The following is a 108,763-nucleotide window of genomic DNA, read 5'->3' as shown; positions in this document are numbered from 1 at the left end:
TCGACGCCGACCAGCGCCCGGAGCGGGTTCGGGCCCTGGCCGCCCGGGTCGCCGCCGCGGCGGAGCCGGACTGGTTGACGGTCCCCACCAACAACCCGGCACGGACGGTCCGGCTGCTGGGAGAGGCCGGGCTGGTGGTGGACCCCGAGCACGAGGCGTTCATGAGCGCGGACCTGACCGCGCACCCCGTCCCCGGCGCTTCGGCGCCCTACACCGCCCGGCTGAGTGAGGAACACGTGGTTCCTGGGCGTGCGGCGGTGTTCAGAGCCCACCTGGCCGCACCCGGTGTCACGAGAGCGGCTGGCGGGATCGGGGCGTTGGTGGACACCGACCTGGTGGTCCACGCCATCAGGACCGAACCGGACCACCGCCGCCACGGACTGGGTTCGGCGGTGATGGGGGCTCTGACCGAACGGGCCCGGGAGCACGGGGCCGAGGAGGGCCTGCTGGTCTCCACAGTTCAGGGGCGCGGAATGTACTCGCGGCTGGGGTGGCGGGTACAGGCGAGTGTAGTGGTCGCACGCCGCGCGCCCTGAGTGAAAGCGGGCGGAAAATGCGCGACTCGCCTTGGCGCCGGACCCGAAAAATATGTTTACATCCTAGCAATACACTGGCGACACAAGGGGTGTCAGCCGCCGGTATGAGCCCTGAGCGGCGGCTCCTCCCCTGCTTTTTTCGACGATCGCGGCTCCCGGCACAACGAGGTGTGGGGCCCGTTCCAGCAGTGAAGAAGGGAACGCACTCGTATGCCGTTTTCCCATGGCGCCCGAGAGGACCATCACCCGGGTGTGCGCAGCGCCTACGAGCACGTGGCGCGTCGCAACCCTGACGAGCCGGAGTTCCAGCAGGCCGTACTCGAAGTGCTCGACAGCCTCTCACCGGCTCTGTCCCGGCACCCGGAGTACGCCGACGAGCGCGTCCTGGAGCGTTTGTGCGAGCCCGAGCGGCAGATCGTCTTTCGTGTGCCGTGGCGCGACGATCAGGGAAAGGTCCACGTCAACCGGGGTTTCCGGGTGGAGTTCAACAGCGCCCTGGGCCCCTACAAGGGCGGCCTGCGCTTCCACCCCAGTGTGAACCTGGGCGTGATCAAGTTCCTGGGGTTCGAGCAGACCTTCAAGAACGCCCTCACCGGCATGGGTATCGGCGGCGGCAAGGGCGGCAGCGACTTCGACCCCAAGGGGCGCTCGGCCACCGAGATCGAGCGTTTCTGCCAGTCCTTCATGACCGAACTCCACCGCCACCTGGGCGAGTACACCGACATCCCCGCGGGCGACATCGGTGTGGGCACCCGCGAGATCGGCTACCTGTTCGGGCAGTACCGGCGGCTGAGCAACCGCTGGGAGGCCGGGGTCATCACCGGCAAGGGCCTGGACTGGGGAGGTTCGGCGGTCCGCACCGAGGCCACGGGGTACGGAACGGTGATGTTCACCGAGCGGATGCTGGAGCGCAACGGCCGCGACCTGAGCGACATGCGCGTGGTGGTGTCGGGTTCGGGCAACGTGGCGATCTACGCGATCGACAAGGCCCAGCAGCTGGGCGCCACCGTGGTCGCCTGCTCTGACTCCAGCGGCTACGTGGTCGACGAGAAGGGCATCGACCTGGACCTGCTCAGGCAGGTCAAGGAGGTCGAGCGCGAGCGGATCAGCGCCTACGCCGAGCGCCGCTCCGGAGCCGAGTTCGTCGAGGGCGGCAGCGTGTGGGACGTGCCGTGCGAGGTGGCGCTGCCCTCGGCCACCCAGAACGAACTCGACACCGACGCGGCCAAGACCCTGGTGGACAACGGTGTGGTGGCGGTGGCCGAGGGCGCGAACATGCCCACCACCCCCGAGGCGGTCAAGGTGTTGCGCGAGGCCGGGGTGCTGTTCGCCCCGGGCAAGGCGGCCAACGCCGGCGGTGTGGCCACCAGTGTGCTGGAGATGCGCCAGAACGCGCGGCGTACCTCGTGGTCCTTCGACCACGCCGAGTCCGAACTGGCCCAGACCATGGCCGGGATCCACGACCGCTGCGAGGAGGCGGCCGAGCGGCACGGCGCCAAGGGCGACTACGTGCTGGGCGCCAACGTCGCCGGCTTCGAGATGGTCGCCGACGCCATGCTGGCCCAGGGGCTCATCTAGCGCGTAGGGCAGGTCGTCAGGGGCGGCCCCTGGGAACCCGGAGGGGTTCCCAGGGGCCGCCCCGCTGTTTTGCCCGATTTTCTCAGAATGTAGACCCGTTTGCCTTTTGCGGTGAAGGGGTCTTTCTTGTGGGCGCGAGAAAAGACGAGGGAAGCGGATTTAACGAAAAGTCCAGCGCCCGTCGTGAGGGTGTGGCAGTGTTCCTCATGCCCGGGCCGGGCGAACGGGTGTTCGCCTGGTCGACTGCGGCATGCCCGAAAAAGAGTTCGGGGTCGCCTTGGTGTTGACAGCACCAGTACGGCGACCCCTGACCGATCCCTGTGATCAGCAGGGATGCGGCTCACCGACTCTCCTACCCAAAACCCAGGAAGGCGGCTCGTGTTGGAGTGTAACTTCTTCCAGCCCGAAAAGCTTGCGACTTCGCAGATCCCTCTGGCGGTCTTGACCCAGCCCCTGGCGGGAAGTGTGCGATGAAGGTCGTTCGCAGCCATCATGAGGCGAATTACACCATCATCCCCAATTCCATCATCCGTGATGGTCGTCTGAGCAGGCTCGCCCGCAGCATCCTCATCGAGCTGCTCTCCAACCCCTCACACTGGCCGCACGCCACGGCGGAGAAGACGTGGGCTTGGGACCGCCAGCAGCGCGGCGACCGGGCCGATGGGCGCCTGGCCTACATGCGGGCTTTCAACGAGCTCGTCGACGCGGGATACATGTTCCGCGAGATCCAACGGCGCGGCACCGCTCTGGTCACCCTGGTGACCGTCTACGACACCCCTCGGACTCCCCGGTGCGGGCCTGACGGTTCTGGAAGGTCCGGCCGCGAAAAGTCCGGCCCTGACAGGACAAATACACGAAGTACTGATGGACGAAGGAAGGGGAACGAAGGGGGTCCGTCCGGGTCTGAAACCTCTACCCCCAAGGGCGCTGCCGCTGAGCGCCGGGACGGGTTCTGGGACTTGTTGGCACGCATCCCCGACTGGCTGCTGCTGAGCCCGGAAGCGGACCGTGCGACCTTGGGCCGCAAAGCAGTCTCGCTGTTGCGGCAGGGGTTGAGCGCCGACCAGCTGCGCGCTCTGCTCTCCTGCGTCGAAGGGCTGGGACGCCCCTTCGGAGCCCTGCTGCGGCGCATGGCCAACCTCAAGAACGCCCTGGCCTTCCTGGACGGAAAGCTGGGACGGGGTGTACACCGCCCCTGGGGCAGCTCCGCGGTCTGGCCCGAGCCGGGCCGGGGTTTCGCTGAGGGAGCGGCCGAACCCGCGCCGATGGGGCCTGACCCGAGGGGTGCGGTTGACGCGCCTCCCCGGTTCGTCGTGGACGTCAACGGGGCGGCCGTCAGGACCTGCCCTGAGCACCCCACCGTGCGCAACGTCCCCGGCGGTTGCTGTGCGCTGTGCGCAGGACCCTGCCTGAGTGAGCCGGGTCCCTGGCCCGCCAAGGCCGACCAGGCCACGCCTGGGCCGGTTTCCGGCAGGTCCTTGCAGCTGGAGGCCGGGCTGGTCCCCGTGCCCAGGACGAACGGGGTGACGTTCCTGGCGGATGCGGGGGAGAGCCCTGACGATGAGGAACTGTACCCGGATCAGCTGGAGCGTATGCACCACTCCCTGGGTCAGGGGCGGCAATCACCGCCGGTCCAGGACGATGCCGATACGGGTGCCCCAGGTGCCCCACCCGACTGGGCGAAGGTGGGGCGGGAGCCGGGTGTGGCCCGGGCCGGGGCCGCGCTGGCGCGCCAGGCCCTGGCCCGGACGGGGGTCACCACAGGTGGTGGACCTGGGGGCGGATGAGGGCGTCATAGACCTCGCGGACCTGCTGGTGGGTCTTGGCGTCCAGCGGCGGCAGCTGTGCGGCGGCGGCGTTGCCGCGGGCCTGGTCGCCGTTGCGGGCTCCGGGGATGACCACGCTGAGCCCGTCCTGGTCCAGGATCCAGCGCAGCGCGAACTGGGCCAGGGTGGCGCCCTCGGGGACCAGCGGGCGCAGCCGTTCTACGGCTTCCAGCCCGGTTTCGTAGTCCACACCGGAGAAGGTCTCGCCCTTGTCGAAGGCCTCGCCCTGGCGGTTGAAGTTGCGGTGGTCGTCCTGGCCGAAGCTGCTCTCGGCGGTGAACTTGCCCGAGAGCAGGCCGCTGGCCAGGGGCACCCGGGCGATGACGCCGACCCCGGCCGCCTTGGCCGCGGGCAGGACGCGCTCCAGGGGCTTGTGCCGGAAGGCGTTGAGGATGATCTGCACGCTGGCCACGTTGGGGCGGGCGATGGCGGCCAGGGCCTGGTCGCAGGTCTCCACCGAGACCCCGTAGGCGCGCATGCGCCCCTCGTCGACCATGGCGTCCAGGTCGTCGAAGACGGCGTCGCTGTCGATGACGGCCGAGGGCGGGCAGTGCAGCTGGACGAGGTCGATGGTGTCCACGCCCAGGTTGCGGCGCGAGTCGTCGTTCCAGGCGCGGAAGTTGCCCGAGTTGTAGTGGAAGGGCTCCTGGGCCATGCGGCGGCCCATCTTGGTGGCCACGGTCAGGTGGGGGTGGTCCTTGAGGAGTTGGCCGACCAGGCGCTCGCTGCGCCCGTCGCCGTAGACGTCGGCGGTGTCGACGAAGGTGACGCCTTCGGCCACGGCCGTGTTCAGGGCGTTCATGGCGTCGGCCTCGCTGACCTCGCCCCAGGCGGAGCCGATCTGCCAGGCGCCGAAACCGATGACGCCGACATCGGCGACGGTACCGAGTTCACGTTTGTCCATGGAGGTGATCCTAAGCCCTGTGGGACCGCTCCCAGCCAGGGCTTTCGGCCCTGGTCCGGCCTGGGCCCGCATCAGGCCGGCATCGGGGCGAGCGGGTGGTGTCAGCGGGTGGCCAGAGCGCCGCGCACCATCGCCTCGACCAGAGCGCGCACGGAGGACCTGTCGAGGAGTTCGGCCGGGCTCATGGTGAGGGTGAACAGGGCGCCGCCGTACAGGGTGATGAGGGTGCCGATCTCCTCAGGGGAGGCCCCGGTGCCCAGGTCCTCGTGCAGCTGCGCGGTGCTGGCGAAGGCGGTTTCGGTGAGCCCCGCCAGGGCGGCGGCCAGCGCGGGGCGGCGGCGCGCCTCCAGTTGGAGTTCGAAGATCGCCAGGTAGCGCTCGCGCAGGGTGGTCACCGCGGCCCACAGGGATGCGGTGAGCAGTTCCACCATGGCACGGACCATGTCCTCGCGGCCCTGGGGCGAAGCGTTGGCGGGGGCCGCCTGGGTAGCGGCCTCCGCTTCCGCGGTGACCTGGGCCGCTTCGGTCAGATGGAGGCTGACGATCCGTTCGGCGGCCGCGATGAGGAGCTTCTCGCGGTTGCGGAAGTAGTTGGTGGCGGTCCCGGCGGGCACGCCCGCGCGTGTTTCGACGGCGCGGTGGGTCAGCCCGTGTGCCCCCTGCTCGGCCAGGAGTGCGACGGCCGCGTCCGCCAGGGCACGGCGGCGTTGCGGGTTGGCGGGTGGCATGGGGCGATTATAGGACCCGAACCCTTGCCACTACTATCGTATTGAATGAGGGTGGTCGGAGTTGAACCGCCGCCTCGGGAGAAAGCGGGAAAGCCATGCGTGAACGCACAGCGGTGGTCGTCGGCGGGGGCATCGCGGGCCTGGCCAGCGCGGTGGCCCTGAGACGGGCGGGCTGGCGCACCCAGGTACTGGAGCGGCGCTCCGCCACACCCGAGGTGGGTGCGGGTTTGGCCCTGCCCCGTAACGGCGCCGTGGCGCTGAACGCCCTGGGCATCGGCGACGCCCTGATCGAGGAGACCGGCCACCGCACCCTGGGCACGGGGTTCGTGGACACACGCGGGTGCCGCATCCTGACCGTCCCCGACGACGACCCCCGAGTGCGGTGGGCCATCACCGTGTGGGGGTTCCACCGCCGACGGCTACACGAAATGCTGTACCGGGCCGCCCTGGACCAGGGCGTGGAAATGGTGGACGGGGCCCGGGTGAGGGGTGTTTCGGCAGGGCGAGCGGGAGGCGAGCCCGCTGTGGTGAGCTGGGGACGGACCGAGTCCGATCAGGCCTGGGCCGGGCAGGGCGAGAACGAGCAGGGCCAGAACGCGCGCGAGACCGAGGCGGACCTGGTGGTGGGGGCCGACGGCATGTGGAGCGCGGTACGTCAGGCCCTCCACCCCCGGGTGAGCCCCCGCTACAGCGGCAGCACCAGCTGGCGCGCCGTCGTGCCCGCCGCCGCACTGGAGGGCACCGGACTGGACGGGCGACTCGTCGAGTACTGGGGGCCGGGCTCGGAGTTCGGGCTGATGAAGGTCAACACCCACCAGGTGTACTGGTACGGGTACATCCAACAGCCCGAGCGGACGGTCTTCACCGACGAACTCGCCGCGGCGCGCGCCCACTTCGCCGACTGGGCCCCCGAGATCGTCGCCCTGCTCGGTGCCACCACCTCCGACCAGCTCATGCGCCACGACGTCCACCACCTCCCGAAGGGCCCGGAGCGCTACGCCCAGGGGCGGGTGGTGCTGGTGGGGGACGCTGCCCACGGCGCACTGCCCACGATGGGCCAGGGCGCGGCCACCGCCCTGGAGGACGGCGCCACGCTGGGCCGTCTGGCCGGACCGGCCGGTGCGGCCGACCTGGAGCGGGCCCTGGCCGAGTTCGACGCTCTGCGGCGCCCCCGCTGCCAGTCGATCGCCCGTATGGCCCGCGTCATGGCGCGGGTGGGCTGCGACCTGGGCGGTGGCTGGCGCCAGAGGTTGCGCAACTCGGCCTTTCGGCTGGTTCCGGGTCGGGCATTGGTCCGGTCGGCCTTGGGGGCGGTCCGGTGGACCCCGCCCGAGCCCTTGACCCCGGCCTGAGCGGTGGTTTCGAGCTCACAAAATCCGTTGCCCCGGATGAGCGGAGGGCCTAGGGTCGCGGCTCATGAGTGAGCCACACAACGACAGCGACCCCCGGGTCAACCCGCCCTTCATCGCCGACGAACGCGCCATGCTCGACAACTGGCTGGACTGGCACCGCCAGACCCTCGCGGTCAAGTGCCAGGGGCTGAGTGACGAACAGCTGCGTGAGCGGTCCGCGCCGCCCTCGACACTGTCCCTGCTGGGGCTGGTCCGGCACATGGCCTACGTGGAACACATGTGGTTCCGCGTCATCCTCCAGGGCCAGGAGTACAGCTCCCCGATCAAGGCCGACCACGAACCCGACGGTGACTTCCTGCACGCGGACACCGCCTCGGTCGAGGAGGCCTTCGCGCTGTGGCGGTCCGAGATCGAGCACGCCCGGCAGGTCTCGGCGGGGCTGGAACTGGACGCGGTCGGCAAGAGGCAGCGACACGGCCAGGACTGCTCGCACCGCTGGGTCCTGGTGCACATGATCGAGGAGTACGCCCGCCACAACGGCCATGCGGACCTGCTCCGTGAACGCATCGACGGGGTCACCGGGGAATAGGTCCGTGTCGCGTCGGGACCACGCAGCGGCACCTCAGTCCTTGAGGACTTCCCGGGCGATCGAGGCCAGGTCAGCGGGTGTTCCGCCCATGATGAGGGCGGCGTGCTCGGTGACGGCCTCGACCGGCCAGTCCCACCACCGGGCCCTCAGGAGCAGCGCCACGTCCCGCTGCGGGAAGCGGGTCCGGATCTGGCGGGCGGGGTTACCGCCGACCAGCGCGTAGGGCTCCACGTCCTTGGTCACGACGCTGTGCGCGGCCACGATCGCGCCGTCGCCGATGCTCACCCCCGGCATGATCGTGGCGCCGCGGCCGATCCACACGTCGTTGCCGATCCGGGTGTCCGGTGGGGCCGGGACGGACAGGTAGGTGTCCAGGGTGCGTTCGGCCCACTCCCCGCCGAACATGGTGAACGGGTAGGTCGAGGGGCCGATGGTGGGGTGGTTGCCCGCCGGCATGAGGATCGTGACCCCGGGGGCGATGGCGCTGAACCGGCCGATCACCAGGCGTTGGGGACCGTAGTTGTACAGCACGCACGCCTGCTCGAACGGGATCCCGCTGCCCTCGTCGTCGTAGTAGGTGTACTCGCCGACCTCGATCAGCTCGGAGGTGACCTGCGCCTTGAGGAAGACCACGTTGGTCAGGTCCGGGCGCGTGGTGGGGTGCAGACGGTTCGGGTCGGGGGCGGGCACGGGTCTCCTTGTGCGCTGGACTTCTTCTACACGGGGTCTCCCCGCAAGGGTTCGGGAAGCGGTTCGAGGTTAGCGACCCGGTGACCGGGCAGGTCAATCGGTTTTCGCCGCGAGTTCGTCCGCGGTTCCAGGGCCAGGGTCTTGAGGGCACAGCCAGGGCGCGGTCAGGGCACAGAGAGAGGGCCCCAGCTCCTGCTGGGGCCCGAGAAATCATTGCCATCTACCGGCTGATGCCGGTCTTCCGCTTTCCTGGATCAAGCTGGGACGGGAAAGCGGGGATCGCGGTTTGGGTGACCGTGAATCACCTTCCTCCGAACCGAGACCTGCGGCACCGGGGCGGGGTAGCGCGCACCCGGGGTTTCTGATGGCAGCGCTCCTCTCAGGCTCGCCTCAAAGCTTCGTACCACTACCGTGCTCCCGGCTCCGTCCGGTGACAACCATGCGTTGGTCAAACCTTTCTTGGTCTTCTGGGCTTTGGCCCCGCAGAGCCCAGTGCCAGGATGGCGAGGTCGCAGCCGTTCAAGTCGTGGTGGGGAGGAGTCGTCGATGGGGCCCGGTCAGAGCAGAGCCGAGGACGCGGTCGCCGGGGTACGGGCCGTGAGCGCGCAGATCATCGACCAGGACACCCGTTTGGGCGCCCGTGACGTGGTGGGCACTGCAGTGCGGGCCGCTGCCCGAGCACACCGCACCGCCACAACCAGGTTCGGCGGCGACCGGGATGTCCTGGCAGCCGCCGCCGAGGCACACCAGATCTGCGGTTGGCTCGCCTTCGACTCCGAACTCCAGGGCCTGTCCCGACGCATGAGCGTGCGAGCCCTGCACCTGGCCGGAGCGGCCGGGGACCGGCCCATGGAGCACTTCGTACTCAGCCAGCTGGCCATGCAGGACGTCCATCTGCGCCAGCCGGTCGAGGCCGCGCGGATCTGTGAGAGCGCCCTGCCCGGGGCACGGGGGAGCACGGCCACCCTGTTCACCCTGCGCGCCGCCCGCGCCGCGGCGCAGACGGGCGAACACCGCCGAGCTCGGCGCCTGATCCGCGAGACCCGCGAGCGCCACCTGGACGGTCCCCGACCAGGTGATCCGGCCTGGACCTGGTGGCTGACCGGGGCGGAGATCAGCTGGCACCACGGCATGACGCACGTCGACACCGGTTCCTGGGGTCGGGCCGCCGAACACTTCGCCGAAGCCTGTCGGCGCACACCGCAGCAGGGCCGCTCGGCCGCCGTCTACCGGGCGAGCCTGCTGTGCGCCCTTGCCAGGGCGCGCTCCTGGACGGAGGCCGAGAAGGTGCTGGTGCACGACGTTCTGCCTCACCAAGACGCGGTGGCTTCGGTACGCACCCAGCGCATGCTGAACCACGCCGCCCGCCTCCTGGCCGCAGCCCGGAAAAGACCCTCCCTGCACGAGATCGCCCGCCTACTCCACCGGCCCCCTGATCAGGGAGCCGGTCGTTGCTCAGGACGGGTCAGGGCAGGGACTTGGACAGGTCCTTGGCCACGGTGCGTTCGGGGGTGAAGCGCACCAGGCAGGCGTCGTCGGCGTAGAACTGGAAGTCCGGGTGCCAGGCGCTCTCGTCATCGCCCAGGTAGCGCCGGAGCTTGCGTCTGCTCAACACCGGGTCGAAGGGCACCACTTCGGCTCTGCCGCGCATGATCACCTGCAGGAACTCCATCCGCTCCAGGTCGCAGGTGTCCACCACCACGGCCGCGCGCGCATCGCGTTCCAGGTGCTTGGACATGACCGAGTACTCCCCGGTGATCCACCACAGAACACTCTCCTCCCACAGGAACCAGACCGGTCTGACCGTGGGCGACCCGGAGGTGTTGGTAGTAGCCACCCGGGCGACCAGGGGTTGGGCGAGGAAGGCGTCGACGTCGAAGGGGTGTGCTTGCTGGGGAGTGCTCGCGGAATCGGTCACTTTTCCACACTAGGGAGTGTGTGCCGGGGGGAGAAGGGGGTCCTCGAGTCTGTGGACAACCTCAGCCCGCGGGAATAACGCCGCTGCCCGCCTGGTTCGCCGCTCGCGGTCCAAAGCGCTCGCGGTACAGGGCCGGGCTGATGCCCGTGTGCGCCCGCACGCTCGCCCGCAGGTTGGCTCCGGTGCCCAGTCCGCTGATCCGGGCGATGGCGTCGAAGCCCATCTGGCCCGCCTCGATCAGACGGCAGGCCAGCAGCACACGCTCCGAACGCAGCCAGGCCAGCGGGGTCGTGCCGAGTTCGGCGCGGAACCGGCGGTGCAGGGTCGCCTGGCTGACCGCCACCCGAGCGGCGAGGTCGGCGACGGTGAGCGGGGTGTCCAGTCGTTCCCGGGCCCATTCCAGGAGCGGTCCGAGGGAGCTGTCCGCCGTCTTCGGGACGGCCTGTGGGACGAACTGCCGCTGGCCGCCCCTGCGGTGGCCGCTGAACACCAGCCGTCGGCTGACGGTGTTGGCCACCTCCGCGCCGTGGTCGCGGCGGATCAGGTGCAGGCCCAAGTCCAGTGCGGAGGCGCTGCCCGCGGCGGTGAGCACGTCGCCCTCGTCCACGAACAGCACGTCCTGTTCCAGGCGCACGAGCGGGTACATCCGGGAGAACAGCTCCTCGAACCGCCAATGCGTGGCCGCGCGGCGCCCGTCCAGGACCCCGGCCGCCGCCAGGGTGAACGATCCGCTGCAGAAGCTGACCAGGCGTGCGCCCCGCAGGGAGGCGCGCCGCACGGCCTCGACCACCTCGGGGGCGGGCGGCACCCAGGGGTCGGGGCGGTTGGGCACGATGACCGTCTCGGCCTCCGCCACCGCCTCCAGCCCGGCCAGACCGGACATGGTGAACATACCTAGGTGGACACGGACCTCGGGGCGCGGTGAGCACACGGTGAGTTCGTACCAAGGGCGGTCGAGTTCGGGCCGACGCAGACCGAAGAGCTCGGTGGCCACGCTCATCTCGAAGGGGTTGGACCCCTCGTCGACGATCAGCGCCACCCGGTGCGAGGATTCTTGCGGCATATGCGATTCCTAGCACTTCTCGGCGGCGGAAGCCAGCGCGAGGATGGACGCATGAGCGAACGAGCGATCAGCCTGCAAGCCGCGCTGGACACCTTCGACCAGCTGTGGAGCCCGCGCGTGGTCACCCGCGTCAACGACTACGACGTGCGGGTGGTCAAGGTCCGGGGCGAGTACATCTGGCACGCCCACGAGAACACCGACGAGTTCTTCCTGCTCCTCTCCGGTGACCTGCGGATCCGGCTCCGCGAGCACGCCGGTGCCGAGGAGCGGGCGGTCACCCTGGAACAGGGTTCGGCGTTCGTGGTCCCGCGCGGCACCGAACACCGCCCCGAGTCCGACGGCGGAGCGTCGATCCTGCTGTTCGAACCCACCGGGACCCTGACCGTCGGCGACCGGCACGGGGAGGTGCCCGACCACGTGGACGCCACCACCGGGCACGCCCTGACCTGACCCGCCCCTCAGGGGTGCCCCGGTCGACACTTGACGGTTGGCGGACGCCCTCCTCCAACGCTTCACCGGCTGGCGCTGCGATGTCGTAGGCCGTCGATACTGTTCCCCCATGAGTTTCGCTTTGACGCCGTACGTGGTCGACCTCGATGTCCTGCACGCCTCCGTCGGTTCCAACGACGACAAACTCCGCCGCATGATCGGCGGCCGGTTCAAGCAGCACCTGGACTTCGACGACTCCCAGTTCGACCACGTCACCGACGAGGGCGGACCCAGCATCCGCGACGCGATCCGCGCTGTCATCGAGGGCGGCCCCTTCGACGAGCGGTACGGGTTCATGTACGGGTACGCCTACAAGTGGATTTGCGAGTTCCACGGGCGGTTCCTGGACAACAGCGACTTCTCCCCGATGAGGGCCGGCTGGCTGGAAACCGTCGACGAGGGGCTGAAGGAGCTGGGGGTGAGCGCGGTCAGCGTCACTGGACTCAGCTACGGAGGCCCTCCCTCGCCGATCCCTTCGTCTGGCATCGAGTCCGGGTGCGGCGAGTGGAGTCTCGAGGAGTGCCAGAAGGCCCTCGAACAATGGGAGGCCGTCACGGACGAAGCCAAGTCCGACCTCGACCCCTACGTGTTGGAGGCCGCGCAGTCCGCCATGGAGTGGTGCCGTACCGCTGCCACTGTCGGGCGGGGCGTCGCCGGTTTCTTCAGCTGATGCGTCCGCGGGGCCGAGGGGAGCAGGGTGGAGCACCTCGGTCAGCTGCGCCCGTCCGCCCCCGCTCAGCAGTGCGTGCTCAGTAGTGACCGATCAGGCCGCTGGTGTGGCTGACCTGGACGGTGTGGGTCACCCAGCCTCGGCCGGTTCGCTGGTGCAGGAGGAAACCGGTGGGTTCGTGCACGTAACCCATCGGGGTCTTTGCGCTCCTGACCAGTCCGCTCTGCCGGTAGGTGCTGGGCGCGGTCGTCAGCAGGCTTGCGCCGAAGGCGCTGACGGTCGGCCGGTGCACGTGGCCCGACAGGACCCGCACGACGTTCGGGTGGCGGGCGACCACCTCCTCCAGGGCTGGGCCGTCGTCGAGGCCCATGCCGTCCAGGAAGGGGATGCCGACAGGGGCGGGCGGGTGGTGCACGCAAACGAAGACCGGGACGTGGGGGCGCTGGGCAAGGGCCGAGTCCAACCAGGCCAGCTGTTCGGCGCCCAGTTTCCCCTTGGCGGAGCCGGGGATGAGGGAGTCCAGGACGATGACGGTGAGTTCGGGGTACTCCGCGAGATAGCGGGTGTCGCCGTTCTCGCTCAGGTGCGGGCTGCTCGAGAAAGCCGAACTCAGGGCCTCGCGGTCGTCGTGGTTGCCGACGGCCAGGTGCAGGGGGAGCGGGAAGTCACCGATGACCGCGCGCAGGGCGGCGTACTCGTCAGCGCGGCCGTGATCGGTGAGGTCTCCGGTGATGACCACGCAGGTGGGTCGGGGGTCCAGGGCCAGGACCCGGCTGAGCGCCCGGTGCAGTCCCCTGGCGGGTTCGGCGCCGAGTGCGCCGGTGGTCAGGTGCGGATCGCTCAGGTGGGCGACGGCTGGTGCGACAGAGGGGGTCATGTCGGCCACGCTGCCCCAGGGCCGGGTGAACAGGCAACAGGCTTTCGGGGAACAGACCGTGCCCGAACCAGAGGCGGGTTCGGGCACGGGAGGTCTCGGACGAAGGGGAGTGGTGTTGCCGCCGCACGCTCCTGGCCGGGTCTCGCGGTCCGGGCATGGACGTTCCCTGACACGCAATTGCACCGCTGTTTCCCAGCTCGGTTGGAGGATGCAGACATCAGCAACCGCAAAGGGTGAGAACCATGTTCGCGCAGTTCATCGCAGCCAAGGTGTCGGACCGGGCGGCCTACACCGAGCACATGCGGCACTGGCACCAGGAGCAGTCCGAGCGCGCCGACGGATGGCTCATGGGCATCGGCGGCGTGACGGCAGAGGGCAAGAGCGTCATGATGGTGCTGTTCGAGTCCGAGGAGCAGGCGCGCCGCAACAGCGACCGTCCCGAGCAGAGCGACTGGTGGAGGGCGCTGCTGACCTGTCTGGAGGGGACCCCCGAGGTCATCGACAGCGCCGTGGTGGACCGCTTCGGCTCCGGGGACCTGATGCAGGCGGGGTTCGTGCAGTTCATGCGGGGCCAGGTCCAGGACCAGGGGCGGGCACGGCAGCTGTCCCAGCAGATGAACGACGACTTCATGCCGATGCGCCCCGACATCATCGGTTCCGTCTGCGTGTGGTACCCGGGCGGGTTCGTCGAGGCCGTCTGCTTCACCTCCGAGGCCGAGGCCCGGCGGGGCGAGAGCCAGCCCGTCCCCGAGGGGTTCACCGAGCTCTGGGGACAGATGGAGGCGCAGACGACCAATCTGAACTACTACGACCTGACCGCGCCGGTACTGATGAGCCGGGAGCACTCCCCGGCCTGAGCGGTCGGCCGCGCCGGGCCCTCCACGGCCGGTGCCCCGTTCAGCGCCGGGAGGGGCCGGCGCGCCACTGGTCGACGGCCGGGTTCAGGTAGTCGGCCAGGGCCGGCAGCTTCGGGACGAGTTCGAGGGTGGCGATCACCCGCAGCATCCCCACGGCGTTCACGAATGCCAGCACGTCCTCGTCGAGCTCCCGTTGACCGTTGCGGCGCGCGCCGCGGTTGTAGGCGGCCTCCAGCTCCGGGCCCAGCGCGGCCAGGTCCCACTCCACCGGGCCGTAGGAGACCAGCTCGAAGTCGGCGTAGCGGTCCCCGTCCGTGGCGGCGAAGATGTTCGCGGGCGGGGAGTCACCGTGGACGGGCTGCAGGTCGATGCCGGGGAACGCCTTCTGGAACTGCTCCTGTGAGCTGGCGATCGGCTCCAGTGCCTCCCATTCGCGGCGGGCGCGTGCCAGGTCCTGCGGGGAAATGAGGTCGGGGCTCTTCTCCAACTGGGTGAGGCCGGCTGAGAGGGAGTGCGGTTCGGCCGCGCCCAGGAACGTCAGCTGGCCGGGGTAGTCGCGCAGGGCGGCGTGCAGGGTGGCGGTGCTCTCGGCGTTGGCCGCGTAGTCGGGTTCCTTGTCGTGGTTCTCCGCCACGTACTCCCAGAAGGTGATGGAGAACCCGTCGCGCTGGACGGGTTCGCGGGGAACGAGCGGGCTGGGCGGCAGGACCGGAACGCCCTGCTCGGCCAACCACCGGGTCACGTCCAGCTCCGAACGCTGGCGTCGGGAGACGGCGTCCGGGGTCACCGAGTCGGGCAGGACGGTGGGGACGCGGGCCACCACGGGTGCGGGTTCGAGGTGCACGACCACGGAGAACAGGTCGTGCAGCAGGCGGGGCTCGGTCACCGTGAGCCCGAGCTCGCGCCCGGCCGCGACGGCGGCGGCCACCGCGGCGGAGGTGCGCTCGGCGAGCTGTTCCGGGGTGAGGAATGCGGTCATCGGATGATCATTCCACGCCCAGGAGGGCGGTGGATGCCATCTGCCGTGCCGTGTCGGCCCGGTCGAGCCAGTCACGGAGGAGCGCCCCGACCACCTCGGGCTGTTCGAGGTGCGCGTTGTGCCCGGCGGAGTCCAGGGTGACGAAGCTCCCGCGGGTGTAGTGGTTCCGCAGCGCAAGGCCGTCCTCGGACCCGACCACCTGGTCCTGGCGGCCGAAGAGGTGCAACGACGGGGCGTCGAAGGGTCCCGAAGCGTCGGCCTCCGGCGCGGGCGCTTGCGTGTAGCGCGCGCCGATCCGTTCCAGGACCTGCTGGTTCGCGCCGCGCAGGCCCGGAAGGACGAATCGCTGGAAACGCTCCAGGGCGTCGGAGGTGTGCACCACCGCCACCCCGGAGAACTCATCCCGAGCCTCACCAGCGCGCTCAAGGACATCGGCGTCGTGGAGGATGACCCGGTGCTCCGGAAGCTGGCGCAGCGTGTGGTCAGCCTGGAAGACCCCGGCGAGTGTTGCCAGGCCAAGGCACTGAGCACGAAGCGCGTGCGCGACGTGGCGGGCGATGATCGCACCGAACGAATTGCCCACGACGGCGAAGTCGCCTTCGCCGACGATCTCCCGGACTTCGGCGAGGACCGCGTCGGCGAGTTCGCCAGGAGTCCGCTCCCCGGTGTCGTCAGCGCCTTCGGCCCACGGAAGGTCCAGGTACATCCGCTTCCAGGACCGCCCCTGGAGCATGTCCTCGAGCGGGAGCAGAATCCGGTGGTCGACCCCGAACCCGTGGATGACGATGAGTGGTGTGCCTTCTCCATGAACCTGAGCGATCATCGCTCGAACCTACCGGCTGCGGCCGGTGGTGGGCTGGGGGATCGACCCACCACCGAGCAGCGCTCAGAGTCAGGAGCGGGGTGCCTCAGCAGCGACCAACCGCGCGAAGGTGGTCCACTCACTGGCCCCGACAGGGAGGAATCCCAGGTGGGGGTACTTGGAGTCACGGATAGCAGCTCCGGTGGGCAGGTCCGCGACCTCTACACAGTTCTCTCCGCCAGAGGAATAGGAGGACTTCCGGAAGGAAGGGGCCACCTGGGCGACCTCTACACAGTTGTCTCCACCGGTGGAGTAGGAGGATTTCCGGAAGTTGAGGATGGGCGCGATCTCCACGCAGTTCTCTCCGCTGGTGGAGTAGGAGGACTTGCGGAACTCCAGCAACATGTTCAGGCTCGCTTGTCGTGCTCGGCGGCGATGGAACCGATGAGGTCGAGTGACCTCTGCGGGTCCAGTGCCAGGTTCTGGACGGCGTCAAAGATCAGTGCGTGCTTGTCGAAGTAATCTTCGTCCTCAACGTACAGCGCCTCCACCACAGTAGGGATTGAGACTATGCCCGGCTCTGGACGAGGGAAATCGAACAGGGTGAAAGCACCGTCGACTGCAGGGTGAGCCCCGGATTCATCAGCGATCACTAGCAGTGTCACCTTGTAGTGCGCTGCCATCCCGATCAAGAAGCGCAGCTGTTCTGCCATGATGCTGTGCGAGCCCACAACCTTGCGTAGCGCAGGCTCATCAATGACTGCCGTCAGCTGTGGCCCTTGCGGTAGGTCCAGTACCGCTCTACGAGCCATCCGTGATTCCACTTTGCGGTCGATCTGTTCGGGCGGAACAACTTGGCTGGCCAAGGAGACAGCAGCGGCATAATCCGGCGTTTGCAGCAAGCCGGGAATGAGAACGACCTCGTATGTCCGAATTCGGACTGCTTCCGCTTCCAGGTCAGGCAGTGCCCCTGGAAAAAGGTCAGCGTATTTGTGCCAATCGCTGCGCCCGCGAGCCTCCTCGGCCAGACTGAGAAGATGCGCGCGGTCGTCACCCTCCACCCCGTAGAGGTCAAGCAGAGCCTCGATCTCGTCGCGCTTGGGGAACTTCCACTCATTGCGTTCGATGCGGGTGAGCCGAGCTCCCGAGGTCCATCCCATGCTCTTCGCCACCTCTGTGGCCGTGAGCTCTCGCGTCTCGCGCAATCTCCGGAGTGCTGCCGACAATCGACGCCGACGCACGCCTGGCGACTGGCTCGCAGTCACGTGGACCCCCGCTCTCTTTGCTGTCTGGGTGTTTCGATCGTAGACCCAGCTTGGTCTAGAAAAAATCTTTGCGCACAAGCAAAAATAGCTTGAGATCTTTGCGCGCAAGAACGATACTGAAGTCAGTCGCGCACCTCTACCTGGTGCCAACTCCTCTCTGCAAGGAGCTGACTTCATGGCGTCATCTACCGCTGCCTGCATCTCGAGCGAGGCCTACACCGAGGTCGTCCAGGTCATCCAGGGTGGTGAGCCCGACGAGGACGGCATGCCGCTGGCCGGTCTGATCTCCCCGTTCGCCTCGACCCTGCGGAACCAGCGCTGCGCCTGCACCTGCGCCCCGCTGCCCTACGGGTTCTGGGAGATGCTGGACCGCCTCAACCCCTACGGCTACAAGAGCGACATCTGGCTGCGTGTCCTCATCGCCGACGCGAAGGCGCCCCCGCTGCCCGAGGGAGCCACGCTCATCGACACCAGGCGGGTGACGTACCAGATCGCATGAGACCCAACGACCATGTGAGTCGGCGGCACCACCACGTTACGGTGGTGCCGCCCGTTCGCATGGCCGCGCCAAAGCACGGGGTTCAGGGCGGAAAACCCGTTGGCCTCAGGGGGCCGGGGAACCACAATGCCCTCATGGTTGATCGACACTTCTCCGTTCCGAACCTGGCCGAGCTGTACGACTATTTCAGCCATTGGCAGGTCTCTCCACAGGACGACTTCTACCTCGACCTCGTCATGAACTCCCGCTCCGTCCTGGACGTGGGGTGCGGTACCGGCAAGATCCTGCGGGTGGCGCGCGAGCGCGGGCACACCGGACGACTGGTGGGTCTGGACCCGGCCAACGCGATGCTGGACGTGGCCAACAAGGACCGGGACGACGTCGAGTGGACCCTGGGCGACCTGGTCTCGGGCCCCTACGACGGGGAAGCCGAACCGCTGGAGGAAGGCGGGTTCGATCTCATCTTCATGTCCGGGCACGCCTTCCAGGTGTTCCTCACCGACGACGATGTGCGCGCCAACCTGACCGCCGCTCGGCGCCTGCTGGCCGAGGACGGACGGTTCGTGTTCGAGACGCGCAACCCCGCCGCACGTGGCTGGGAGGCCTGGAGCCCCGAGCGAGTGCGCACCGTGGACGGCCCCGGCGGGCTCAAGGCGACCTGCGTGCACCGCCTGCGCGAGGTGGCGGGCGAGCTGGTCACCTTCACCTCCGACTACAGCGTCGAGGGTTGGGGCGAACCCGAGGTCATTCACAGCACCCTGCGCTTCCTGGACGCAGATCGCCTGAACGCCTTCCTCGCCGAGGCCGGGCTGGAGGTGAGCGCCCAGTACGGCTACTGGGACCGCAGCCCGCTCACCGACACCAGCACGGAGATCATCACCTTCTCCCGCGCCGCCTGATCTGTTTCCTGGGCTGTCCTCCGCCGCCGTGCTCTGGCGTGAGGTGCACGGGCCGATACAGTCCCTGTGCACAGTGCCAAAGAGAAGTGAGAAGCGAGAGGGTGGCCTCGTGGAGCCCGATAAGGGAACCGGTGACCTGATTACTCTCAAGGCCTGGGCCGAGCAGTGCGGGTACAGCCACAGTTACGTCGTTCAGGTCATGCCTCGCTACTACCCCGGTTTCCCTGCCCCCGAGCAGACCCGTCGGGGAGCCACGGCCAACGGCGGTGGGGGTGGTAGCAACCTCTATGACCCGGTCAAGCTCGAACCCTTTCGGCCCCGGGGGCCCGACCCCGTCGAGGTGGCGGAAGAACACCTGAACAAGCAGGTCACCCTCGGCGGGTTCGCCAGGTTGATCGGCGTCAACGACCGAAGCGTCACCCAGATCAAGGACCAAAGGCCCGACACCCTGCCACCCACCGCTGGCGGCTCACGGCACTGGTATCCGCGAGCCCGCTACTTCGTGCGCGACCTGCTCTTGATGTGGAACAGCCGCCCCGGACACGGATCTGGCTCGGACAAACGCCGCCCCGTCATGCCCTGGCACACCCCGACCCCTTGATCGGGTACGCCTCTTGAGGGGCCGCCCGTCGCGTGGGCTGATCTAGCCCGCCCAGGAACGGAGGGCAGGGGTCGCGACCGGTGTGCCACACCCCCCGTAGGGGCTGTCTGAACGCTCTCGCTAGGGTCATCCCGACCGGACGGCACTCGGGGTGGAAAGCGTGACATGGCAGAGCGATCGGAACCCGAGCGACCCCCGAAGCCTCCGCTGGCGCAGCGTGATCTGACCCCCGACCCAGGGTTGCCCTCGCTGCCACACCCGAGTGTGTACGTGCTGGTTCTCGCGATCTTCGCGGTTCCCCTACTGCCCTGGGCGCTGATCGCCGCGCTGGTGGCGCCGGGATTCGTCGCCGACAACGGTGTGTTCATCGACGGTGAGCCGTGGCTGTTCACGCCGCTCGGCGAGCTGGTTCCCGCATGGGTGTTCTGGGCGGTGGGCCTGGGCCTTGCGATGACCGTGGCTCTTTCCTGGGGAACGGCCGCTCGGCTTCTTACGGACGCGACCATGGGGCGTGTGCCGCGGATCGGCCCGGCGTTGACGAGGTCGCTGCAAGGGCTGCCCCTGACGCTGGGCGCTGCCGCGCTGACCGGCACGGTGCTGTATGGAGCCGACCGCGCGTTGCTGACGGTGTTCGAGGACGTCCCCGGGTTCTGGCGCTACTTCCTGGGCACGGTGTTCCTGGCCTACCTGGCACCGCTCTGGTACCCGAGCGTGTTCGCGCATGTGGGCGAGGGGACGGTGTGGGGAAGCCAGAGCTGGTCCCGCTTGCGTCAGGCAGGGCTGCTCACCGGATGGGAGTCTGTGGGCTGGGTCCTGCTCGCACCGCTGGGCGCGTTGCCTCCGGTACTCATGCTGAACCACGCGCTCTCCCTTCCGTGGGTGCTGTTCGGCTCCCTGACCGCCCTGCTGGCACTGGCCTCGGCGTTGGTCGGGTTCACCTTCGCCGCCTTGCGTACCCGGACCAGTTTTCCCGTCCCCGAACCCCTGGTGACACCGAAGGTGTGGGGCAGCACGGCCGGGGTGCTCGTGGCCTGTGTGATCCTGCCCGCCGGTGTGTACGCCCAGGCGCAACCGGACGATCGCGGGCAGGGTCCGACCATGGAACGGGAGTCGACCAACTTCAGGCTCGGTGCCTTGCCGCAGACCTTCCACCTACCGAAGGACGGGGCCTACGCCGTCGTCGGGGAGAGCCTGTTCCTCTGCGAGGACAACAGGTGCGCGGACATCGCTGACGGTGCCAGGTGGACCAGCTCGGAGGGAGGACCGACGACACCGGACCCGATCGCCGTCGGGGTGTCGGGCAACGCGGTCGTCACCGCTTCCCTGCCGGACACGCGTGGGGACGAAGGTTACGCCGACGGTTCGGTGGTGCTGGAGAACGTGTGTGTCGAGACGATGCCCTGTGCTCTCGGCGGCCCCTGGGAGTTGGAGGCGGCTGCCGAGCCGGAGGGAAGGTGGAACCTGCGGGAGCAGCCGGAGTTCGAGTCCACCGAGCGCACCTGGCAGGGGGAGACCGAGCTCTGGGGAACGGTCAGCGGCGAGCACACACTGGTGGTCGCCACCCTGCCCGTCTCCACCAGCTCCGACGATGCGCACCTGACCCTGTACGGATGCCTGACGCAGGGGTGCTCCGAACCCTTCTCCGCGGTGCTGGACGTGTTGGGGTCCCACCAGCTGAATGACCGCGAGCTCGCCCGGCGCCAGGATCCCGGTGCTCTGAGCCGGAACTACCCGGGACTGGTGGACGCGGCGATCTCCTCCGAGGGAGATCGGGTCAGCGTCACCGTCAGCGAGCCTGCGAACGGGGCTGTGACCCTGTACAGCTGCGAACTACCCGGATGCGATCAGGTTACCGAGACTGAGCTGGTCGCCGCCTCCGCCGCCAGCACGATTGAGAGCCTCGGGCAGTCCAGCGCGAACACGCACATAGGCGCTTCGGTGGAGGTGCGCCCGGACAGGACCCCGGTGGTGGTGTACCTGGACCGTACGGACGGATCGGTGCAGTTGGTGGACTGCGGCGATGGCGCGTGCTCGGACTTCACGACGATCGAGTTGTTCGGCCCCTCCTGGGAACGAACCCCGCCCGCCTTGGCCCTGGATTCGGCCGGGCTGCCGCAGATCGCGACCCATGACGTGGCCTCACGGGAGCTGGTCTACCTGGCGTGCGCGGACGCGGAATGCGCGGAGTACGAGCGGTCCGTGGTGGACAACATCCCGGTACGCCCCGGGTGGGTGGCGCTGGAACTGGATGAGCGGGACCGTCCTCACCTGGCCTGGTACCGGAATCCCGGCGGGCGCGAGGACGGCACGGTGGAGGTCGCACGCTGCGAGCAGGCCCACTGCGCGGGCTGAACCCGGCCGGACCGCGTCGTTCCAGGAACCCGCCCGGCAGCCTTCCGAGAGCCGGCGTGCCGGGGGGGCGGGCCTGGCCTCGATTGCGAACGCTGATACATGGCGCCCATGGCCGCCCCGGAGAGGTTTTCGCGCTCCTCGGGGGTGCCGTATGTGAGTGTGCGCTAGTGGTTGACCGCGTACAGGCGGGCACCCTCGCAGGGCACGCCGGGGGAGGGCTGTTCCGGGCTGGCCTCACCCATCCCGTCGGGCACACAGGCGACCGCGATGGCGATGCCGTTGTCCTGCTCGTCCGCTTCCTCGACCGGGACGGAGACCAACGGGATGGTGCCCAGGCCGGGCGGGCCACGGTGGTAGTCGGTCGCCAGGGCGGTGAAGGGGCCCTCGTCCACGGCCTCCACGTCGAGGAGGCCGCGGTGGAGGCTGCTGGTGAGCGGCGCTTCGGTGAGGTCCTCGTCGAAGGCCCGCCGGTTGCCGGTGGTCCGCTCACCGGTGTCGAAGCGGAAGATGCTGGAGGAGTTGTTTCCGCAGTTTCCGAGGACGACCTCCTGATCTGAGGCGTACTCCAGGTCCCCCTGGCAGTCGAGCAGCAGAACGCTGTCCAGGAAGTCGCCGTCCTGGGTCAGCCGGATGAGACCGCCCTCGAAGTGCAGGATCAGGTGGTCTTCGGTGGCGCTGGCCGAGCGCAGGCCGGTTCCGAGGAAACCGATCCGCTCGCGTTCCTCGGGTTCCCCTGAGGCGGCCTCCTCGTGGAGGTCCTTGGTCCACAGCAACTCACCGGTGGCGGGATCCACCATGCGCAGCAGGGTGTTCTCGGCGTACAGGAGTCCGGCGGGGGTGGCCACCGCGTGGAAGTCTCCGGTTCTGCTCCGGCTGTCGTCGGTGGGCACGGTGCCGGTCGCCGGGTGGGACAGCATGGAGTAGCCCATGAAGAAGTAGTCGCCTTCCAGCGGAAGCGACCAGCGCAGTTCACCGCCGGACTCGCATTCGGTCCGGTCGTTGGCGGCGGGGTCGTCACCGCTCGGATCTTCCATCCCGTCCGCTCCTTCGATTCCTTCGCCCGGCAAGCACAGCTGTGCTTCGTCGGGGCTGATCTCGGAGCTGGTGGGGGAGTATCCGTGCTCCTCCAGGTAAATGACCCCCGAATCGGGGCGGGGGCCAGCGGCGGGAGCGTCCTCGGGAAGCACCGAGCAGGCGGTGGCGGTCAGGACGGAAAGGGCCAGCAGTACGCAGGGGAGTGGAGAGGGACGGGGCATGCGAGGCAGAATATCCATGCCGGTTCGCCGTCCGGCCTTCGGGAGGAGGTGCCCGTGTTCTTCTTCTACAACAGCCGCTGGGGCTGTGTGACGTCCCTGCTGGTCTCGGCAGCTGTGACCTTGCTGCTGCTGTACCTGCTGGGCTGGATCTGACTCGGCCCGGCCCCAGGAGCCCCTCCCTAGGGATCTTCCTGGCGAAGGCGCTCATCCCGGGACCCCGGGGAGTCCGTCGATGCTGGCGGCGTTGCGTTCGCGCCAGTAGTCGTCGAAGTACTGCGGGTCGCGGCGCTCCTGGGCGCGGTCCAGGATGTCGCGGTCACCACGCAGGTCCATCAGAGGCACGGACCACCCGCAGGAGTCCGAGATCCGTTGGACGTCCACGACGATCACCGAGCGCTGGCCGAGGGTGCGCTCCTTGGTGAAGTGTGCGCGCAGTTCGGCGAACTCGGGGTCGGCGGGCAGGACGGCGCGGCCGCGACTGTGCAGGCGGACGATGTTGGGCGGCCCCTCGAAGGCGCAGAACATCAGCACGACGCGGCCGTTCTCGCGTAGGTGGGCGATGGTCTCGGTGCCCGATCCGGTGTAGTCGAGGTAGGCCACGCGGTGCGGGTCCAGGACGGCGAAAGTGCCGCCCATGCCCTTGGGGGAGACGTTGACGTGGCCGTCGGCATCCAGGGGCGCGGTGCCGACGAAGAACACCGGTTGGTCCAGGAGGAACCGTTCCAGTCGGGGTTCGATGGAGTCGTGGATCTTTCCCATGGCGGTCAGTCTGGCACGCGGGTCTTCCCCGGGCCCAGGGCTTATTCGTCCGCGCGCTCCGTTCACCCGCCCGCTGCTGCGGTGTCGATGCGGTGCTGCACGCCGTCCAGCAGGGCGTCGAGGCCGAACTGGAAGGACTCCCAGGCCTCCCGTTCGAGGTAGGGCTGCTCGGGGTCGGTGTTGTCGAAGGCTCCGCTCGCGGACATCAGGGTCAGGGTGGGAAAGCGCTCGGCGAAGTCGTCGGCGGCCTCCTCCAGCTGGGCGGAGCGGGCGTACCACCACTCGTCCTCGGGCACTCCGGTGACGGTTTCGGACTGGCGGGCCTCGGCGGCGGTGCGGACCATGCCGCGGAGCAGGTTGAGGATGCTGCCGTAGGCGCCGCTGATGGCCTTGGGCGGTAGTCCGGCGCGGTGCAGCACCGTGGCCAGGGACTCGTAGAGCCGGTACTCGTTGGGGCCCAGCACCGGGCGGGCCTGGGAGATCTCCAGGTGCCAGGGGTGGCGCAGGTAGAAGCGCCACAGGTCGCCGGCCTGGGCCAGGACCTGTTCGCGCCATCCGGTCTTGTCGGTGGCGGTCTCTAGGCTCGGGGTGTGGGGCGACGGTTCCTCCCACTCGCGGACCAGTTCGGCGAGGGCGTGGTCGTACATGAGGTCGATGAGTTCGTTCTTGCTGGCCACGTAGGTGTACAGGGACATGGCGGTACGGCCCAGGCGTTCGCCCACGGCGCGCATGGACAGGGCCTGCATGCCCTCGGTGTCGGCGACCCCGATGGCGGTCTCCACGACCAGGTCCACGCTCAGCTGCGATTTGGGGCCGGGTCCGGTGCGTTCGGCCGCTTCGCCGTCGCGCCACAGCAGGGCCATGGAGCGGCGCGGGTCACCCTGCCCGGCGTAGATCACCACTTGCATCTCCTTACGGAATAAACTAATGTTCGCTGGCTGTTAGTTTACCGCATAAGGATTTCTTCGGACCCTGAGGAGCAGCTTGTCTTCCGAATCCACCACCACGGCGGACACCCACGACACCATCCAGGTCCGCGGGGCCAGGGAGAACAACCTCGACAACGTCTCCGTCGACATCCCCAAGCGGAGGCTGAGCGTCTTCACCGGGCTGTCCGGCTCCGGTAAGTCCTCGCTGGTCTTCGGTACGATCGCCGCCGAGTCCCAGCGGCTCATCAACGAGACCTATACGGCTTTCCTGCAGTCCTTCATGCCCAGCGTGGGCCGCCCCGACGTGGACTCGCTGCGCAACCTCAGCGCGGCGATCATCGTGGACCAGGAGCGCATGGGCGCCAACTCGCGCTCCACGGTCGGCACCGCCACCGACGCCCACGCCATGCTGCGCATCGTCTACAGCCGGGCGGGCACCCCGCGCCTGGAGCCCTCCAGCGCCTTCAGCTTCAACAACTCCGAGGGCATGTGCCCCGAGTGCGAGGGCCTGGGCCGCACCAACCAGGTCGACCTCGCAGAGCTCTACGACCGCGACCTGTCCCTGAACGAGGGCGCCATCACCGTCCCCGGGTTCGCGGTGGACAGCTGGTACTGGCAGATCTTCGCGAACTCGGGGCTGCTGGACGCGGACAAGAAGCTGCGCGACTACACCGACCAGGAGTGGCAGGACTTCCTGCACAAGCCGATCACCAAGGTCAAGGTCGGCACCAGCAACCTGACCTACGAGGGCCTGGTCCCCAAGATCAAGCGGACCTACCTGGCCAAGGACCGCGAGAAGATGCAGTCCGCCATCCGCGCCTTCGTGGACCGGGCCGTGGTCTTCTCGGTCTGCCCCGAGTGCGCGGGCACCAGGCTCAACGCCGCCGCCCGGGAGGTCAAGGTCAACGGGCGCACCATCACCGAGTGCGCCTCCATGCAGATCAGCGATCTGGCCGAGTTCGTCCGCGAGATCGACGAAGCGGCCGTCAAACCGCTCGTGGACACCCTCGGCCACACCCTGGAATCGCTGGTGGAGGTGGGGCTGGGCTACCTCAGCCTGGACCGGGAGTCGGGCACGCTGTCCGGCGGTGAGGCCCAGCGGGTCAAGATGGTGCGTCACCTGGGCTCCAGCCTCAGCGACGTCACCTACGTCTTCGACGAGCCCACGGTAGGCCTGCACCCGCACGACATCGAGCGGATGAACAACCTCCTGCTCAGCCTGCGCGACAAGGGCAACACCGTGCTGGTGGTCGAGCACAAGCCCGAGACCATCGCCATCGCCGACCACGTCGTGGACTTGGGCCCGGGCGCCGGACCCACCGGGGGCACCGTCACCTACACCGGCGACGTGGCCGGGCTGCGCGCCTCGGGCACCCTCACCGGCGACCACCTGGACCACCGGGCCCGGCTGCGGGAGAGCGTGCGCACCCCCAGCGGGACCATCCCCATCCGCGGGGCCAGCACCCACAACCTCCAGGACGTGTCCGTGGACATCCCCCTGGGCGTGCTGACCGTGGTCACCGGGGTGGCGGGTTCAGGCAAGAGCTCGCTCATCCACGGGGCGCTGCCCGGCCGCGAGGGCGTCGTGGTCGTCGACCAGTCCGCCATCCGGGGTTCGCGCCGCTCCAACCCGGCCACCTACACCGGGCTGCTGGACCCGGTCCGCACCGCCTTCGCCCGTGCCAACAAGGTGAAGCCCTCCCTGTTCAGCGCGAACTCCGAGGGGGCGTGCCCCGAGTGCAAGGGCGCCGGGGTGATCTACACCGACCTGGCCATGATGGCCGGGGTCGCCTCCACCTGCGAGCAGTGCGAGGGGCGCCGGTTCAAGACCGAGGTGCTCGAACACAAGCTGCGCGGCAAGGACATCAGCCAGGTCCTGGCCATGTCCATGGTGGAGGCGCGCGACTTCTTCACCTCCGGCCAGGCCCGCACCATCCTGGACCGGATGTACGACGTCGGCCTGGGCTACCTGGGGCTGGGCCAGCCGCTGACGACTCTGTCCGGCGGTGAGCGCCAGCGCCTGAAGCTGGCCATCTCCATGGCCAAGAAGGGCGCGGTGTACGTGCTGGACGAGCCCACCACCGGCCTGCACCTGGCCGACGTGGACCGGCTGCTGGCGCTGCTGGACCGGCTGGTGCGGGACGGTAACACGGTGGTGGTGATCGAGCACCACCAGGCGGTCATGGCCCACGCCGACCACCTGATCGACCTGGGCCCGGGCGCCGGACACGACGGCGGCCGGGTGGTCTTCGAGGGCACCCCGGCCGAACTGGTGGAGCGGGGCCAGACCCTGACCGCCCGCCACCTGCGCACCTACCTGGGGCTGTAGGAGTCAGGCGCCAGGACCAACGCGTAGGGCGAAGGGGGCCCGCCTTCCGGAGAAGTCTCCGGAAGGCGGGCCCGTCCGTTTTCGCGAGTGCGGACCGCGACCCGGGTCAGGAGGCCGCGGGCACGGCCTTGCGGGCGCGGGCGATGGTGTAGTGCAGGGCACCGCCCAGCAGCGCTCCGAAGATCCACACGAACCCGGACCAGGCCTGCAGCGCGGGCAGCCACACCGCGGTCACCGAGAAGACCGAGGCCAGGCAGAAGGCGGACAGCGCACGCAGGTTCCAGCCCTTGGTGAAGTAGTACTCGGAGCCGGGCGCGGCCGAGTACAGGGCGTCCAGGTTCAGGCGCTGGCGTCGCAGCAGGTAGTGGTCGGCGACGATGATGCCGTAGAGCGGGGCCAGGACCGCACCGAGGGTGTCGACGAAGGAGGCGATACCGATGTTGTCGATGTAGGCGACCCACAGGGCGCCCACGACGAAGCCGACGGCCGCGGTGATGAGCCCCCCAGTGCGGGCGCTGATGACCGAGGGGGCCAGGTTGGCCAGCCCGTAGGCGGGCGGGATGAAGTTGGCGACCAGGTTGATGCCCACGGTGGCGAGGAAGAAGGTCAGCGCCGCCACGACGGTCAGCCAGATGTTGTCCACGCGCGCGACGATGTCGGCCGGGTTGGTCAGCGCCTCCCCGTACAGCACCGAGCTTCCCGCGGTGATGACCAGGGTGAGGAAGGAGAACACGGCCAGGCTGACCGGCAGACCCCACAGGTTGCCCCGGCGCATGGACCGCTCGGAGCGGGCGAACCGGGAGAAGTCACCGTAGTTGACGACCACCGCCGCGAAGTAGGCGACCATCGTGCCCACGACCGCGGAGAAGGCCGCCAGGGAGCCGCCCGGGTAGTCCCCGCCCCCGGCGAACACCGTTCCCAACTCGGAGAACAGGTCGCTGCCGGCCATCACCCACAGGGCGGTCATCATCGCGATCATGACCGCGTACACGGCCGGTCCGGCCCAGTTCAGGAAGACACCGATCCATTTGATGCCCAGGCTGAACAGCGCCAACTGGATGGTGGCGACGATGGCGTAGGAGATCCAGCCCACCACTGACAGTCCGAGGAAGGCCCCCTGGGTGTGTCAAGTTAAGGGTGTAACTGTTGTTCTTGGTCAGCGGCGTGTCGCGGTCAACCGGCCATCAAAGGTCAGATCGAACGCGTTCAGCGCCTTCTTCCAGCGCGCGCTCCACTTGGCCCGCCCGGTCCCCTTCGGATCCAGAGCCATCAACGCCATGTAGACGCACTTGAGCGCGGCCTGCTCGTTGGGGAAGTGCCCCCGAGCCTTGACCGCGCGGCGGATCCGGGCGTTGATCGACTCGATCGCGTTCGTGGTGCAGATGATCTTGCGGATCTCCACATCGAAGGCCAGGAACGGCACCATCTCCGCCCAGGCGTTCTCCCACAACCGCACGATCGCCGGGTACTTGTCCCCCCACTCGGAGCAGAACTCGGAGAACCGCTCCAGAGCGGCCTCCTCGGTGGCGGCGGTGTAGACGGGCTTGAGCGCCTTGGCGACCTTCTCCCAGTCGGCCCGGGAGGCGTAGCGGAAGCTGTTGCGCAGCAGGTGCACGATGCAGGTCTGCACCACCGTGCGCGGCCACACCGACTCCACCGCCTCGCTCATGCCCTTGATCCCGTCGGCCACGAGCATGAGCACGTCGGCCACACCACGGTTCTTGAGTTCGGTGAACACGTGCGCCCAGTACTTGGCGCCCTCGTTCCCATCGCCGGCCCACAGACCGAGGATGTCGCGCTCACCCTCGGCCGTGACGCCGAGCACGACGTAGATGGGCCGGTTGGCGACCTGGCCATCGCGGATCTTGACGTTGATGGCGTCCACGAACAGCACCGGGTAGACCTGGTCCAGGGGCCGGTTCTGCCACTCGGCCATGCGCTCCATGGCCGCCTCGGTGATGTTGGAGATGGTCTGCTTGGACACGTTGGCGTCGTAGACCTCGGCCAGGTGGGCGCAGATCTCGCCGTGGGTCAGGCCGCGGGCTGAGAGTGAGAGGACGATGCCGTTGACCCCGTTCAACCGCCTCTGGCGCTTGCGGACGATCTGGGGCTCGAAGGAGCCGTCGCGGTCGCGGGGCACGTCGAGCTCGACGGGTCCGGCCTCGGTGGTCAGGGTCTTGGACCGGGTGCCGTTGCGGGTGTTGCCGCCGGGCTCGGTGGAGCGTTCGTGCTTGGCGTAGCCCAGGTGGGTGTCCATCTCGGCGGCCAGGACGTTCTCCAGGGCGGTCTTGGTCAGGCGGGCCAGTAGCCCGTTCTCGCCGACCAGCTCGATGCCCTCGGCCTCGGCCTTGGTCTTCAGTTCCTGGACGAACTCTTCGTCCGACCTGCCAGTATCGGCCTTGACCTGCGTCTTGTCACTCATGGTGCACTCCTACCCCCTTGGAGTTACACCCCTACCTTTACACTCCCGGCCCCCTCGGGTCCGGGGCCGAACAGGGCGGTGATGAGCAGGGCCACGGCCGTGGAGGCGAAGTAGGTCTGCGCCCCGTACCAGAACATGGCGGTGACGCCGCGGATGAGTGTGGGGAACTGGGTGCCGTGCACGCCCATGCTGGCCCGTGCCATGACGGCGTAGGGGATGCCGTAGCGCACGCTCGGCCGGCCCACGAGGTCGCACAGGAACATCACGATGAGTCCGGCCAGGACGATCCCGGCGAAGACCGCCCAGCCGTTGAGCCCGTAGGAGATGAAGAGCGTGGCGGCCAGGGTGTAGCCGAACAGGCTCTGGATGTCGTTGGTCCACACGTTGAAGATCTCGAACGCGCCCCAACTGCGCTTCTTCGCGGGGACGGGGGCGAGGTCGTCGTTGTACAGGGAGGGGTCGGGGGAGTGGACGGTCAGCTCGTCGGTGCGGGTCGCCTCGTGTGCGGGTTCGCCGCTGGGCGCGGGTCGGGATCGCGGAGTGCTGCTCATGGGGTCCTCACGCAGGGCTCGGGAAGGGTCGGGTCGGGGGTCAGATGTCGGCGCGGTCGCCCTTGCCGGGCAGCTCGTCCACAGTGCGGCGGCTGAAGGTGCGCGTTTCGGCGTCGTAGACCCAGCTGCGGCCCACGCTGGTGGCCAGGTAGGTGTCTCCGGGGTCGTCGATCTCGGCTTGGGGGTGGCGGCGCAGGATCCAGGTGCGCATCAGTAGCAGGTAGGCCGCGAAGGCGACCGGGAAGCCGATGACGTAGGCGTAGTCGGGCTGCCACAGGGCCGCGCCCGAGGCGCCGAACCAGGCGATCAGCGCGGCCGGGTTGAACCCGCTCGCGTACCGGTACTGGCCCTGCGGGTCGTACAGCGCGGGCACGTTCAGTCGGCGGCGGCGCAGCACGTAGTAGTCGCAGACCATGATTCCGGCGATGGCCGCGATGAAGCCGCCGTAGTAGCTCAGGAACGTGAACAGGTTGTCCTGCAGCAGCCAGGGCATGACGGCGGTGCCCACGACTCCGGCCAGCACCACGCCCGAGCGGTAGGACAGGTGGGGCGCGGCGGCGTTGACGAAGTTGAGCGCGGCGGGCACCACGTTGGCGGCTGTGTTGGTGGACCACTGCGCGAGGATGATCATCACCAGCAGGATCCCGAGCACGAAGCCGGTGCTCTGGCCCTGGATGACGTCGATGGGGTTCCAGTCGCCGGTGACGATGAAGGACACCGCGCCGATGAAGGAGATCCAGGCCTGCATCAGGGGCAGGGCCACGAACTGGGCGACCAGGACGTTGCGGTTGCGGCGTAGGAAGCGGCGCTCCCCGGGCACAGTGCGGATGAAGCGGGTGATACTCGGGATGTCCACGGCCAGCGGCGCCCAGACCACCATGTTGATCAGGAAGAACGCCACCAGGGACAGGTCGCCGCCGGAGGCGAAGGTCCAGATGTTGGAGCCCTCCAGGTCCGCGATGCCGTCCAGGGTGTAGTACATCCAGAGCGAGACGGCCAGGATGCACGGGGCCGCGACGGAGGCCAGGCGCTCGATCGCCTTGATGCCCAGGGCGACGTTGACGATCTGCACCACCAGGAACAACGCGTACCACAGGGGCCAGGAGGCGAACCCGGTCCAGTACTCGACCAGGCCGTTGATGGCCAGTGCTCCGAGGTAGGTCTGGATGCCGAACCAGCAGGCGGCCACGATCCCGCGGGAGACCGAGGGGACGTGGGTGCCCACGGTGCCGAACGGGGCGCGCAGGAACACCGCGAAGGACAGGCCGTGTTCGGTGCCGATGTCCGCGGTCAGGGTCATGATCACGGAAAGGGTCATGGTGGCGGCGAGCACGATGAGCATCACCGTGGGCAGGGAGAGGCCTCCCTCCACGCCGTTGGCACCGTACTGGAAGGTCACGATGACGATGGCCAGCCCCACCCAGATCCAGACGAAGCCCAGCAGGGAGATGGGGCGCTGGTTGAGCCAGGTGGGCAGGATCGACTCTTCGAGCAGGTGGTTGGCGGGCGGTGACGAGCTGCCGCGTCGGGGGGTGGAGGCATCCATGGGCCTGTGCTCCTCCGGGAGAGTACGGGTCAGGGGCGGGTTTCGGTGGTGGCGGGCGCTCTGCGGGGGCTCCGTGCTTCGAGTCCGGGGCTCAGCGGCCAGTGGGTGACGGGTTTGGGACGCGGTGTGGCGAAGGTGCGGACCTTGCTGGTGGTCAGGCCGAGTCCGACCAGGGACTCGGCCAGGGCGACGGCGCTGGTGAGACCGTCCACGACCGGGGCTCCGGCGGTGTCCTCTGGGGTCAGCTCCATCCCGGCCATGCCGCCGCAGCCGAGTACGACGACCTCGGCGCCGTCCTGTTCGACTGCGAGTCTGGCCTGGCGGGCGACGGCCTCCGCCGCTGCGGTGGGGTCGCTCTCCAGTTCCAGGACGCCCAGGCCGCTGGCGCGCACCGAGGCGCATCGGGTGCGCAGCCCGGCCAGGGTGAGGCGGTCCCTGATCATGGGCACGGTACGGTCCAGGCTGGTGACCACCGAGTAGCGGTGGCCGAGGAGGCAGGCGGTGTGCGCCGCGGCCTCGGTGATGTCGATGACGGGGGTCGGGCAGAGCTCCTGGAGCCCTTCTTTGCCGTGGTCGCCGAAGCCCGCCTGGATGACGGCGTCGTAGGGGCGGTCGTAGGTCATGACGCGGTCCATGACGGCTACGGCCGCCAGGTGGCTCTCGAAGTTGCCCTCGACCGAGGCGGGTCCGAAACGCGGGGTGAGCGCTTCGATCTCGGTTCCGGTGCGGGCGACGGTGCGGGCCTGTTCGGCCAGGGCGCGGGTGATGGCCGTCGAGGTGTTGACATTGACGATCAGGATGCGCATGGGGTCCTTCCGGTGCCGCGCGAGAGTGACCTCGCGCACATGTGAAGCTATTACTTCAAAACCCTTAAAGCAATGGCTTCACGCGATCGGCATCTATACTTAACAGCGTCATGGCTGACTACACCGAGAACCCCGCGCCCCCACGGTTCGACGAGCAGAGGTTCGGCGAGCGCATCCGCGAACTGCGCACCGCACGCGGCCTGTCCCTGCGGGAGCTGGCCGGACGCCTGGACATCAGCGCCAGCGCGCTGTCCCAGATCGAACGCGGCAAGATGCGGCCCTCGGTCACGCGGCTGTACCAGATCATGGGCGAGCTGAACGTGCCCATGGCCACGGCGTTCGGCTCCGAGACGAACCAGCCGGCCGCGCCCGACGCCTACACCACTCCCATGGGGCAGACGCCCGAGCCGCGTTGGGAACCGGCACCCGCCTCGGGTGTGGGCAGCGTCTCCGTCACCCGCAGGGCCGAGGCCGCCACTCTCGAGCTCGGCCACGGCGTGCGCTACCGCCGCCTGACCCCGGGCCCGGTCCCGGGGATGAACTACTTCGAGTCCGTGTACCCGCCCGGCGCCTACTCCAGCCAGAACGCCGAATACGTAAGGCACCAGGGCCACGAGATCGGCAACGTCGTCAGCGGGGTGCTCACCGTGGACGTCGGCTTCGACACCTACGAACTCCACCCCGGCGACTCCATCACCTACCCCTCCACCACCCCGCACCGCATCTCCAACCAGGGCACCCGGGACGCCGTGGCCATCTGGCTCAACCTGGACTGATGCTGGCAGCGGGTGCCCCCGAATAATGACAGGCGCGCGTCCGAGGCCTTCTGACAGGCTGTCCGGATGCTGATCAGAGAAGCCGAAGCCTCGGACTGGGCACAGATCTGGTCCTTCTTCCGTCCGATCGTGACGGCGGGGGACACCTTCACCTACCCGGCGGACATGGACGAGAAGCAGGCGCACGACGGGTGGCTGCTGGCCGCGCCCGACCGGACGGTGGTCGCGGTGGACGAGGCCGGGACGGTACTGGGTACCGCCAAGATGAACCGCAACCACATGGGCAACGCCGCGCACATCGCCTCAGCCAGCTACATGGTCGACCCCGCCCGCTCCGGGCAGGGGGTGGGGCGGGCCCTGTGCGAGTACTCGCTGGAGTGGGCACGGGATCAGGGCTACCGGGCCATGCAGTTCAACGCGGTGGTGGAGACCAACACCCGCGCGGTGCGGCTGTACGAGTCACTGGGCTTCGGGGTGGCGGGCACCCTCCAGGAGGGGTTCCGCCACCCCGAGCACGGATACGTGGGACTGCACATCATGTACCGCATGCTCTGAGCTGGTGCTGAGCCGTGCGGCCGGGTCAGGCGTGTTCGTCGAAGCGCTCGCGGGCCCGCTCGACCTCGGGCATGGTGGCCGTAGTCCATCCCAGGAGCGCGTCGATGAGGTCCTGGAGTGTCTTGCCCAGCGCGGAGATGCGGTACTCCACGGCCAGGGGGCGCGTGTTCACGACGACCCGGTCGACCATCCCGTTGCGCTCCAGGCGCCGCAGGGTCGCGGTGAGCGACTTCTGGGTGATGACCGGGATCGCCCGGCGCAGCTCGTTGAAGCGCGAAGGGCTTTCGCACAGGCGGTCCAGGACTTGAAGCGACCACTTGTCGAGCACCTGGTCGAGGAGTTCGCGGTGCTGCGCGGTGATCTGGGTCGTGGGCTGGGGCGGGGTGGTTTCCGGCATGATACCTAGTCTCGTTGAGGTTCCCTTCAGGTACCAAGTAGATATGGGATACCTACCCGGTGCCAATGGAGGGACTTCCCATGACCGTGCAACTGCTGACCCCCGAGGGCATGTTCCAGCCCGTGCCCTACCACCACGTCTCGATCGGTACCGGCAGCCGCCAGGTGCACGTGGCCGGACAGATCGCCCGTGACGGCGCCGACGGGCCCGTCGCCACCGGTGACCTCACCGGTCAGGTCGAACAGGTCCTGCGCAACGCCGCGCGCGGCCTGGCCGGAGCCGGGGCGACCTTCGCCGATGTCGTGCGCCTGCGGTTCTTCCTCACCGACTGGGGCCCCGACACCAGCGAGAAGAAGCTGGGCGAGTTCATGCGGGGGATCGAGAACGTCGCGGACGAACTCGGCATCCCGCAGCCGCTGCCCCCCTTGTCGGCCATCGGGGTGAGCTACCTCTTCGAGCCCGACGTGCTCGTCGAGGTCGAGGCCTACGCCGTCCTGGACTGATCCCGGCAACGGCCCCCGGTTCGACCCCGACCCGGGGGCCGATCACGATACTGGCCTTCATGACGACTCCCGCCACGCCCTCCGCTGCCGGACCCGCACCGTTCTCCCGGATCAAGATCCGGGTCGGGGCTCTGGTGTTCTGCGGCGGCGAGGTCGCCCTGATCCGCCGCGACCGGCCCGGCTCGTTCCACTACACGCCGCCCGGCGGCAACGTCGAACCAGGCGAGGACTTGGAGGGCGCCCTGCGGCGCGAACTGGCCGAGGAACTGAACCTGTACCCGGACCCGGCCAGCGCACCGGAGCTGCTGTGGGTGGTGGACCAGCGGGTCAGCCGCCCCGGGCCGACCCCGCCGCCGCGCAAGCTGCACCTCATCTACCGCCTGCACGTGACGCCTGAGGTTCGTCAGGAGCTGGCGGTGGAGGAGTACGACGAACAGCCCGGCGGCGGCCACGAGGTCGGCATCGTCGAGTGGGTGGACCACCGCCGGGCCGCGGACCTTCCGCTCTTCCCGCTGATCGGATCGGCACTGGCCGCCCTGCCCGACCCGCACGCGGTGGTCGCCGACGCCGCTCTGGCCGCGGTCACCGATGACAACTACGTCTGGGTCTAGGCCGGGTGCTCCCCCGCGGCCCGAAGAAACCCCTCGGGCGGGCAGCGGGCGGCCCGGGTACCGCCCGGATCCCTAGCTCTCCAGGAGCTTCTTGAGGTCGGTCAGCCAGGTGCGCCAGTCGCTCTTCCACTCGCTTGCACGCTCGGCGGAGCCGATGCGGGTGTGCTCGATGCCGACCATCGACTTGGCCTCGCCCTTGGTCTGGAAGGTGGCGGCGATACGGGTGTCCTCGGGCAGGTCGGCGGTGAACCGCTTGCCCGGCTTGGCCGTGCGCTCGGAAGCCTCCACCGGCAGCCAGCGCAAGCGCAGGCCGGGGTCGGCGAAGGCCGCGAACAGCCGCTCCACCGGGACGTTCACGGTTTTGCTGGCGCTGGCGGCGAAGCCGTCCTTCTTCTGGCCCGGCACCCGCAGACCGCGCTCCTGCTCGTAGGCGACGGTGACGGTCTGGGCCCACCAGCCGTTCACGTCGTGCTCTTTGACCAGCCACGCGGCGATCTCGGTGTGTGTGCGGGTGGTGGCCTCCCAGGCGTCCAGCAGCGCGAACCACGTGTGGTAGTCGCGGCCGGTGGCCTCGGCGAGTTTGGGGTCGGAGACGCGTTCGCGGATGGTGGCGGCGCCGGTGCCCGTGGGCTGGTCGGCGGGGGCAGCCGGTGCCGGTTCGGGGTCGGTGATCAGGTGGGCGCGGGCGGCGGTGTAGCTCTCGCCGGTCTTGTCCATACGGGCGCGCACGCTGCTCTTGAAGGACTTGTTGCTGGTCATGACGGCTCCTCGGCGGTCCGCGACGAAACCCACGCTCCCATCGCCCCGCCGGAAGGGCTGCACACGTCAGACCGGCGTCCCGAGAACTCCAGGGCCCCCTTTGCCTCCACTGAGCCGACGGCGTGGGCGCCGGGGCCGGAGGTTGGGCGCGGGACCGCGCCAGCTTCCACGTTACTCCGGCAGCCGCCGGGCCACCACCCCGAGCGGTCGGACGGGTCCCGGTCAGCGTGTGCGCCGGGCCCTGAGGACGGTGTCATGGGTGTGGTGCGAACCCGGAGGCGGAGGGACGACCCGGGGACGGGTCTCGTTGACGGTGACGGTCCAGTCCGCGTCCAGGAGTTCGGCGATCTCGGCGGGCTGGTAGTAGTCGGCGGGTACGTGGCCGTCGTCCAGGCGTTCGGGCAGGCCGGTGATGTCGTGTCCGACGAACAGGAGGGTGCCGCCCGGGGCCACGGCGCAGAGCAGGCCGCGCAGTGCGAGGTGGTCGTCCTGCCGGGAAAGCGGGAAGTAGTGGACCGAGACCAGGTCGAAGGCGTTGGCCGGGGGCGGCGCGGTGGTCAGGTCGCCGCGCTTCCACGACACCCGCCCCTCGACGTCCGCTCCGGCCGCGGCCGCGCGCTTCAGTGCGACCTGGGAGATGTCGACCGCGGTGACCATCCAGCCCCGTCGGGCCAGCCACAGGGCGTCCGCGCCCTCGCCGCAGCCCACGTCGAGGGCCTGTCCGGGCGGTAGTTCGGTCAGCTCCGTGAGCAGGACGCCGTTGGGGTTGCCGCTGAAGAGCTGGGGCTGACCGCCGTACCTGTCGTCCCAGAACTGTGCGTCCATGGCGGGTCTCCTCGGTGGTGGGGCGAACGGGACAGGTCGGCCCGCTCCGCCACCAAGGTGCCCCGACCGTGGGGGTAGCGGCAAATTTTGTTGCGGGAACGGCAAGAAACGGGGGTCAGGCCGGGTGGTCGTAGACCAGGGTGTGGCGCCAGAACAGGCGTCTGCGCACGCGTGCGCCGGGTAGTTCCCGATCGGCTGCCGCGCGGATCCGGGCGAGGGTCTCCGGTGGTTCCGCGGTGGGCGCGCGCATGTGCGGCGGCGGTTCGGCGGCCGGGACGGGGTGTTTGACCAGGCCGATGAGCGGGTTGAGCAGGAGTGAGACCAGACCGGCCAGTTGGTCGGCCGGTCCTTCGTCGCGGTGACAGCCCACGACCACAAGTCGCCCGCCGGGGTTCAGGCTGGCGCGCAGCTCGCGCAGGGTCGGTTCCAGGGGGAGGTGGTGTAGGACGGCGACCAGGGTGATGGCGTCCCAGCGCCGGTGCGGGGCGCGGTCCGCGAAGCCCACAGGGTTGATGGTGACCCCGGGGGTGCGGGCGAAGCGGGCCTGTGCCAGGGCGGCGGTGCCGGGGTCGGGCTCCAGCCCTTCGGCCCAATCCACCCGGCGGTGCAGGCGGGCGAGCAGGTTTCCCGTGCCGCATCCCACGTCCAGGACCTCGCGTGCCCCGCTGGCCGTGACCCGGCGCACCACCCACGGTGCGTAGAGATCGTTGTGGCTCCAGGGGTGGCGCTGGTTGAACCGGTCCAGCCGGGTGATCAGCGGCGTCAGCGAGGACATGCGGTTCAGGGTAGGCGAGGGCAGGGGCGCGGGTCGGCACGGTCCGAGAGCGGGGGCACGGTCAGCCCCGGCCGAGGTGACCTGACCCGCGCCGCCAGGCTGTTCAGGGGCCTGGGGGCGGTCGGTCAGCCGAGCGGCCACAGCGCCAGCGCCAGTACCCAGCCCAGCGTCGCCAGGATGATCCCGCCCAGGACCGTCATGGCGATGTTGAGCACGGCGTAGACGCGGGCGCCGGACTCGGCCAGGCGCAGCGTCTCGTAGCTCAGGGTGCTGAAGGTGGTCAGCGACCCGCAGAAGCCGGTGCCCAGGGCGGCCACCGCCAGGCTGGGGATGGCGTCCGACGCCGAGGCGGCCAGCACGAATCCGAAGAGCAGGGAACCGGTCATGTTCACCGTGAAGGTTCCCCATGGCAGGACGGACTCGCCGCGGGACTGGATCAACTGGTCGATCAGGTAGCGGCTCACGGCACCCAACGCCGCGCCGCCGGCCACCGCCAGCACGGTTGTGCTCAACTGTCGGCTCCCCGGCCCGTGTACCGGATGACCTCCACCTCGTCGAGGGTGATCAGCCCTTCGGTGACGAGTTCGTCGATCTGGGGCAGGAAGGCGCGGATCCGTTCGGGGGTGTCGATGATGACCACCGCCACGGGCAGGTCCTCCGAGAGCGACAGCATCCGGGTGGTGTGGATGTGGTTGGAGGCGCCGTATCCCTCCATGCCCCGGAACACGCTGGCACCGGCGAGCCCTGCCGCGTGGGCGCGGTGCACGATCTCGGTGGACAGGGGTCTGCGGTGCCAGGTGTCGCTGTCGCCGACGTAGACGGTCAGACGCAGCCCCGGTCCGGACAGGCTCGTCACTGCTTCTCCTTTGACTCTCGCGTAGACCTCGACCTTCGGTGTTCTGCCAGGCCCCGGGTGGTGGCCATGCCCGCCCAGACGGCGAGCAGGGCGCCGAGCAGGGTGGTGGTCAGGTAGGCCAGGGCCGTACCGGGGGAACCGGCCTCGGTCAGGGACACCACGTCCACGGCGTAGGTGGAGAAGGTGGTGAAGCCGCCCAGGACTCCGACCCCCAGGAAGGGGCGGATCAGACGGTGCGGGCGGGCCACCTCCATGAGGAGTACGACCAGAGCGCCCATGAGGAACGAGCCTGCCACGTTCTCCAGAAAGGTCGCCCAGGGGAACTCCGAACCACGGTGGGGGAGCACGGCCAGGAAGGCGTAGCGCGCGCTCCCGCCGATCGCCCCTCCAAGGCCGATGACCAGGAGGACATCGATGCCTCCGCGCCATTTCAGCAGGCCTGCCAAGGGGGTCCTCTCCGGCGTTGCGATGTGTTCGCTGGTCATGGGAGAGTTTCCCACGGGAGGCGCCCGTGAGCCGAACGGGACCACCCGACACACGGTTCGACGGGTGTTCCGGGGCCTAAACTGATGTGTATGGCCCGTTTCCGTGACATCGTCATCGACTGTCACCACCCCGCCTCGCTGGCCAGGTTCTGGGCCGCGGCCATGGACGGTTACGCCGTGGCGCCCTATCCCGCGGAGGAGCTGGCCCGGCTGCGCTCGATGGGGGTGTTCGACCCCGAGGACGATCCCCAGGTGATGGTGGAGGGCCCGCCGGGGAGCCCGTCCTTCTTCTTCCAGAAGGTTCCCGAATCCAAGGCGGTCAAGAACCGGATGCACGTCGACCTGGTCGGGGACGGTGCGGAGCTGGAGCGGCTGCTGTCCTTGGGAGCTTGGGTGGTGACCCGGCGTCCCGATCTGGTGGTGCTGGCCGACCCCGAGGGCAACGAGTTCTGCCTGGTCGACGAATAGGGCGTGTTCGGCAGCGGAGGAGACTCGGTCAGCGGGCAGCCCGTGGGGAGCCAGCTCGGCAGGGGCGGGGCGTCCCTCAACCCCGTCTGGGAGTGCCCGTAGCTTCCGAACCCCTCATCGCCGGGAGGGGCAAGCGTGTCCGCTTATGCGCCCACCGCGTCCGTGCTCCGGTGACTGCCTGGTCAGGGACTCGGGCGCAGGTGGAGTTCGGTGATCTGGGCGTCGCGCGGCAGGTCCAGGGCATCGACGACGGCCCGGGCCAGGGTGGCGGGTTGGATGCACTCCGCGGGGTCGTAGTCGCGGCCGAACGCACCGCGGACCTCGCGTAGCAGTTCGGTGGCGGTCCCGCCGGGGTGGACGCTGGTCACCCTGACCCCGTTCGGCCCCTCCTCCTGCCGTAGGGATCCCGCCAGCTCGCTCAGCCCGGCCTTGCTCGCGGCGAAGGCCGACCACCGCGGTACCGCGTGTAGGCCGGGGGAGGCGTTGACCAGTACCACGTGCCCCCCACTGGCGCGCAGGGCGGGCAGCATCAGGCGGGTGAGTTCGGCGGCCGAGACCAGGTTGACCGCCAGCACCTCCCGCCACAGCTCCACCGGGGATTCCGCGACCGAGACGACCGGGGAGACCCCGGCGCAGTGCACGAACGCGTCCAGTTCCGCCAGTTCCGGGAGACCGGCCACCGACTCGGCGAGGGACTCGGGGTGACGCAGGTCGACGCGCAGCGGGCGCACCAGCGGTTGCTCATCGGAGAGCTCGGCGAGGCGGTCGGCGTCACGGCCCAGGGCCACCACCGGTCGCCCCTTCCGGATCAGAGCCTCCACCAGCGCCGTGCCGATCCCGCCCGTCGCCCCGCTCACCAGGACGGTGCCCCCGCCAGAGGGTGTCTCGCGCACCTCGTTCGCCTGCATGACGGGCATCCTGGCACATGGTTCAGCCCAGGGCCACGGGTTTAGCGGCTCAGGTGGGCCGGGGTGACCTCGCAGACCACCTCCCAGCCCAGGTGTTCGTACAGGCCGCGACCCTCCTCGGTGGCCACCAGCAGCCCGGTGTACACGCCCTGGGCCCGGGCGGTGCGGCCCAGGGCGTTCATGACCGCCCCGGCCAGGCCGTGCCGACGGTGCTCTGGTTCGGTGACCACCTTGTCGAAGACCGCCGAGCCCTCGTGGGTCGACATCAGCGCGCTGGCCGCCGTGGCGCCCTCGGTGGTCAGCGCCCGGCCCCGGTGGTGGGCGCCGCCGCGGTTGAGCCGGTAGACGTAGGGCTCCGGGACCGGCACCGGAACGGGTGAGAGTTCCGCGCACATGAGGTACTCGGGGTCTCCGACCCGCCAGCGCGGGTCCAGGGCCGCGAGGGTCTCCTCGCGCGGCCCGCAGACCTTGAGCCAGCTGTCCGGGGCGGAAAGGGCGCGGGAGAGCTCGGCTATGCGGCGGGCATCGGGCATCACGTGCCGGACGCGGTGGCCGGGCACCCCCACGTCGAGCCGGTGTCCGTGCGGAACCCGGACCGGGGCGGGTACGCCCCGGGTCAGGGCCCAGCCGTGTACCCAGTGTCCGACCAGTCGGCGGACCCGGGAGGAGGCGCGGGAAGAGGAGGGGGAGAAGGGGTGATGGGACGGGGCGGAGGGGTGTGGTGCGCTCGAGGCCATGCCTCCATCCTCGCGACCGAACCCGCTCCGTGGCCGCCCGTGGCCGAACGTGGCCGTCCCCCGGTGTGGCGCCACCGGGGGACGGGGCCGGGCGCGGGCCCCGCTCCGGGGCGTGTTCGGCGGAACACGCCCCGGCGGAGAGCCGCGGTCTCTGGGAGATACCTACCCGGTCGTGACCGGCTCGGGGTCGCCGTTGGCGAACTGGGTCCGGTGGAGTTCGGCGTAGCGTCCGCCGCGGGCCAGCAGCTCGGTGTGGGTGCCGCGCTCGACGATCCGTCCGGCCTCGACCACGAGGATGGCGTCGGCGGCGCGGATGGTGGAAAGCCGGTGGGCGATGACCAGGGCGGTGCGCCCCTCCAGAGCCTCGGCCAGGGCGGCTTGGACCGCGGCCTCGGAGGTGGAGTCCAGGGCGGAGGTGGCCTCGTCGAGGATGACCACCTCGGGACCGGCCAGGAGGAGGCGGGCGATGGTCAGGCGCTGGCGTTCGCCGCCGGAGAAGCGGTAGCCGCGTTCGCCGACCACCGTGTCCAGGCCGTCGGGCAGGTCGGCGACCAGGGTGTCCAGGCGGGCGCGGCGCAGGGCGTCCCAGATCTGTTCGTCGCTGGCCTCGGGGGCGCCCAGGCGCAGGTTGGCGCGGATGGACTCGTGGAACAGGTGGCCGTCCTGGGTGACCATGCCCAGGGTGGCGCGGATGGAGTCGAAGGTGAGGTCGCGCACGTCCGTTCCGGCCAGGCGGACGGTGCCCTCGTCGACGTCGTACAGGCGCGGGGTGAGCTGGGCGATGGTGGACTTTCCCGCGCCGGAGGAGCCGACCAGGGCCACGGTCTGGCCGGGTTCGACGCGGAAGGAGACCTCGTGCAGGACGGGGCCGTGTTCGGTGGTGTCCAGGGTGGCGACCTCCTCCAGGGAGGCAAGGGAGACCTTGTCGGCGGTGGGGTAGCCGAAGGTGACGGCGTCGAACTCCAGGGAGACCGGTCCGGCGGGGACCGGGCGCGCGTCCGGTTTCTCGTCCACCAGCGGTTTGAGGTCCAGGACCTCGAAGACCCGGCTGAAGCTGACCAGGGCGCTCATGACCTCCACCCGGGCGCTGGCCAGGGCGGTCAGCGGGGCGTACAGGCGGGTGAGGAGCATGCCCATGGCCACGACGGTTCCGGCGTCGAGTTGGCCGCGCAGGGCGTAGAAGCCGCCGAGTCCGTAGACCAGGGCGAGGGCGAGCGCGGAGACCAGGGTCAGGGCGGTGAAGAACACCTCTTGGACCATGGCGGTGCGCACGCCGATGTCGCGGACGCGGCTGGCGCGGCGGGCGAACTCGGCCGACTCCTCGTCGGGGCGGCCGAAGAGTTTGACCAGGGTGGCGCCGGGCGCGGAGAAGCGCTCGGTCATCTGGGTGCCCATGGCGGCGTTGTGGACGGTGCGTTCGCGTTCGATCTTGGCCAGGCGGGCGCCCATACGGCGGGCGGGCAGGACGAAGACCGGCAGGAGCAGGAGCGCGATCAGGGTGATCTGCCAGGACAGGGTCATCATGACGACCAGGGCCAGGAGCAGGGTGACGAGGTTGCTCATCACCCCGGACAGGACGTCGCTGAAGGCGCGTTGGGCGCCGATGACGTCGTTGTTGAGTCGGCTGACCAGGGCGCCGGTGCGGGTGCGGGTGAAGAAGGCGACCGGCATGCGTTGGACGTGGTCGTAGACGGTGGTGCGCAGGTCCAGGATGAGGCCTTCGCCGACTCGTGCGGACAGCCACCGCACGATCAGGGACAGGCCCGCCTCGGCGATCGCGACCAGGGCGATGAGTCCGGCCAGGAAGAGGATGGGGTTGAGCGCGGACCCGTCGACGATGGCGTTGACGACCTCTCCTGCCAGGAGCGGGGAGGCCACGGCCAGGGCGGCCATGAGCACGCTCAGGGCGAGGAACCAGCCCAGTTGGCGCGAGTGCGGGCGGGCGAAGGAGGCGATCCTGCGTAGGACCGGCAAAGAGAAGGGGCGCTGGTCCTCTTGTGCGTGCATCGCGTGGTAGATCGAGTTCCACGCTGCCATTTCCATGCTCATGGGGTTCACCGGTCCGTTGGGTTGGTTACCTCTGAACCGTAGAACCTGAACATTAGTTCAGGTCAACTTCCCGATTAAACTTCTCTATAATTCCTTTTATTCCATCTAACAAGGAAGGTTAGAGTACTTTAAGGAACTATAGAGAGGGTTGTGTCATGAGTGCGATCTACCGAACCGAGGCCGGAGGGCAACGACTCCAGGAGCGGTACCGCCGGGACCTGGCACAGGTGCCGGTCCCCGCCGAGCACCTGCTCGCGCCCACCCGCGAGGGAGAGACCTTCGTGCTGGCCTGCGGCCCCGAGCAGGCCCCGCCCCTGGTGCTGTTGCACGGCTCGGGCGCCAACAGCAGCCACTGGTTCGCGGACCTGCCCGCCTGGTCCCGACACTTCCGGGTGTACTCGGTGGACCTGGTCGGCGAGCCCGGTCTGAGCGCACCCTCCCGTCCCGACCTGAGTACCGAAGCCAGCGCGCTGTGGCTGGACGACGTGTTCGAGGCGCTCGGCCTGGAGCGGGCGGCCCTGGCAGGGCTGTCCCTGGGCGGTTGGACGGCGCTGGACTACACGATCCGACGCCCCGACCGCGTCACCCGCCTCGCCCTGGGCTGCCCCGCAGGTGTGGGTCCCCAACGCCAGTGGCCGATTCTGGGGGCGTGGCTGCTGATGCTGTTCGGCCGGCGCGGTCGGGAGCGCTCCGTTCGCTTTCTGCTGGGCCTGGGGCGGACCGGGGACAAGGCGGTGGTGGACGCGATCACGGAGGTGTTCGCCCAGTTCCGGCCGCGCACCGAGACCCTGCCGGTCTTCTCCGATGACGCGTTGCGCGGGCTGGGGCTTCCGGTCCAGGTGACCGTGGGTGAGCGCGACCGGATGTTCGACTCCGCCCGCACCGCGCGGCGTTTCGCTGAATGCGTGCCGCACGCACGGGTGCGGGTGCTGCCCGGTGTCGGCCACGGCATCACGGGCCAGACCGAGCCGGTCCTGGAGTTCCTGCGGGGCTGAGAGCGTCGGGTGCCGCAGCGGGGCGGCTCAGCCTCGCTCCGGCCCGCCTCGCCCGACCGTTCCGGCGCTGACCGCGTTGGCGGCCACGATCGCCAGGATCGCTGTCCCCTCCACCCAGTGCGGGATCTGGTCCAGCACGAGCCAGCCCGCCAACGACGCCATCACCGGGTGCACACTCATGAACAGTCCGAAGAAACGGGCCGGAAGCCGGCGCAGCGCGTACAGATCGCCCAGGAACGGCACCATCGAGGAGAGCACGCCCGCCACGGCCGCGCAGGCCAGGGCCACCGGTGTGGGCGGGTTCAGGTACAGCACGGCGATCCCGATCGGCACGAACACCAGCGACGAGACCCCCGCGGCCGCGGCGGAGCCCTCGATGCCCGGCAGGCGCCGTCCCACGGTCCGGTTGAGCAGGATGTAACCCGCCCAGCAGGCCGCCGCGACCAGGGCCAGGGCGATCCCGAAGTAGTCGGTGGAGGGCTGCGGGCGCATCAGGAGCGCCACCGCGCCACCAGCCACCAGCGCGCAGACCAGATCGGTCCACCGACGCGAGGCGGCCAGGGCTACCGCCAACGGGCCGAGGAACTCCAGGGTGACCGCCAGCCCCAACCCGATGCGGTCGATCGCCAGGTACAGGGTCAGATTCATCGCCCCGAACACCACCGCCATCGACAACACCGGCCACCACTGCGCCCAGGTGAACGAGCGCAGCCGGGGCCGCCCCACCGCCATCAGCACCGCGCCCGCCACCCACTGGCGGACCGCGACCACCCCGACCGGCCCGATAACGGGGAAGGCCAGGGCGCCGGTGGCCGCGCCGGCCTGGTTGGAGGCGCCGCCCAACAGCATCACCGCCATGCCCCGCAAGCTCCGCGAACCCGTATCCGAGGCAGCACGCGGACCCGTGCCCGCGTCGGGCCCCGTGGTGCCGTTCCCGCCCTGTCCGGTGTCGGTGGAGGTCGTCATGGGGCGAGCATCCATCCACCTTTCACATACGCAAAATGCATACGAGTGAACATCCATACGCTAGACGCATGGATCTCGAACTCCGTCACCTGCGCTGCCTCATCGCGATCGTCGACACCGGTAGCTTCAGCGACGCCGCCCTAGAACTCGGGGTCTCCCAGGCGGCGGTGTCACGGACCCTGGCCGCGTTCGAGGGCATCCTCGGGGCGCGGCTGCTGCACCGCACCAGCCGCAACGTCACCCCGACCACGGCGGGGGTCCAAGTGCTGGCCCGCGCCCGTCACCTGCTGGCCGAGGCCGACAACCTGGTCAGCGAGGCCACCACCGGACACACCCGACTGCGGGTGGGGCACGCCTGGTCGGCGGTGGGCCGCCACACCGCCGAGTTCCAGCGCCGCTGGGCCGACCTGTACCCGGACGTGGCCCTGCACCTGATCCGCACCAACACACCCACCGGCGGGCTGGCCGAAGGGCTGTGCGACCTGGCGGTGGTACGGGCGGCCTTCGACGGCAAACGCTTCGACAGCGCGGTGGTCGGCCACGAGAGACGGCACTGCGCGATGGCCTCGGACGACCCCTGGGCGCGGCGCCGTTCGCTGCGTCTGGCCGAACTCTCCGAAAGGCTGCTGCTGTTCGACCGGCGCACCGGGACCACCACCGCCGAACTGTGGTCGGAGGGAGAGCGCCCGGTCATGGAGCACGTCAACGACATCGACGACTGGTTGGCGGAGATCGCCACCGGGCGGGCGGTCGGCATCACTCCGGAGAGCACCGCCACCCAGTACCGGCGCGACGGGATCGTCTTCCGGCCCCTGCGCGACGCCCCGCTCATCCCGGTCCGGCTGGTCTGGCGGCGACACGACCCGCACCCGGCCACGCACGCCGCGGTGGCGCTGCTCTCGGAGCTGTACCGGAAGGGCCCGCACGGGGCGAAGGGGCGCTGACCACCCTCGCGTACGCAGCCTCAGTTCGGCGGCTGCCAGGCTGGGTCGCGGCCGATGAAGGCCAACAGCCTGTCCTGCTCCGAGGCCTGCGGTGAGACGGGCACCTCAGGTCCGTACTCCCCGCTCTCCCGCAGGATCTGCTCGATCGGCCCCATCGCCGCCAGAACGGTCGCACAGCGTTCCGCTCCCAGGTCCGGCTCCCGGCCGAGTGCCTTCGCCAGGTCCCAGGAGTGCATCCACACGTCGGTGGTGTAGAACTCGTCGATCGCCTCGTCCACGGGTCTGTCCCCGATCTCCGGGTTGCTGAGCACCCGCCCCTCGGGGTTTTCGAGGATGTCCTGGATACGGGCGACGTGCTGTCGCCAGGCACCGACCGGGTCGGCCCCGACGTCCAGTTCCGCAAGCCTGATCCCTGCGCCCTCCAGGAATTCGCCGGGCCACTCGACCAGGTGCCGCACCACGTCGAGGGCCGTCCACTCGGCGACCGGGCTGGGACGCCCCCAGTCCTCGTCCGAGGCGGACTCGGCCAACGCCGTGATGAGGGCCGCGTCGTCCGCGTGCCGCTGGGCCGGTCCCATCGAATCCCGCGTCATCTCCGTCTCCCTTCGCGGACCGCTCGTGGAACCGGTCGTACCCGTCGTCGCTACGGATAGGCGCGCGGCGACGTCGGCGGCGGAGTGACCGCACACGACGAAGGGTCGCTGGCGTGAGGGCCGGGGGTGGTGCTGGCCCCACCCCGCGACGGGCGGGAGTGCCCGTGGGCCGGGGGGGGGTCAGTCGCGCAGGGAATCGAGCACGTCCGTGAATCCCACTTGGCCGAGGCCGTTGATGAGCAGCAGGAAGCCGACGATGCCGATAATCCAGGCCAGGGCCTCGCGCGAGCCCGCGTCGATCTTCTCCCGCCAGCGTTCGAGTCTGGGGCGCAGGCGCTCACCGAAGGCGCGGTGGCCCAGGTAGAGCAGGATCGGAGGCAGAACCATGATCAGGTTGTAGGCGGCCAGCATCGGTACCCAGGTGTGCGCGGCCAGTCCGGCGGCGCCCATGATGCCGATGGCGCCGAGGTAGGGGAAGGCGGTTCCGGCCTCCAGCAGGCCGGTGGCCAGTCCCAGGCCGATCATGGTGGTGGTGCGCAAGGAGGTCGGGCGGCGCGGGGTGCGCTTCTTGGTCGGCATCACCCAGGAGTAGGCGAAGAGGCCGCCGCCCAGGAGCACCATGGCCCAGCCGGTGACGGGGTTGTCGGACAGCCCGGAGATCCGGTCCAGGACCGCGGTCAGGCCCAGCATCAGCGCGCATCCGAGGGCGAAGTAGAAGAGCGCGACCGTGCCGAGGTAGGCGAAGAGGGGGCGGGCGACCGAGCGGGCCCCGCTCAGCAGCACGAAGAGTGTGACGCCCAGGGTGGTGGGGCTCAGGGTGTCCAGGAGTGCCAGTCCGGCGACCGGCAGCAGTACTTCCAGGGGTGGCACGGGGTCCTCCTCGCTTCTTTTTCACACGACTGTGCTAAATAAAATAACACAGATGTGCTAAAAAGGAAGCGTGCCCAAGATCGTCGACCACGAAGAGCGCCGCCGAGAGCTCGCCGAAGCCCTGTGGAGGGTGATCGTCGCCTCCGGCCCCCAAGCCGTGTCCATCCGTAGCGTCGCCGCCGAGGCTGGGCTGTCCGCGGGGGCGCTGCGCCACTACTTCCAGACCCGCGAGGAACTCCTGGTCTTCGCCATGGACCTGTCCGAGCAGCGGGTGAGCGAGCGGATGCGGGAGTACTCACGCACCCTGGACCCCGGCCTGCCCGTGGTCGAGCGGGTCGCCAGGTTCGCCGAGCAGATGCTCCCCCTGGACGAGATGCGGCGCGCCGAGTTCCGTGCCTGGGAAGCCGCGGGAGCACTCGGGGAAGGAGACCCCCGGCGCGAGGAGCGCTGGATCCGGCAACGCGGCCTCTACCGCCGACTCGTCGGCGCGCTCGGCGGGCTGCCGCCCTTGGACGACCCCGGGCAGGAGCACCCCGACCCTTGGCTGGAGACCTGGTCGGAGCATCTGCACACCTACATCGACGGCCTGGCGATCCAGATGATGCTCGCCTCCAGCCAGGTCCCCCCGGAGACCGCCAAGGCACAGATCCGCGCCTTCCTCGCCTTCATCGAGTCCACCCGCCGGGCTGAGGGGGCCGGGTGAGGGGTACCGGCTGAGGTGTGGTCAGACCGCATGGAGACGAAAATCGGCATCGATGGTGTCGGGGGATCTGTCTGCACAGGTCACCGCCACCACCCGCAGCCCGGTTCCAGACCACGCCCGCAGACCTCGCTCGGGAAGGGCGCACAGGTTTCTGGGCCCGAGGCGAAGCTCGTCGACGGCCCGTAGCGGTCGGCGACGATCCCGGTGCAGAGATCAGCAGAGCGCATTCGCCGCACGCTACGAAGCCGGGGTCGAGCCCGCCATGGGTTTCCGCGCCGCCAGTGGGGTCTTGGGAGGGACTCGGGACGGGGCGCGGTAGCCTCGCGGGCTTGGCCATACTGGAGTGCACAGTTGAGCAGAACCGATGGAGAACAGGGCGTGAGCACCATGCAGAGCGGTGAGGGCGTGCCGGACGACCGTCCCAAGATCGAGTTCCGGACCGCGGCGACCGCCGATGCCCCCGCCCTGGTCGCCCTGGTCAACTCCTCCTACCGGGGCGACAGCTCCCGCCAGGGCTGGACGACCGAGGCCGACTTCCTCGACGGTCAGCGAGTGGACGCCGACACCATGACCGAACTGCTCGGCCGCACCAACTCCCTGGTCCTGGTGGGGGAGTCCGAGGGGGAGATCGTCACCTGCTGCGAGCTGCAGCGCAGTATCAACGGGGCGTACTTCGGGATGTTCTCGGTGCGCCCCGACCTCCAGGGGGCGGGGCTGGGCCGGGCCGTCCTGGCCGAGGCCGAGCGCACGGCCGCCCTGGAATGGGGCTGCCGCCTGATGCGGATGAAGGTCCTCAAGCAGCGGCCCGAGCTGATCGCCTGGTACGAACGGCGCGGTTACACCAGCACCGGCAAGACCGAGCCCTTCCCCTACGGCGATGACGCCTTCGGCCTGCCCAGGCGGGACGACCTGGTCTTCGTCGAGCTCACCCGGGAACTGCCCGCCGGCCCGTAGGGGCCCAAGGGCTCTTCGCCACGTGCCGACGCGGAGCTCTCTCGCCCCGATGTGGGCGAGGGGTCCCTCAGGCCTGTTCCAGGTTGGCCGACATCCGCTCCAGGACGTTGACGGTGTCCCGGTACTCCTGGTCGCTGATTCCCGCGCACAGCCGACTGCGCGTCTGCTGGACCTTCGCCAGGAGCTCGTCGTGGGCCCGGTGCCCCTCGGAGGTCAGTTCCAGGGCGACCAGGCCGCTCACCCAGCCGCGCTGGCGCAGGGCCTCCACCGCCGGGGCCACGGTGGTCTCGTCCTCGTCCAGGAACGGGGCCAGGCGCTGGTCCAGCTGGAGCACGGTTCCGGGTTCGGTGTGCAGGGAGTTGAGTACCTGCCACTGGCGGCGGTCGAGGGACTCCAAGGCCAGGACCCGGTCGAAGTCGTTCTCGATGAGACGGTCCAGGTGCTTGAGCCAGAATCCGATCGGTAGGTCGGACATGGTTCCTCCGGAGGGCCGATGACTGCGTCCCGACAGGTCGAAGATATATCGTCCGTTCACACCGCGACCAGCCTTGCCCGAAAAGCCGGTGCCGCGTGTCGGTGGCGGTCGCCAACCCGCCCCCATGTCCGATATGCCAGACCCACCCCCCGGTCTGCGAATCATGCGCGGCGACGCGACCGGCCCGCGGGCGTCCGGCCCCAAGAACATCGCCCACGTGTGCAACAACCGGGGCGGATGGGGCAAGCCCTTCGTCCTGGCCCTGTCCGGACGTTGGTCCGGACCCGAACGCGACTACCGCACCTGGCGCAGCGGCCGCTCCGGCAACGACTTCGCGCTGGGCGCGGTCCGACTGATCCGGGTGCGCCCCGGAGTCCACGTGGCCAACATGGTTGCCTTGGACGGGGTCGGGCACGGCAGCGGGCCGCCGATCCGATACGAGGCGCTTGCCACCTGTCGGGGACACCTGGCAGACCAGGCCCTTGGACTGGGGCGACGGTACACATGCCCCGGATCGGCTGCGGCCTCGCGGGCGGCAAGTGGAGCCGCGTGCAGCCGTTGACCGAGGAAGGCCTCCCGGACCGGGGTGTGCGCGTCACCGTCTACGACGCGGACTGGCCGTGCGCGCAGGGCGTGACGGGGCGAGAGGACGATGGGCCAGCGGGAAGGGGAGGAGGGCGGCGGCGATCACGGAACGCGGCACAGGATGGCGCCGCGGGGGATGACGAACACCCCGTCGGGGTGCTCGCTCCAACGCTGCCAACCCGCCGAGATCGCCCGCAGGTCCTCTTCGCTCGCCAAGCCCTTCTCGACCGCGCGGCGTCCCATGGTCGACTCCAGGATGCGACGCGACCACATGCCGCCCCACCAGGCACGGCGCTCGGGAGCGGAGTGGTTCCACACCTCGGCGGTGTAGGTGACGTCCTCGAAACCGGCCGCGTGTGCCCAGGCCAGCATGTGGCGTCCAGCATCGGGCTCGCCGCCGTTGGCGCGGGCCACCCGCTGGTACAGGTCCATCCAGGCGTCCAGTTCGGGAAGACGCGGATACCAGTGCATCGCCGAGTAGTCGCTGTCGCAGGCGGCCACCACGCCGCCGGGCCTGGCCACGCGACGCATCTCGGCCAGGGCGCGCACCGGGTCGCCCACGTGCTGGAGGACCTGGTGGGCGTGGACGACGTCGAAGCTGTCGTCGGGCAGGTCAAGGTCGTGGACGTCGCCGACCAGGAAGTCGATGTTGTCCGCGCCCGCTTCTCCGGCGTTGGCGCGGGCCTGGTCGATCGCCTCGCCGGAGGCGTCCACGGCGGTGACCCTGCCGGGGGCCACCCGGCGGGCGAGGTCGGCGGTGATGCTGCCGGGGCCGCAGCCCACGTCCAGCAGGGAGCGGCCGGGGCTCATCTCCCCGAGGGCGTAGGCGGTGGAGTTCTCCGCGTTGCGCCACAGGTAGGAGAGGGTGACCGTGGGGTGCTGTCCGTGGGTGTACTCCGCCATCGCCTGCCGTCCTTCGTGTCGGGGGTTCGGGTCGATCCTACCCCATCGTCTCTATAAGTGAGATTGCTTTCTCACTATTTGAAACATGGCTTCCTTTGCGCGAACCGTTCGGAAAATCCTCGGCGTCGGCCTAACACACGCCCCCGTACCGACATAAGCAGGTGAGAGAACGGGAGGAACGCCTATGGGACACAGTGAGGTCGGAGCCCCACGCTCCGACGAGCGTGCCTTCAACGCCCTGTTCGAACGGCACTACGACGCCGTGTACCGGTACGCGCGGCGCAGGGTGGGTGCGGACCACGCCGACGACGTGGCCTCGGAGGCCTTCGTCGTGGCCTGGCAGAAACGCAGGCGGCTGATCCCCGAACAGGAACTGCCCTGGTTGTACGCGTGCGCACGCCGCATCACCCTGGCCCACCTGCGCAGGAACCAGCGGCAGGACCGGATAGCCGAGTCGCTGACCCGCGAGCCCGGGCGGGTCGGGGTGCATGCCGACGACGCCGACCGCGTCATCGAACGCAACGGGGCCCTGGCCGCCCTGGCCCGGCTCACCGAGATCGAGCGCGAACTCGTGATGCTCGTGACCTGGGAGGGACTGGACAGCCGCGAGGCCGCCAAGGTCGTGGGCTGCACCCACGTCACCGCCCGCGGGCGTCTGCACCGTGCCCGCAAGAGGCTCACCGCCCACCTGGCCGAAACGCCCGAATCCGAGCGGGAGACCGCCTTCAAGGAGAAGGAGACGGCATGGACGACCTGACCGCGCTGCGTAACGCCCTCGAAGGCACCGACCCCGCCACAGACGCCGCCCCCACCGCAGAGGCCCGCCACCGGTCCCGCGCCGACGCCATCGCCCGGCTGAAGGAGAACACCCCCATGACACGCCCCCCGTGGCGCCGCATCCCCGTGCTCGTGGCCGGGGCCGCCACCGCCGCCCTGGCCGTGGGCGCGGCCGCACTGATGCTGCCCACTAACCACCCGGCCGGGGTACCCGTGGCCTACGCCGCCCCGCCCGAGCCCATTGAGGTGGTGGGCGGTGACCCGGTCGACGGCACCGGGCCGCTGCTGGAGCTGGCCGAGGTCGCGGCCGGGCGCGGCGGGCCCAAGGGCCGGGGTGAGGTCGGGTTCGTCTCCTCCACCGGCACGACCCTGTACCGGATGAACGCCAACGCTGGCGACGAGGACCCCGAGGAGACCCACGGCTACGGGTTCGTCCCCTTCGACTGGGACCACTGGCAGGACCTGGAAGGTGAGGTGCGCAGTGAGAGCCGCCCCCAGCCCCCGACCGAGACCGGAGGGGAGGAGGGCGACCACGAGTGGTTCCTGGAGCAGATCAGCGAGATCCACGAGGAGACCCTGCATCCCAGCCTGGTCCTGCCCGAGGAACTGCCCACCGATCCCGACGAGCTGGTGGAGGTGCTCACCGACCTCGGACAGGACCCCGTGGAGGCCCAGGACCCCGACGCGGCCCTGTTCGACTCCGTGACCCGCCTCTACGGCAACCGGCCGCTGTCCGGCGAGGAGGAGGCCGCCGTCCAGCGGCTCATCGCCGACCGTGCCGAGGTGAGTCACCTGGGCACCGCCACCGATCCGCTGAACCGGGAGGGCGAACTCTTCTCCTTCGTCGTCGACGAGCCCGGCGTGCAGGTGCTGCAGTACCGCTACCTCTACGACGCGCGGGACGGCTCGCTGCTGTACAGCGACACCACGCTGGTGGACGAGCACTCCCCGAGTACCCCCATCGAGGACTACGGGCTGACGTACCCGGTGTTGTCCTCCCAGGTCAGCTATGTCTGGGCCGGGTGGGTCGAGGAGATCGGCCAGCGTCCCTGACCGGGGCCCGGTCCCGGGCGCCGATGATTCCGGGGTCCGGATGAGCGGCGGTGGCTGTTCCCGGCGTGCGGGGGCGGCCGCCGCCGTCCGTGCGCCTCAGGCGCGGGGCAGGCGCTCGGCCAGGGCCTCCAGGCCTGGGACGAACCAGCACTGGGTGCCGCGGTCGCATTCGCGGACGAGGTCGCGGAAGGCGTCACTGGCGGACACCTGCCGCGTGACGTCCCCGACCACGGCCAGGCGGATCCGGTAGTTGGCGAACTTCTGCAAGAACTCGCCCGCCACACCGGTACGCAGCCGGAAGAAGTCCGGGTCGAGGCGTTCGGCGGGCACCGCGACCCAGTCGGCTCCGTGGTGGAAGGCGTCGCCCAGCACCTCGGCGGCCTCACGCAGCGGCGATCCCTCCGACGGGCAGAGCATGACCTGGAGCCCGCCCATCCGGCGGGTTTCGGGGAGTGTCTCGGTCATCAGTTCCGGCTCCTTCGCGACGGGGCGCTGCTCGGGTGTCTTCGGAGAGCTCATGGCTGGTCTCCGGTGAGGGAGCCGATGTACCCCAGGAGCGTGGCGGTGGTGTTCAGGTCGCCCACGATGACCACTTTCAGCCGGGAACGCTCCGGATCGTGGACGACCTGGACGTGGGAGCGCCCGCGCTGCTCGGGGCGCCCGGTGACGGTGAGCAGGGTGGTCAGACGGTCGGCGGTGTTCCGGTCGACCCCGTCGACCTGGACCACGGTGGACGCCTCCGCGTGCGGGGTCTCCTCAGTAGCGGGCGGTTGCCCCGCGGCCAGCGGACCGCCGGTGAACTCCTCCAGGTCCTGGCGTCGGATCCGGTACTGCTTACCTATCCGGGTTGCCGTCAGGCGCCCCTCGCGGACGTAGGCGCGCACGGTCTTGACATGCAGCCCCAGGAGATCCGCGACCTGGTCCACCGAGTAGTACTGCTGGGTCATTCCTCGCCTCACCAGAGCTCTTTTCATCCCTAAACTTCCTCAATCCTACTCCATTCCAAGGAAGAAAAGAGAACTTTGAGGAGTTCGGTGCAGGGATGGAGAAGCGGGTACGGGTGAGGAGAGGGGAACATCCGGGGGAGACAGGGGAGAGGGGAAGGCCATGGCCCTCCTGAACAGGATCACGCCGTGTCTGTGGTTCAACGGGCACGCAGAGCAGGCGGTGACGTTCTACACGAACGTCTTCGAGAACTCACGCGTCCTCAAGACCACCTACTACGGCCCCGGTCTGCCGGTGCCCGAGGGGACCGTGCTGACCATCGACTTCGAACTGGACGGCAACCCCTTCACCGCGCTCAACGGCGGCGGGGAGTTCACCTTCGACGAGGCGGTGTCCTTCCAGATCATCTGTCGTGACCAGGCCGAGTCCGATCACTACTGGGGCCGGCTCACCGACGGCGGCCAGGAGAGCCAGTGCGGTTGGCTCCGAGACCGGTTCGGCCTGTCCTGGCAGGTCTTCCCCGAGGAACTGAACACCCTGCTGGAGGACCCCGACCCGGAACGGTCGCACCGGGCCACCCAGGCCATGCTCATGATGCGCCGGATCGACCTGGACGTGGTCCGCCGGGCCGCCGACGGCACCTGAACGCAGGCCACGGATCCGTTCTCTCAGTGGCGCAGGGCGCAGTCGCCGCACAGGCCGCCGTCCGGCAACCGGTAGTACAGGCAGCAGGTGGTGCGCCGGAACACCGCCAGCCCCGACCGGTCCTTCCCCGTGTAGTGGCCGGTCCCGCTGAGCGAAGGTCGATCCAACATCAGACGAACCACTTCCTCGGCCGCCGCGCGCCGCTCCGGCCGGGCACCGCCCAGGGCCCGGGCCGCCCCGGCCAGCGCAGCCGTGGTGTTGCCCCGCAGCAGGCCGGTGGAGATCCGGCCGACACCGGCCAACGCCGCTTCGACCCCCATCAGTACCGGCCCCACCACTGACTCGTCCAACCACTCCGCGACCTCGGCGGGAATCGCGGAGATCGGCTCGGCCCGCTTCTGTACGGTGCGCAGGGTCAGCGGCCCCGAGCGGCCGGGGTCGAAACGCAGATCCGGGGCCCGAAGACGCACCCCGTGGCACAGCGCGAGGGCCAGGGCCGGGGACAGCAGCCGGGAGGCCAGCCCCTGGTGGAAGAGCGACGCGCCCACCCGCCACTCCACGTCCTGGACACCGCCGCCCGACAGCGCCCCGAGCCGGGCCCGTACCCGACGGACCTCCTCAGCCGCCAGCTTTCCGTCCGCCCCGCCCAGCACGGTGACCGGTTCCCATCCCTCTCCCCGGGGTTCGGGCCCCGTCCGCGGCTCCACCTGGAAGAACATGTTGATCCGCCCGACATCCCCGAGCACCTCCGCCAGCACCATGCCCCCGCTCACCAGATGAGGACTGCCCCCACTGTGCCCTGCCCACCTTGTCAGCCCGGCCCCGCCGGGTCAGCAGCACCGCACAGCAGAGCCGGGCGGCCTCTCCCGAAACGGTGGGCGCTACCGGCTCCGGGCAGGGCCGGTAGTGCTGGCACCACCCGGGTTCCTCGTGCTGATGACCTCGTGCCCCAGCCTTCGGGAAACCTAGATTGGTCCTGTGAGCGGCACACATGGACAGCAGGCGTCAGACGCACAGTACGGCAGCGGGGGAAGAGACTTCCGGCTGCCCCGCGCTGTCGACGTGCCCTTCCCCGGCGACGCGCACGGCAACACCTGGCGGGTGCTCCTGGTCGAGGTCCTGCACCTGATGACCTCCCTGGCACTGGCCCTGTTCTACCTGCTCCCGGCGGCACTGCTGCTGGGGGCGGCGGCCGCCTGGTTCACACTGACGCTGTACCTGCCCTGGACCGACCCGTCGGTCGACCTCAGCTTCGGCCGGCTCGTCCGCGACACCGTCTGGTTCCTGGTGGTCATGCCGGTTACCGCCACCCTGCTGGCACGGTTCGCCTGCCAGGTGCAGCGCGACCGGCTCGCCAACGTGTTCGGGATCGTGGAGACCAGCCCGCCCGACCCCCTTGCCGACGACAACCCCTGGTGGCGTGCCTGGCGGTTCGTCTTCGGCCGTGACGCGTGGTCGATGGTGGTCTACACGACCGTCGCCGGGATCCACGGGCTGTTCGCCGCGGGGCTGGTCGTGGTGTTGGTGGTGTGTGGCGGGGCCGCGGCCGTGGGCGCGCTCTTCGGGGTGGTGTACATCCTGGCCCAGGGCTCACCGGGGGACCTGGTGGGGCCGATGGCCCTGGTCGTGGCCGGGCCGCTGGCCGCCGTGATCGGGCTGCGCCTGACCCCGCACATGATCTCCTCCGAGGTCCTCCTGCACCGCCTGCTGCTCTTCGACGCCCCCGAGGTGCGGATACGGCGCCGCCTGCTGCACGTCCAGGACAGCCGCCAGCGCATGGTGGACGAAGCCGAGGCCGAGCGCCGACGCATCGAACGCGACCTGCACGACGGCGCCCAGCAGCGGCTGCTCGCCTTGACCATGACCCTGACCCGGGCCCGCGCACGGCTGGCCCACGACCCCGAGGGGGCCGGTGCGCTGATCGCCGAGGCCCTGGCGGAGTCCAAGGAGGTCATGACCGAACTCCGCCAGGTCGCGCGGGGACTGCACCCCAGGGTCCTGACCGACCACGGGCTCGGCGCCGCCCTGCCGATCGCCGCCGGTCGCTCCCCCGTCCCGGTCCGTTTGGACGTGGAACTGGACGAGCGTCCTTCGGCGCGGGCCGAGGGCGTGGCCTACTACGTGGTCTGCGAGGCGCTGACCAACGTCACCAAGCACGCCGGAGCCGAACAGGTCACCGTGGCCGCCGAACGGGTCCAGGGCCGCGGCCGCCAGAGCGACCTGCTGCGGATCTCCGTCACCGACGACGGGGTCGGGGGAGCCGACCCCGAGGCGGGCACCGGTCTCTACGGGCTGTGGGACCGGGTGGACGCCGTCGACGGGGTGCTGACCGTCCACAGCCCGACCGGCGGGGGAACCGTCCTGACCGCGAACATCCCATGGAAGGCATGACCGTGAGCACGGCCAACACACAGGACGAGCGGCAGGGGCCACGCGTCATCATCGCCGAGGACTCCGTGCTGCTGCGCAGCGGCATGGCGCGGCTGCTGGAGGACTCGGGGGTGGAGATCGTCGCGGCGGTGGGGGACGCCGACGCGTTGATCACCGCGGTCGCCGAGTACCCGGACGTGGACCTGTGCCTGATCGACATCCGGATGCCGCCCACCTACTCCGAGGAGGGCATCCAGGCGGCGGTGAAGATCCGCCGGACCCACCCGGAGGTGGCGGTGCTGTTGCTGTCCCAACACGTGGTCAGCCGGTACGCCGCCGACCTGCTCGGCGGCGGGGCGTCCAAGGTGGGCTACCTGCTCAAGGACCGGGTGGCCGACATCGAGGACTTCCTGGCCGTACTGCGCAGAGTGGCCGACGGCGGGGCGGCGATCGACCCCGAGGTGGTCTCGCAGCTGCTGAGCAGGCACCGGGACCGTGCCCTGGAGCGCCTCACCCCGCGTGAGGGCGAGGTCTTGGAGGTGATGGCCCAGGGACTGAACAACGCCGGTATCGCTGACCGGCTCACCATCACCGAGCGGGCCGTGGAGAAGCACATCAGGTCGATCTTCACCAAGCTGGACCTGGGCCAGGACGACCACGACCACCGCAGGGTCCAGGCGGTGCTGCGCTATCTGCGCGGCGCGGACCGTGACTGAGACGAACGGAAAACGAAGGAGGGCCAGGCCTTCCGAGAGGGGAAGAGGACATGACTTTCAAGGCACGGGGCCTGTACGCCTCGTCGAGCAAGGAACCGGGCGGCTTCCGTCGGGGCCCCTGGCTGCTCCTGGGCGCGGTGCTCGTGGTGATCGTGGTGGTGTTCACCGCCGTCTCGGTGCTGGGTAACGTGGCCGTGCACCAGACGGACCGCACGGACTCCTATACCGGGGTGGCCGTGATCCGACTGGACAACTCCACCGGCGGCCGGGTGCAGCTGCACAGCGGTGACGGGGACGAGGTCCTCGTGGAACGCGACCTGCGCGGCAGCCCTCTGTCGGAACCGGACGAGGACATCGACGCCAACGGCGACCGGCTGGAGATCGACACCGGGTGCTCGGGCTTCCTGTTCTTCTCGGGCTGTTCGGTGAACTACGACATCACCGTTCCGGCCGGGACCGAGGTGACGGTGGAGACCGTCAGCGGCCGCATCGCCGCCAACGGCCTCGAGGGTGACCTGAACGCCCAGACCATCAGCGGTGACGTCCAGGTGGGGGAGCACGTCGGAGCGGTGGAGGCCGAGGCGATCTCGGGGAGCATCGATCTCGAGGACATCGAGGGATCGGCCAGGGCCCAGAGCACCAGCGGTCGGATCGTGGCGACCGGCTCGGGTGAGCTGTTGGAGGCGAGCACCACTTCGGGCGAGATCGACGCCGCGGGCTTCGACGCGGGCGAGGTCCGTGCCGAATCGGTGAGCGGGCAGCTGATGCTCGGCGGCGGGTTCACCACCCTGGAGGCCTCCACCGTCTCCGGGAACGTGACCGTCAGCACCGGCACCCCCTTCGACCTGATGCAGGTGGAGACCGTCAGCGGCTCCGTCGAGGCCACGGTGCCGGACGGGACCTACGACGTCACCGGCGAGTCGGTGTCCGGGAACCGGGACTTCGGCGTGGCGACCGCGGCCGGGGCCGACAGCCGCATCGACGTCTCCACCACCAGCGGCCGGGTGCGGATCGACGGCAACTAGCCGCTCCCTGGCAGGGGCCGCCGGTCAGCTGACCGGCGGCCGACTGATCAGTCGGCCAGCGGCGTTCGATCAGCGGCGTTCGAAGCGCAGCGCCGCCCAGTCCGAGTCGATCCTGACCTGGTCCGTGCTGTGCCATCCGGCCTCGGTGAGGGGATCCCAGCCCCGGTCCGAGGTCAGGTCGGTGATGATGGTCCCGCCGCGCTGGGGGAAGCACACCCACAGCCGGGTCTTGGGGCCCGTGAGCTCCAGGGCCCGCGGACCCTCCCTGTTGACTGTGCCCCGGTCCAGGGCGAACAGGTGCACGTCGTCGTACTCGGCGCCCTCGATCGGGCCGAGGTCGATGTGGATGTCCAGCGGGGGGTCCAGCAGACGCAGATAGCGTTCCGGGGCGTTGAGGATGAGCAGCCGGTCTCCGGGCTCGACGCCCAACCTCCGGGCGAGTGTCTCCGACATTCCTCCTCCGTTCACGTGTGCGGCCTTGACGCGTGCGGCCTTCACGCGCGTGGGCCTCCTCGGCCACCGTACGGTTCACCGGCCCCGAAACCGAGTACCTTACCCGCCTCGACCCCGACATGACCGTGTTTTTAGGATGCCAACATGACACAAGACAACAGTGGGATCCGCTGGGGCGTGGTGGGGACCGGCGGTATCGCGCGCTCCTTCATGCGGGGGCTCCGGGCCGTCCCCTCGGCCCGGGTGACGGCGGTGGGTTCGCGTACCGGCGCCCGAGCCGAGGAGTTCGGGCAGGAATGGGACATCCCGAACCGGCACGCGAGTTACGAGGCGCTGGCGGCCGACCCGGATGTGGACGCGGTGTACGTGGCCACGCCCCACCCCTGGCACTATCCGAACACTCTCCTGATGCTGGGCGCGGGCAAACACGTACTCGTGGAGAAGCCCATGGCGATGAACGCCCTGCAGGTGTCGGAGATGGTGGCGGCCGCGCAAGCTGGCGACCGCTTCCTGATGGAGGCGATGTGGTCGCGCTATCTGCCCGCCTCCCGGCTGGCCCGCGAGCTGGTCGCCGACGGGGCGATCGGGGAGCTGTGCTCGGTCTCGGCGGAGTTCGGGATCAACGTCCCCTACGATCCCGACCACCGGCTGTTCAACGCCGACCTGGGCGGCGGGGCCCTGTTGGACCTGGGCGTGTACCCGCTGGCTCTGGCCTCGCAGTACCTGGGCGAGCTGACGGTGGTGGGCGCGACCCGTCAGCTGTCCCCGGACCGGATGGTGGACACCCAGACCACGGTGCTGGTGCGCGGGGAGAACGGGGTGAGCGCCACCCTGGGCTGTGCCTCGCGCACGGTTCTACCCAACCGGGCGGTGCTGGCCGGGACGGCCGGATGGATCGAGATCCCCTCCTTCTGGGCCGCCACCGAGCTCGTCCTGCACCGGCGGGGGGCCGGGCCCGAGCGGTTCCACCGGCCCTTCCAGGCCAACGGCTACGAGTACGAGATCGAGGAGGTGTCCCGGTGCCTGGCCGCCGGTGAACGCCAGAGCCCGGACATGACCTGGGCGGAGAGCCAGCGGCTGGCCGGGGTCATGGACCAGGTCCGGGACGCTGGAGGGCTGGTCTACAGCCCGGCCAACGTCAAAGCCGTCCCCCTGGGATGAGCCCGGCCGCGCCCGCGCCGGTGGGGGTGGCCCGTGCGGTGAGGTTCTCGGGGACCGCGCCCGGGACGGGTCGGCCGCCGGCGCGCGGCGCGGGGTGGGGCTGGGCGCCCAGGAGACGGCCCAAAGCGACCCGGGCCAGGGGCAGCACGCTCATGCGCGCCACGACCAGGACGGCGTCCTTGGGCCCCACCTCGCGGGCGAAGCGCGTGTCCAGGGCGGGATCACCGCTGCGCGGGGTCACCCCGTAGATCTCCCCGTCGAACATCCGGTAGGCGTCGCGGACCGTCAGGGTGTCGGGGTCCAGGCGCGGGCCGTCGCCGAGCCAGTCGGCGGCGTCGGTGGCGATCCGGCGGACCAGGCCCGGCACGGGGCGGTCCTGGCGGGGGAAGACCCGGGCCTGTCCCAGACCCTTGCGCCAGCCCGCGTAGACGGCCGGGTGACGGGTGCGCAGTACTACGTAGGTGTTGGTCAGGGGGTGGGCCAGCACCTCGCGGTTCAGGAAGTGGGTCATCAGGGCGGCGGAGAGCCCGGAGCGCCGGTGGGCGGGGACCACTCCGGCGGCGTCCAGGTACAGGGCGCGGCGGGAGGCGAAGCTGCGCCGGTGGTAGCCGCCCCAGCCGACGGGGACGCCGTCGGGGCCCAGGATGAGGGCCAGGGAGGAGATCTGGTCGAAGAATCCGGCGGCCATCCGGGTGCGCCAGTAGCCGGAGTGGTCGGCCCCGAACGCCCGGGCCGCCAGGTCGCGCAGGGCCAGGTGGAGGCGTTCTCGGCACTCCGGGGCCAGTGCGGTGGGGCTGTCCCAGCGGGCGACGCGGTAGCCGGGCCGCAGAGGACGGATCACCGGGGGAACGCTGAGCTCACGCAGTTCCGGGCAGTGCTGTCGGGTCTGGTCGGGCACGCGGAAGCCCCACTTTCGTTACTCTAAGGAAGTAATTGACTCCTTAACGTAGCGGTTTTGCGGTGGGCTCGGGCCGACTTGACCCAACCGGAGGTTCCCGGGACTACTCAGACACTGCCCCCACGGCCGCCGAACGCCGCCGGTACAGCTTCCACGCCAGACCCGCGTAGGCGCTCGCGACGATGCCCGCGATCACGTAACGCGAGGTCATCAGATGTTCAGGCGGGTAGAAGACGCCGGTGATGTGGTGGTCGATGAAGCCGTTCTCCATGATCTCGCGGCCGGTGTTGAGCCGCGACCAGTTCTCGATGTCGGTGAGGAAACACGGCCACCCGATGATGACGATCCCCAGCGCGTAGGCGGCCACCAACAGGTGCGGCCAGAACATCCTCGGCCACCTCCAGGAGAGGAAGCCGCCGAAGACCACGTAGGCGAAGAACAGGTAGTGGAGAAGCATCGCGACGTGGCCGATGAGGAGGTAGGTCAGGTAACTCATGTGCCGAACCTAGGACGAGAAGGGCTGCCCGCTCATCGGAGTTCCTACCCAGTACCGATGAGTACACCTACTCATGCGCACGGCCCGGCCTTTCGCGGCACCTCCCTCGGCGAAGCCGAGCGGAATCGACTCGCCCCCGGTTATTCTCCTTACGAGGACGCGATCAGTGGAGGCAAGATGTGCGCGCAGCCCGTGCCGGACTGGCTCATTCCACCGACGGAGGGCTTCAGAGCCGAGGACCTGGACAATCTGCCCGACCTGCCTCCGCACACCGAACTCATCGACGGGAGCCTCGTCCTCGTGAGCCCGCAGAAAGGCTTTCACTCCGCAGTCCTGGATCTGCTCACGATCAGGATGCGGCCTGTTCCGGAGCAGTACCGCGTTCGGCGTGAGATGACTGTGACGCTGGGACCGAAACAGCGGCCGGAGCCGGACATGATGGTCGTGGACGCGGACGCTGTCGACAACCAGCAGTCCAGTTTTCCCCCGGATGTCGTGAAACTCGTGGTCGAAGTGGTGTCGCCGGAATCGATCGAACGCGATCGCCTGCGCAAACCGTTGCTGTACGCGCAAGCCGGGATTCCACACTTCTGGCGGATCGAGGACAACGGAGACGGCCCGGTCGTCTATGTGCACGAGCTCGAGCCCGCCACATTGTGCTACGTGGTCACCGGCATATACCACGACCGCCTCAAGGTCGATCTTCCGTACACCATGGACATCGATCTCAACGAGTACCGCCGGATGTGAGCTGTTCAGGCCCCGGACTGGTGGGACCGCTCCGTGTCCCGGCCCGTGCGGGTGAGGCGTTCGCCCAGGCGGGCCATCTCCTCGCGTAGCTCGGCGGGTTCCTCGACCTCCATCTCCAGGTCCAACATGGCCAGGTAGCAGGCCATGCCGACCAGGTCCTCGCTCGCGCACAGCAGCACGCAGGAGTGCTCGTCCACCGCCTCGATACGGCCGTAGCGGGCGGCCGGACCCGCCAGCGCGGTCTCCGCCGACACCTTGAGACGGATCCGGGCCTTGATCGGCCACATGTGCAGGTTCATCCGGTCGGTCAGGTAGGCGGCCACTCCCTGTTCAGGCGGGTCGCGCGGGGGGACCCGCGGGCCGGTCGGGGTGAGGGGGCGCAACCGGTCCACCCGGAAGGTGCGCCAGTCGTCGCGGTCGGTGTCCCAGGCCACCAGATACCAGCGCCTCCCCTGGGAGACCAGCCGGTGCGGCTCCACGACCCGGCGGCTGGTGGTGCCGTCGTGGCTTTCGTAGTCGAACCGCAGTCGCTCGCTGTCCCGGCAGGCCGCCGCCACCAGGGTGAGGGTTTGGGAGTCGACGGTGGGCCCCTCGCCGGGCATCGGCACGGTGAAGGTCCCCAGCGCGTCCACCCGGCGGCGCAACCGGGAGGGCAACACCTGGAGGAGTTTGGCCAGTGCCCGCACCGAGGTCTCCTCGATCCCCGAAACCCCGCCCTGGGCCGCCGTGCGCAGCCCCACCGCGACCGCCACGGCCTCGTCGTCGTCCAGCAGCAGCGGGGGCAGGGCCGCGCCCGCGCCCAACTGGTAGCCGCCGCCGGTGCCCATGGTCGCCTGGATGGGGTAGCCCAGTTCGCGGAGGCGGTCCACGTCGCGACGGACGGTGCGAGGGCTGACCTCGAGGCGCTCGGCGAGGTCACTGCCGGGCCAGTCCTTGCGGGTCTGGAGCAGGGACAGGAGCTGGAGCAGCCGGGCCGATGTCGACTTCATGCCCCGAGTCTGCCAGGGGTGCAGGCCGGTTTCTGTCCTGCACTCCCGTGCCCGGCTCACCGGTCGGCCCCTGATCCGTGAGCCGGACTCGGGGAACTGGTAGAGCGCACCGCCGCATGGACCAGGGCAGCGCAGAGTTGGAGTGCGGCGGCCGCGGCCAGGCACAGGGGCAGGGAGAAGTCGGCGAGCGGTCCGGCCAGGGCGGCCCCGGCCGCGAAGGCGCTGACCTTCAGGCTCGCGGCGGTGGTGAACACCTGGGTGCGCAGCCGCTCGGGCGCCTCCCGGTGGCGGACCGCGAACAGGCTGGTCAGCTGAGGTCCCTCGGCGGTGCCCACCACCGTGGCGGCCAGGATCAGCCAGGGCGCGGAGGGCGCCAGGAACACACCCGCCACGCCCGCCACCTGGAGCAGTACACAGACCAGAACCACGGTGTCCGGGCGTACCGGCAGCGGGTGCCTGGCCAGAACCAGGTTGGCCGACAGTGCGGACACCGCCATCACCGAGAGCAGCATCGCGCCGCGTTCGGGCCCGCCCAGCAGGTTCTGGCCCAGCACGGGGAGGCTCACCACGAGCACACCGGTCCCGGCGATGGAGACCGTGGTGACCACGGTGGCCCGCAGCAGGGCCCGGTTGCCCAGGACCGCGCGGGCTCCGGCGGCCAGCTCACCGAGCACCGGAGCGGGTTCGGGGCGAGCGGGGCGTGCTGGCAGGGACCAGGCCACCGGGATCGTGAGGGAGACCAGGGCCACCGAGGCCACCACCGCGGCCGTGGCACCGGCGGTGATCGCGACCGCCCCGGCCAGAGCGGGGCCGATCAGACTGGCGCTGCTGAAGGTCATCGCGTCCCAGGCGTTGGCCCTGGTCATGCGGGCCGGGGGTAGAAGGCGGGGGAGTTGCGCGGTCCACCCGCCGGACAGGGCGGGGCCCAGCAGGCCGATGCCCAGGGCTAGCGCCAGCACGGGGGCGAGGGGGAGTCGGTCCAGGAGCAGGGCCACCGCGGCCAGTCCGGCGGCGTAGACGGCGAGAACCGTGGCCAGGACCCGGCCGGGGCGCAGCGCCCGGTCGAGCAGGACGCCCACCGCCGGTCCGCCCACGGCGGCGGTCGCGGTGACCGCGGCCAGCAGCGTCGAACCCGTGGTGGCGGTGCCGGTGGCGGCCACCCCGAGGAGCAGCAGGGCGGGGCCGGACATCTCGTCGCCGGTCCTGGCCGCGGCGGCCCCGAACAGGTAGCGGGGCAGGGCATGGCGCTGGGTCATCTCCCGTACGGTACTGAGTAACGCCAGAACGCACCATGGGCGTTACATTGGGAGCATGAAGCCAACGGAACCGGTGATCGCCGTAGGGGCGGTGCAGGCCGTCGTCGACCGCACCGCCGACCTCCTCAACGCCCTGGCCGCCCCGAACGTGGCCCCGGACGAGGTGGACGCGGTCCTGCGCGCGCACGGCGAGGTCGACCCTGTGACCACCGCGGAGGACGTGGCGGAGCTGCGTGCGGCCGCCGACGAACTGCGCTCCGTGCTGGCCGCGGACTCCCTGGACCAGGCCGCCGAACGGGTCAACGCCCTGCTCAGCCGGACCGCGCACCCGCCCCGGCTGAGCAACCACGGCGGAACCTTCAGCTGGCACCTCCACGTGGACAGCGACGACGAGGAGGCTCCCCTGGCCGAGTGGTTCCTGGCCTCGGCCAGCATGCTGCTGGCACTGCTGGTCAGCGACCGCCAACGACTGCCGGGCGGGGTGTGCGCGGCGCGCGGCTGCGAACTGGTGTTCATCGACACCGCGCACGGCAGCCGCCGCCGGTACTGTTCGCGCCGCTGCGCCACCAGGGAACGGGTGGCCGCCCACCGGGCCCGCCGCTGAGCGGGGTTCAGGAAGTGGTGATCGTTCGGTGGCCGGGCAGGTCGAGGGTCAGGTGCTCCGGGGAGAGCGACCGCAGGAAGTCCTCGGCGTCGAAGAGCTCCCCGACGGCGTAGACCCCACCCGATCCACGCACCCGGCCGTCGAGCATCCGTGCGGTGGCCTCGACCACCAGCGGCGCCGTCACCGCGTAGATGTCGCGGCCCGAGGCGCTCGCCCGCCGCTTCTCCGCGCCCCGGTGGACGACCACGTCCACGACGAAGGTCTGCGCCGAGCGCCCGCTGTCGTCGGCTGCCCGGGGCTCGGGGGTGTCGGGGTCGCGCACATCGCGCAGGGGTGCCAGGTTCATGTGCGCGCGGATGTCTGGGGTGCGCAGATGGCGCGAGACGGTGACCTGGTCGGCAGTGGAGAACTCGGTGACCTTCTGGACGCCCAGCGGAGCGGGAAACTCCCAGTCGCTCGTCTCGGGCTGCTGGGCGGGACTGTGGAAGCGGCCCCCGGAGTACACCACGTGTCGTCCGGCGTTGCGTCGTCCGGTCTTGCGTGTGCCCTGGGTGGGCTCCCAGCCGTCCAGCCCGAATGCAATGTCGATCGCCTCTGCCTCGGACCAGTCGCCCATCGCCGCGGTGGCCAGCAAGTCGCCCAGACCGCCGTAGAACGCCACCGACGGAACGACCACCACCCCGATCTCCCGGGCCTGCGCCTGATGTTGTTGGAAGGTCTCCAGTGCCACGGCCTGTTCCGCTCCCACGTCCAGGTAGGGGATCCCGGCGCGCAGCGCGGCGTCGAGCAGGGCGGGAGAGGTGACGGCGAAGGGCCCCGCGCAGTTGACCACCGCCGCCGTACCGGCCAGCGCGCGGTCCAGGGAGGCCGTGTCGTCGAGGGAGGCCACCCGGGCGGGGGACTCCGGGAACTTTCGGCCCAGAGCGTGCAGTCGCTCGTGGTCGCGGCCGACCAGAACAGGGGGCAGACCGCGTCGGCGCAGTTCGGCGAGGACGAAGACGGCGGTGTGCCCGTAGGCGCCGAAGACGGCGACCGTTCGGTGGTTGGGGTTCATGGGTCCATGTTCACCAATCGGATCTCCGTGCACGAGTGTCTTAAACGACCACATGCGTATAATTTCAGACATGACCGGGTCAGTGAGGTTGGTGCTCTACGACGGCGCCATGCTGTTCGAGGCCGCCGCCGCACTGGAGGTGTTCGGGGTCGACCGCGGCCTGGTCGACCCCTGGTACGACTTCGGGGTATGTGCCTCGGAGCGGTCCCTTCTCGGCGGTTGGCTGCGCGTGGAGGGCGCCTTCGGGTACGCCGAACTGGCCACGGCGGATACCGTGATCGTCGCGGCCTTCGACGACGTCGCCGCCGATCCACCGCCTGACCTCGTCGCGGCCGTGCGCGCCGCCCACAGGCGGGGCGCACGGATCGTGTCGCTGTGTACTGGGGCGTTCGTACTGGCCGCCGCCGGTGTGCTGGACGGGCGGCGGGCCACCACGCACTGGATGCACACCGCCGCGCTCGCCGCCCGCTACCCGCGGGTCCGGGTGGAGCCGGACGTGCTCTACACCGACGAGGGCTCGGTGCTGACCTCGGCGGGCAAGGCCGCCGGGATGGATCTGTGCCTGCACCTGGTCCGCACCGACCACGGCGCGGGCGTGGCCAACGCGATCGCCCGCCGTCTGGTAGTCCCGCCGCACCGTAGGGGCGGCCAGGCCCAGTTCATCGCCGCCCCGGCAGCCCAGGAGCCGGGTCGTGCGCTCGCCGACCTGCTGCAGTGGGCGAGCGCGCGCCTGGACGAGCCGCTAACCGTGCCGGACCTGGCCCGGGAGGCGAACATGAGCACCCGTAACCTCACCAGACGATTCGTGGCCGTGACCGGGCTGACCCCGCTGCGCTGGCTGCACCACCAGCGCGTGCACCGCGTCCAGGAACTGTTGGAGACCGCCGACGACACCATCGAGCAGATCGCCGCTCGCACCGGTATGGGCACCGCCGCGACCCTGCGCAAGCACTTCCGCCGCGCGCTCGGGGTGCCGCCGGAGACCTACCGGCGCACCTTCCGAGAGCGCGGGGAACCCGCTGCGGTGCCCGACGGCCTCAGAAGGTGACGGCCACCGCCTCCACCTCGACCAGCTGGTCGTCGTAGCCCAGCACCGCCACACCCAGCAGGGTGCTGGGAGCGTCGTGCCCACCCATGTGGGAGCGCACCACCTCCCAGGCCTTCACCAGGTCCTCCTGCCGGGTGGAGGCCACGTACACCGTGGTCTTCACGACGTCCGTGAGCTCGGCGCCCGCCCCGCGCAACGCGGTGACCAGGTTGCGCATCACCTGCTCGGCCTGGCCCGCGTAGTCGCCCACGGCCACCGTGGCGCCGTGCTCGTCCAACGGGCAGGCGCCTGCGGTCCACACCACCCGGGCCGGGGCCTGTGCCGTGGCCGCGTAGGCGTACTCCGCCACTGAGCTCAGTTCCTCGTTCCGGACCAGCTTGACCGCACCGCTCATGGATCCCTCTTCCCCGTTCGCTGATGCCCCGGGGGCATCAGCGGCTCGTGTCGACACTCCTTACCGAGAAGGCACGGTGCCAGCTGGTGCCGCACGGCGCCAGTCAATTTCGCAGGGCGGTCAGCTGCCCGCGGCCGAAGCCGCAGGCTCGCGGGCAGCTGACCGCCCGGGGGGGCGGGTCCGGACTCGCGCGCCCAGCACCCGGCGCTGTCCGACGATACGGGAAGGGGCGGACGCGGAGCCCTAATCGCCGTCGGGCCGGGCGCGGTCGGGGACCAGCACGCTCAGGCAGGTCACGCAGGCCTCCAGCTTCTCGAACTCGGAGATGTCCACCGGCAGCACCCGCCAGTGGTCCGCGGTCAGCTGGTGGATGGTCTCGTGCGCGGCTGCGCTGACCAAGACGTCCCGGCCGCCCAGTGGCAGCACGTGCGCGCCCGGCTCCTCCGGGGGGCGCCGGATCGGCGGCAGCGAGGTGGCCGCGACCAGTTCGGGCAGGCCGATGAGCGTTCCGTCGGGCAGCGCGGTCACGGCGGACTTCAGGTGCAGGGCCCGCCCCAGCGCGACCCGGTGGACCTTGCGGCCCATCGGGGCCAGGATCTGTTCGAGCTGGTCGGCGCCTTCGGTGTTGGTCCGCTCGCCCACACCCACGTAGACGGTTTCGCCGACCTGGAGGACGTCACCGCCGTCCAGGGTTCCGGGAGCCTCGATCCGGGCCACCCGCAGGCCCAGGGTACGGGCCGCGCGCTCCACGCCCTCGACCTCGCCGCGGCGGGTCTGGGCCCCGGGCCGGGTCAGTACCGCCAGGTCCTCGCAGACCACCAGGGGGTCCTCCACGAACACCGAGTCCGGGTGCTCGGGCGCCGGGTCCACCTCGTGCACCCGCCAGCCGGCCGAGGCGACCGTCTCCTGGTAGATGGTGTACTGGCGCGCGGCCAGCACCGGGTCCACCGGGGTTCGGGCGATGTGCGTGACGATGCCGTCGGCCAGCCGCGGGCTGGGTCGACGCATCAGGGCGACCCCGTATGAGGAGTAACCGTCCATTCGACCTCCTGGGAAGGAAAAAGAGCTGAGAGGGCCGGGCTTCGTGGGAGAAGCCGCAGCGTATCGCGGTCCCCTACCCGGTTTAGCGGACCGGCACGCGGGCCGAACGGCTTGTTCGGGCAGGCCGCCCGGGGCAGGGTGGATGCCATGGACGTGATCGTTGTGGGTGGCGGGATCGTGGGGACCAGCGCGGCGTTCCACCTGGCCAAGAAGGGAGTGTCCACGGCGTTGGTGGACTCCTCCCATCTGGGGCAGGCCACGGCGGCCGGGACGGGGATCGTCTTCCCGTGGCCGTTCCCGTGGGACGCGCCGCCGCTGTGGGACTTCAAGGCGCGCGCCGCCGAGCACTACCCGGGGCTGATGGCCGAGCTGGCCGAGGACGGGCAGGCCACCGGCTACGAGGTGGTCGGCGGGATGTCGGTGGACCGTGAGGGGGACGACGCGGGGTTCGAGCTGCTGCGCACGCTTGCGGAGCGCCCCGAGTTCGCGTCCATGGGGCGGGTGGAGCGCCTGGCCGAGGGTGAGCCCCGGCAGCACTTCCCGCTGGTTCCCGAACCCTACGGAGGTGTGTACATCGAAGGGCTGGCCCGGCTGAACGGCCGGGTGGCCCGGGCGGCGTTGTTCAACGCCGCCGAGGAGCGGGGGCTGCACTACTACAAGGGCGACGCCAAGCTGCTGTGGAACGGGCACCGGGTGACCGGGGTGCGGGTGGGCGCCGAGGACCTGGAGGCGCCGACGGTGATCGTGGCGGCCGGGGCGTGGTCGGCGGGCCTGCTGGCGGTGGCCGGGGTCGGGTTGGGGGTGCACCCGGTGCGCGGGCAGATGACCCACTTCGCGCTCCCGGGCCGGGACACGCGCGGCTGGCCGGTGGTGCGTTTCGGGGAGAGGGACTACTTCGTGAGCGCCTTCGCCCCGGACCGGGTGGTCACCGGCGGAACGGTCGAGCCCGAGGCGGGGTTCGACCGCAGGGTGACCGCCTCGGGAATGCTGCACAACCTGTCCACCGCGCTGGACGTGCTCCCCGGACTGGCCGACGCCACGGTGGTGGAGACCCGGGTGGGGTTTCGGCCCGGCACCCACGACGGTCTGCAGCTGCTCGGCCCCATCGAGCGGTTGCCCGGTGTGCTGGTCGCCACGGGGCTGGGTTCGCAGGGGTTGACCTTCGGTCCGTTCCAGGGAGTGGTCGCCGCCCGGCTGGCGATGGGTGAGGACCCCGGGGTGGACCTGTCGGCGTTCGTCCCCGACCGCGTCCAGGAGCAGGGCGGCTCGTTGGCGGGTTGAGTAGGCGTACTCAGGCGTGGGGCGGCGGGCCCGCGCACCATGGACGCATGAACGCACCGATCCCTCAGCCCCGGTCCACGCCCCAGTTCTATCTGCAGTCGATGATCGCCTTCGCGGTCTCCACCGTGGGGGTCGGCATCGGCATCGTCTACCTTCCCGTCGACCTGTGGATGCGCGCCTTCCTCGCAATGAGCGTGCTGTTCGTGATCACGTCCACGTTCACCCTCGCCAAGTGCGTCCGGGACCGGCAGGAGGACGCCGCTCTGGCCGAACAGGCGCAGTACTACCAGCAACTGCCGATCTGGCAGGGCGAGCAGCCGCCCGTCCCCAGGGCCTGAGGCCAGCCAGGAGGGGAAGGGGCGGGCGCCGCGCGGGGGAGCGCGGCGCCCGTCGGTCACGCCAGTGGCAGGACGCCCGTCACCGGTCACCCGGTACCGGCGGAAGGGGTGTCAGGCGTTGGGCGGAAGAGCGGTTCCAGCGCCCCGCTGGCGTGTCTTGAGCAGGTCGTGGCGCTCACCCGGCAGGGTGGGCTCACCCGCCCCCTGCACCACGAAACCGGCGTCGACGATCATCTCCAGGTCGTCCTTGCCCGCCTGGCCCTCACTGGTGAGGTAGTCGCCGAGGAAGATCGAGTTGGCGATGTGCAGCGCCAGGGGCTGCAGGGAGCGCAGGTGGATCTCTCGCCCGCCCGCCAGGCGCACCTCCACGTCGGGGAAGACGAAGCGGGTTGCGGCCAGGATGCGCAGGCAGCGCTGCGGGGTCAGCTCCCAGGTGCCCTCCAGGGGCGTGCCGTCGAAGGGCATGAGGAAGTTGACCGGTACCGAGTCCGGGCCCAGCTCGCGCAGGGCGAACAGGGCGTCGATGAGGTCGTCGTCGCTCTCCTTCATCCCGGCGATCAGCCCCGAGCAGGGGGAGAGCCCGGCGTGCTTGGCCTGTTCGACGGTCTCCACCCGGTCGGCGAACTCGTGGGTGGTACAGATGTCGGAGTAGCGCTCTTCGGAGGTGTTGAGGTTGTGGTTGTAGGCGTCGACCCCGGCGTCGCGGAGCTTGTCGGCCTGCCCGTCGGAGAGCAGCCCGAGGCAGGCGCAGACCTCCACTCCGGGGTACTCGTCCTTGATCCCTGCCACGGCCGGGGCGAGGCGGTCCACGTCGCGGTCGGTGGGGCCGCGCCCGCTCGCCACCAGGCACACGCGGCTGGCCCCGGCCTTGACCCCGTGGGAGACGGCCTCACGGGTCTGGTCGGGCTTGAGCCAGGTGTACTTGACGATCTCGGCCTGTGAACCCAGGCGTTGGGAGCAGTAGAAGCAGTCCTCGGGGCACAGGCCGCTCTTCATGTTCACGAGGTAGTTGAGTTTGACACGGCGCTCGAAGTACCGACGTCGGACCCGCGAAGCGGCGGCGACCAGGTCCATCAGGTCGTCGTCAGTACTGGTGAGCACCTCCAGGAGTTCGTCGCGGGTGGGGGTCTCACGGCGAAGGGCCTTCTCGGCCTGGGTGTCGAATGTCGTCACGGGGTTGATCTTGCAGGGTGGGAGCGATCCTGCACAGTGACCGAACCCACCAAAAACCGGTTGAAGTCTTGTTTGCCTGATGGCGTGTACCGACAGGTAGGTGGCCGGATGCGGACACTGATGGCCAATCAAATCACCATTAGGCAACTTAGGGCACCCCCTATGCGCACTTATGGAAAGGATCAGTAGTAAAGTCCCCGGCGGTTGTCCGAGGGCCAAGGACCGACTTGTGTTTGGCCTCCTCAGCGTTGCGTTCACGCATGTCCGCGACCCGTGCTGCATCGTGGTGCCAGCCCGGGCTGTCGGGCGTGCCCAGGGGAGGGAGTCCGGAGTGAGTGGAGTCGGCAGCGGCCGGAGTGGCGTGTCCGAGGGGGACGCCAGTCTGGTCCACGTCACGATGATCGCGGCGGCGGCCGCGATGGGCGGGTTCCTGTTCGGCTACGACAGTGCGGTCATCAACGGCGCGGTCGACGCGATCCAGCAGCGGTTCGACGTGGGCTCCGGAGTTTTGGGCTTCACCATCGCCGCAGCGCTGCTGGGATGTGTGGTGGGCGCGGCCACGGCCGGCAACCTCGCCGACCGGCTGGGCCGGATCCGGGTCATGCAGATCGCCGGCACGCTGTTCGCGGTCAGCGCCATCGGTACCGCCCTGCCGTTCTCGATCTGGGACCTGACCGCCTGGCGCGTCCTGGGTGGCGTGGCCATCGGTATGGCCTCGGTAATCGCACCGACCTACATCGCCGAGGTCTCACCCGCCGCCTACCGGGGCCGGTTGGCCTCCCTGCAACAGCTCGCCATCGTACTGGGCATCGCCTGTTCGCAGCTGGTCAACTACGCGATCGCGCAGGCGGCCGACGGCAGCGCGCACAACATGCTGGGGCCCGTACAGGCCTGGCAGTGGATGCTGGGCATCGAGGTCCTGCCCGCGCTGGTCTACCTCGGGCTCAGCCTGGTCATCCCCGAATCGCCCCGGTACCTGGTGCGTGTGGGGCGGGTGGACCGCGCCCGCCAGATCCTGCACGAGGTCGAGGGCGGCGGGGAGTCCCGGATCGAGCGGCGGATCGAGGAGATCAAGAAGGCCCTGGGCTCGGAGGTGCGGCCCAGACTGCGCGACCTGACCGGCCGCTACGGCCTGTTGCCGATCGTGTGGATCGGTATGGCGGTCTCGGCGTTCCAGCAGCTGGTGGGGATCAACGTCATCTTCTACTACTCCAGCTCGCTGTGGCAGTCGGTGGGCGTGGCCGAGGCCGACTCGCTCCTGCTGAGCCTGTTCACCTCGGTGGTCAACATCGTGGGTACCGTCATCGCGATCATGCTGGTGGACCGGATCGGCCGCAAACCCCTGCTGTTGGTGGGTTCGGCCGGTATGACGGTGGCGCTGGCGACGGCCGCCTACGCGTTCAGCCACGCCACCGGCACCGGTGAGGACGTCGTTCTCCCCTTCGTGTGGGGTGCGGTGGCGCTGACCGCGGCCAGCTCGTTCGTACTGTTCTTCGCCCTGTCCTGGGGTGTGGTCGTGTGGGTGCTGCTGGGCGAGATGTTCCCGCTGCGCATTCGCGCCGCCGCGATGGCCGTGGCCACCGCGACCCAGTGGCTGACCAACTGGCTGATCACCGTGAGCTTCCCGAGCCTGCGCGACTGGAGCCTGCCGGGGGCGTACGTGATGTACGCGGGGTTCGCGCTCCTGTCGTTCTTCTTCGTGCTGAAGTTCGTCAAGGAGACCAAGGGCAAGACCCTGGAGGAGATGAAGGGCTGAGGCCGAGGAAGCGCTGGCAGGACCACCGGCCCGCCCGGGTTTCCGGGCGGGCCGATCCGGCTCAGGAGGTGGTTGTTCCGGTGAACATCTCGCGCACCTCCTCGGCGGTGGTCTCCTGGAGGTCCTCGTCCAACAGCAGCCACCGGGTGATTCCGATGGACTCCAGGAAGCGCAGGTCGTGGCTGGCGACCAGCAGCGCGCCCTGATAGGCCGCCAAGGCGTTGGCCAGCTGCCGCACGCTGGACAGGTCCAGGTTGTTGGTGGGCTCGTCCAGCATCAGCAGCTGCGGCGCCGGTGCGGCCAGCATCGTCGCCGCCAGGGCCGCCCGGAAGCGCTCACCGCCGGACAGGGTCCCGGCGATCTGCGCGGCCCGGTGGCCCTTGAACAGGAACCGGGCCAGCTGGGCGCGGATGTGCTGGGTACTCACGCCAGGCGCGGCGTTGCCGACGTTCTCCGCGATGCTGACTCCCTCGTCGAGGACGTCCAGCCGCTGCGGTAGGAACCGTGTCGGCACGGACACCTCCACCTCACCCTCCAGCGGGGCCTCCAGTCCGGCGATGGCGCGCAGCAGCGTGGTCTTGCCCGCGCCGTTGCGGCCCACCAGGGCGATCCGCTCGGGACCGCTGACCAGGAGATCGCCGCAACGCAGCCGGCCGAACCGGGTGCGCACCCCGCTCAGGCTCAGCACGGACCGGCCGTTGGGCACCTCGGTGTGCGGCAGGTCCACCCGGATCTCGGCGTCGTCGCGGACCGCTTCGGCCGCCTCCTCGCGGCGCTCGCGCGCCTCGTCGAGTTTGTCCTCGTGGGTGCCCCTGAGCTTGCCCGCGGACTCCTGGGCGGCCCGCTTCAGCGCGCCCTGGACGATCTTCGGGATTCCGCCGTCAATGGCGGCCTTCTTGGCGGCGCGCTGGCGGCGGGCCAGTTTGATCTGGGTCTCCTCCAGTTCGCGCTTGTGGCGGCGCACGTCGGACTCGGCCGCGCGCAGGGTGCGTTCGGCCGCTTCCTGCTGGACCGCCAGGGCTTCCTGGTAGTCGGTCCAGCCGCCCCCGTGGATGGCCACCGAGCCGGAGCGCAGTTCGGCGATGCGATCCACCCGCTCCAGGAGTTCGAGGTCGTGGCTGACCACGACCAGCGAGCCGGAGCGCCAGGTCTCCACGGTGTCGTAGAGCCTGCGGCGGGCGAAGAGGTCGAGGTTGTTGGTGGGCTCGTCGAGCAGAAGGACGTCGGGGCGCGCGAGGAGGACCGTGGCCAGGCGCAGCAGGACGGTCTCACCACCCGAGAGCTGGCCCACGTTGCGGTCCAGTTCGACCCCGTCCAGGCCGAGCGAGCCCAGGGCAGCCAGGGTGCGTTCCTCGATGTCCCAGTCGTCACCGACCGTCTCGAAGTGATGCTCGGAGGCGTCTCCGGCTTCGATGGCGTGCAGGGCGGCGCGTTTGTCGGCGATGCCCATCGCCTGGTCGACCCGCACACCGGTGTCCAGGGTGACGTTCTGGGGCAGGTAGGCCAGGCTGCCGCCGATGGTCACCGACCCCCGGGACGGATGCAGCTGCCCGGCCAGCAGCCGGAGCAGGGTGGACTTGCCAGCGCCGTTGGTGCCGACCAGACCGGTGCGGCCCCTGCCCAGGGTCAGGGACAGGCGTTCGAAGACGACCGTGCCGTCCTTCCACTGGAAGGACAGGTCGGAGCAGGCGACGGCGGCCGCGGCACTCGTGGTGGTGCTGGTTTTTGACATGGGTGTTCTCGCAGACGGAAGCGGTGTGGGAAGGGCTTCGTATGCGAGCACCACGCGGCGGCCAGCCGAGAGGACCGTAAGGAGAGGCGAGAGGGTCCTGGACGAGACAGGGACGGCTCATGCACCAAGGTTCCGTACACGCGACGGACAGACCGGTTACCGGCTCCGCACCGCGTGATGATCGCGAACCTAGATGCGCAACGTCCACCTCAATCGTAGACAACAGGACGAGGAGTACTGTACCCACTCGGTTCCGGGTGTCAACCGCTTTTCGCGTGTGGAACGTGGAGTGGATCTGCAGTGGGGCGGCGTCAGTACTCTTCCAGGTCGATCTTGCGCTGGAGGTACTCCTCGCGGCTGATCTCGCCCCGCGCGTAGCGCATGCGCAGCTCCTGGGCTGCGGCGTCCAGCGGCGGGGGAGCCGGCTGGGGATCCGGGGCGACCGGGGGTTTGGTGTAGCGCTGTTTGACGGCCTGGCCGACCTCGGTGACGGTGAGCACGAAGAAGAAGGCCAACCCCAGCACGACCACGATCGAGATCGCGGCGACGAAGACGTTCACGGCTCAACTCCTTCGACAGTACGGGGCCTGGCCAGACCCACCTCCCTCCTGTTTACTCCTCGACGGATCCCGCCGCCAGGGCCAGAGGCCTCCGATACCACCCCAAACGACGTAACCTGGGATATCGCGATCCGTAGGCCGTTCCAGAAAGGGCGGGATGCGCGTTCTCCTCGTGGACAACCACGACTCCTACACGTACAACCTGTTCCAGCTCCTGTCCGGTGTGCTCGGCGAGGAGCCCCGGGTGCTGACCAACGACGACCCGGGCTGGGCTGACTTCGATCCCGCTTCGGTGGACGCTGTCGTGGTCTCCCCGGGGCCGGGGCGCCCGCAGACCGCGCGTGATCTGGGGCGAGTCCCCGATCTGCTGGAACAGACGCAGATCCCGGTACTGGGAGTGTGCCTGGGTCACCAGGCGATCGCGCACCTGGCCGGTGGTGAGGTGGCCTCAGCGCCCGAGCCCCGCCACGGGCATCTGACCCGGGTCCGGCACGACGGAACGGATCTCTTCGCGGGAATCCCGCAGGACTTCACCGCCGTGCGCTACCACTCGCTGGCCGTGCCCGAGCCCCTGCCCGAGAGCCTGGTGGCCACCGCCTGGGCGGAGGACGGCGTGATCATGGGGCTGCGCCACCGCGACCTGCCGCGCTGGGGGGTGCAGTTCCACCCCGAATCCATCGCCAGCGAGTACGGGGCCGAGCTGATCGCCAACTTCTTGGAACTGGCCCGGAAGCACCGCGGCCCGACCGAAACCGGAACCGGGAATCCGGTGGACGTGGCAGGAAGCGCCCCCGTACCCGCCCACCCTGCCGCTGACCTGCGGTTCACCGTGCTGCCCTACGCGGTGGACACCGAGCGCGCCTTCACCCACCTGTACGCCGGCTCCGAGAACTCCTTCTGGCTGGACAGCTCCCGCCCCGAGGGGCCCGCACGCTTCTCCTTCCTGGGGGACGCCTCCGGCCCCACGGCCGAGGTGCTCACCTACGACGTCGGCGACCGGGGCGTACGCGTGCGCACCGCCGACGGGACGCGGACCGAGCCCGGGAGCGTGTTCGAGGCGCTCGAACGCCGCACGGGGCGCCCCGCTGCCGCGACCGGCCTGCCTTTCGGCTTCACCGGCGGGTACGTGGGCTACCTGGGCTACGAGCTCAAAGCCGACTGCGGGGCCGCCCGCGCCCACACGGCCGCCACCCCGGACGCGGTGTGGATGCGCTGTGACCGGTTCCTGGCCGTCGACCACCACGAGGACCGCACCTACGTGGTCTGCGCCGACGGCGCCCCGGACGCTCAGAAATGGATCGAGACCACCCGCGCCCTCCTGGAGGGACTGCCTCCCCTGCCCGCACCCCCTCCCTCCGCTCCCGCCCTCGACCTCTCCGCGTTCCTGGAGCAGCCGCGCGAGGGGTACGTGGACGACGTCAAGGCGTGCCTGGGCCACCTCACCGACGGCGAGAGCTACGAGATCTGCCTGACCAACCGGGTCCGCCTGCCCGACCTCGGCGAGGGCGGTGAACTGGACTTCTACCGCCGCCTGCGCGCCGCGAGCCCCGCGCCCTACGCCGCACTGCTGAGGATGGAGGGGGTGACCGTGCTGAGCGCCTCCCCGGAGCGCTTCCTGCGAGTGGACGCCGCGAGAGTGGCCGAGAGCCGCCCCATCAAGGGCACGGCCCCCCGCCACCCGGATCCGGCCACCGACGCACAGATCGCGGCCGACCTGCGAACCGGCGCCAAGACCCGCGCTGAGAACCTGATGATCGTGGACCTGCTCCGCAACGACCTCGGCCGGGTGTGCGAGGTCGGGAGCGTGGAGGTGCCCGCCTTCATGTACACCGAGTCCTACGCCACCGTGCACCAGCTGGTCTCCACCGTCCGGGGACGGTTGCGTCCCGGGGTGTCCGCCCTGGAGGCCGTCCGCGCCTGCTTCCCGGGCGGATCGATGACCGGGGCCCCCAAACTGCGCACCATGGAACTCATCGACCGGCTGGAGGGTTCGGCACGAGGCGTGTACTCGGGTGCGCTCGGCTACGTCTCGCACAGCGGAGAATCGGACCTGAGCATCGTCATCCGCACCGCCGTCCTCGTCGGGGGAGAGGCCACCGTGGGGGCCGGAGGAGCGATCGTGCTGGACTCCGATCCGCAGGAGGAGTACGAGGAGATGCTCCTCAAGGCCAGGGTCCCCGCGAAGGGTCGCTGAGCCAGCCGCCCGGTCCCGGGGCGGCGCGGCCCGTGTGTGTGCCCGCGAGGCGGGGAAGGACCCGGACATGACGGACCCCGAACGTACGGCTGAGGGCCACCACGTCGTGATCCGCGGACGGCGCTGGCGTGCCAGCGATCCGGAGCTGCCCGATGGGATCCGCGAGCGCCTGGTCGCCCATCTGATGTCGGCTCGCCGGGACGTCGGCTCCGCGCTGCGCGCCCAGGACCCTGAGGCCGAGCAACGCGCCAGGGGCCGGGTGCAGCTGGCCAAGGAAGGGCTGGGGGAGAGGGGTTCCCCCTGGTGGGAGATGCGTATCCACGAGCGCCGCCACCGCTGGGAGGAGTCGCTGCGTTCCTTGGACACCGGCTAGCTTGGCGTTTAACCTGCTTGCTTGGCTCCGGGGTGCCCCGTAGTGCCCGTTTTGTTCTTCTTGGGAACCCCGTATCGGGGAGCTGGACGCTTGTTCTGGCTCCCCACCGGACGCCCCGGACCAGGCCCGCAGGATTTCGGTGCACCCACACACACCGGCAGGTCAGCGCGAATGTACCGAAACCCCCGACGCACCCGCGCCGGACTCATCCGGTCCGCTTCCACCAGCCGATGCCAGGGCAATCTGACCTGACGCGCCAACAACCGGGCCAGACGTAGCTGGGTATAGGCCACCACGACCAGCCAGGACCACCGGTCCGCCGATCGCGGGTCCCGTAGCCGGGGTGCGTTCCACCCCAACGACTGTTTGAGGAAGCGGAAGGTGTGCTCGATGTCGAACCGGCGCAAATAAGCCCACCACATCTGACTGACCTGCTCTGAGCGCATGCCGGTGGCTGAGGACCACAACCACAACGGTTTGGGATCGCGCCGCGAGGGCAAAGCCTGCACCTGCAACAACACCAGGGTGCCCTCGATCACCGGTAGCTCACCGGGGTGCTCGGCCCAGGCTGAGCGGTGGGTCAGCCGGGGATGCATCCGATCCCAGGAGCGCGCGGTGGCACTGCCGTAGCGGCGGGTGGCAGCGGTGGTCACCGTCTCCGGCTCGGGCCAGGTATCGGGGGCGGCCATCCGTAGGGCAGCCCCGTGTTTGGGCGGGCGCCCGTTGGCTGAGATCGGTCGGTGCTCGGCTGGGCCGTAGAGCACCCGGTTGGAGGGCAACCGGCCCACCACCTGAACGGGCAGATCAGCGAGCAGATAGGCCAGACGAGGACTGTCATAGCCCGCGTCAACCACCACCACAATGTCGGGATCGCCCTGCTGGTGGTGTTCAGCCCTGATCAATCGGGCGATCAGCTGGCGGACTTGGTGGGCGGTGACGGTGGTGGGGTCCTCGTCACTGTGCAGGCGGCGCAGGTCCAGGGGCGCGGTCCAGGAGGTGGAGCCCTCTTCCAGTGCGACGATCATGGAGTAGGGCCAGCCCGGGACCATCTCGGCCTGGCCGGTGCCGCGCCCGTAGGTGTGGCACCAGGCCCGGTCAGGGCTGGTCCAGGCGTCCGGGCGCAGCCAGGGGGAGACATCGCAGGCCAACACGATGCGCCCGTGGAAGCGGGGCAGGGGCAGCGAGGCCAGGATCGATCGCAGTTGGGTGGTGTCGATGCTTCCGTGGGCCAGGGCGGCGTAGGCCGAGCCGTGGCCGCGGTGGTGTTCGGGCTCCAGGGAGAGTTGTGCCAGGTGGCGCACGGGGGTCGGGGTGCTGACCAGGGCTTCGCAGACCTCGAAGAGGGCGTCAGCACGTGTGGTCAGGCAGGCGTGGAACTGGGAGCGGAATCGGGCCAATGTCGACAGTGGCTCGACAGGGGTGTGCTGGTGCAGCAGACTCATGGTGACGGCCTTCGTTGTGATCAGGTGTGTTCGTGGTTGAAGCACATGATCACGCGAAGGCCGTTGTGCTGTCCGGGAAACAACGAAGCCCGTGACCGGGACGGTATCCGGTCACGGGCTCGAGGTTAAACGCCAAGCTAGTGCGAACGGGGAGGCCCCTCCAGGAGGCGGAACCCGGGCTGGGCGCCTCGGGCGGACGGCTCGGGGCTGGGGTGTCGCTGTCCGCACCCCACACCGAAAAAATAGAACCGGTTCCATTTCGGTGCTAGGTTCCGGTCATGCGAGTTGACGAGTACCTCAGACACGACGCTGTCGGACTTGCCGAGCTGGTGCGATGCGAGGAGGTCACCTCCGCCGAACTCCTGGAGGCCGCGATCCAACGGGCCGCGCAGGTGAATCCCGAGCTCAACGCGATCATCCTGCCGATGTACGAGGAGGGGCGCCGGGTGGCCGCGACCTCTCCGGAGGGGCCGCTGGGCGGGGTCCCCTTTCTGCTCAAGGACCTCTTCCAGGACTACGCAGGGTTTGCCACGTCGGCGGGAAACCGGGCGCTGCGGCATGTTCCGGTGCGGCGTAACGCCGAGGTGGTGAACCGGTGGCTTGCGGCGGGGCTGGTGCCCTTCGGGAAGACGAACACTCCCGAGTTCGGGGCCAAGGCGGTCACCGAGTCCGACGAGTTCGGACCCGCTCGCAACCCCTGGAACCTGGGGCACACGCCCGGGGGCTCCTCGGGTGGATCGGCTGCCGCTGTGGCCGCGGGAATCGTTCCGGCTGCGGGGGCCAACGACGGTGGCGGTTCGATTCGGATTCCTGCGGCTTGCTGCGGGCTGTTCGGGCTCAAGCCCGGACGCGGACGGGTTCCGTTCGGGCCCAACTGGGGCGAGCCCATGCACGGTGCCTCGGTGAACGGGGTCATCACACGCACGGTGCGCGACAGCGCGGCTTTGTTGGAGGCGATGGCGGGACCGGAGCCGACGTCGCCGTATCCGATCGCGCCGCCGGAGCGCCCCTACACCGAGGAGGTCGGTCGGGCCCCGGGGCGGTTGCGGATCGGATTCACCGAGTACTCGCCGCTGGGCACGCGAGTGCACCCCGAGGCGGTTCGGGCGGTGCGTGGGGCCGCGGCTCTGCTGGAAGAGCTGGGCCACGAGGTGGTGGAGGCCGAGCCAGCCATCGACGGCCGGGCGCTCACCGAGGACTTCCTGAACCTCTGGTACGGGTCGATGGCCGCACTGGTGGACGGGATCAAGGCCGACACCGGCTGCTCGGACGCCGACTTCGAGCCCGACACCCTGATGCTGGCCGCCATGGGCCGGAGCCGTACGGCCGCCGACTACGTGCGGGGCAACGACCGGTGGAACGACCACGTTCTGGCGTTGGCCGAGTTCCACGCCCAGTACGACCTGCTGCTCACCCCGACCATCGCGGGCCCGCCGGTGACCATCGGCCGGCTGGACCCGCCGCCGTGGCTGCGCAAGGCCGAGCGCCTGCTGGTGCGCACCGGAACCGAGCGGGTGGTCACCGTGACCAATCTGGTCACCACGGAGGTCATGAACAACCTCGCCGCGACCCCGTTCACGCTGATGGCGAACCTCACCGGCACTCCCGCGATGTCGGTTCCGCTGCACTGGACGCAGTCCGGACTGCCGCTGGGCGTGCAGTTCATCGCGGCTTCGGCAGGAGAGGGCTTGCTGTTGCGTCTGGCCGCCCAGTTGGAGGAGGCCAGTCCCTGGTCGGATCGCCGTCCGGCGGGCTTTTCCTTCCCCGCGCACGTTTGACCTGCGGGGTCAGCTCTCGATGGTGTCCTTGATGAACACGATGCCGTCGCTGTCGGCCAGGTGGGCCGGGTCGAAGGGGGCATAGCCGAACCACGGGGACACGCGGGGCTCGGGGCGCGTGTCCCCGAGGGTGGCGGCCAGACGTCGGGCGTCGACGACGCACCGGCCCTCGGGGAGCGCGTACAGGAGGCCTTCGAGGCTGTTGGGGGGCGGAGCGTCCACCCCCCGGTGCCGGATGGTGCCCAGGGCCGTCGCGATGAAGGCGTACTCCTCGTCGAGGCGGGTGCTGACCAGCGCACCGGCGCTCCACCAGTCCGCCGTCCCCTGCCACATCCGCATGGAGCTCTGCTCCCGCTGGAAGTGGGCGTTGTGGGCGTGGGCCAGCACCGGCCCGCGTTCGGCGAGGGAGAGAAGGTTCTCGGACATCATCCGGTCCCGCACGCTCAGCAGCCGGTTCATCCGGGCGGGTGAGGTGTCGGCCAGCCAGTGGTGGTAGCGGAGCAGGTCGACGGCGGTTCGTCCGTACATGCGGGCTCGGTCGAGGTCCTCCCTCGAGGTCGCCGCGAGCAGGAGCGGGGTCTGCTCCTCGAGCAGCGCCGCCAGGTCGTCGGCGATCAGCCGTAGCTGGGCGGCCTCGGCGGACTGCCCCACGGACCGGGAGGGATCCGTCATCGCGTCGGGGTGGGTCCAGAGCTGGTCCGCCCCGATCAGGTCGTCGAGTTCCGGTGCGGTGCAGGGGAGCAGGTCCGCGTCCACGTGGGCCGAGAGGTGGTCGTGGACCGCGCTGAGCGCCTGTCGGGGGCTGGCGGGGCCGGTGATCTCCAGCGGCCCGTCGAAACCGGCGAAGCGGACCCGCTCGGACGCCGGACGGTTCTCGTTGTAGGAGCGCATCCAGCGCACGAGGTCGCGGTTGGCGCTGGAGGCGCCGAGGTCGTGACTGAACCCGCGCTCCATGACCTCGTCGAGAGTGCCCGCGCCCGAGGTGACGTACTCGTCCACGACCAGACCCATCAGGCAGTCGCTTTCGATCGCGATCGTGCGGTAGTCCTCCTGTTCGACGAGCTGCTGGAAGAGCTCGTTGCGGACCTGGCGAAGGGTGTCCTCGCCGTGAGTGGGCTCGCCCAGGGCGAGGATCCGGGGCCGGTTCGCGAGGAGCCCCCGGACGGAGCCGGATACGAAGGCATGGGTGCTGTCCGTGATGTCAGTATCCATACCTTCGACGGTATCGCTGAACCCTCGGTTGAGACTTGCGAGCGATAGTGTCCTGTGCATGGTGAAAAAGCTTCAAAGCGGGGTACGCCTGCGGCCGATCGACCTGGCGCGCGGGCACGGTCTGTCCACCCAAGCGGTCCGCAACTACGAGGAGGACGGAATCCTCCCTGAGGCCGAGCGCACCCCGCACGGTTACCGCGTCTACACTCCGCTGCACGCGGCGGCGCTGGGCGCCTTCCTCGCCCTGGTCCCGGGCCACGGCCACGCGACGGCTGCGTCGATCCTGCGTTCGGTGAACCGGGGCGCGGTCGACGCGTCGTTCCGGCTCATCGACGAGAGCCACGCCCAGCTCCTCGAAGACCGGCGAACCCTCCAGTCCGTGGAGAGCGCCCTGCACGACCTGGATCCCGCCGTGGAAGCTGATCCTGGTGGGGGGTCGGGGCACACCTTCATCGGGCCGCTCGCCCATCAGCTCGGGATCCGGCCCGCCACCCTGCGCAAGTGGGAGCGTGCTGGTCTGGTCTCGCCGCGCCGCGATCCGCAGACGGGGTACCGCGTCTACGACGAGGCCGACGTCCGGGACGCCCGCCTGGCCCACCAGCTCCGACGCGGCGGCTACCTGCTGGACCAGATCGCGCCGCTGATCACCCAGGTCCGGAGCGCGGGCGGCCTGCAGCCGCTGGAGACCGCTCTGGCCGACTGGCGCAGCCGCCTGTCCGCCCGCGGCCGGGCGATGCTCACCGGAGCCGCCGAACTGGACTCCTACCTGCGCCGACGCGAATGAGCCCCGCTCAGTCCGCCCGGGGCCAGGGCCAGTCCTCGGCGAAGGTCTGGGGCACGGCGATGCACTGGACGGCGTCCTCGTAGGTGATCCGCCCCGGCGAGGCGGTTCGCAGCTCCACCCATCCGACGCCGTAGCGATCGAGCAGGTCAAGATAGTCCTTGGCCATGTCCAGGAGCTCCGTAGCGGAGGCCCGGAACCAGGCCCGGGCGCCAGGATGCAGGACGGGGTCGTAGCAGTCGGGGGTGACCGTCATCGGATCGGTGTGCATCGCGTTTCCGCGATCGTTGGCCGCGCGGTGCCAGGTGGCGTCCTGCTGAGTCAGAAGACCCGTTCGGGCCAGCCCGTTCGCGAGGGCGAACACCCCCGGAAACCGGCCACGGCGGTTGGGCACCACGCTCTGGAAGCGCACGTATTCGGTCACGTGCCGCGTGTCAGCGCCCCCGCCGTGGTGGCGGCGATGGCCGAGGACGGCCCTCGGAGCTAGCCGCCCGTGCCCGCCCCGGGGCGCTTCGGGGCGGGCACGGAACGGTTGCTGATTGGCGTTGATGACCGAAAACTACGCCTCGGGGCCCGCCACCGTCAGGACGATCTTGCCGGTCGTGCGGCCCGTCTCGCCCAGGGCGTGGGCCCCGGCCGCCTCGGCCAGCGGGAAGGTCGCCTCCACGTGGGCCCTGAGGGCCCCCTTCTCGACCATTTCGGCGATCGCGTTCATCCCGGCGTGGTCGGCCTCCACCAGCATCGGTGTGGCCCGGATTCCGCGCTGGGAAGCCTGCTCGACGACCTCGCCGTGCAGCGGCAGCAGGGAGACCAGGGTCCCGCCCGGGCGCAGCACCTCCAGAGAACGGGCCGCGACCTCGCCTGCCAGCGGATCCAGGACCACGTCGATGTCCCCGGTGGCCTCGGTGAAGTCCACCTCGCGGTAGTCGATCACCTCGTCCGCGCCCAGCTCCCGCAGGAATTCGTGCTTGGGCGCGCTCGCGGTGCCGATGACGTGCGCTCCGTGGGCCTTGGCGATCTGGACCGCCAGATGACCGACCCCGCCGGCGGCCGCGTGCACCAGGACCCGCTGATCGGCGCGGATTTCGGCGGTGTCCACGAGAGCCTGGTAGGCGGTCAGAGCGGCCAGCGGCAGTGCTCCGGCCTGGACGTGGTCGATCCCGGCGGGCTTGCGGGCGAAGGCCCGCGTCGGGCCGACCACGTACTCGGCGTGCGATCCCACCCCGTGCGGGTAGGGCAGCATTCCGAACACCTCATCGCCGGGCTGGAAGAGGGTCACGCCGAAGCCGACGGCCACCACCACTCCGGAGACGTCCCATCCGAGCACGAGGGGGAGCCGGTTGAGGAAGAGACCGGCCGAGCGGTGTTTCCAGTCGGTCGGGTTGATCCCGGCGGCGCGGACCGCGACCAGGATCTCGCTGGGCCCGGGCGCGGGCCGGGGGGCGCGGACCTCCTGCAGGACCTCGGGGCCGCCGTGGGTGTTCTGGCTGATGGCGCGCATGGTGGCGCCGGTGTCGTCGCTCATGGGTTCAGCCTGGCCGATGGCACCCCCGACACACCATGGCATGATTGTCATCTTTGGATAGGATCATGCCATGAGTGTTCCGCACCGCGTGGTCGTCCTGGCCCTGCCCGGCGTCTATCCCTTCGAGCTGGGCATCCCCAACCGGGTGTTGGGCGCGGCCGAGGGCCGCTACGAGTTGGTGACCTGCGGGGTCGGCGACACCCAGGTCCCCACCAACACGGACTTCGGTATCACTGTGGAGCACGGTCCCGAAGTCCTGGCCGGTGCCGACACCGTGGTGATCCCGCCTTTCGACATGGACCGGCTCAGCCGCGATCTGAGCCCTGAGCTGTCCGCCGCCCTGGACACGATCCGTTCCGGCACGCGTGTGGTGTCCATCTGCACGGGTGCGTTCGTCCTGGCCGCAGCCGGGTGGCTCGACGGGCGCCCGGCCACCACCCACTGGTCGCTCACCGAGGTCTTCCGGTCCTGGTTCCCGAAGGTGGACCTGGACCCCGACGTGCTGTTCGTGGACGACGGTGACCTGCTGACCTCGGCCGGCGCGGCCTCGGGGGTGGACGTGTGCCTGCACCTGGTCCGCTCCGACCACGGCAGCGAGCTCGCCAACCGGGTGGCGCGGATCTGCGTGGTACCGCCCTGGCGCGACGGCGGTCAGGCCCAGTACATCGAGCAGCCCGTGCCGCAGGAGGGGCGGGAGGGCACCGCGGCGGCCCGGGCCTGGGCCATGGAACGCCTCAGCGAGCCAATCACCCTCAACGACCTGGCCGAACACGCGCACATGAGCCTGCGCACCTTCATCCGCAGGTTCAACGACGAGGTGGGGGTGAGCCCGGGGCGGTGGCTGATCCAGCAGCGCGTCCTGCGGGCCCGGCACCTGTTGGAATCCACCGACCTGCCGGTGGACGAGATCGCCGGGCAGGTCGGGTTCGCCACCGGGACGTCGCTGCGGCAACACCTGCGGGCCGCGATCGGCGTGTCTCCGATCACTTACCGGCGCACGTTCCGGGGGGCGGCGGTCAGCGTTTCCTGAGGTTGGAGCGCCTTCCGGCCGAGTCATCAATATTTTGATGACAGACATTGGAAATGACATTGGAAAGTTATTGCACAAGCAACTAACTTCGGGGTTATCGCCGCTCTGACGTTGCGGACCGGGGTGAGAACCTGGTGGAAGCAGCCCGTCGGAGCCGGTGAGGACCACCATCATCCGGGCACAGCGCCCGTACGACCTCGGAGCGACACGGCATGTCCAAGATTCTTTTCGTGATGACCGGCGCCGATTTCTGGACCCTGGCCGACGGCACCCAGCACCCCACCGGTTTCTGGGCCGAGGAGGCCGTCGCGCCCTACGAGGCCTTCAAGGAGGCGGGGCACGAGATCGTCGTCGCCACCCCGGGCGGAGTCGTTCCCCCCGTCGACCAGGGCAGCCTGGCCGCGGCCGCCAATGGCGGCCAGGAGAACGCCGACCGCATCGCCGCCGGGCTGGACTCCTTCACCGAACTCCGCTCGCCCGTCAAGCTGGAGGACGTCGACCTCGGCGACTACGCCGCTGTCTTCTACCCGGGCGGTCACGGCCCCATGGAGGACCTGGCCGTGAACACCGACTCCGGAGACCTGCTCACCGCCACCCTGGACTCGGGTAAGCCGCTCGGCGTGGTCTGCCACGCCCCGGCCGCGCTCCTGGCCGCCGAGCGCTCCGACGGCACCAACGTGTTCGCCGGTTACCGGGTCTCGGCCTTCACCAACGAGGAGGAGACCCAGGCCGGTCTGGCCGACAAGGCCAAGTGGCTGCTCCAGGACCGCCTGGTCGAGGCCGGGGTGGACTTCCAGGAGGGCGAGCCCTGGGCTCCGAAGGTCGTGGTGGACCGCAACCTGGTCACCGGCCAGAACCCGGCCTCCTCCGCCCCGCTGGCGCGGGAACTGCTCGGGCTCCTGGGCTGAACCAGCTGCACTGACCGCTGTGCGGTCTCCGCTGGCCAGCGGAAACCGGTTGCACCGGCTGCTGGCCAGCGGCACCCTGGTGCCCCATGAGCATCCCCCCGTTCCAGATCCGGGCCCGGTACACCGACGCCACGGTGACCGTCTACCAGGCCTACGCCCCCGCCATCGGGGTGAGCGCCGCACGCCAGGGCCGCTTCCCGGCCTCGTGGAAGCGCGAGCGCATGACCTGGATCAAGCCGTCATTCCTGTGGATGATGTATCGGTGCGGCTGGGGACAGAAACAGGACCAGGAGACCGTCCTGGCCGTGGAGATCACCCGTGAGGGATTCGGGTGGGCGCTGCGGAACTCGGCGCTCTCGCACTACAGACGGGACGTGCACGCCGACCACGACACCTGGAAGCGCGAGCTGCACGCGGCCCCCGCCCGGGTGCAGTGGGACCCCGAACGCGACCTGCGTCTGAACCCTCTGGAGCACCGCTCACTCCAGCTGGGCCTGTCCGGGGAGGCCTCACGCCGCTACGCCGACGAGTGGACGGTGTCCATCACCGACGTCACCCCGCTGGCCCACCGGGTGCACGAGCTGGTGCGCCAGGGTGACCTGGAGGTAGCGGCCGCACTGCTGCCCGAGGAAACCCCGTACCCCATCGCGGACGAGGACCTCGCCCACCTGCGCTGATCCCGACCCGCCACGATCGCACCGGGCCGGGCCGGTCGGACCGTCCCAGCTGCTCTCGTTGGTCAGGGTGGATTCACCCGCGACCCGGTCCCGGGTTCAGGCTCGGGGCTCCGCCCGGGCCCGGATGCCGTCCCGGGTGTACGTCCAGGCGGTGCCGCAGGTGAAGGGGACCTCCGTGCAGCCCTTGGACAGGCACGGCTCCCAGGCGCCGCACCCCTTCTTCCTCGCCAGGGCGCTGCCGTGCGGGTCGGGTTCGTCGGGGCCCAGGGTGGCCAGCAGCGCATGAGCCTCCTCCGTGCCGAAGGCCGACACGGCCAGGCCGCGCAGCTCGCGTTCGCGGGCCGGGTCCAGGCCGTCCCGGAACACCAGAATGTCGGACAGGGTCCGGCGGGCCAGGTCCACCACCTCCCGCTGGGCGGGACTGAGACGGGGGTGGGCCCGCTCGTAGCGGCGCAGGTGTTCCAGCCACAGGTCGCGGCGGGCCCGGGGAGGGAGTTCGGCGAAGACGAGACGGCGGCGGACCAGGGGATGGGCCGCGAACTCGTCGTAGTCCCTCGGCAGGCGGTCCCGGTGGGCCTCCACCCACTCACGGGCCAGGGCGTGGTCAGAGCGGGCCAGCTCGGGGGTGCGCCCGGCCAGGGCCAGGGTCATCACCGCGGCTCCGCCCTCCCGCAGCCGTTGCAGGCACGCCTTCCCCGGCCGGTTGGACGTGGTGACCCGTGCCCGTTCCCAGGGGGCGCGGCGGCGCTGGCGGCTCAGTTCACCCAGGGCTTCCACCACCCGCAGGGTCGCCTGGGCGCCCAGCCCCCGCACGAGCGGGCGGACCATGGATACCCCGCGCCAGCAACGGACCTCGGTGCCTCGGTGACGGACCAGGGTCGGCACCCAGGGAGCGTTGGGCCCCCACTGCCGGACCCTCCACTCCTGCACCTGTGGATGGGTGAGCGGAAGTGTTTCCAGCCTGCCCCCCGAGACCGCCTCCACCGCGTTGGAGATGTCCGCGCACCTGTCGCACGAGGAGTCGAACGCCAACACGTACCGAGCCCGAATGTGCCCCATGGTCTCCCTTCCCGCGTCGCCGTCTCCCAGTGTTGGCGTGCGGGATCCGCCATGGGGCGGGTTCTCGGAACTTGGTGCTCCCAATCAACGGTCCTGGACCCGGAAAACGACGCGAACACGGATGAACCCGCGATCACGCCGTTCGTTACCGCTCGTTTTGGTGGTCACCTGGACTGGTTATCGGCCTGGCCGGGCTCCGAGGCGGGCCCATGGAGACGGGGCTCGGCCCGGTCAGCTCCGGCCCGGCTCCACCGCGGCGGCCTCAAGGACGACCTCGTGGGCCGTCCAGCAGTCCGAGCTCTCGGTGCCGGCCTCCGCACCACAAGCGGCGCAGAGCAGGTTGGGCCCGTCGGCCCCGGAGCGTCCGCGGCAGCCGCTCGCCCTCGTCCGGTTGTCGGTGTACCTGGTGCCGGTCACGTCAGCGAGGGCGAGAACGAACCCGCCGATCTGCGACTCCGCGGGCCCTGCCGCCGCGAAGGTGCCGGGGGTCATCCGAGGCGGGCACTCGGGCATCTCCGCGTCGTCCTCGGAAGCGGGCTGGAAAGGGGCGGCCGCCTCACCGTCGAACCGCGCACGGAGGGCCGCGCACCTGCCCCAGCCGGGCCAGCAGGACGGGCTCCTCCGTGTTGTGCCTGCGGTCGGACGCGGATCCGTGAGATCGGTGTCGCCGGTACCCGGATCATCTCGCGCGGCCGCCCGCCCCAGGCCCCGCAGAACCCGCCCTGCGCGGCATGAGGACAGCCCGGACTCGCCGCCCCGGTCGATCGGGGCGGTTATCCACAGGAACGGTGCGGAAATCGTGGCCCCGGAGCCGTCCGCGATACGGTTACGGGCATGGGGAACACACCGGCGCGGCCGTCCACTTCGGCCGAGGACTACGTGAAGGTCATCTACGACCTCCAGGAACGCGGCACGGGGCCGGTGACGATCTCCGGTATGGCTGAGCGGCTGTCGGTGTCCAACTCCTCGGTTTCGGGGATGCTCCGCAAACTCAACGAACTCGGTTTCGTCGAGCACCAGCGCTACGGCAACGTCAGCCTCACCGAGACCGGCACCAAGGCCGCCCTGGCGGTGCTGCGTCGCCACCGGCTGCTGGAGACCTACCTGGTGGCCGAGCTGGGCTACTCCTGGGACGAGGTGCACGACGAGGCCGAAATCCTCGAGCACGTGGTTTCGGACAAGTTCGTCGACCGCATCGCCGCCCACCTGGGTGACCCGGTCGTGGATCCGCACGGCGACCCGATCCCCACTCGTGAGGGCAGCATCGTCGAGCGCGAGTCCGTGCTGCTTTCGGAGGCCGAGGCCGGAACCTCGGGGGTGGTCGTCCGGGTCAACGACACCGACCCCGAACTCCTGCGCTACCTCGCTGACATCGACATCGGCATCGGCATGCGCGTGGAGGTCGTGGAGCGGCTGCCCTTCGCCGGTTCCCTCCAGCTCTCGGTCCACCCGGAGAAGGGCGGCCAGACCCGAGACCAGGTCCTGGGCTTGGTCGCCGCCGAGGCCCTCTGGCTCAGCCCCGAGGAATGACCGGACGCGTCGTTCCCTTCGCTCGGCTGGGACCGGCTACCCGTGCCCAGGAGCCAAGGGAGACGACGGCCGTCCCGGAGCATCAGGCCTGTGGGCGCGCGCCCGGTTGGCCGGAGCCGATGACGAAGCGTGCGCGATCGCGGATGGGGGCGCCCGGCTCGCTCACGTAGTCGACCACCCGGTAGTCGGCGGTCCACTCCGTGGGGGTCACCGTGTTACGCACGTAGCCCCGGTTGCGGTTGATGAATTTGATGTGCGGGTTCTCGGCGAGCTGGACCGCGTCGCCCGGGTTCTGCTCCACCCCGTCGCGGCCGCTGGTGAAGGACGTGCCCACGAGCTCGGTGGCCACGGTCTCCGAGTACGCGTCGTCGAAATCGGCCTTGACGTCCACCACGTAGTTGGCGTGCACGTCGCCGGTGATCACGACCGGGTTGGACACCCTGGCGATCTCGTCACGGACGCTGTCGCGCTCCACCTTGTAGTTGTCCCAGGCGTCGTCGCTGAAGTTGGTGGCATCGCCCTCGGCGAAGTCGCGCTGGGAGAAGAACACCTGCTGGGCCAGGACGTTCCAGGTGGCGCTGGAGTCCGCCAGGCTCTGCGACAGCCACCTGCGCTGGTCGGCGCCGAGCAGGGTGCGCTCGGGATCGTCGCGTTCGGAGTCCTCCACCTGCACGTCCCGGTACTGGCGGGTGTCCAGCAGGTGCATGTCGACCAGGTTGCCGAAGGTCAGCCTGCGGTACAGGTGCAGGTCGGGACCGGCCGGCCGCTGGGCGGCGCGCAGCGGCATGTGCTCGTAGTAGGCCTTGAGCGCGTGCTCGCGGCGCAGTAGGAACTCCTCCGGCGGGACGTCCTCCTCATAGGAGGTGTCGTCGGCCCAGTTGTTCTCCAGTTCGTGGTCGTCGAAGACCACCGCCCACGGGAAGGCCGCGTGCGCTGCCTGGAGGTCGTGGTCGGTCTTGTACTGGGCGTGCCGGAGCCGGTACTCGGCCAGGGAGCGGACCTCCACCGCGGGGAAGTGGCCGCGGCCGATGCTGCCCTGGTCGGCGGTCTCGTAGATGTAGTCGCCGAGGAAGGCCACCAGGTCCAGGTCCTCCTCGGCGAGGCGGGCCTGAGCGGTGTAGTGGCCGTGGGTGTAGCTCTGGCAGCTGGCGAACGCGAAGGCGAAGCGGTCCAGTCGGGTGCCCGGGACCGGGGCGGTCCTGGTACGGCCGACCGGGCTGATCTCGTTGCCGACCCGGAAGCGGTAGAAGTAGTCGGCCCGCGGGCGCAGCCGCTCCAGTTCCACGTGCACCGAATGCGCCTGGTCGGGTCCGGTCTCGGTGGTTCCGGAGGCGGCGATGGTGGCGAAGTCCTCACGGTGGGAGACCTGCCACTCGACCTCGACCGTGCGGTCGGGCATTCCGCCGAGGCCGTCCTCGGCGAGCGGGTCGGGGGCCAGTCGGGTCCAGAGCACGACGCCGTCGTGGCGGGGGTCGCCGGAGGCGACGCCCAGGGTGAAGGGTTCGGAGATCACGGGGCCTCGAGGGGCCGGGGTGGCCGCGAGCGCGGAGGGGGCGCCCAGAGTGGTACCCAGTGCGGCGGCGCCCAAAGTGACGGCTCCGCCCACCAGCGCCTCTCGGCGGGTGGTGTCGGGCCCGGAGGCGAACGAAGCGGACGGTCCGGAAGCTGAGGGGGATGCGGGGGATGCGGGTGTACCCGGCATGCACGGTCTCCTGGGTTCGTGTGGAGGACCGCCCCGGACTGCCCGGAGCGGGAGCAACCGTGCTCCATCCCGTCATGGAACCAGGTACGCGCCAACCACTACGCGGTGAACATTACCCCTGTTTCAGTGACGAGGAGGTGACTCAGGGTTGCGAGCTGGGAGTTTCTTTCGGACCCGAATATGGGGATCATCCCGGTTTCCCGCCTCGAAGGCCGAAAAGGCCGCCGTGGGCCACGCCCTCGAAACCCTCATCACCGATTCCGTGCTCCGGCGCCCGGCACCGCCGACGGGGCCCGCCCGGACTCGTCCACGACCCTCTCGCGCCAGCCCGCCCCATCACCTAGCCTGGAGCCATGAACCAGCGACATTAAGTCCCAGGCCGCGGCCGAGGCCGGTCCGAGGCGAACGCCCGCGCACCACCGGGTGGCCACCACCCCGGGTGCCCGTGTTCGTCCGACCGAAAGTCCTCCATGACCACCCAGTCCACGCGTGAGCCACACACGCGTCTGTCCAGGCTGACCTGGCCGCTCTACGCCTACGCCCTCCTCGAGGAGTTCATCCTCCTCTACCCCCTGTACGCTTTGCTCTTCACCGAGCACGGGCTGTCCGTGGCCCAGATCAGCTCGCTCTTCGTCCTTTGGTCGCTGACCAGTGTGCTGTTGGCGATCCCCGCCGGCGCCTGGGCCGACATCGTGCCCCGGCACTACCTGCTGTCCGCCGCTCCGCTGCTGTCCGGGACCGGGTTCGCGCTCTGGCTGCTCTTCCCGTCGTACTGGGTGTTCGCCCTGGGTTTCGTGCTGTGGGGGACGGCCGGGGCCCTGGTCTCCGGTGCCTTCGAAGCGCTCGTCTACACCGAGCTCTCCCGCCTCGGCGCCGCTCAGCAGTACGCACGCGTGATGGGGGTGACCCGAGCCCTCGGGGTGGCCGCCGTGGGCGCGGCGACCCTGCTGGCCGTTCCGGTGATGGCCCACGGCGGTTACGCGGCGATCGGCCTGGCCAGCGTGGCCGCGTGCCTGCTGTGCGCGCTGGCCGGTCTGGCCCTGCCCGAACACCGGTCCCGACGCTCCGCTGCCGCTGACCGCGGCAGCGGCCCGGAGGAGGGGGGCGGATCAGACCTCGGCTATCTCCAGACCATGCGGCTCGGCCTGGCCGAGGCCCGCGGCAGCCGCGCCGTGCGCAACGCACTCATTCTGCTCGTGGTCATCACCGCGTTCTGGGGGATGCTGGAGGAGTACGTGCCCTTGCTGGCCGCCTCCGCCGGAGTCAGCACCGAGGACGTCCCCCTGGTCGTGCTCACCGTGTGGGTCTGCGTGACCCTGGGCGGTCTGCTCGCCGGGCCGGCCACCCGGCTCTCACCGCGGGCCCTCGGGGCCCTTCTGGCCCTGGCCGCCGCGGCCATCGCCGTCGGGGCCCTGCTGGGCAACCCGTTGGGCTGGGTACTGCTCGGCTGCGGCTTCGGTGTGTGCCAGATGATGAACGTGGTCGCCGACGCCCGGCTGCAGGACAGCATCACCGGTTCCAGCCGGGCCACCGTCACCTCGCTGGCTGAGGCCGGCGCGGAGTCGGTGAGCGTGGTGTCCTTCCCGCTGTACGCGGGGGTGTTCCTGGTGCTCGGGCACGGGATGGCTTTCGTGCTGTTCGCCGCCCCGTACGTGCTGGCCGCCGTGCTGATGGCGCGGATCAGGCGCGCCCGACCCGTGCCCACCACCGGCTGAACCGGGTTCGATAACACCGTGTACGGTCACCCTCCGCAACCTCTCTGGAGAATTTTCCGAGTTCTGTAGCCGATCGGACCGAACCCGGTCGTCTCGGCACGCGTCTCCACTGGTGTCGGAGTCTCCACGCTCCGACAGGGGCGCGGCGGACCCCCGGTCCGCCGCGTGGCACCGTGCCCGAGGACGGCGGGTCACGGTGCACGGGCCGTAGGTGACGAGGGACCACCTACGGCCCGACCGGTTTTTCGGTGCCCCCTATTGATCCCCTTGCGTCCTTGAATAGCATCGTTTGTTGTGACACCTCAGACGACGAACACCGCGAACAGTGACGACCCAGGTCTCGCGTCCGTACGCGGGATCAGCGTCAGTTACACCGACCGCGGAGCAGGGTGCCCCGTCCTGTTCATCCACGGTCACCCCTTCGACAGAACCATGTGGGAACCCCAGGTCAGGGCATTGGCCGGGCGCGGCTACCGGACGATCGTGCCGGATCTGCGCGGTTACGGGCGCAGCACCGTCGTGCCCGGAGTGACCTCCATGGACACCCTCGCCCGCGACCTCGCCGCCTTCCTGGACCACCTGGAGCTGGACGTGGTCAACGTGGTTGGCCTGTCCATGGGCGGTCAGGTCGCGCTGGAGCTGTACCGGCTCTTCCCCGACCGGGTGGACTCGCTGACCCTGGCGGCGACCAACCCGATGCCCGAGACCGAGCAGGGCCGACTCTCCCGCAAACGCATGGCCGCCCGCCTGCGCGAGGAGGGCATGCGCGGCTACACCGACGAGATGCTGGTCGGCATGATGACCGCCGAGAACGTGCGGGGGCTGCCCGCCGTCGCCGACCACGTGCGCGCCATGATGTACGCGGCCCCGCCCGAGGGCGCGGCCGCCGCCCAGTTGGGCCGGGCCGAACGCCCCGACCACACCCTGCTGCTCAAACGCATCTCGGCCCCCACCCTGCTGGTGGTGGGTCAGCACGACGGGTTCACCCCGCCCGAGGGGGCCGAGCTGATGCACGTCCAGGTCCCTGACTCGGTCGTGGAGATCATCGAGGGAGCGGGGCACCTGCCCAATCTGGAGCGCCCGGACCGGTTCAACGAGGTCCTGCGCCGCTTCCTGGAACAGGCCCGAAACCGCACCCGCTGAGTCCCCGCGGCCCGCGGCAGGAGCCACAGGGACAGGGGCCGAGCCGTGGGGCGGAGAAGGCTAGACGGCCTTCTCAACCGGCAGCCACAGCTCGCCCGAGGCGAGGTTCTGGTCCTGACCGTCGTACTCCACGCTCAGCAGCTCGGGACCGTGCTTGTGCTGGTAGGCGGGGTTGGACGGGAACCACTCCGCACCGGCGTAGAGCCAGATCCGCTGGATGGCCTCGGGGAAGGCGTACTTCTCGAAGGGGAAGACGACCCAGGTGCCCGCGGGCACCTCCAGGGCCTCCATCCCCTCGGGGGCCTCGGCCACGGAGGTCGCGGCCGCCACGTAGTAGTCGACTTCGCTGCCCTCGCGGCGATCGGGGTCGTGGGTGACGGTGACCGACACGCCGCCGTGCGGCTCCTGGTCGGACAGCTCCTCGATCCGCTCGTAGTCGGAGTCCGGGATGCCCTTGACGAACTCGACCATGGGTTCGTTGACCCCCTCATGGACGAGCGGGACCCGGGCCTTGGGGCCGATGAGGCGGAACGCGTCCTTCTCGACGATCCGGTAGCGCATGGTGGTGTTCCCTTCGATGGTGAGGCGGAAGGTCAGCCGTGACTGGGAGTTGAGCGCGGCCCCGACCTGCGGGCCTCGCCCGGGCTGATCCCGTGCACGGCGCGGAAGGCCCGACCGAAGGCCTCGGCGGACCCGTAGCCGTAGCGGACCGCGATGTCGAGCAGGGTGTCCCTGCCCGCGATCACCTCGGCCCCGGCCAGGGTGAGGCGGCGCCGACGCGCGTACTCCGAGATCGACATCCCGGACAGCACCGAGAACATCCGTCGGAAGTGGTACTCGGAGGTGAGCGCGGTCCGCGCCATCGCGGCCACGTCCACCGGTGCGCCCAGGTCCCTCTCGACCTGTTGGAGCGCCTCGTTCAACCGGTCCAGCATGTGTGCCTCCCTTGTTCACCTCCCAAATTAGGGATGCGGGCCCCGCCCGGACCCGACAGTTCACGTGCGTCTTCGGTCAGGTCGGCGGCCCCGTGCGGAACGTGTTTCTGCCCGGGGAATAACCGTCTGTCACCGCCCCGTACTAGCGTGCCAGGCTGAGGCCGACACCCCCTGTCTGGAAGGTCCCATGTCGCAGAGCTCAGCACCCCAGGACACACCACCGTCCGAGACCGGACGCTCCCGCCGTGAACCCCTCGGCGCGCAGTTCCACAAGCTGCTGGGGGCGGTGGGGCTGGGCAACCTGGGCGACGGGATCGCGGTGGTGGCGCTGCCCTGGTACGCCACCACCCTGACCGACGATCCCTTCCTGGTGGCGATGGTCGGCGCGGCCACCCGCCTGCCGTGGCTGTTGTTCGCCCTGCTCGCGGGGGTGGTGGGGGACCGGGTCGACCGGAGGCGTCTGAAGGTGGCCGCCGGGGGAGCCAAGGCGCTGCTGCTGGCAGCGCTGACCGTCGTGATCGTCCTGGGCGCGGGGTCGATCCCGTTGCTGATCGCGGTGGCCCTGCTGGTGGGGGCCTGTGAGGTGTTCTTCGACAACACCGCGCAGTCGGTGGTGCCCAGCGTGGTGTCGCGTTCGCAGTTGGAACGGGCCAACGGCCGCCTGCAGGCCGTGGAAAGGGTGCTCAACAGCTTCCTGGGCGCCCCGCTGGCCGGGGCTCTGCTGGCTGTGTCCACCGCGTGGGCGTTCGGCGCGCAGGCCGCGCTCATCCTGCTGGCGGTCGTCTGCCTGCTCACCATGCGCGGAAACTTCCGCCCGAAGACGGACGGGGAAGCGCACCCGGCGATCCTGACCATGCTGGGTGAGGGCCTGGCGTGGCTGTGGCGGCATCCGGTGATGCGCCCGATGGCGATCGTGTCCGGGCTGTCCAACATGGCCGCGGCGTTCACGGGGGCGGTACTGGTGCTCTTCGCCCAGGACGTTCTGGGGGTGGGACCACAGGGGTACGGGCTGCTGATGACTGTCACCGCGGCTGGCGCGGTCCTGGGAGCACTGGTGGTGCCCTCCTTCTCCACGCGGGTGCACCCCTCCACCGCCATGGGCGTGATCCTGGCGGTGCTGGGCTCGACCGCGCTCGTCGTGGGACTGTTGCACAGCATCCCGGCGTTCGTGGTCTGCTACTTCATCAACGGATTCATCATCACGTGGTGGAACATCACCCTGATCTCGCTGTTCCAGCGCCTGACCCCCGACCGGCTGCGTTCCCGGGCCTTCAGCGCCCACCGAACGCTGTCCTGGGGGCTGCTGTCCGTGGGTATGGGTCTGGGCGGGGCCCTGGCCGCGGTGCTGGAGGGGCCGCTGGGGCGCGAGTGGGCGCTGGCCTCCCCCTTCATCGCGGCGGGGCTGATCGGCCTGGCCCTGGCCGCCGCCCCCGCCCTGGTGCTCACTCCGAGGGTGATCGACCAGGCGCTGGCCGATGCCGATCCCGAGTCCCCACCCGGGCCCGACGCGGAGAGCGGTCAAGGGTCCGCATGCCGGCAAGACTGAGCCCGGCCCCGTCCGCGAAAAACGGGTGATCGGGAAAAACCTGGAAATCTTCGGGCAACATCCGTGTCTGGTTCGACGTGGCGCCCTTCCCATGCGCACGATGGCCCCTCAGGATGGCCCGCAGGCCGACCCCGAGAAGGAGGTGGGCGGGGCGGGGGTACACGCGCCCCGCAGACTATGGACCTTGGTTTTCTGCGACCTCTGTACGAAAGCGACGGCCCGGTGGCATCGGTGCACCTGGACACCACCCGCGATACCACGGACGCCGACAAGAAGATCGAACTGCGCTGGCGGCACCTGCGCGAGGAGCTGGCCGCGCTCGGGACCGACGAGGCCACCCTGGACGTGCTGGAGGAGGCCGTGGGACAAGGCGCGTCCCGCGCCTACGGTGACCACGGTCAGGCGCTCTACGCCTCCGAGGGGCGGCTCCTCGGAGAGCACACTCTGGCCGAACCGCCCTCGCAGGACCGGGCTACGTTCCTGCCGGTCCCGGACACCCTCCCCCTGGCCATCGACCGCAGTCGCCGCCTTCCCTACGTGCTCGTGGCTCTGGACCGGATCCACGCCAAGGTGTTCGCCTACGCCGCTCAGCCCATGCCCAAACCCGTCATGGAAGTCGAGAACGAGGGCTACGACCTGCAGGACATGGAAGCACAGGGGCGGATCTACCCGGCCCAGCGCGGTGACGCCGGAGGTCGGCGCGCCGACACCAACATGGCCCAGGAACTGTGGAAGGAGAACACCGCCCAAGTCGCCGAGATGGTGCGCGAGGCCGTGCGCAAGGTCGACGCCAAGGCGATCATCGTCGGTGGTGACAACGAGGCCATCGCCTATCTGCGTGAGAACCTCGGGCCCCGCCAGCTCACCATCCCAATCAAGGTGGTCGCGGGCGGACGCGGCGGGACCGACGCCGAGGAACGCCTGCACGAGACCGCCGAGGAGTGCCTGCACGAGCTGGTCCGCGAGGAGCGCGAGCAGGCCTTCTCCGACTACCAGCGCAAGCTCGCCCACGACCAGGCGGTGAGGGGCACCACCTCCATCCTGCCGATGCTGTCCGAGGGCCGGGTGGACACGCTCTTGCTGGGCGCCGAACGTGCCAACGAGCCCGAACTGTGGGGTTCCTACCACTCACCGGTCATGGTGGACACCTCGCCCAGGGGCCTGGACGACCCGGACGCCGGGTTCAAGGCCCCGGCCAGCGCGCTGATGCTGCGGGCCGCGGTGATGTCGGACGCCGGATTCACCGAGCTGCCCCAGACCGAGCAGAACGTGGACTTCGACACCGACCACGACACCACGAACGCCGGCGCCACGCTGCGCTTCCCCAAGTAGCGCACAGCCGGACGACAACGCCCCGGTAGGCCCCTGAGCCGGTGCCCCGCTCCCATCCGTGGGGGAGCGGGGCACCTTCGCGCGCGCTGACTCTGTGTGCGTTACCGCCCAAGTCCTAGGAGTTGGCGTACACGCCCAACTCGTTCCCACTGGGGTCGGCGAAGTGGAAGCGCCGCCCGCCGGGGAAGGCGTAGGGGGCCTTCAGGATCCGGCCGCCGGCGCCCGCCACCGCCTCGACCGTGCGGTCCAGGTCCTCGGAGAAGAGCAGGACGAGGGGGCCGCCGCCGCGGACCTCACCGTTCGGGTTGAGCCCGCCCACCTCGGACTCGCCGTCGGGGGAACGGATACCGGCGTACATGGTCCCGTAGTCGTTGAACCGCCACCCGAAGGCCTCGCTGTAGAACCTCTTGGCCTCCTCTAGGTCGGTGACCGAGAGTTCGACGTAGTCGTTGGTGTGGTGTGTGTGCTGCGCTGCGTCGCTCATGCCGGGCATTGTCCCCGAAGGGGACGACAGAACGCGGACGACGAGCCGCGTCAGTCCCCGGTGGCCTCTGCGATCACCCCCGTTTCGGTCGGTCGGGTGGACCAGCTGAGCAGGTGGGCGCCGGTGGTAGCGGTGGGCTCTTCCGGTAGGAAGACGGGGACGCGCATGAGCACCGGGACGCCGGAGCGGCAGGCAGGGGAGAGGACCGTGGCCAAAGGATACGAGGCAGGGCTCCGGGGGAGCCGGGCCCTGGCGCACGTGGGGCGGCGCGGCCGTGAGTTTCTCGGCCTGTGGGCGGGGCTGTACGTCAGCGCGCTGACCCTGGTGTGGGCGGCGGCCTCGGTCCTGGTCCTGTCGGCCGGCGTGGTCCGGCCGTCGCTGCGGCCGCACGCGCGGCGCAGGTCGAGCGCGTGGGTGCTGTGGCTGTGCGACCGTGACCTGAACCGACTCGCCCGTTGGCTGGGAGCCACCATCACCCCGGAGGCGGGCGCCCGGGCCCGGACGGCCTACCTGCTCCTGCGCCTACCGGTCAATCTGGGCTCTGTCTGTCTCGTCTTCGTGATCACGCCGGTGCCCTTCCTCCTGGTCTACGGTGCGGTGGCCCAGGCCGTCACGGACACCGCCACCCAGGTGTCAGTGAACTGGCCCGGCGTGGGGGTTACCACCTCCAGCGTCCCCCTGGGTCTGGTCGCGGCCCTGGTGATGTCGGTGCTCACCTGGTGGGTGGTGATGTTCCTGGGCGGCATGGACAGGTGGCTGGCCCGCACGGTGCTCGGTCCCACCGACGAGGAGCTGATGCGGCGGCGGATCGAGGAGCTCACCCGGACCCGGACCGGGATCGTGCGGGCCGTGGACGAGGAGCGGCGCCGGATCGAACGCGACCTGCACGACGGGGTCCAGCAGCGGGTGGTGGCGCTGGCCATGCTGCTGGGGCGGGCCCAGCGCGGCAGTGACGCCGAGCGCTCCGCGCACCTGGTGCGCCAGGCCCACACCGAGTCCCGGGTCCTGCTGGAGGAGCTGCGCGAGGTGGCCTGGCGGATCTACCCGACGGCCCTGGACACCCTGGGGCTCCAGGCGGCGCTGACCGAGGCGGCCGAGCGCGCCCCTCTCCCGGTCCGGGTCCGCTTCGACCTGCCCGAACCCCTCCCGCAGGAGCTGGCCACCGCCGTGTACTTCGTGGCGCGCGAGGCGATGACCAACGCCGCCAAGCACTCCGGGGCGGGCGAGGTGATCGTGGACCTGCGGGTCCAGGAGGCCCGGGTGCGGCTGACCGTCACCGACGACGGCCGGGGCGGGGCCGACCCCGGGGGCGGTGGCCTGACCGGGCTGGCCCGGCGGGTCCGGGCGCTGGACGGCACCCTGGAGGTGCACAGCCCGCCCCGAGGACCCACGACCGTGCGCGCCCTGCTCCCGCTTGACCGATAATCGACCTCTCCCCTTCTCGCCTGCCACTCTTCTCAGCCCCCCGGATACGGAGCCCGCATGCGCCTGGTGATCGCCGACGACTCAGTCCTGCTCAGGGAGGGCCTGATCCGGCTGTTGGAGGAGGAGGGACACGAGGTCCTGGCGGCGGCCGAGGACGGCGAGGGCCTGCTGGCCGCGGTCGCCGAGCACGAGCCCGACGCGGCGGTGGTGGACGTGCGGATGCCTCCCACCCACACCGACGAGGGCCTGCGCGCGGCGCTGAGCATCCGTGCCGAGCGGCCGGAGGTAGCGGTCCTGGTGCTCTCGCAGTACGTGGAACAGCGGTACGCGGCCGAGCTGCTCACCGGCGCCCCGGAGCGGGTGGGCTACCTGCTCAAGGACCGGGTCGCGCAGGTGGGCGAGTTCCTGGACGCCCTGGAGCGGGTGGCGGCCGGGGGAGCGGCCTTCGACCCGGAGGTGGTCCGCCAGCTGCTCGCCCGCACCACCCGGACCGATCCGCTCGCCCGGCTGACCCCGCGTGAGCGCGACGTGCTGGAGAACATGGCGCAGGGGCTGAGCAACGCGGCCATCGCAGAGCGGCTCTTCGTGTCCCTGAGCGCGGTCGAGAAGCACATCAACGCCATCTTCGACAAGCTGGACCTGGCCCGAACCCCCGAATACAGCCGCCGGGTCCTGGCGGTACTGCGCTTCCTGGGTTCCTGAGAGTCCCCGCCCGGTCAGGCAGCGCACGCCCTCGACGTTCTCGCCGTCGTCGGTGGCATGGCCCCGATCACGGACCGCGGTCAGTTCCGCGAGGAGCTCCCCGCGGTCGGTGACGGTGCGGTCGGCCAGGGCCACCAAGTCGGTGGGCAGCAGGGCGTCCACCACCAACGCCCTGTACACCTGGGTGGGTATCACCGCGATCCGCCGCTTCCTGCGACCGATGGCCTGGCAGAACGCGCCCCAGGAGGTCCTGCCCGAGGAGTTGCGTGACCAGCCCCTCACCCCGGTCCCCCGCCAGGAGGACACGTCGCCGTCACGGACACCGCACACGCGAGGCGCCCCCGTCCAGCTCGGACCGGGGCGCCTCGCGGTTACGCGAAGAACCAGGTGCTACACGCTTGGCGGCCCTAGCCCTGGTCGGCGACGAGCTTCTCGGCGCCGACCAGCCGCACGCACACGGCCAGCCCCTCGATGGCCTCCTCCAGAGCGTCCAGCTCGGGGAAGGAGGGCGCGATACGGATGGTGCGGTCCTGGGGGTCCTCACCGTAGGGGTGGGTGGCGCCAGCGGGGGTGAGCGCGATCCCGGCCTCGGCCGCCCGGCGCACCACCTCGCGGGCGCAGCCGTCCAGGACGTCCAGGCGCACGAAGTAGCCGCCCTTGGGGGTGGACCAGGTCGCCAGACCGGTGCCCGCCAGCTGCTTGCTGAGGATGCGCTCCACCGCCTCGAACTTGGGCTGGAGCAGCTCACGGTGGCCGCGCATGTGGGCGCGCACCCCCTCGGCGTCCTTGAGGAAGAGTGCGTGGCGCAGCTGGTTGATCTTGTCCGGGCCGATGGAGCGGGCCCCGGCGCGCTCCAGGTACCAGCGCACGTTGGCGGGGGAGGAGCCCAGGAAGGCCACGCCCGCACCGGCGAAGGTCACCTTGGAGGTCGATCCGAAGACGAAGGCGCGATCGGGATTGCCGCTCTCGGCGCAGGCCGCCAGGAGGTCGGCGATCTCCACCTCCTCGTCGGTGAGGTGGTGCACCGCGTAGGCGTTGTCCCAGAAGATCCGGAAGTCCGGGGCCGCGGTCTCCATGGAGGCCAGGCGCTGGACGGTCTCGTCGGAGTAGCTGACGCCGTCGGGGTTGCTGTACTTGGGCACGCACCAGATGCCCTTGACGCCCGCGTCGGAGCTCACCAGGCGCTCGACCACGTCCATGTCGGGGCCCTGGTCGGTCATCGGCACGGGGATCATCTCGATGCCGAAGCGCTCGCACAGCGTGAAGTGCCGGTCGTAGCCGGGGGCCGGGCACAGGAAGGCCACGCGCTCGGCGTCGGCCCAGCGGCCCTCCGCCCCGGGCAGGGTGCCCAGGAAGGCGCCCGCCAGGCAGTCGTGCATGAGCTCCAGGCTGGCGTTGCCCGCCGCGATCAGCTGCTCGACCGGGACCTGGAGGAGGTCGGCGAAGATCTCCCGCAGTTCCAGCAGACCCTGGGGCGCGCCCGCGTAGTTGCGGCAGTCCGTGCCGTCGGCCGCGGTGTGGCGGTCACCGGGGAGGCTGAGCAGATCGGCGGACAGGTCGAGCTGGCGCGCGGAGGGCTTGCCCCGGGTCAGGTTCAGGGAGAGTCCGCGCTCGACCAGGGCGGCGTGGTCGCGTCGCGCCGCCGCCAGGATCTCGGCCGGTGTCTCTGCGTTGGTAGGGGTGGTCACGGGTTCTTCCTTCCGATGAGACGTCCCCGCCGCGCCGCCGGCTGTGGGGCCGGGTGCACGGGGACCTGCGCGCTTTCGCGTTCGGATTGTCCCAGACGGGGCGCCGGAAGGTGGACACAGGTCAGGGACCCGCTTCCGCGAGCCCCTGACCAGAGGTGTTCACTGTGTCCGCGGACCGGCTGCTCTCAGCTGAGGGGGAGCGCTTTCAGCGCGACCCTGCCATCGCTCAGGAACTGCCCGTGGCCTCGCTGACGTTCTTGATGAACTGCTCCGCGGCCTCCTCGGGGGTCAGGTCGCCGAAGCCGAGCTCGTCGGAGGTCCGCTTGGTGATCTCCACGACCTCGCCGGCACCGATCGGCGGCGGCGGGTTGCCGTCGATGATGTCCCCGGTGATCTCCTCCAGGAACGCCGCGCTGCGCTCGTCCGCGGGCGGAAGGTCTCCCAGGATGTGCTCGCGCATGTCCACGTTGGCCGGAAGCCCCAGGTCCGACAGGGTCAGCTCGGCGGCGTCCTCGCTGTTGAGCATGAAGTCCACGAACCTGGCCGCCTCCTCCGGGTGCTCCGAACCGGCGGAGACCGCGTAGAACATCGCGGGCTTGAGGTACATCCCGGTGCGCTCGTTCTCGGTCTCGCCCGGGTAGCGCAGCAGCTCGATGTCACGCCCGGCGGACCCGCTGATCCCGCCCAGCTGGTTGGTCCAGAAGTGGGCCATCGCTCCCTGGTTGGTGGACAGCACCGACTGGTCGGGGCCGCCGGCCTCGATCTCCACGCTCTCCGAGGCGCTGGGTTGCCCGCCCCCGTCCAACAGGTCGCTGGTGATCTGGAACCAGGAGGCCAGGGTCTCCTCGGAGAAGGCCAGGGTGCCGTCCTCGGCGTAGAGGTTCTCCCCGTGCTGACGGGCGAAGATCTGGAAGCCCGACTCGTTGTAGGCCATGCTCTGCGCACCGACGATCTCTCCGTCGGTGGCCTGGGAGATCTCGTTCGCGATCTCGACGTAGTCGTCCCAGGTCCAGGTCGTGTCGTCGGGCATCTCCACGCCCGCCTCCTCGAACGCCTGGGGGTCGGCCAGGACAGCGTAGGCGTTCACACCGGTGGGGATACCGAAGGTCTGCCCCTCCAGCTCACCGGTCTCGGCCACCAGGGGGTCGATGGCGGACAGGTCGAGGTGCTCACCGAACTCACTGAGGTCGGCCAGGGCTCCGCGCTGTCCGTACTCGCGCAGGTACCGCTCCTCCTGCATGAGGATGTCCGGGGCGTCGTTGGCGGCGGTGCTGGTGGCCAGCCGGTCCCAGTACGATCCCCAGTCGGTGTAGTCCCCCGTGATCCGGATGTCGGGGTTCTGGTCCTCGAAGACGTCGATGGCCTCCTGCATCGTGGCGTGGCGGTCGTCCGCACCCCACCAGGAGAAGCGCAGTTCCACGATGCCGTCGTCGGAGTCCGAGCCGCCGCAGGCGGTGGCGGCCATGACCAGGGCGAAGGCCGCGGCGGTCGTGGCGAGCAGTGGGCGGCGCCGACGCCGTGCGAGCTCCCTGCCGGAGTGGTGGTTCATGGGGGGATTTGCCTCTCTGCTGGGTGATACGGATGAATTCGGGGGCTCTGGCCGGGGCGGGGGCGCCGGAGCCCAGCGGTCGTTGTAACGATTCAAGAGGAGGCGCGGGGATTCAGGATCCGCTACCGATCGCGGCCTCCAGTTCTTCGATGAACTGCTCGGCGGCCTGTTCGGCGGTGAGGTTGCCGAAGACCAGTTCCTGGTAGACGCGCTCGTTGATGGTGACGATCTCGCCCGATCCGATCGGAGGGGGCGGGTTGCCGTCGACGATCTCGTCCTCGACCTCGGCCAGGAAGGCCGCCCCGCGTTCGTCCGCCGGAGGCAGATCGCCGGTGATGGCCTCGCGCACCTCCAGGTTGGCGGGCAACCCCAGGTCGGACAGGACCACCTGAGCCGCCTCCGTGCTGTTGAGCATGAAGTCCACGAACCGTGCGGCCTCCTCCGGGTGCTCCGACCCCGCGGAGAGCGAGTAGTACATCGCTGGCTTGAAGTACATGCCGGTCCGCTGGTGCTCGGTCTCGCCGGGAAAGCGCAGCAGCTCGATGTCGCGGCCGGCGGCCTCGGTGACCGCACCGAGCTGGTTGGTCCAGAAGTACGCCGTGGCACCGGTGTTGGTGGCCAGCACGGATTGGTCGGGGCCGCCGGCCGCGATCTCCACGCCCTCGGCCGCGCTGGGCTGGCCCCCGTCCTCCAGGAGCCGTTCGGTGATGGCGTACCAGTCGGCCAGGGTCTGGGCGGAGAACGCCAGGTTTCCTTCGTCGTCGTAGAGGTTCTCGCCGTGCTGGCGGGCGAAGACGTGGAAGGCGTTCTCGTTGGTCATGCCCTGGGTTCCGACGATCTCCCCGCCGGTTGCCTCGCTGATCTCCACCGAGGTCTCGATGTAGTCGTCCCAGGTCCAGGCCGCGTCGTCGGGCATCTCCACACCCGCCTCCTCGAACGCCTGCGGGTCGGCCAGGATCGCGGAGACGTTCACGCCGGTGGCGATCCCGAAGGTCTGACCGTCCAGGTCGCCGTTCTCTGCCACGTTGGGGTCGATTCCGGACAGGTCCAGGACGCCGTTGAACTCGCTGAGGTCGGCCAGGACGCCGCGCTGTCCGTACTCGCGCAGGTAGCTCTCGTCCTGCATGATGACGTCCGGGGCGTCGTTGGCGGCGGTGCTGGTGGCCAGCCGGTCCCAGTAGGAGGCCCAGTCGGTGTAGTCCCCCGTGATCCGGATGTCGGGGTTCTGGTCCTCGAAGAGGTCGATGGCTTCCTGGAGGGCGGTGTGCCGGGCATCCGATCCCCACCAGGAGAAGCGCAGCTCCACGACACCGTCGTCGGAGTCCGAGCCGCCGCAGGCGGTGGCGGCCATGACCAGGGCGAAGGCCGCGGCGGTCGTGGCGGGCAGTGGGCGGCGCCGGCGCGGGGAGCGGGCACCGCCGGGCGGGGAGTTCATGGGTGGACTTCCTTTCCTCTATTTGATGCCGGTGGTCGCGATGCCCTTGACCAGGTAGCGCTGACCAGCCAGGAAGAAACCGAACACGGGCCCCAGCGCCACGACGGACATGGCGAAGAGCGGCCCCCATGAGGTTTGGGAGCTGGAGTCGACGAAGGTCCTCAGGGCCACCGGCACCGTGTACATGTCCGGGCTGGTCAGGAAGATCAGCTGGCTGAAGAAGTCGTTCCAGGTCCAGATGAAGGTGAAGATCGCCGTGGTGGCCAGGGCCGGCATGGACAGCGGCAGGATGATCTGGCAGAAGATCCGCACGTGCCCGCACCCGTCGATGCGCGCGGCCTCGTCCAGGTCGCGGGGGAGTCCCCGGATGAACTGCACCATCAGGAAGATGAAGAAGGCGTCCGTGGCCAGGAGCTTGGGCACGATCAACGGGTAGAAGGTGTTGATCCAGTCCAGCTGCGCGAACAGGATGTACTGCGGCACGATCACCACGTGGATGGGCAGCATGATCGTGGCGAGCATGATGGCGAAGAACAGCCGTTTGCCGCGGAACTCCAGCCGGGCGAAGGCGTAGGCGGCCATCGAGCACCCGATGAGGTTGCCGACGATGGCCCCGCCGACCACGATCGCCGAGTTCAGCAGGTAGCGGTGGAACGGGTACTGCAGCGCGTTCCACCCCTCCGTGTAGTTCTCGGGGGTGAAGCTCCAGGGGATCAGCCCGGGTTCCCGGAAGATCTCCGCCGTGGGTTTGAAGGAGCTGGAGAGCATCCACAGCAGCGGGTAGAGCATGATCAGGCCGAAGCCGATCAACCCCAGGTGGATGAGCAGTCGCCGTGTGCGTTCGGCCCTGGTGCGCTGTTGCTTGGGCACGGGGGCCGCGGTCTTAGTCGCCATAGAAGACCCAGAACTTGGAGGCGAGGAAGTTCACCGCGGTGAACCCCCCGATGATCATCAGGAGCAGCCAGGCCATCGCGGAGGCGTAGCCCATGTCGAAGGCGCCGAAACCGCGTTGGTACAGGTAGAGGGTGTAGAAGAGGGTGGAGTCCGAGGGGCCTCCGGTGCCGCCGCTGACGATGAACGCCTGGGTGAAGGTCTGGAAGGCGTTGATGATCTGCAGCACGAGGTTGAAGAAGATGATCGGCGTCAGCATGGGGATCGTGATGTGCCAGAAGCGCCGCAGGGGGCTGGCCCCGTCGACCGCCGCCGCCTCGTAGTACATGGCCGGGATCTGCCGAAGGCCGGCCAGGAAGATGACCATCGGCGCACCGAAGGTCCACACGTTGAGGATCACCAGGGTGCCCAGCGCGTAGTCGGGGTGGGACACCCACCCCTCGCCCTGGATACCGAAGAAGCCCAGGACCTGGTTGATCAGGCCGTTGGCGCCGAAGACCTGGCGCCACAGGATGGCCACCGCGACGCTGCCGCCCAGCAGCGAGGGCAGGTAGTAGACCGAGCGGTACAGAGCCAGTCCCCGCAGGCCCCGGTCCAGAACCATCGCCAGGGCCAGCGCCATGGCGAGCTGGAGGGGCACGGAGACGAACACGTACACGAAGGTGACCCGCAGCGCGCTGTGCAGGCGCGTGTCGGTCACCATGCGCTCGTAGTTCTCCAGGCCCACCCATTGGTGGTCACCGATGAGGTTGTAGTCGGTGAAGGAGAAGTAGAGGGAGGCCATGAGGGGGCCCGCGGTGATGAGGGCGAGGCCCAGGAACCACGGGCCGAGAAACCCCAGCGCGGCGAGGTTCTCGTACCTGCGGTTCCCCCCTCGGGAGGTCGCGGCCTTACGGCGGGTCCGCGGCGGCTTGGCGCCGGTGCCGGATTCGTCAGCCGTTCCGGCCTCGGTCTTGCCGTGGAGCAGAGCGGTCAAGGCGACCCACCTCCCTTCCGCACCGGGGTCTCGCGCGCACATCGCACGCTGGGGCCGGGGTTCATGTGGTGACCGCCAATCTGGTCGGAAAACGCGCTGTGGGGACCCGCGCCGTGCGCCTGTGGCTGAGAACACGGTCAGATTTCGCAGGCTGAGGCTTGGTAAGCGCTATCCAGATACTAGGATGTTCAGTTTCTAGCACCGGGTTACGGGGCTGTCAACGCTTTGTTTCCCCCCGCGACCCGAGCGCGCCCCAGATCGTTACCTTCCCTCCGGGCCGCACGGCGCCAGAAAAAACCACCAAAAGTCACCGATCGACGACTTTGCGCACCCATCCCACGGGCGGCATCGCGCACCCTTCGCGTTTTCCAGCAGGCGAACCTCTTGTCGACCACTCGGGAAAGCGTTTACCATGCCGATGTGAACGACACCACTCAACGCAGGTACGCGATCGTCGGTACGGGCTCCCGGGCGCGTATGTACACCCGGGCCCTGGTGGACACCCACCGTGAACTGGGGCGGCTGGTCGCCCTGTGCGACACCAACCGCACCCGAATGGCCGTGCACAACCGGATCGTCACCGACGCCGGGCAGGAGGCCGTACCCACCTATCCGGCCGCGGGCTTCACCCGCATGCTCCGCGAACAGGCCGTGGACGAGGTGATCGTGTGCACCGTCGACCACACCCACGCCGACTACGTCGTGGCCGCCCTCGAGGCCGGCGCGGACGCCATCACCGAGAAACCCATGACCGCCGACCTCAAGGGGCTGCGCAGGATCAACGACGCGCAGGCCCGGACCGGGCGCAGGGTGACCGTCGGCTTCAACTACCGCTACAACCCCGTGCACGGCCAGGTACGCGAGCTGATCGCCTCCGGAGCCATCGGCGAAGTGGGGTCCGTGCACTTCGAGTGGCTGCTCGACCTGCGCCACGGCGCCGACTACTTCCGCCGCTGGCACCGGGACAAGGAGAAGTCCGGCGGACTGCTGGTGCACAAGGCCAGTCACCACTTCGACCTCGTCAACTGGTGGGTGGGCGCACGACCGAGCGAGGTCTTCGCCTGGGGCGGGCTTTTCTTCTACGGCCAGGACAACGGTCGCCGCCACGGGCTGCTCAACGACTACGAGCGCGGCCACGGAGCGGGGTCCGCCGAGAACGACCCCTTCGCCCTGCACATGAAGGACAGCCCCGACCTCACCGCCCTCTACCTGGACGCCGAACACGAGGACGGCTACCAGCGCGACCTGAACGTCTTCGGCCCGGGCATCACCATCGAGGACGACATGTCCGTCCTGGTCAAGTACGACACCGGGGCCCGCCTGAGCTACCACCTCGTGGCCTACGCCCCCTGGGAGGGCTACCGGATCGCCTTCACCGGAAGCCGCGGCCGACTCGAACTCGACATGACCGAGTTCGCCAGCACCTCACCGGGCCGGGACGAGTCCCACCCC

General features: G+C 69.9%; 111 protein-coding genes and 4 pseudogenes (2 of these 115 only partly in view). 52 read left to right on the top strand and 63 right to left on the bottom strand.

Annotation, left to right across the window (positions count from 1 at the left end; genetic code table 11):
* The 3 genes from HNR07_RS07540 to HNR07_RS07530 all read left to right on the top strand — a co-directional run.
* On the top strand, positions 1-536 hold the 3' portion of the coding sequence (locus tag HNR07_RS07540; RefSeq protein WP_184363724.1) for a GNAT family N-acetyltransferase. It extends 154 nt beyond the left edge of the window; 536 of the gene's 690 nt are visible here — the last part of the coding sequence; its start codon lies off the left edge, out of view; its stop codon occupies positions 534-536.
* Positions 537-746: 210 nt separating this feature from the next.
* Positions 747-2,114, top strand: coding sequence for an NADP-specific glutamate dehydrogenase (gdhA, locus tag HNR07_RS07535; RefSeq protein ID WP_184363721.1), 1,368 nt, complete (start codon positions 747-749; stop codon positions 2,112-2,114).
* A gap of 470 nt (positions 2,115-2,584) precedes the next feature.
* Positions 2,585-3,901 (top strand): hypothetical protein, encoded by a 1,317-nt coding sequence (locus HNR07_RS07530; protein ID WP_184363718.1) that lies wholly within the window; start codon positions 2,585-2,587, stop codon positions 3,899-3,901.
* Here the strand turns inward: HNR07_RS07530 and HNR07_RS07525 are convergent.
* Together HNR07_RS07525 and HNR07_RS07520 are read right to left on the bottom strand one after the other, a co-directional pair.
* Positions 3,870-4,844 (bottom strand): aldo/keto reductase, encoded by a 975-nt coding sequence (locus HNR07_RS07525; RefSeq protein ID WP_184363716.1) that lies wholly within the window; start codon positions 4,842-4,844, stop codon positions 3,870-3,872. The genes HNR07_RS07530 and HNR07_RS07525 overlap by 32 nt on opposite strands.
* A gap of 101 nt (positions 4,845-4,945) precedes the next feature.
* Positions 4,946-5,572, bottom strand: coding sequence for a TetR/AcrR family transcriptional regulator (locus HNR07_RS07520; RefSeq protein WP_184363713.1), 627 nt, complete (start codon positions 5,570-5,572; stop codon positions 4,946-4,948).
* A 95-nt stretch (positions 5,573-5,667) separates the two neighbouring features.
* Here HNR07_RS07520 and HNR07_RS07515 point away from each other — a divergent pair, with 95 nt between their 5' ends.
* Both HNR07_RS07515 and HNR07_RS07510 read left to right on the top strand, forming a co-directional pair.
* Positions 5,668-6,924 (top strand): FAD-dependent monooxygenase, encoded by a 1,257-nt coding sequence (locus tag HNR07_RS07515; RefSeq protein WP_184363710.1) that lies wholly within the window; start codon positions 5,668-5,670, stop codon positions 6,922-6,924.
* 64 nt (positions 6,925-6,988) lie between these two features.
* A complete protein-coding gene (locus HNR07_RS07510; RefSeq protein ID WP_246420181.1) occupies positions 6,989-7,513 on the top strand; it encodes a DinB family protein in 525 nt (174 codons plus the stop codon).
* Positions 7,514-7,546: 33 nt separating this feature from the next.
* On the opposite strand, the gene HNR07_RS35500 is transcribed toward HNR07_RS07510, so the two are convergent.
* Complete coding sequence (locus tag HNR07_RS35500) at positions 7,547-8,203, bottom strand: CatB-related O-acetyltransferase (protein ID WP_312893656.1); 657 nt, start codon at positions 8,201-8,203, stop codon at positions 7,547-7,549.
* A gap of 546 nt (positions 8,204-8,749) precedes the next feature.
* On the opposite strand from HNR07_RS35500, the gene HNR07_RS07500 reads away from it, so the two are divergent.
* Positions 8,750-9,718 (top strand): DNA-binding protein, encoded by a 969-nt coding sequence (locus HNR07_RS07500; RefSeq protein ID WP_246420180.1) that lies wholly within the window; start codon positions 8,750-8,752, stop codon positions 9,716-9,718.
* Here HNR07_RS07500 and HNR07_RS07495 read toward each other — a convergent pair.
* Positions 9,669-10,121 carry a pyridoxamine 5'-phosphate oxidase family protein gene (locus HNR07_RS07495; RefSeq protein ID WP_184363707.1) on the bottom strand — a complete coding sequence of 151 codons (453 nt, stop codon included), beginning with the start codon at positions 10,119-10,121 and terminating at the stop codon, positions 9,669-9,671. The genes HNR07_RS07500 and HNR07_RS07495 overlap by 50 nt on opposite strands.
* A 61-nt stretch (positions 10,122-10,182) precedes the next feature.
* The gene (locus tag HNR07_RS07490) at positions 10,183-11,184 is read right to left on the bottom strand and encodes a helix-turn-helix domain-containing protein (protein WP_184363703.1); all 1,002 of its coding nucleotides are present in this window, start codon (positions 11,182-11,184) and stop codon (positions 10,183-10,185) included.
* 51 nt (positions 11,185-11,235) lie between these two features.
* Here HNR07_RS07490 and HNR07_RS07485 point away from each other — a divergent pair, with 51 nt between their 5' ends.
* Entirely contained in the window at positions 11,236-11,634 is a 399-nt protein-coding gene (locus HNR07_RS07485) for a cupin domain-containing protein (RefSeq protein WP_184363700.1), read from the top strand.
* A gap of 109 nt (positions 11,635-11,743) precedes the next feature.
* Positions 11,744-12,343 (top strand): DUF7691 family protein, encoded by a 600-nt coding sequence (locus HNR07_RS07480; RefSeq protein WP_184363696.1) that lies wholly within the window; start codon positions 11,744-11,746, stop codon positions 12,341-12,343.
* A 79-nt stretch (positions 12,344-12,422) separates the two neighbouring features.
* Here HNR07_RS07480 and HNR07_RS07475 read toward each other — a convergent pair whose 3' ends face one another.
* Entirely contained in the window at positions 12,423-13,220 is a 798-nt protein-coding gene (locus HNR07_RS07475) for a phosphodiesterase (RefSeq protein WP_184363693.1), read from the bottom strand.
* Between the two features lie 242 nt (positions 13,221-13,462).
* Between HNR07_RS07475 and HNR07_RS07470 the strand changes: the two genes are divergently transcribed.
* Positions 13,463-14,077, top strand: a complete 615-nt coding sequence (locus HNR07_RS07470; protein ID WP_184363690.1) for a hypothetical protein — start codon at positions 13,463-13,465, stop codon at positions 14,075-14,077.
* A gap of 40 nt (positions 14,078-14,117) precedes the next feature.
* Here the strand turns inward: HNR07_RS07470 and HNR07_RS07465 are convergent, their stop codons facing one another.
* From HNR07_RS07465 to HNR07_RS07450, 4 genes are all read right to left on the bottom strand, one after another.
* Positions 14,118-15,056: a phosphotransferase gene (locus tag HNR07_RS07465; RefSeq protein WP_184363687.1), complete on the bottom strand. Its 939-nt coding sequence runs from the start codon at positions 15,054-15,056 to the stop codon at positions 14,118-14,120.
* A gap of 7 nt (positions 15,057-15,063) precedes the next feature.
* Positions 15,064-15,879, bottom strand: a complete 816-nt coding sequence (locus tag HNR07_RS07460) for an alpha/beta fold hydrolase (RefSeq protein WP_184363684.1) — start codon at positions 15,877-15,879, stop codon at positions 15,064-15,066.
* Positions 15,880-15,948: 69 nt separating this feature from the next.
* Entirely contained in the window at positions 15,949-16,263 is a 315-nt protein-coding gene (locus tag HNR07_RS07455; protein WP_184363681.1) for a DUF397 domain-containing protein, read from the bottom strand.
* Between the two features lie 2 nt (positions 16,264-16,265).
* Positions 16,266-17,123, bottom strand: a complete 858-nt coding sequence (locus tag HNR07_RS07450; RefSeq protein ID WP_376769972.1) for a helix-turn-helix domain-containing protein — start codon at positions 17,121-17,123, stop codon at positions 16,266-16,268.
* A 175-nt stretch (positions 17,124-17,298) separates the two neighbouring features.
* Here HNR07_RS07450 and HNR07_RS07445 point away from each other — a divergent pair, with 175 nt between their 5' ends.
* The 4 genes from HNR07_RS07445 (at position 17,299) to HNR07_RS07430 (ending at position 21,474) form a co-directional block, all read left to right on the top strand.
* Positions 17,299-17,622: a hypothetical protein gene (locus HNR07_RS07445; protein WP_184363678.1), complete on the top strand. Its 324-nt coding sequence runs from the start codon at positions 17,299-17,301 to the stop codon at positions 17,620-17,622.
* Between the two features lie 134 nt (positions 17,623-17,756).
* Positions 17,757-18,521 carry a class I SAM-dependent DNA methyltransferase gene (locus HNR07_RS07440; protein ID WP_184363675.1) on the top strand — a complete coding sequence of 255 codons (765 nt, stop codon included), beginning with the start codon at positions 17,757-17,759 and terminating at the stop codon, positions 18,519-18,521.
* Positions 18,522-18,630: 109 nt separating this feature from the next.
* A complete protein-coding gene (locus HNR07_RS07435) occupies positions 18,631-19,122 on the top strand; it encodes a hypothetical protein (protein ID WP_184363672.1) in 492 nt (163 codons plus the stop codon).
* 165 nt (positions 19,123-19,287) lie between these two features.
* Entirely contained in the window at positions 19,288-21,474 is a 2,187-nt protein-coding gene (locus tag HNR07_RS07430; RefSeq protein ID WP_184363668.1) for a hypothetical protein, read from the top strand.
* A gap of 164 nt (positions 21,475-21,638) precedes the next feature.
* Here the strand turns inward: HNR07_RS07430 and HNR07_RS07425 are convergent, their stop codons facing one another.
* The 3 genes from HNR07_RS07425 to HNR07_RS07415 form a co-directional block, all read right to left on the bottom strand.
* Positions 21,639-22,730, bottom strand: coding sequence for a hypothetical protein (locus HNR07_RS07425; protein WP_184363665.1), 1,092 nt, complete (start codon positions 22,728-22,730; stop codon positions 21,639-21,641).
* A gap of 204 nt (positions 22,731-22,934) precedes the next feature.
* Positions 22,935-23,489 carry a pyridoxamine 5'-phosphate oxidase family protein gene (locus tag HNR07_RS07420; protein ID WP_184363662.1) on the bottom strand — a complete coding sequence of 185 codons (555 nt, stop codon included), beginning with the start codon at positions 23,487-23,489 and terminating at the stop codon, positions 22,935-22,937.
* Positions 23,490-23,551: 62 nt separating this feature from the next.
* Positions 23,552-24,391: a TetR/AcrR family transcriptional regulator gene (locus tag HNR07_RS07415; protein ID WP_184363659.1), complete on the bottom strand. Its 840-nt coding sequence runs from the start codon at positions 24,389-24,391 to the stop codon at positions 23,552-23,554.
* An 82-nt stretch (positions 24,392-24,473) separates the two neighbouring features.
* Here HNR07_RS07415 and HNR07_RS07410 point away from each other — a divergent pair, with 82 nt between their 5' ends.
* The gene (locus HNR07_RS07410) at positions 24,474-26,747 is read left to right on the top strand and encodes an ATP-binding cassette domain-containing protein (protein WP_184363656.1); all 2,274 of its coding nucleotides are present in this window, start codon (positions 24,474-24,476) and stop codon (positions 26,745-26,747) included.
* A gap of 106 nt (positions 26,748-26,853) precedes the next feature.
* Here the strand turns inward: HNR07_RS07410 and HNR07_RS07405 are convergent.
* From HNR07_RS07405 to HNR07_RS07385, 5 genes and pseudogenes are all read right to left on the bottom strand, one after another.
* Positions 26,854-27,867 (bottom strand): annotated as a pseudogene (locus HNR07_RS07405) (cytosine permease); the annotation flags it as partial.
* Positions 27,868-27,903: 36 nt separating this feature from the next.
* On the bottom strand, positions 27,904-29,169 hold the full coding sequence (locus tag HNR07_RS07400; RefSeq protein ID WP_184363271.1) for an IS256 family transposase: 1,266 nt from the start codon (positions 29,167-29,169) through the stop codon (positions 27,904-27,906).
* Between the two features lie 50 nt (positions 29,170-29,219).
* Positions 29,220-29,720: pseudogene (locus HNR07_RS07395) on the bottom strand (cytosine permease); the annotation flags it as partial.
* Between the two features lie 40 nt (positions 29,721-29,760).
* Positions 29,761-31,266: an NCS1 family transporter gene (locus HNR07_RS07390; RefSeq protein ID WP_184363652.1), complete on the bottom strand. Its 1,506-nt coding sequence runs from the start codon at positions 31,264-31,266 to the stop codon at positions 29,761-29,763.
* 29 nt (positions 31,267-31,295) lie between these two features.
* Positions 31,296-32,072, bottom strand: a complete 777-nt coding sequence (locus HNR07_RS07385) for an aspartate/glutamate racemase family protein (protein WP_184363649.1) — start codon at positions 32,070-32,072, stop codon at positions 31,296-31,298.
* A gap of 110 nt (positions 32,073-32,182) precedes the next feature.
* Here HNR07_RS07385 and HNR07_RS07380 point away from each other — a divergent pair, with 110 nt between their 5' ends.
* Together HNR07_RS07380 and HNR07_RS07375 are read left to right on the top strand one after the other, a co-directional pair.
* Positions 32,183-32,848 (top strand): helix-turn-helix domain-containing protein, encoded by a 666-nt coding sequence (locus HNR07_RS07380; RefSeq protein ID WP_184363646.1) that lies wholly within the window; start codon positions 32,183-32,185, stop codon positions 32,846-32,848.
* 66 nt (positions 32,849-32,914) lie between these two features.
* Positions 32,915-33,403 (top strand): GNAT family N-acetyltransferase, encoded by a 489-nt coding sequence (locus HNR07_RS07375; RefSeq protein ID WP_184363643.1) that lies wholly within the window; start codon positions 32,915-32,917, stop codon positions 33,401-33,403.
* 25 nt (positions 33,404-33,428) lie between these two features.
* On the opposite strand, the gene HNR07_RS07370 is transcribed toward HNR07_RS07375, so the two are convergent.
* Complete coding sequence (locus HNR07_RS07370; protein WP_184363640.1) at positions 33,429-33,800, bottom strand: winged helix-turn-helix transcriptional regulator; 372 nt, start codon at positions 33,798-33,800, stop codon at positions 33,429-33,431.
* A gap of 80 nt (positions 33,801-33,880) precedes the next feature.
* On the opposite strand from HNR07_RS07370, the gene HNR07_RS07365 reads away from it, so the two are divergent.
* Complete coding sequence (locus tag HNR07_RS07365; protein WP_184363636.1) at positions 33,881-34,303, top strand: RidA family protein; 423 nt, start codon at positions 33,881-33,883, stop codon at positions 34,301-34,303.
* A 59-nt stretch (positions 34,304-34,362) separates the two neighbouring features.
* Positions 34,363-34,914, top strand: coding sequence for an NUDIX hydrolase (locus HNR07_RS07360; RefSeq protein ID WP_184363633.1), 552 nt, complete (start codon positions 34,363-34,365; stop codon positions 34,912-34,914).
* 72 nt (positions 34,915-34,986) lie between these two features.
* Here the strand turns inward: HNR07_RS07360 and HNR07_RS07355 are convergent, their stop codons facing one another.
* The 6 genes from HNR07_RS07355 to HNR07_RS07330 all read right to left on the bottom strand — a co-directional run bounded on the left by HNR07_RS07355 (position 34,987) and on the right by HNR07_RS07330 (position 38,614).
* On the bottom strand, positions 34,987-35,673 hold the full coding sequence (locus tag HNR07_RS07355; protein WP_184363630.1) for a hypothetical protein: 687 nt from the start codon (positions 35,671-35,673) through the stop codon (positions 34,987-34,989).
* A 222-nt stretch (positions 35,674-35,895) separates the two neighbouring features.
* Complete coding sequence (locus HNR07_RS07350; RefSeq protein WP_184363627.1) at positions 35,896-36,498, bottom strand: class I SAM-dependent methyltransferase; 603 nt, start codon at positions 36,496-36,498, stop codon at positions 35,896-35,898.
* 115 nt (positions 36,499-36,613) lie between these two features.
* The gene (locus HNR07_RS07345) at positions 36,614-37,273 is read right to left on the bottom strand and encodes a class I SAM-dependent methyltransferase (RefSeq protein WP_184363624.1); all 660 of its coding nucleotides are present in this window, start codon (positions 37,271-37,273) and stop codon (positions 36,614-36,616) included.
* Between the two features lie 125 nt (positions 37,274-37,398).
* On the bottom strand, positions 37,399-37,785 hold the full coding sequence (gene crcB, locus HNR07_RS07340; protein WP_184363621.1) for a fluoride efflux transporter CrcB: 387 nt from the start codon (positions 37,783-37,785) through the stop codon (positions 37,399-37,401).
* Positions 37,782-38,129, bottom strand: coding sequence for a DUF190 domain-containing protein (locus tag HNR07_RS07335; RefSeq protein WP_184363619.1), 348 nt, complete (start codon positions 38,127-38,129; stop codon positions 37,782-37,784). The genes crcB and HNR07_RS07335 overlap by 4 nt, the downstream gene beginning before the upstream one ends.
* Positions 38,126-38,614: a fluoride efflux transporter FluC gene (locus HNR07_RS07330; RefSeq protein WP_184363617.1), complete on the bottom strand. Its 489-nt coding sequence runs from the start codon at positions 38,612-38,614 to the stop codon at positions 38,126-38,128. Before HNR07_RS07330 ends, HNR07_RS07335 begins: the two co-directional genes overlap by 4 nt.
* A 90-nt stretch (positions 38,615-38,704) precedes the next feature.
* Between HNR07_RS07330 and HNR07_RS07325 the strand changes: the two genes are divergently transcribed.
* Positions 38,705-39,082 (top strand): VOC family protein, encoded by a 378-nt coding sequence (locus tag HNR07_RS07325; RefSeq protein WP_184363614.1) that lies wholly within the window; start codon positions 38,705-38,707, stop codon positions 39,080-39,082.
* A gap of 182 nt (positions 39,083-39,264) precedes the next feature.
* On the opposite strand, the gene HNR07_RS07320 is transcribed toward HNR07_RS07325, so the two are convergent.
* The 3 genes from HNR07_RS07320 to HNR07_RS07310 all read right to left on the bottom strand — a co-directional run bounded on the left by HNR07_RS07320 (position 39,265) and on the right by HNR07_RS07310 (position 42,776).
* Positions 39,265-39,990: an SDR family oxidoreductase gene (locus tag HNR07_RS07320; RefSeq protein WP_184363612.1), complete on the bottom strand. Its 726-nt coding sequence runs from the start codon at positions 39,988-39,990 to the stop codon at positions 39,265-39,267.
* Between the two features lie 41 nt (positions 39,991-40,031).
* A complete protein-coding gene (locus HNR07_RS07315; RefSeq protein ID WP_184363610.1) occupies positions 40,032-40,727 on the bottom strand; it encodes a GNAT family N-acetyltransferase in 696 nt (231 codons plus the stop codon).
* A gap of 162 nt (positions 40,728-40,889) precedes the next feature.
* On the bottom strand, positions 40,890-42,776 hold the full coding sequence (locus tag HNR07_RS07310; RefSeq protein WP_184363607.1) for an ABC transporter ATP-binding protein: 1,887 nt from the start codon (positions 42,774-42,776) through the stop codon (positions 40,890-40,892).
* 155 nt (positions 42,777-42,931) lie between these two features.
* Here HNR07_RS07310 and HNR07_RS07305 point away from each other — a divergent pair, with 155 nt between their 5' ends.
* Positions 42,932-43,771, top strand: a complete 840-nt coding sequence (locus tag HNR07_RS07305) for an alpha/beta fold hydrolase (protein WP_184363604.1) — start codon at positions 42,932-42,934, stop codon at positions 43,769-43,771.
* A gap of 27 nt (positions 43,772-43,798) precedes the next feature.
* On the opposite strand, the gene HNR07_RS07300 is transcribed toward HNR07_RS07305, so the two are convergent.
* On the bottom strand, positions 43,799-44,737 hold the full coding sequence (locus HNR07_RS07300; protein ID WP_184363601.1) for an EamA family transporter: 939 nt from the start codon (positions 44,735-44,737) through the stop codon (positions 43,799-43,801).
* A 68-nt stretch (positions 44,738-44,805) separates the two neighbouring features.
* On the opposite strand from HNR07_RS07300, the gene HNR07_RS07295 reads away from it, so the two are divergent.
* Positions 44,806-45,681, top strand: a complete 876-nt coding sequence (locus HNR07_RS07295) for a LysR family transcriptional regulator (protein ID WP_184363597.1) — start codon at positions 44,806-44,808, stop codon at positions 45,679-45,681.
* Between the two features lie 20 nt (positions 45,682-45,701).
* Here the strand turns inward: HNR07_RS07295 and HNR07_RS07290 are convergent, their stop codons facing one another.
* Positions 45,702-46,274 (bottom strand): maleylpyruvate isomerase family mycothiol-dependent enzyme, encoded by a 573-nt coding sequence (locus HNR07_RS07290; protein WP_221318743.1) that lies wholly within the window; start codon positions 46,272-46,274, stop codon positions 45,702-45,704.
* 180 nt (positions 46,275-46,454) lie between these two features.
* On the bottom strand, positions 46,455-47,144 hold the full coding sequence (locus tag HNR07_RS07285; RefSeq protein ID WP_184363594.1) for a GAP family protein: 690 nt from the start codon (positions 47,142-47,144) through the stop codon (positions 46,455-46,457).
* Positions 47,145-47,214: 70 nt separating this feature from the next.
* On the opposite strand from HNR07_RS07285, the gene HNR07_RS07280 reads away from it, so the two are divergent.
* The gene (locus tag HNR07_RS07280; protein ID WP_184363591.1) at positions 47,215-47,847 is read left to right on the top strand and encodes a TetR/AcrR family transcriptional regulator; all 633 of its coding nucleotides are present in this window, start codon (positions 47,215-47,217) and stop codon (positions 47,845-47,847) included.
* Between the two features lie 387 nt (positions 47,848-48,234).
* A complete protein-coding gene (locus HNR07_RS07275; protein WP_184371642.1) occupies positions 48,235-48,801 on the top strand; it encodes a GNAT family N-acetyltransferase in 567 nt (188 codons plus the stop codon).
* Between the two features lie 67 nt (positions 48,802-48,868).
* Here the strand turns inward: HNR07_RS07275 and HNR07_RS07270 are convergent, their stop codons facing one another.
* On the bottom strand, positions 48,869-49,276 hold the full coding sequence (locus HNR07_RS07270) for a MarR family winged helix-turn-helix transcriptional regulator (protein WP_184363589.1): 408 nt from the start codon (positions 49,274-49,276) through the stop codon (positions 48,869-48,871).
* A gap of 133 nt (positions 49,277-49,409) precedes the next feature.
* Here HNR07_RS07270 and HNR07_RS07265 point away from each other — a divergent pair, with 133 nt between their 5' ends.
* On the top strand, positions 49,410-49,838 hold the full coding sequence (locus tag HNR07_RS07265; protein ID WP_246420178.1) for a macro domain-containing protein: 429 nt from the start codon (positions 49,410-49,412) through the stop codon (positions 49,836-49,838).
* Between the two features lie 125 nt (positions 49,839-49,963).
* On the opposite strand, the gene HNR07_RS07260 is transcribed toward HNR07_RS07265, so the two are convergent.
* Positions 49,964-50,764, bottom strand: coding sequence for a class I SAM-dependent methyltransferase (locus HNR07_RS07260; protein ID WP_184363586.1), 801 nt, complete (start codon positions 50,762-50,764; stop codon positions 49,964-49,966).
* A gap of 184 nt (positions 50,765-50,948) precedes the next feature.
* Here HNR07_RS07260 and HNR07_RS07255 point away from each other — a divergent pair, with 184 nt between their 5' ends.
* Both HNR07_RS07255 and HNR07_RS07250 read left to right on the top strand, forming a co-directional pair.
* Positions 50,949-51,521 carry an RNA polymerase sigma factor gene (locus HNR07_RS07255; RefSeq protein ID WP_184363583.1) on the top strand — a complete coding sequence of 191 codons (573 nt, stop codon included), beginning with the start codon at positions 50,949-50,951 and terminating at the stop codon, positions 51,519-51,521.
* Complete coding sequence (locus HNR07_RS07250) at positions 51,509-52,594, top strand: CU044_5270 family protein (protein ID WP_184363580.1); 1,086 nt, start codon at positions 51,509-51,511, stop codon at positions 52,592-52,594. Before HNR07_RS07255 ends, HNR07_RS07250 begins: the two co-directional genes overlap by 13 nt.
* A 96-nt stretch (positions 52,595-52,690) precedes the next feature.
* Here HNR07_RS07250 and HNR07_RS07245 read toward each other — a convergent pair whose 3' ends face one another.
* Both HNR07_RS07245 and HNR07_RS07240 read right to left on the bottom strand, forming a co-directional pair.
* Positions 52,691-53,059, bottom strand: coding sequence for a DUF4180 domain-containing protein (locus HNR07_RS07245; protein WP_184363576.1), 369 nt, complete (start codon positions 53,057-53,059; stop codon positions 52,691-52,693).
* A gap of 50 nt (positions 53,060-53,109) precedes the next feature.
* Positions 53,110-53,541 carry a helix-turn-helix domain-containing protein gene (locus HNR07_RS07240; protein WP_184371639.1) on the bottom strand — a complete coding sequence of 144 codons (432 nt, stop codon included), beginning with the start codon at positions 53,539-53,541 and terminating at the stop codon, positions 53,110-53,112.
* Positions 53,542-53,701: 160 nt separating this feature from the next.
* Between HNR07_RS07240 and HNR07_RS07235 the strand changes: the two genes are divergently transcribed.
* Positions 53,702-54,184, top strand: a complete 483-nt coding sequence (locus HNR07_RS07235) for a VOC family protein (protein ID WP_184363572.1) — start codon at positions 53,702-53,704, stop codon at positions 54,182-54,184.
* A gap of 23 nt (positions 54,185-54,207) precedes the next feature.
* Here HNR07_RS07235 and HNR07_RS07230 read toward each other — a convergent pair whose 3' ends face one another.
* On the bottom strand, positions 54,208-54,957 hold the full coding sequence (locus HNR07_RS07230) for a (2Fe-2S)-binding protein (protein ID WP_312893655.1): 750 nt from the start codon (positions 54,955-54,957) through the stop codon (positions 54,208-54,210).
* A 205-nt stretch (positions 54,958-55,162) separates the two neighbouring features.
* On the opposite strand from HNR07_RS07230, the gene HNR07_RS07225 reads away from it, so the two are divergent.
* The 3 genes from HNR07_RS07225 to HNR07_RS07215 are packed head-to-tail and all read left to right on the top strand — an operon-like array spanning position 55,163 to position 58,295.
* Positions 55,163-56,575 carry a sensor histidine kinase gene (locus HNR07_RS07225; RefSeq protein WP_184363567.1) on the top strand — a complete coding sequence of 471 codons (1,413 nt, stop codon included), beginning with the start codon at positions 55,163-55,165 and terminating at the stop codon, positions 56,573-56,575.
* A complete protein-coding gene (locus tag HNR07_RS07220) occupies positions 56,572-57,270 on the top strand; it encodes a response regulator transcription factor (RefSeq protein ID WP_376769907.1) in 699 nt (232 codons plus the stop codon). The genes HNR07_RS07225 and HNR07_RS07220 overlap by 4 nt, the downstream gene beginning before the upstream one ends.
* Before the next feature lie 50 nt (positions 57,271-57,320).
* Complete coding sequence (locus HNR07_RS07215; protein ID WP_184363562.1) at positions 57,321-58,295, top strand: DUF4097 family beta strand repeat-containing protein; 975 nt, start codon at positions 57,321-57,323, stop codon at positions 58,293-58,295.
* Between the two features lie 69 nt (positions 58,296-58,364).
* Here the strand turns inward: HNR07_RS07215 and HNR07_RS07210 are convergent, their stop codons facing one another.
* Positions 58,365-58,748 (bottom strand): hypothetical protein, encoded by a 384-nt coding sequence (locus tag HNR07_RS07210; RefSeq protein WP_184363560.1) that lies wholly within the window; start codon positions 58,746-58,748, stop codon positions 58,365-58,367.
* A gap of 144 nt (positions 58,749-58,892) precedes the next feature.
* Here HNR07_RS07210 and HNR07_RS07205 point away from each other — a divergent pair, with 144 nt between their 5' ends.
* Positions 58,893-59,909, top strand: a complete 1,017-nt coding sequence (locus HNR07_RS07205) for a Gfo/Idh/MocA family protein (RefSeq protein ID WP_184363558.1) — start codon at positions 58,893-58,895, stop codon at positions 59,907-59,909.
* Here the strand turns inward: HNR07_RS07205 and HNR07_RS07200 are convergent.
* Positions 59,887-60,807, bottom strand: a complete 921-nt coding sequence (locus HNR07_RS07200) for a GNAT family N-acetyltransferase (protein ID WP_184363556.1) — start codon at positions 60,805-60,807, stop codon at positions 59,887-59,889. The two genes, HNR07_RS07205 and HNR07_RS07200, sit on opposite strands and share 23 nt — an antisense overlap.
* Positions 60,808-60,910: 103 nt before the next feature.
* Positions 60,911-61,303 (bottom strand): DUF2784 domain-containing protein, encoded by a 393-nt coding sequence (locus HNR07_RS07195; RefSeq protein WP_184363554.1) that lies wholly within the window; start codon positions 61,301-61,303, stop codon positions 60,911-60,913.
* A 177-nt stretch (positions 61,304-61,480) separates the two neighbouring features.
* Between HNR07_RS07195 and HNR07_RS07190 the strand changes: the two genes are divergently transcribed.
* The gene (locus HNR07_RS07190; RefSeq protein WP_184371636.1) at positions 61,481-62,053 is read left to right on the top strand and encodes a Uma2 family endonuclease; all 573 of its coding nucleotides are present in this window, start codon (positions 61,481-61,483) and stop codon (positions 62,051-62,053) included.
* Positions 62,054-62,058: 5 nt separating this feature from the next.
* On the opposite strand, the gene HNR07_RS07185 is transcribed toward HNR07_RS07190, so the two are convergent.
* Both HNR07_RS07185 and HNR07_RS07180 read right to left on the bottom strand, forming a co-directional pair.
* The gene (locus HNR07_RS07185) at positions 62,059-63,042 is read right to left on the bottom strand and encodes a helix-turn-helix transcriptional regulator (RefSeq protein WP_184363552.1); all 984 of its coding nucleotides are present in this window, start codon (positions 63,040-63,042) and stop codon (positions 62,059-62,061) included.
* A gap of 56 nt (positions 63,043-63,098) precedes the next feature.
* Positions 63,099-64,298: an MFS transporter gene (locus HNR07_RS07180; protein ID WP_184363550.1), complete on the bottom strand. Its 1,200-nt coding sequence runs from the start codon at positions 64,296-64,298 to the stop codon at positions 63,099-63,101.
* A gap of 55 nt (positions 64,299-64,353) precedes the next feature.
* Between HNR07_RS07180 and HNR07_RS07175 the strand changes: the two genes are divergently transcribed.
* Positions 64,354-64,902: a CGNR zinc finger domain-containing protein gene (locus tag HNR07_RS07175; RefSeq protein WP_184363548.1), complete on the top strand. Its 549-nt coding sequence runs from the start codon at positions 64,354-64,356 to the stop codon at positions 64,900-64,902.
* Between the two features lie 7 nt (positions 64,903-64,909).
* Here the strand turns inward: HNR07_RS07175 and HNR07_RS07170 are convergent, their stop codons facing one another.
* The gene (locus HNR07_RS07170) at positions 64,910-65,956 is read right to left on the bottom strand and encodes a saccharopine dehydrogenase family protein (protein ID WP_184363546.1); all 1,047 of its coding nucleotides are present in this window, start codon (positions 65,954-65,956) and stop codon (positions 64,910-64,912) included.
* A gap of 70 nt (positions 65,957-66,026) precedes the next feature.
* Here HNR07_RS07170 and HNR07_RS07165 point away from each other — a divergent pair, with 70 nt between their 5' ends.
* Positions 66,027-67,004 (top strand): helix-turn-helix domain-containing protein, encoded by a 978-nt coding sequence (locus tag HNR07_RS07165; RefSeq protein ID WP_184363544.1) that lies wholly within the window; start codon positions 66,027-66,029, stop codon positions 67,002-67,004.
* On the opposite strand, the gene HNR07_RS07160 is transcribed toward HNR07_RS07165, so the two are convergent.
* Together HNR07_RS07160 and ddaH are read right to left on the bottom strand one after the other, a co-directional pair.
* On the bottom strand, positions 66,994-67,398 hold the full coding sequence (locus HNR07_RS07160) for a RidA family protein (protein ID WP_184363542.1): 405 nt from the start codon (positions 67,396-67,398) through the stop codon (positions 66,994-66,996). The two genes, HNR07_RS07165 and HNR07_RS07160, sit on opposite strands and share 11 nt — an antisense overlap.
* 243 nt (positions 67,399-67,641) lie before the next feature.
* Positions 67,642-68,439: a dimethylargininase gene (ddaH, locus tag HNR07_RS07155; RefSeq protein ID WP_184363540.1), complete on the bottom strand. Its 798-nt coding sequence runs from the start codon at positions 68,437-68,439 to the stop codon at positions 67,642-67,644.
* A gap of 147 nt (positions 68,440-68,586) precedes the next feature.
* Between ddaH and HNR07_RS07150 the strand changes: the two genes are divergently transcribed.
* Together HNR07_RS07150 and HNR07_RS07145 are read left to right on the top strand one after the other, a co-directional pair.
* On the top strand, positions 68,587-69,720 hold the full coding sequence (locus HNR07_RS07150) for an NAD(P)/FAD-dependent oxidoreductase (protein WP_184363538.1): 1,134 nt from the start codon (positions 68,587-68,589) through the stop codon (positions 69,718-69,720).
* A 47-nt stretch (positions 69,721-69,767) separates the two neighbouring features.
* The gene (locus HNR07_RS07145; protein ID WP_184363536.1) at positions 69,768-70,058 is read left to right on the top strand and encodes a YiaA/YiaB family inner membrane protein; all 291 of its coding nucleotides are present in this window, start codon (positions 69,768-69,770) and stop codon (positions 70,056-70,058) included.
* A gap of 111 nt (positions 70,059-70,169) precedes the next feature.
* On the opposite strand, the gene bioB is transcribed toward HNR07_RS07145, so the two are convergent.
* A complete protein-coding gene (gene bioB / locus HNR07_RS07140) occupies positions 70,170-71,231 on the bottom strand; it encodes a biotin synthase BioB (RefSeq protein WP_184363534.1) in 1,062 nt (353 codons plus the stop codon).
* A 361-nt stretch (positions 71,232-71,592) separates the two neighbouring features.
* On the opposite strand from bioB, the gene HNR07_RS07135 reads away from it, so the two are divergent.
* Entirely contained in the window at positions 71,593-72,987 is a 1,395-nt protein-coding gene (locus HNR07_RS07135) for a sugar porter family MFS transporter (RefSeq protein WP_184371633.1), read from the top strand.
* A gap of 61 nt (positions 72,988-73,048) precedes the next feature.
* Here the strand turns inward: HNR07_RS07135 and HNR07_RS07130 are convergent, their stop codons facing one another.
* Together HNR07_RS07130 and HNR07_RS07125 are read right to left on the bottom strand one after the other, a co-directional pair.
* Complete coding sequence (locus HNR07_RS07130) at positions 73,049-74,719, bottom strand: ABC-F family ATP-binding cassette domain-containing protein (RefSeq protein ID WP_184363532.1); 1,671 nt, start codon at positions 74,717-74,719, stop codon at positions 73,049-73,051.
* A gap of 311 nt (positions 74,720-75,030) precedes the next feature.
* Complete coding sequence (locus tag HNR07_RS07125) at positions 75,031-75,279, bottom strand: SHOCT domain-containing protein (protein WP_017580236.1); 249 nt, start codon at positions 75,277-75,279, stop codon at positions 75,031-75,033.
* A 157-nt stretch (positions 75,280-75,436) separates the two neighbouring features.
* On the opposite strand from HNR07_RS07125, the gene pabB reads away from it, so the two are divergent.
* Positions 75,437-77,473 (top strand): aminodeoxychorismate synthase component I, encoded by a 2,037-nt coding sequence (pabB, locus tag HNR07_RS07120; RefSeq protein WP_184363530.1) that lies wholly within the window; start codon positions 75,437-75,439, stop codon positions 77,471-77,473.
* Between the two features lie 67 nt (positions 77,474-77,540).
* Complete coding sequence (locus HNR07_RS07115; protein ID WP_184363528.1) at positions 77,541-77,846, top strand: hypothetical protein; 306 nt, start codon at positions 77,541-77,543, stop codon at positions 77,844-77,846.
* Between the two features lie 8 nt (positions 77,847-77,854).
* On the opposite strand, the gene HNR07_RS07110 is transcribed toward HNR07_RS07115, so the two are convergent.
* A complete protein-coding gene (locus tag HNR07_RS07110; RefSeq protein WP_184360963.1) occupies positions 77,855-79,288 on the bottom strand; it encodes an NF041680 family putative transposase in 1,434 nt (477 codons plus the stop codon).
* 278 nt (positions 79,289-79,566) lie between these two features.
* Here HNR07_RS07110 and HNR07_RS07105 point away from each other — a divergent pair, with 278 nt between their 5' ends.
* Complete coding sequence (locus tag HNR07_RS07105; protein ID WP_184363525.1) at positions 79,567-81,066, top strand: amidase; 1,500 nt, start codon at positions 79,567-79,569, stop codon at positions 81,064-81,066.
* A gap of 9 nt (positions 81,067-81,075) precedes the next feature.
* Here the strand turns inward: HNR07_RS07105 and HNR07_RS07100 are convergent, their stop codons facing one another.
* Positions 81,076-82,278 carry an erythromycin esterase family protein gene (locus HNR07_RS07100; RefSeq protein ID WP_184363522.1) on the bottom strand — a complete coding sequence of 401 codons (1,203 nt, stop codon included), beginning with the start codon at positions 82,276-82,278 and terminating at the stop codon, positions 81,076-81,078.
* Between the two features lie 58 nt (positions 82,279-82,336).
* Here HNR07_RS07100 and HNR07_RS07095 point away from each other — a divergent pair, with 58 nt between their 5' ends.
* Entirely contained in the window at positions 82,337-83,062 is a 726-nt protein-coding gene (locus tag HNR07_RS07095; RefSeq protein ID WP_184363519.1) for a TioE family transcriptional regulator, read from the top strand.
* 7 nt (positions 83,063-83,069) lie between these two features.
* Here the strand turns inward: HNR07_RS07095 and HNR07_RS07090 are convergent, their stop codons facing one another.
* Complete coding sequence (locus HNR07_RS07090; RefSeq protein ID WP_184363516.1) at positions 83,070-83,483, bottom strand: hypothetical protein; 414 nt, start codon at positions 83,481-83,483, stop codon at positions 83,070-83,072.
* A 135-nt stretch (positions 83,484-83,618) separates the two neighbouring features.
* Positions 83,619-84,584, bottom strand: a complete 966-nt coding sequence (locus HNR07_RS07085) for an NADP-dependent oxidoreductase (protein ID WP_221318742.1) — start codon at positions 84,582-84,584, stop codon at positions 83,619-83,621.
* A 70-nt stretch (positions 84,585-84,654) separates the two neighbouring features.
* Here HNR07_RS07085 and HNR07_RS07080 point away from each other — a divergent pair, with 70 nt between their 5' ends.
* From HNR07_RS07080 to HNR07_RS07070, 3 genes are all read left to right on the top strand, one after another.
* Entirely contained in the window at positions 84,655-85,614 is a 960-nt protein-coding gene (locus tag HNR07_RS07080) for a GlxA family transcriptional regulator (RefSeq protein WP_184363513.1), read from the top strand.
* A 212-nt stretch (positions 85,615-85,826) separates the two neighbouring features.
* A complete protein-coding gene (locus HNR07_RS07075) occupies positions 85,827-86,522 on the top strand; it encodes a type 1 glutamine amidotransferase domain-containing protein (RefSeq protein WP_184363511.1) in 696 nt (231 codons plus the stop codon).
* Between the two features lie 86 nt (positions 86,523-86,608).
* Positions 86,609-87,199 (top strand): DUF4291 domain-containing protein, encoded by a 591-nt coding sequence (locus HNR07_RS07070; protein WP_184363509.1) that lies wholly within the window; start codon positions 86,609-86,611, stop codon positions 87,197-87,199.
* A gap of 96 nt (positions 87,200-87,295) precedes the next feature.
* Here HNR07_RS07070 and HNR07_RS35495 read toward each other — a convergent pair whose 3' ends face one another.
* Positions 87,296-88,258, bottom strand: coding sequence for a bacteriocin fulvocin C-related protein (locus tag HNR07_RS35495; RefSeq protein ID WP_184363506.1), 963 nt, complete (start codon positions 88,256-88,258; stop codon positions 87,296-87,298).
* Positions 88,259-88,489: 231 nt separating this feature from the next.
* Positions 88,490-88,771: a hypothetical protein gene (locus tag HNR07_RS07060; protein WP_184363503.1), complete on the bottom strand. Its 282-nt coding sequence runs from the start codon at positions 88,769-88,771 to the stop codon at positions 88,490-88,492.
* Between the two features lie 321 nt (positions 88,772-89,092).
* On the opposite strand from HNR07_RS07060, the gene HNR07_RS07055 reads away from it, so the two are divergent.
* Positions 89,093-89,788, top strand: a complete 696-nt coding sequence (locus HNR07_RS07055) for a metal-dependent transcriptional regulator (protein WP_026116463.1) — start codon at positions 89,093-89,095, stop codon at positions 89,786-89,788.
* An 82-nt stretch (positions 89,789-89,870) separates the two neighbouring features.
* Here the strand turns inward: HNR07_RS07055 and HNR07_RS07050 are convergent, their stop codons facing one another.
* On the bottom strand, positions 89,871-91,490 hold the full coding sequence (locus tag HNR07_RS07050; protein WP_184363500.1) for an alkaline phosphatase D family protein: 1,620 nt from the start codon (positions 91,488-91,490) through the stop codon (positions 89,871-89,873).
* 470 nt (positions 91,491-91,960) lie between these two features.
* Between HNR07_RS07050 and HNR07_RS07045 the strand changes: the two genes are divergently transcribed.
* Positions 91,961-93,205 (top strand): MFS transporter, encoded by a 1,245-nt coding sequence (locus HNR07_RS07045; protein ID WP_184363497.1) that lies wholly within the window; start codon positions 91,961-91,963, stop codon positions 93,203-93,205.
* Positions 93,206-93,499: 294 nt separating this feature from the next.
* Positions 93,500-94,348: an alpha/beta fold hydrolase gene (locus HNR07_RS07040; RefSeq protein WP_184363494.1), complete on the top strand. Its 849-nt coding sequence runs from the start codon at positions 93,500-93,502 to the stop codon at positions 94,346-94,348.
* A gap of 60 nt (positions 94,349-94,408) precedes the next feature.
* Here the strand turns inward: HNR07_RS07040 and HNR07_RS07035 are convergent.
* Positions 94,409-95,283 (bottom strand): annotated as a pseudogene (locus HNR07_RS07035) (AraC family transcriptional regulator).
* 187 nt (positions 95,284-95,470) lie between these two features.
* On the opposite strand from HNR07_RS07035, the gene HNR07_RS07030 reads away from it, so the two are divergent.
* Positions 95,471-96,829, top strand: a complete 1,359-nt coding sequence (locus HNR07_RS07030) for an MFS transporter (RefSeq protein ID WP_184363491.1) — start codon at positions 95,471-95,473, stop codon at positions 96,827-96,829.
* Between the two features lie 177 nt (positions 96,830-97,006).
* Positions 97,007-98,161: a baeRF2 domain-containing protein gene (locus tag HNR07_RS07025; RefSeq protein ID WP_184363488.1), complete on the top strand. Its 1,155-nt coding sequence runs from the start codon at positions 97,007-97,009 to the stop codon at positions 98,159-98,161.
* 115 nt (positions 98,162-98,276) lie between these two features.
* On the opposite strand, the gene HNR07_RS07020 is transcribed toward HNR07_RS07025, so the two are convergent.
* On the bottom strand, positions 98,277-98,645 hold the full coding sequence (locus tag HNR07_RS07020; RefSeq protein ID WP_184363485.1) for a VOC family protein: 369 nt from the start codon (positions 98,643-98,645) through the stop codon (positions 98,277-98,279).
* Positions 98,646-98,695: 50 nt separating this feature from the next.
* Entirely contained in the window at positions 98,696-98,860 is a 165-nt protein-coding gene (locus HNR07_RS34285) for a hypothetical protein (protein WP_221320135.1), read from the bottom strand.
* On the opposite strand from HNR07_RS34285, the gene HNR07_RS07015 reads away from it, so the two are divergent.
* Both HNR07_RS07015 and HNR07_RS07010 read left to right on the top strand, forming a co-directional pair.
* A complete protein-coding gene (locus HNR07_RS07015) occupies positions 98,853-100,070 on the top strand; it encodes a sensor histidine kinase (RefSeq protein WP_312893652.1) in 1,218 nt (405 codons plus the stop codon). The genes HNR07_RS34285 and HNR07_RS07015 overlap by 8 nt on opposite strands.
* A gap of 57 nt (positions 100,071-100,127) precedes the next feature.
* A complete protein-coding gene (locus HNR07_RS07010; protein WP_184363479.1) occupies positions 100,128-100,772 on the top strand; it encodes a response regulator transcription factor in 645 nt (214 codons plus the stop codon).
* 75 nt (positions 100,773-100,847) lie between these two features.
* Here HNR07_RS07010 and HNR07_RS36275 read toward each other — a convergent pair.
* From HNR07_RS36275 to HNR07_RS06980, 6 genes and pseudogenes are all read right to left on the bottom strand, one after another.
* Positions 100,848-100,907: pseudogene (locus HNR07_RS36275) on the bottom strand (hypothetical protein); the annotation flags it as partial.
* A gap of 272 nt (positions 100,908-101,179) precedes the next feature.
* Positions 101,180-102,460: an aminotransferase class I/II-fold pyridoxal phosphate-dependent enzyme gene (locus tag HNR07_RS07000; RefSeq protein WP_184363477.1), complete on the bottom strand. Its 1,281-nt coding sequence runs from the start codon at positions 102,458-102,460 to the stop codon at positions 101,180-101,182.
* Positions 102,461-102,686: 226 nt separating this feature from the next.
* Positions 102,687-104,009, bottom strand: coding sequence for an ABC transporter substrate-binding protein (locus HNR07_RS06995; protein WP_184363474.1), 1,323 nt, complete (start codon positions 104,007-104,009; stop codon positions 102,687-102,689).
* Positions 104,010-104,121: 112 nt separating this feature from the next.
* Complete coding sequence (locus tag HNR07_RS06990) at positions 104,122-105,444, bottom strand: ABC transporter substrate-binding protein (protein ID WP_184363471.1); 1,323 nt, start codon at positions 105,442-105,444, stop codon at positions 104,122-104,124.
* A gap of 18 nt (positions 105,445-105,462) precedes the next feature.
* Positions 105,463-106,338, bottom strand: a complete 876-nt coding sequence (locus tag HNR07_RS06985; RefSeq protein ID WP_184363468.1) for a carbohydrate ABC transporter permease — start codon at positions 106,336-106,338, stop codon at positions 105,463-105,465.
* Complete coding sequence (locus tag HNR07_RS06980) at positions 106,328-107,311, bottom strand: carbohydrate ABC transporter permease (RefSeq protein WP_184363465.1); 984 nt, start codon at positions 107,309-107,311, stop codon at positions 106,328-106,330. Before HNR07_RS06980 ends, HNR07_RS06985 begins: the two co-directional genes overlap by 11 nt.
* Before the next feature lie 420 nt (positions 107,312-107,731).
* On the opposite strand from HNR07_RS06980, the gene HNR07_RS06975 reads away from it, so the two are divergent.
* Positions 107,732-108,763: the 5' portion of a Gfo/Idh/MocA family protein gene (locus tag HNR07_RS06975; protein WP_184363434.1), read on the top strand. 279 nt of this gene lie beyond the right edge of the window; the window shows 1,032 of its 1,311 coding nt (coding positions 1-1,032); it begins with the start codon at positions 107,732-107,734; its stop codon lies beyond the right edge, outside the window.

Origin of the sequence: Nocardiopsis metallicus (genome assembly GCF_014201115.1) — a bacterium.
GTDB lineage: Bacteria > Actinomycetota > Actinomycetes > Streptosporangiales > Streptosporangiaceae > Nocardiopsis > Nocardiopsis metallicus.
The sequence above is the reverse complement of the archived record's forward strand: the minus strand, read 5'-3'. Positions and strand labels throughout refer to the sequence as shown.

What these genes read in the sequence shown, in the direction of transcription:
- gdhA (WP_184363721.1), top strand. Translation starts at nt 747, where the DNA reads ATGCCGTTTTCCCATGGCGCCCGAGAGGACCATCACCCGGGTGTGCGC.
- HNR07_RS07530 (WP_184363718.1), top strand. Translation starts at nt 2,585, where the DNA reads ATGAAGGTCGTTCGCAGCCATCATGAGGCGAATTACACCATCATCCCC.
- HNR07_RS07525 (WP_184363716.1), bottom strand. Translation starts at nt 4,844, where the DNA reads ATGGACAAACGTGAACTCGGTACCGTCGCCGATGTCGGCGTCATCGGT.
- HNR07_RS07520 (WP_184363713.1), bottom strand. Translation starts at nt 5,572, where the DNA reads ATGCCACCCGCCAACCCGCAACGCCGCCGTGCCCTGGCGGACGCGGCC.
- HNR07_RS07515 (WP_184363710.1), top strand. Translation starts at nt 5,668, where the DNA reads ATGCGTGAACGCACAGCGGTGGTCGTCGGCGGGGGCATCGCGGGCCTG.
- HNR07_RS07510 (WP_246420181.1), top strand. Translation starts at nt 6,989, where the DNA reads ATGAGTGAGCCACACAACGACAGCGACCCCCGGGTCAACCCGCCCTTC.
- HNR07_RS07500 (WP_246420180.1), top strand. Translation starts at nt 8,750, where the DNA reads ATGGGGCCCGGTCAGAGCAGAGCCGAGGACGCGGTCGCCGGGGTACGG.
- HNR07_RS07490 (WP_184363703.1), bottom strand. Translation starts at nt 11,184, where the DNA reads ATGCCGCAAGAATCCTCGCACCGGGTGGCGCTGATCGTCGACGAGGGG.
- HNR07_RS07485 (WP_184363700.1), top strand. Translation starts at nt 11,236, where the DNA reads ATGAGCGAACGAGCGATCAGCCTGCAAGCCGCGCTGGACACCTTCGAC.
- HNR07_RS07480 (WP_184363696.1), top strand. Translation starts at nt 11,744, where the DNA reads ATGAGTTTCGCTTTGACGCCGTACGTGGTCGACCTCGATGTCCTGCAC.
- HNR07_RS07475 (WP_184363693.1), bottom strand. Translation starts at nt 13,220, where the DNA reads ATGACCCCCTCTGTCGCACCAGCCGTCGCCCACCTGAGCGATCCGCAC.
- HNR07_RS07470 (WP_184363690.1), top strand. Translation starts at nt 13,463, where the DNA reads ATGTTCGCGCAGTTCATCGCAGCCAAGGTGTCGGACCGGGCGGCCTAC.
- HNR07_RS07465 (WP_184363687.1), bottom strand. Translation starts at nt 15,056, where the DNA reads ATGACCGCATTCCTCACCCCGGAACAGCTCGCCGAGCGCACCTCCGCC.
- HNR07_RS07460 (WP_184363684.1), bottom strand. Translation starts at nt 15,879, where the DNA reads ATGATCGCTCAGGTTCATGGAGAAGGCACACCACTCATCGTCATCCAC.
- HNR07_RS07455 (WP_184363681.1), bottom strand. Translation starts at nt 16,263, where the DNA reads ATGTTGCTGGAGTTCCGCAAGTCCTCCTACTCCACCAGCGGAGAGAAC.
- HNR07_RS07445 (WP_184363678.1), top strand. Translation starts at nt 17,299, where the DNA reads ATGGCGTCATCTACCGCTGCCTGCATCTCGAGCGAGGCCTACACCGAG.
- HNR07_RS07440 (WP_184363675.1), top strand. Translation starts at nt 17,757, where the DNA reads ATGGTTGATCGACACTTCTCCGTTCCGAACCTGGCCGAGCTGTACGAC.
- HNR07_RS07430 (WP_184363668.1), top strand. Translation starts at nt 19,288, where the DNA reads ATGGCAGAGCGATCGGAACCCGAGCGACCCCCGAAGCCTCCGCTGGCG.
- HNR07_RS07425 (WP_184363665.1), bottom strand. Translation starts at nt 22,730, where the DNA reads ATGCCCCGTCCCTCTCCACTCCCCTGCGTACTGCTGGCCCTTTCCGTC.
- HNR07_RS07420 (WP_184363662.1), bottom strand. Translation starts at nt 23,489, where the DNA reads ATGGGAAAGATCCACGACTCCATCGAACCCCGACTGGAACGGTTCCTC.
- HNR07_RS07400 (WP_184363271.1), bottom strand. Translation starts at nt 29,169, where the DNA reads ATGAGTGACAAGACGCAGGTCAAGGCCGATACTGGCAGGTCGGACGAA.
- HNR07_RS07390 (WP_184363652.1), bottom strand. Translation starts at nt 31,266, where the DNA reads ATGGATGCCTCCACCCCCCGACGCGGCAGCTCGTCACCGCCCGCCAAC.
- HNR07_RS07385 (WP_184363649.1), bottom strand. Translation starts at nt 32,072, where the DNA reads ATGCGCATCCTGATCGTCAATGTCAACACCTCGACGGCCATCACCCGC.
- HNR07_RS07380 (WP_184363646.1), top strand. Translation starts at nt 32,183, where the DNA reads ATGGCTGACTACACCGAGAACCCCGCGCCCCCACGGTTCGACGAGCAG.
- HNR07_RS07375 (WP_184363643.1), top strand. Translation starts at nt 32,915, where the DNA reads ATGCTGATCAGAGAAGCCGAAGCCTCGGACTGGGCACAGATCTGGTCC.
- HNR07_RS07370 (WP_184363640.1), bottom strand. Translation starts at nt 33,800, where the DNA reads ATGCCGGAAACCACCCCGCCCCAGCCCACGACCCAGATCACCGCGCAG.
- HNR07_RS07365 (WP_184363636.1), top strand. Translation starts at nt 33,881, where the DNA reads ATGACCGTGCAACTGCTGACCCCCGAGGGCATGTTCCAGCCCGTGCCC.
- HNR07_RS07360 (WP_184363633.1), top strand. Translation starts at nt 34,363, where the DNA reads ATGACGACTCCCGCCACGCCCTCCGCTGCCGGACCCGCACCGTTCTCC.
- HNR07_RS07355 (WP_184363630.1), bottom strand. Translation starts at nt 35,673, where the DNA reads ATGACCAGCAACAAGTCCTTCAAGAGCAGCGTGCGCGCCCGTATGGAC.
- HNR07_RS07350 (WP_184363627.1), bottom strand. Translation starts at nt 36,498, where the DNA reads ATGGACGCACAGTTCTGGGACGACAGGTACGGCGGTCAGCCCCAGCTC.
- HNR07_RS07345 (WP_184363624.1), bottom strand. Translation starts at nt 37,273, where the DNA reads ATGTCCTCGCTGACGCCGCTGATCACCCGGCTGGACCGGTTCAACCAG.
- HNR07_RS07330 (WP_184363617.1), bottom strand. Translation starts at nt 38,614, where the DNA reads ATGACCAGCGAACACATCGCAACGCCGGAGAGGACCCCCTTGGCAGGC.
- HNR07_RS07325 (WP_184363614.1), top strand. Translation starts at nt 38,705, where the DNA reads ATGGCCCGTTTCCGTGACATCGTCATCGACTGTCACCACCCCGCCTCG.
- HNR07_RS07320 (WP_184363612.1), bottom strand. Translation starts at nt 39,990, where the DNA reads ATGCAGGCGAACGAGGTGCGCGAGACACCCTCTGGCGGGGGCACCGTC.
- HNR07_RS07315 (WP_184363610.1), bottom strand. Translation starts at nt 40,727, where the DNA reads ATGGCCTCGAGCGCACCACACCCCTCCGCCCCGTCCCATCACCCCTTC.
- HNR07_RS07310 (WP_184363607.1), bottom strand. Translation starts at nt 42,776, where the DNA reads ATGAGCATGGAAATGGCAGCGTGGAACTCGATCTACCACGCGATGCAC.
- HNR07_RS07305 (WP_184363604.1), top strand. Translation starts at nt 42,932, where the DNA reads ATGAGTGCGATCTACCGAACCGAGGCCGGAGGGCAACGACTCCAGGAG.
- HNR07_RS07300 (WP_184363601.1), bottom strand. Translation starts at nt 44,737, where the DNA reads ATGACGACCTCCACCGACACCGGACAGGGCGGGAACGGCACCACGGGG.
- HNR07_RS07295 (WP_184363597.1), top strand. Translation starts at nt 44,806, where the DNA reads ATGGATCTCGAACTCCGTCACCTGCGCTGCCTCATCGCGATCGTCGAC.
- HNR07_RS07290 (WP_221318743.1), bottom strand. Translation starts at nt 46,274, where the DNA reads ATGACGCGGGATTCGATGGGACCGGCCCAGCGGCACGCGGACGACGCG.
- HNR07_RS07275 (WP_184371642.1), top strand. Translation starts at nt 48,235, where the DNA reads ATGCAGAGCGGTGAGGGCGTGCCGGACGACCGTCCCAAGATCGAGTTC.
- HNR07_RS07270 (WP_184363589.1), bottom strand. Translation starts at nt 49,276, where the DNA reads ATGTCCGACCTACCGATCGGATTCTGGCTCAAGCACCTGGACCGTCTC.
- HNR07_RS07265 (WP_246420178.1), top strand. Translation starts at nt 49,410, where the DNA reads ATGCCAGACCCACCCCCCGGTCTGCGAATCATGCGCGGCGACGCGACC.
- HNR07_RS07260 (WP_184363586.1), bottom strand. Translation starts at nt 50,764, where the DNA reads ATGGCGGAGTACACCCACGGACAGCACCCCACGGTCACCCTCTCCTAC.
- HNR07_RS07255 (WP_184363583.1), top strand. Translation starts at nt 50,949, where the DNA reads ATGGGACACAGTGAGGTCGGAGCCCCACGCTCCGACGAGCGTGCCTTC.
- HNR07_RS07250 (WP_184363580.1), top strand. Translation starts at nt 51,509, where the DNA reads ATGGACGACCTGACCGCGCTGCGTAACGCCCTCGAAGGCACCGACCCC.
- HNR07_RS07245 (WP_184363576.1), bottom strand. Translation starts at nt 53,059, where the DNA reads ATGACCGAGACACTCCCCGAAACCCGCCGGATGGGCGGGCTCCAGGTC.
- HNR07_RS07240 (WP_184371639.1), bottom strand. Translation starts at nt 53,541, where the DNA reads ATGACCCAGCAGTACTACTCGGTGGACCAGGTCGCGGATCTCCTGGGG.
- HNR07_RS07235 (WP_184363572.1), top strand. Translation starts at nt 53,702, where the DNA reads ATGGCCCTCCTGAACAGGATCACGCCGTGTCTGTGGTTCAACGGGCAC.
- HNR07_RS07220 (WP_376769907.1), top strand. Translation starts at nt 56,572, where the DNA reads ATGACCGTGAGCACGGCCAACACACAGGACGAGCGGCAGGGGCCACGC.
- HNR07_RS07215 (WP_184363562.1), top strand. Translation starts at nt 57,321, where the DNA reads ATGACTTTCAAGGCACGGGGCCTGTACGCCTCGTCGAGCAAGGAACCG.
- HNR07_RS07210 (WP_184363560.1), bottom strand. Translation starts at nt 58,748, where the DNA reads ATGTCGGAGACACTCGCCCGGAGGTTGGGCGTCGAGCCCGGAGACCGG.
- HNR07_RS07205 (WP_184363558.1), top strand. Translation starts at nt 58,893, where the DNA reads ATGACACAAGACAACAGTGGGATCCGCTGGGGCGTGGTGGGGACCGGC.
- HNR07_RS07195 (WP_184363554.1), bottom strand. Translation starts at nt 61,303, where the DNA reads ATGAGTTACCTGACCTACCTCCTCATCGGCCACGTCGCGATGCTTCTC.
- HNR07_RS07190 (WP_184371636.1), top strand. Translation starts at nt 61,481, where the DNA reads ATGTGCGCGCAGCCCGTGCCGGACTGGCTCATTCCACCGACGGAGGGC.
- HNR07_RS07185 (WP_184363552.1), bottom strand. Translation starts at nt 63,042, where the DNA reads ATGAAGTCGACATCGGCCCGGCTGCTCCAGCTCCTGTCCCTGCTCCAG.
- HNR07_RS07180 (WP_184363550.1), bottom strand. Translation starts at nt 64,298, where the DNA reads ATGACCCAGCGCCATGCCCTGCCCCGCTACCTGTTCGGGGCCGCCGCG.
- HNR07_RS07175 (WP_184363548.1), top strand. Translation starts at nt 64,354, where the DNA reads ATGAAGCCAACGGAACCGGTGATCGCCGTAGGGGCGGTGCAGGCCGTC.
- HNR07_RS07170 (WP_184363546.1), bottom strand. Translation starts at nt 65,956, where the DNA reads ATGAACCCCAACCACCGAACGGTCGCCGTCTTCGGCGCCTACGGGCAC.
- HNR07_RS07165 (WP_184363544.1), top strand. Translation starts at nt 66,027, where the DNA reads ATGACCGGGTCAGTGAGGTTGGTGCTCTACGACGGCGCCATGCTGTTC.
- HNR07_RS07160 (WP_184363542.1), bottom strand. Translation starts at nt 67,398, where the DNA reads ATGAGCGGTGCGGTCAAGCTGGTCCGGAACGAGGAACTGAGCTCAGTG.
- ddaH (WP_184363540.1), bottom strand. Translation starts at nt 68,439, where the DNA reads ATGGACGGTTACTCCTCATACGGGGTCGCCCTGATGCGTCGACCCAGC.
- HNR07_RS07150 (WP_184363538.1), top strand. Translation starts at nt 68,587, where the DNA reads ATGGACGTGATCGTTGTGGGTGGCGGGATCGTGGGGACCAGCGCGGCG.
- HNR07_RS07145 (WP_184363536.1), top strand. Translation starts at nt 69,768, where the DNA reads ATGAACGCACCGATCCCTCAGCCCCGGTCCACGCCCCAGTTCTATCTG.
- HNR07_RS07130 (WP_184363532.1), bottom strand. Translation starts at nt 74,719, where the DNA reads ATGTCAAAAACCAGCACCACCACGAGTGCCGCGGCCGCCGTCGCCTGC.
- pabB (WP_184363530.1), top strand. Translation starts at nt 75,437, where the DNA reads ATGCGCGTTCTCCTCGTGGACAACCACGACTCCTACACGTACAACCTG.
- HNR07_RS07115 (WP_184363528.1), top strand. Translation starts at nt 77,541, where the DNA reads ATGACGGACCCCGAACGTACGGCTGAGGGCCACCACGTCGTGATCCGC.
- HNR07_RS07110 (WP_184360963.1), bottom strand. Translation starts at nt 79,288, where the DNA reads ATGAGTCTGCTGCACCAGCACACCCCTGTCGAGCCACTGTCGACATTG.
- HNR07_RS07105 (WP_184363525.1), top strand. Translation starts at nt 79,567, where the DNA reads ATGCGAGTTGACGAGTACCTCAGACACGACGCTGTCGGACTTGCCGAG.
- HNR07_RS07100 (WP_184363522.1), bottom strand. Translation starts at nt 82,278, where the DNA reads ATGGATACTGACATCACGGACAGCACCCATGCCTTCGTATCCGGCTCC.
- HNR07_RS07095 (WP_184363519.1), top strand. Translation starts at nt 82,337, where the DNA reads ATGGTGAAAAAGCTTCAAAGCGGGGTACGCCTGCGGCCGATCGACCTG.
- HNR07_RS07085 (WP_221318742.1), bottom strand. Translation starts at nt 84,584, where the DNA reads ATGAGCGACGACACCGGCGCCACCATGCGCGCCATCAGCCAGAACACC.
- HNR07_RS07080 (WP_184363513.1), top strand. Translation starts at nt 84,655, where the DNA reads ATGAGTGTTCCGCACCGCGTGGTCGTCCTGGCCCTGCCCGGCGTCTAT.
- HNR07_RS07075 (WP_184363511.1), top strand. Translation starts at nt 85,827, where the DNA reads ATGTCCAAGATTCTTTTCGTGATGACCGGCGCCGATTTCTGGACCCTG.
- HNR07_RS07070 (WP_184363509.1), top strand. Translation starts at nt 86,609, where the DNA reads ATGAGCATCCCCCCGTTCCAGATCCGGGCCCGGTACACCGACGCCACG.
- HNR07_RS35495 (WP_184363506.1), bottom strand. Translation starts at nt 88,258, where the DNA reads ATGGGGCACATTCGGGCTCGGTACGTGTTGGCGTTCGACTCCTCGTGC.
- HNR07_RS07060 (WP_184363503.1), bottom strand. Translation starts at nt 88,771, where the DNA reads ATGCCCGAGTGCCCGCCTCGGATGACCCCCGGCACCTTCGCGGCGGCA.
- HNR07_RS07055 (WP_026116463.1), top strand. Translation starts at nt 89,093, where the DNA reads ATGGGGAACACACCGGCGCGGCCGTCCACTTCGGCCGAGGACTACGTG.
- HNR07_RS07050 (WP_184363500.1), bottom strand. Translation starts at nt 91,490, where the DNA reads ATGCCGGGTACACCCGCATCCCCCGCATCCCCCTCAGCTTCCGGACCG.
- HNR07_RS07045 (WP_184363497.1), top strand. Translation starts at nt 91,961, where the DNA reads ATGACCACCCAGTCCACGCGTGAGCCACACACGCGTCTGTCCAGGCTG.
- HNR07_RS07030 (WP_184363491.1), top strand. Translation starts at nt 95,471, where the DNA reads ATGTCGCAGAGCTCAGCACCCCAGGACACACCACCGTCCGAGACCGGA.
- HNR07_RS07025 (WP_184363488.1), top strand. Translation starts at nt 97,007, where the DNA reads ATGGACCTTGGTTTTCTGCGACCTCTGTACGAAAGCGACGGCCCGGTG.
- HNR07_RS07020 (WP_184363485.1), bottom strand. Translation starts at nt 98,645, where the DNA reads ATGAGCGACGCAGCGCAGCACACACACCACACCAACGACTACGTCGAA.
- HNR07_RS07010 (WP_184363479.1), top strand. Translation starts at nt 100,128, where the DNA reads ATGCGCCTGGTGATCGCCGACGACTCAGTCCTGCTCAGGGAGGGCCTG.
- HNR07_RS06995 (WP_184363474.1), bottom strand. Translation starts at nt 104,009, where the DNA reads ATGAACCACCACTCCGGCAGGGAGCTCGCACGGCGTCGGCGCCGCCCA.
- HNR07_RS06990 (WP_184363471.1), bottom strand. Translation starts at nt 105,444, where the DNA reads ATGAACTCCCCGCCCGGCGGTGCCCGCTCCCCGCGCCGGCGCCGCCCA.
- HNR07_RS06985 (WP_184363468.1), bottom strand. Translation starts at nt 106,338, where the DNA reads ATGGCGACTAAGACCGCGGCCCCCGTGCCCAAGCAACAGCGCACCAGG.